At 71.4% G+C, this 114,311-nt stretch carries 99 protein-coding genes, 13 tRNA genes, 1 other RNA gene and 1 riboswitch (1 of these 114 running past the window's edge); of the genes, 59 read left to right on the top strand and 54 right to left on the bottom strand.

Annotated features, from left to right (window positions below; translation table 11 throughout):
- Positions 1-2,462 carry the 5' portion of a PAS domain-containing protein gene (locus tag ACFYW5_RS10385; protein WP_389416529.1) on the bottom strand. Its footprint begins 1,762 nt before the window's first position, so 2,462 of the gene's 4,224 nt are visible here — the first part of the coding sequence; it begins with the start codon at positions 2,460-2,462; the stop codon falls past the left edge of the window.
- Positions 2,463-2,694: 232 nt separating this feature from the next.
- Entirely contained in the window at positions 2,695-3,246 is a 552-nt protein-coding gene (locus ACFYW5_RS10380; protein ID WP_389416528.1) for an SSI family serine proteinase inhibitor, read from the bottom strand.
- A 169-nt stretch (positions 3,247-3,415) separates the two neighbouring features.
- On the opposite strand from ACFYW5_RS10380, the gene ACFYW5_RS10375 reads away from it, so the two are divergent.
- Positions 3,416-3,509 (top strand) — tRNA-Ser (locus ACFYW5_RS10375).
- Positions 3,510-3,691: 182 nt separating this feature from the next.
- Positions 3,692-3,764: transfer RNA gene (locus ACFYW5_RS10370), tRNA-Arg, on the top strand.
- Between the two features lie 52 nt (positions 3,765-3,816).
- Here ACFYW5_RS10370 and ACFYW5_RS10365 read toward each other — a convergent pair.
- Both ACFYW5_RS10365 and ACFYW5_RS10360 read right to left on the bottom strand, forming a co-directional pair.
- Positions 3,817-4,320, bottom strand: coding sequence for a hypothetical protein (locus ACFYW5_RS10365; RefSeq protein WP_389416527.1), 504 nt, complete (start codon positions 4,318-4,320; stop codon positions 3,817-3,819).
- Between the two features lie 184 nt (positions 4,321-4,504).
- The gene (locus ACFYW5_RS10360; protein ID WP_389416526.1) at positions 4,505-4,984 is read right to left on the bottom strand and encodes a MarR family winged helix-turn-helix transcriptional regulator; all 480 of its coding nucleotides are present in this window, start codon (positions 4,982-4,984) and stop codon (positions 4,505-4,507) included.
- 91 nt (positions 4,985-5,075) lie between these two features.
- On the opposite strand from ACFYW5_RS10360, the gene ACFYW5_RS10355 reads away from it, so the two are divergent.
- The 8 genes from ACFYW5_RS10355 (at position 5,076) to ACFYW5_RS10320 (ending at position 14,823) form a co-directional block, all read left to right on the top strand.
- Positions 5,076-5,456 carry an HGxxPAAW family protein gene (locus ACFYW5_RS10355; RefSeq protein WP_389416525.1) on the top strand — a complete coding sequence of 127 codons (381 nt, stop codon included), beginning with the start codon at positions 5,076-5,078 and terminating at the stop codon, positions 5,454-5,456.
- Positions 5,457-5,520: 64 nt separating this feature from the next.
- The gene (locus ACFYW5_RS10350) at positions 5,521-6,408 is read left to right on the top strand and encodes a DUF2797 domain-containing protein (protein ID WP_389416524.1); all 888 of its coding nucleotides are present in this window, start codon (positions 5,521-5,523) and stop codon (positions 6,406-6,408) included.
- Between the two features lie 185 nt (positions 6,409-6,593).
- Positions 6,594-7,334: a response regulator transcription factor gene (locus ACFYW5_RS10345; RefSeq protein ID WP_389416523.1), complete on the top strand. Its 741-nt coding sequence runs from the start codon at positions 6,594-6,596 to the stop codon at positions 7,332-7,334.
- On the top strand, positions 7,331-8,953 hold the full coding sequence (locus ACFYW5_RS10340; protein WP_389416522.1) for a sensor histidine kinase: 1,623 nt from the start codon (positions 7,331-7,333) through the stop codon (positions 8,951-8,953). Before ACFYW5_RS10345 ends, ACFYW5_RS10340 begins: the two co-directional genes overlap by 4 nt.
- 14 nt (positions 8,954-8,967) lie before the next feature.
- Positions 8,968-10,416: a glycosyltransferase gene (locus ACFYW5_RS10335; RefSeq protein WP_389416521.1), complete on the top strand. Its 1,449-nt coding sequence runs from the start codon at positions 8,968-8,970 to the stop codon at positions 10,414-10,416.
- The gene (locus tag ACFYW5_RS10330) at positions 10,413-12,491 is read left to right on the top strand and encodes an ArnT family glycosyltransferase (protein WP_389416520.1); all 2,079 of its coding nucleotides are present in this window, start codon (positions 10,413-10,415) and stop codon (positions 12,489-12,491) included. Before ACFYW5_RS10335 ends, ACFYW5_RS10330 begins: the two co-directional genes overlap by 4 nt.
- A gap of 62 nt (positions 12,492-12,553) precedes the next feature.
- Positions 12,554-14,077 carry an MFS transporter gene (locus ACFYW5_RS10325; RefSeq protein WP_389416519.1) on the top strand — a complete coding sequence of 508 codons (1,524 nt, stop codon included), beginning with the start codon at positions 12,554-12,556 and terminating at the stop codon, positions 14,075-14,077.
- Entirely contained in the window at positions 14,071-14,823 is a 753-nt protein-coding gene (locus tag ACFYW5_RS10320; RefSeq protein ID WP_389416518.1) for a TetR/AcrR family transcriptional regulator, read from the top strand. The genes ACFYW5_RS10325 and ACFYW5_RS10320 overlap by 7 nt, the downstream gene beginning before the upstream one ends.
- On the opposite strand, the gene ACFYW5_RS10315 is transcribed toward ACFYW5_RS10320, so the two are convergent.
- The 4 genes from ACFYW5_RS10315 to ACFYW5_RS10300 form a co-directional block, all read right to left on the bottom strand.
- Positions 14,820-15,290: a PPOX class F420-dependent oxidoreductase gene (locus tag ACFYW5_RS10315; protein WP_389416517.1), complete on the bottom strand. Its 471-nt coding sequence runs from the start codon at positions 15,288-15,290 to the stop codon at positions 14,820-14,822. The two genes, ACFYW5_RS10320 and ACFYW5_RS10315, sit on opposite strands and share 4 nt — an antisense overlap.
- A 9-nt stretch (positions 15,291-15,299) precedes the next feature.
- Positions 15,300-16,121 carry a YceI family protein gene (locus tag ACFYW5_RS10310; RefSeq protein WP_389416516.1) on the bottom strand — a complete coding sequence of 274 codons (822 nt, stop codon included), beginning with the start codon at positions 16,119-16,121 and terminating at the stop codon, positions 15,300-15,302.
- 74 nt (positions 16,122-16,195) lie between these two features.
- On the bottom strand, positions 16,196-18,628 hold the full coding sequence (locus ACFYW5_RS10305) for an MFS transporter (protein ID WP_389416515.1): 2,433 nt from the start codon (positions 18,626-18,628) through the stop codon (positions 16,196-16,198).
- A 13-nt stretch (positions 18,629-18,641) separates the two neighbouring features.
- Complete coding sequence (locus ACFYW5_RS10300; RefSeq protein WP_389416514.1) at positions 18,642-19,097, bottom strand: MarR family winged helix-turn-helix transcriptional regulator; 456 nt, start codon at positions 19,095-19,097, stop codon at positions 18,642-18,644.
- Positions 19,098-19,330: 233 nt separating this feature from the next.
- Between ACFYW5_RS10300 and ACFYW5_RS10295 the strand changes: the two genes are divergently transcribed.
- The gene (locus ACFYW5_RS10295) at positions 19,331-19,525 is read left to right on the top strand and encodes a hypothetical protein (RefSeq protein ID WP_389416513.1); all 195 of its coding nucleotides are present in this window, start codon (positions 19,331-19,333) and stop codon (positions 19,523-19,525) included.
- A gap of 119 nt (positions 19,526-19,644) precedes the next feature.
- On the opposite strand, the gene ACFYW5_RS10290 is transcribed toward ACFYW5_RS10295, so the two are convergent.
- The 6 genes from ACFYW5_RS10290 to ACFYW5_RS10265 form a co-directional block, all read right to left on the bottom strand.
- Complete coding sequence (locus ACFYW5_RS10290) at positions 19,645-20,529, bottom strand: RNA polymerase sigma factor SigF (protein WP_389416512.1); 885 nt, start codon at positions 20,527-20,529, stop codon at positions 19,645-19,647.
- 267 nt (positions 20,530-20,796) lie between these two features.
- Positions 20,797-21,651 carry an RNA polymerase sigma factor SigF gene (locus ACFYW5_RS10285; RefSeq protein ID WP_389416511.1) on the bottom strand — a complete coding sequence of 285 codons (855 nt, stop codon included), beginning with the start codon at positions 21,649-21,651 and terminating at the stop codon, positions 20,797-20,799.
- A gap of 148 nt (positions 21,652-21,799) precedes the next feature.
- Positions 21,800-22,093, bottom strand: a complete 294-nt coding sequence (locus ACFYW5_RS10280) for a Dabb family protein (RefSeq protein WP_389416510.1) — start codon at positions 22,091-22,093, stop codon at positions 21,800-21,802.
- Positions 22,090-22,269 (bottom strand): hypothetical protein, encoded by a 180-nt coding sequence (locus ACFYW5_RS10275; RefSeq protein WP_389416509.1) that lies wholly within the window; start codon positions 22,267-22,269, stop codon positions 22,090-22,092. The genes ACFYW5_RS10280 and ACFYW5_RS10275 overlap by 4 nt, the downstream gene beginning before the upstream one ends.
- A 324-nt stretch (positions 22,270-22,593) precedes the next feature.
- A complete protein-coding gene (locus ACFYW5_RS10270; RefSeq protein WP_389416508.1) occupies positions 22,594-23,271 on the bottom strand; it encodes an AAA family ATPase in 678 nt (225 codons plus the stop codon).
- Entirely contained in the window at positions 23,268-24,026 is a 759-nt protein-coding gene (locus ACFYW5_RS10265; RefSeq protein WP_389416507.1) for a GntR family transcriptional regulator, read from the bottom strand. The genes ACFYW5_RS10270 and ACFYW5_RS10265 overlap by 4 nt, the downstream gene beginning before the upstream one ends.
- 451 nt (positions 24,027-24,477) lie before the next feature.
- Between ACFYW5_RS10265 and ACFYW5_RS10260 the strand changes: the two genes are divergently transcribed.
- The 7 genes from ACFYW5_RS10260 to ACFYW5_RS10230 all read left to right on the top strand — a co-directional run bounded on the left by ACFYW5_RS10260 (position 24,478) and on the right by ACFYW5_RS10230 (position 29,462).
- Positions 24,478-24,744, top strand: coding sequence for a DUF6284 family protein (locus ACFYW5_RS10260; protein ID WP_389416506.1), 267 nt, complete (start codon positions 24,478-24,480; stop codon positions 24,742-24,744).
- Positions 24,741-24,929: a hypothetical protein gene (locus ACFYW5_RS10255; protein ID WP_389416505.1), complete on the top strand. Its 189-nt coding sequence runs from the start codon at positions 24,741-24,743 to the stop codon at positions 24,927-24,929. Before ACFYW5_RS10260 ends, ACFYW5_RS10255 begins: the two co-directional genes overlap by 4 nt.
- Positions 24,926-25,825, top strand: a complete 900-nt coding sequence (locus ACFYW5_RS10250; RefSeq protein WP_389416504.1) for a DUF2637 domain-containing protein — start codon at positions 24,926-24,928, stop codon at positions 25,823-25,825. The genes ACFYW5_RS10255 and ACFYW5_RS10250 overlap by 4 nt, the downstream gene beginning before the upstream one ends.
- Positions 25,825-26,211, top strand: a complete 387-nt coding sequence (locus ACFYW5_RS10245) for an RRQRL motif-containing zinc-binding protein (RefSeq protein ID WP_389416503.1) — start codon at positions 25,825-25,827, stop codon at positions 26,209-26,211. The genes ACFYW5_RS10250 and ACFYW5_RS10245 overlap by 1 nt, the downstream gene beginning before the upstream one ends.
- Positions 26,212-26,239: 28 nt before the next feature.
- On the top strand, positions 26,240-26,794 hold the full coding sequence (locus ACFYW5_RS10240; RefSeq protein ID WP_389416502.1) for a hypothetical protein: 555 nt from the start codon (positions 26,240-26,242) through the stop codon (positions 26,792-26,794).
- 16 nt (positions 26,795-26,810) lie between these two features.
- Positions 26,811-28,943 (top strand): FtsK/SpoIIIE domain-containing protein, encoded by a 2,133-nt coding sequence (locus tag ACFYW5_RS10235; protein ID WP_389416501.1) that lies wholly within the window; start codon positions 26,811-26,813, stop codon positions 28,941-28,943.
- A 204-nt stretch (positions 28,944-29,147) separates the two neighbouring features.
- The gene (locus ACFYW5_RS10230; RefSeq protein WP_389416500.1) at positions 29,148-29,462 is read left to right on the top strand and encodes a hypothetical protein; all 315 of its coding nucleotides are present in this window, start codon (positions 29,148-29,150) and stop codon (positions 29,460-29,462) included.
- Between the two features lie 78 nt (positions 29,463-29,540).
- Here ACFYW5_RS10230 and ACFYW5_RS10225 read toward each other — a convergent pair whose 3' ends face one another.
- Positions 29,541-29,792: a hypothetical protein gene (locus ACFYW5_RS10225; RefSeq protein ID WP_389416499.1), complete on the bottom strand. Its 252-nt coding sequence runs from the start codon at positions 29,790-29,792 to the stop codon at positions 29,541-29,543.
- Positions 29,793-29,906: 114 nt separating this feature from the next.
- On the opposite strand from ACFYW5_RS10225, the gene ACFYW5_RS10220 reads away from it, so the two are divergent.
- From ACFYW5_RS10220 to ACFYW5_RS10200, 5 genes are all read left to right on the top strand, one after another.
- Positions 29,907-30,644 (top strand): DNA methylase, encoded by a 738-nt coding sequence (locus ACFYW5_RS10220; RefSeq protein WP_389416498.1) that lies wholly within the window; start codon positions 29,907-29,909, stop codon positions 30,642-30,644.
- Positions 30,641-31,489, top strand: a complete 849-nt coding sequence (locus ACFYW5_RS10215; RefSeq protein ID WP_389416497.1) for a bifunctional DNA primase/polymerase — start codon at positions 30,641-30,643, stop codon at positions 31,487-31,489. Before ACFYW5_RS10220 ends, ACFYW5_RS10215 begins: the two co-directional genes overlap by 4 nt.
- 2 nt (positions 31,490-31,491) lie before the next feature.
- Positions 31,492-32,970: an ATP-binding protein gene (locus ACFYW5_RS10210; RefSeq protein ID WP_389416997.1), complete on the top strand. Its 1,479-nt coding sequence runs from the start codon at positions 31,492-31,494 to the stop codon at positions 32,968-32,970.
- 452 nt (positions 32,971-33,422) lie between these two features.
- Positions 33,423-33,656 carry an excisionase family DNA-binding protein gene (locus ACFYW5_RS10205; RefSeq protein ID WP_389416496.1) on the top strand — a complete coding sequence of 78 codons (234 nt, stop codon included), beginning with the start codon at positions 33,423-33,425 and terminating at the stop codon, positions 33,654-33,656.
- Positions 33,657-33,742: 86 nt separating this feature from the next.
- Complete coding sequence (locus tag ACFYW5_RS10200; RefSeq protein WP_389416495.1) at positions 33,743-35,020, top strand: tyrosine-type recombinase/integrase; 1,278 nt, start codon at positions 33,743-33,745, stop codon at positions 35,018-35,020.
- A 44-nt stretch (positions 35,021-35,064) separates the two neighbouring features.
- Here the strand turns inward: ACFYW5_RS10200 and ACFYW5_RS10195 are convergent, their stop codons facing one another.
- The 5 genes from ACFYW5_RS10195 to ACFYW5_RS10175 form a co-directional block, all read right to left on the bottom strand.
- Complete coding sequence (locus ACFYW5_RS10195; RefSeq protein ID WP_389416494.1) at positions 35,065-35,778, bottom strand: DUF4145 domain-containing protein; 714 nt, start codon at positions 35,776-35,778, stop codon at positions 35,065-35,067.
- Positions 35,779-35,940: 162 nt separating this feature from the next.
- Positions 35,941-36,025 (bottom strand) — tRNA-Ser (locus tag ACFYW5_RS10190).
- A gap of 55 nt (positions 36,026-36,080) precedes the next feature.
- Entirely contained in the window at positions 36,081-36,512 is a 432-nt protein-coding gene (gene tadA, locus ACFYW5_RS10185; RefSeq protein WP_389416493.1) for a tRNA adenosine(34) deaminase TadA, read from the bottom strand.
- 56 nt (positions 36,513-36,568) lie between these two features.
- The gene (locus tag ACFYW5_RS10180) at positions 36,569-37,096 is read right to left on the bottom strand and encodes a hypothetical protein (protein ID WP_389416996.1); all 528 of its coding nucleotides are present in this window, start codon (positions 37,094-37,096) and stop codon (positions 36,569-36,571) included.
- A 229-nt stretch (positions 37,097-37,325) separates the two neighbouring features.
- Positions 37,326-37,511, bottom strand: coding sequence for a hypothetical protein (locus ACFYW5_RS10175; protein WP_389416492.1), 186 nt, complete (start codon positions 37,509-37,511; stop codon positions 37,326-37,328).
- A gap of 94 nt (positions 37,512-37,605) precedes the next feature.
- Here ACFYW5_RS10175 and upp point away from each other — a divergent pair, with 94 nt between their 5' ends.
- Positions 37,606-38,241, top strand: coding sequence for a uracil phosphoribosyltransferase (gene upp, locus ACFYW5_RS10170; RefSeq protein ID WP_389416491.1), 636 nt, complete (start codon positions 37,606-37,608; stop codon positions 38,239-38,241).
- A gap of 134 nt (positions 38,242-38,375) precedes the next feature.
- On the opposite strand, the gene ACFYW5_RS10165 is transcribed toward upp, so the two are convergent.
- A complete protein-coding gene (locus ACFYW5_RS10165) occupies positions 38,376-38,984 on the bottom strand; it encodes a LytR C-terminal domain-containing protein (RefSeq protein WP_389416995.1) in 609 nt (202 codons plus the stop codon).
- A gap of 147 nt (positions 38,985-39,131) precedes the next feature.
- Positions 39,132-39,428 (bottom strand): type II toxin-antitoxin system VapB family antitoxin, encoded by a 297-nt coding sequence (locus tag ACFYW5_RS10160; RefSeq protein ID WP_003999914.1) that lies wholly within the window; start codon positions 39,426-39,428, stop codon positions 39,132-39,134.
- A 112-nt stretch (positions 39,429-39,540) separates the two neighbouring features.
- On the opposite strand from ACFYW5_RS10160, the gene ACFYW5_RS10155 reads away from it, so the two are divergent.
- The gene (locus ACFYW5_RS10155; RefSeq protein ID WP_389416490.1) at positions 39,541-41,130 is read left to right on the top strand and encodes a helicase HerA-like domain-containing protein; all 1,590 of its coding nucleotides are present in this window, start codon (positions 39,541-39,543) and stop codon (positions 41,128-41,130) included.
- 195 nt (positions 41,131-41,325) lie between these two features.
- Here ACFYW5_RS10155 and ACFYW5_RS10150 read toward each other — a convergent pair whose 3' ends face one another.
- From ACFYW5_RS10150 to ACFYW5_RS10135, 4 genes are all read right to left on the bottom strand, one after another.
- On the bottom strand, positions 41,326-41,625 hold the full coding sequence (locus ACFYW5_RS10150; RefSeq protein WP_389416489.1) for a hypothetical protein: 300 nt from the start codon (positions 41,623-41,625) through the stop codon (positions 41,326-41,328).
- A 74-nt stretch (positions 41,626-41,699) separates the two neighbouring features.
- Positions 41,700-42,365: an HdeD family acid-resistance protein gene (locus ACFYW5_RS10145; RefSeq protein ID WP_389416488.1), complete on the bottom strand. Its 666-nt coding sequence runs from the start codon at positions 42,363-42,365 to the stop codon at positions 41,700-41,702.
- 55 nt (positions 42,366-42,420) lie between these two features.
- Complete coding sequence (locus ACFYW5_RS10140; protein WP_389416487.1) at positions 42,421-43,032, bottom strand: HhH-GPD-type base excision DNA repair protein; 612 nt, start codon at positions 43,030-43,032, stop codon at positions 42,421-42,423.
- Positions 43,033-43,093: 61 nt separating this feature from the next.
- Positions 43,094-43,804, bottom strand: a complete 711-nt coding sequence (locus ACFYW5_RS10135) for a siderophore-interacting protein (RefSeq protein WP_389416486.1) — start codon at positions 43,802-43,804, stop codon at positions 43,094-43,096.
- A gap of 88 nt (positions 43,805-43,892) precedes the next feature.
- Here ACFYW5_RS10135 and ACFYW5_RS10130 point away from each other — a divergent pair, with 88 nt between their 5' ends.
- The 5 genes from ACFYW5_RS10130 (at position 43,893) to ACFYW5_RS10110 (ending at position 50,010) form a co-directional block, all read left to right on the top strand.
- Positions 43,893-45,941, top strand: a complete 2,049-nt coding sequence (locus ACFYW5_RS10130; RefSeq protein WP_389416485.1) for a penicillin acylase family protein — start codon at positions 43,893-43,895, stop codon at positions 45,939-45,941.
- Entirely contained in the window at positions 45,934-46,533 is a 600-nt protein-coding gene (locus tag ACFYW5_RS10125; RefSeq protein WP_389416484.1) for a GNAT family N-acetyltransferase, read from the top strand. The genes ACFYW5_RS10130 and ACFYW5_RS10125 overlap by 8 nt, the downstream gene beginning before the upstream one ends.
- Positions 46,530-47,009, top strand: coding sequence for a cupin domain-containing protein (locus ACFYW5_RS10120; protein WP_389416483.1), 480 nt, complete (start codon positions 46,530-46,532; stop codon positions 47,007-47,009). Before ACFYW5_RS10125 ends, ACFYW5_RS10120 begins: the two co-directional genes overlap by 4 nt.
- Positions 47,006-47,755 carry an SDR family NAD(P)-dependent oxidoreductase gene (locus tag ACFYW5_RS10115; RefSeq protein WP_389416482.1) on the top strand — a complete coding sequence of 250 codons (750 nt, stop codon included), beginning with the start codon at positions 47,006-47,008 and terminating at the stop codon, positions 47,753-47,755. Before ACFYW5_RS10120 ends, ACFYW5_RS10115 begins: the two co-directional genes overlap by 4 nt.
- A 521-nt stretch (positions 47,756-48,276) precedes the next feature.
- Positions 48,277-50,010 (top strand): copper resistance CopC/CopD family protein, encoded by a 1,734-nt coding sequence (locus ACFYW5_RS10110; RefSeq protein WP_389416994.1) that lies wholly within the window; start codon positions 48,277-48,279, stop codon positions 50,008-50,010.
- Between the two features lie 31 nt (positions 50,011-50,041).
- On the opposite strand, the gene ACFYW5_RS10105 is transcribed toward ACFYW5_RS10110, so the two are convergent.
- Positions 50,042-51,463 carry an ATP-binding protein gene (locus ACFYW5_RS10105; RefSeq protein WP_389416481.1) on the bottom strand — a complete coding sequence of 474 codons (1,422 nt, stop codon included), beginning with the start codon at positions 51,461-51,463 and terminating at the stop codon, positions 50,042-50,044.
- A 140-nt stretch (positions 51,464-51,603) separates the two neighbouring features.
- A tRNA-Ser gene (locus ACFYW5_RS10100) sits at positions 51,604-51,691 on the bottom strand.
- 72 nt (positions 51,692-51,763) lie between these two features.
- Between ACFYW5_RS10100 and ffs the strand changes: the two genes are divergently transcribed.
- The 6 genes from ffs to ACFYW5_RS10070 all read left to right on the top strand — a co-directional run bounded on the left by ffs (position 51,764) and on the right by ACFYW5_RS10070 (position 60,645).
- Positions 51,764-51,862: signal recognition particle sRNA small type (ffs, locus tag ACFYW5_RS10095), an RNA gene on the top strand.
- 43 nt (positions 51,863-51,905) lie between these two features.
- Positions 51,906-54,167, top strand: coding sequence for a DNA polymerase III subunit gamma and tau (locus tag ACFYW5_RS10090; protein ID WP_389416480.1), 2,262 nt, complete (start codon positions 51,906-51,908; stop codon positions 54,165-54,167).
- Between the two features lie 140 nt (positions 54,168-54,307).
- Positions 54,308-55,558, top strand: a complete 1,251-nt coding sequence (purD, locus tag ACFYW5_RS10085; protein WP_389416479.1) for a phosphoribosylamine--glycine ligase — start codon at positions 54,308-54,310, stop codon at positions 55,556-55,558.
- A gap of 353 nt (positions 55,559-55,911) precedes the next feature.
- On the top strand, positions 55,912-57,810 hold the full coding sequence (locus ACFYW5_RS10080) for a hypothetical protein (RefSeq protein WP_389416478.1): 1,899 nt from the start codon (positions 55,912-55,914) through the stop codon (positions 57,808-57,810).
- 241 nt (positions 57,811-58,051) lie between these two features.
- Positions 58,052-59,602 (top strand): N,N-dimethylformamidase beta subunit family domain-containing protein, encoded by a 1,551-nt coding sequence (locus ACFYW5_RS10075; RefSeq protein ID WP_389416477.1) that lies wholly within the window; start codon positions 58,052-58,054, stop codon positions 59,600-59,602.
- 143 nt (positions 59,603-59,745) lie between these two features.
- Positions 59,746-60,645 (top strand): phosphoribosylaminoimidazolesuccinocarboxamide synthase, encoded by a 900-nt coding sequence (locus tag ACFYW5_RS10070; RefSeq protein WP_389416476.1) that lies wholly within the window; start codon positions 59,746-59,748, stop codon positions 60,643-60,645.
- 53 nt (positions 60,646-60,698) lie between these two features.
- On the opposite strand, the gene ACFYW5_RS10065 is transcribed toward ACFYW5_RS10070, so the two are convergent.
- The 8 genes from ACFYW5_RS10065 to ACFYW5_RS10030 all read right to left on the bottom strand — a co-directional run bounded on the left by ACFYW5_RS10065 (position 60,699) and on the right by ACFYW5_RS10030 (position 65,165).
- Positions 60,699-60,771 (bottom strand) — tRNA-Gly (locus ACFYW5_RS10065).
- A gap of 23 nt (positions 60,772-60,794) precedes the next feature.
- Positions 60,795-61,409, bottom strand: a complete 615-nt coding sequence (locus ACFYW5_RS10060; protein ID WP_389416475.1) for a response regulator — start codon at positions 61,407-61,409, stop codon at positions 60,795-60,797.
- Positions 61,406-62,653, bottom strand: coding sequence for a sensor histidine kinase (locus tag ACFYW5_RS10055; protein ID WP_389416993.1), 1,248 nt, complete (start codon positions 62,651-62,653; stop codon positions 61,406-61,408). Before ACFYW5_RS10055 ends, ACFYW5_RS10060 begins: the two co-directional genes overlap by 4 nt.
- A complete protein-coding gene (locus ACFYW5_RS10050; RefSeq protein WP_389416474.1) occupies positions 62,635-63,417 on the bottom strand; it encodes an ABC transporter permease in 783 nt (260 codons plus the stop codon). The genes ACFYW5_RS10055 and ACFYW5_RS10050 overlap by 19 nt, the downstream gene beginning before the upstream one ends.
- Entirely contained in the window at positions 63,414-64,364 is a 951-nt protein-coding gene (locus tag ACFYW5_RS10045; protein ID WP_389416473.1) for an ABC transporter ATP-binding protein, read from the bottom strand. Before ACFYW5_RS10045 ends, ACFYW5_RS10050 begins: the two co-directional genes overlap by 4 nt.
- 125 nt (positions 64,365-64,489) lie before the next feature.
- Positions 64,490-64,562: transfer RNA gene (locus ACFYW5_RS10040), tRNA-Gly, on the bottom strand.
- A gap of 80 nt (positions 64,563-64,642) precedes the next feature.
- Positions 64,643-64,714: transfer RNA gene (locus ACFYW5_RS10035), tRNA-Gly, on the bottom strand.
- A gap of 133 nt (positions 64,715-64,847) precedes the next feature.
- A complete protein-coding gene (locus ACFYW5_RS10030) occupies positions 64,848-65,165 on the bottom strand; it encodes an Lsr2 family protein (protein WP_389416992.1) in 318 nt (105 codons plus the stop codon).
- Positions 65,166-65,443: 278 nt separating this feature from the next.
- Between ACFYW5_RS10030 and purS the strand changes: the two genes are divergently transcribed.
- The 7 genes from purS (at position 65,444) to purM (ending at position 73,186) form a co-directional block, all read left to right on the top strand.
- A complete protein-coding gene (gene purS / locus ACFYW5_RS10025) occupies positions 65,444-65,707 on the top strand; it encodes a phosphoribosylformylglycinamidine synthase subunit PurS (protein ID WP_015659417.1) in 264 nt (87 codons plus the stop codon).
- A complete protein-coding gene (gene purQ / locus ACFYW5_RS10020) occupies positions 65,704-66,384 on the top strand; it encodes a phosphoribosylformylglycinamidine synthase subunit PurQ (RefSeq protein WP_389416472.1) in 681 nt (226 codons plus the stop codon). Before purS ends, purQ begins: the two co-directional genes overlap by 4 nt.
- Entirely contained in the window at positions 66,381-68,639 is a 2,259-nt protein-coding gene (gene purL / locus ACFYW5_RS10015; protein WP_389416471.1) for a phosphoribosylformylglycinamidine synthase subunit PurL, read from the top strand. Before purQ ends, purL begins: the two co-directional genes overlap by 4 nt.
- Positions 68,640-68,721: 82 nt before the next feature.
- On the top strand, positions 68,722-69,519 hold the full coding sequence (locus tag ACFYW5_RS10010) for a sterol carrier family protein (protein ID WP_389416470.1): 798 nt from the start codon (positions 68,722-68,724) through the stop codon (positions 69,517-69,519).
- A 59-nt stretch (positions 69,520-69,578) separates the two neighbouring features.
- Entirely contained in the window at positions 69,579-70,478 is a 900-nt protein-coding gene (locus tag ACFYW5_RS10005) for an META domain-containing protein (protein ID WP_389416469.1), read from the top strand.
- 57 nt (positions 70,479-70,535) lie between these two features.
- Positions 70,536-72,062, top strand: coding sequence for an amidophosphoribosyltransferase (gene purF / locus ACFYW5_RS10000; RefSeq protein WP_389416468.1), 1,527 nt, complete (start codon positions 70,536-70,538; stop codon positions 72,060-72,062).
- Between the two features lie 32 nt (positions 72,063-72,094).
- A complete protein-coding gene (purM, locus tag ACFYW5_RS09995; protein WP_389416467.1) occupies positions 72,095-73,186 on the top strand; it encodes a phosphoribosylformylglycinamidine cyclo-ligase in 1,092 nt (363 codons plus the stop codon).
- An 83-nt stretch (positions 73,187-73,269) separates the two neighbouring features.
- Here the strand turns inward: purM and ACFYW5_RS09990 are convergent, their stop codons facing one another.
- Complete coding sequence (locus ACFYW5_RS09990) at positions 73,270-73,524, bottom strand: DUF3073 domain-containing protein (protein ID WP_186286507.1); 255 nt, start codon at positions 73,522-73,524, stop codon at positions 73,270-73,272.
- 298 nt (positions 73,525-73,822) lie between these two features.
- Positions 73,823-74,926: a Leu/Phe/Val dehydrogenase gene (locus tag ACFYW5_RS09985; RefSeq protein ID WP_389416466.1), complete on the bottom strand. Its 1,104-nt coding sequence runs from the start codon at positions 74,924-74,926 to the stop codon at positions 73,823-73,825.
- A gap of 221 nt (positions 74,927-75,147) precedes the next feature.
- On the opposite strand from ACFYW5_RS09985, the gene ACFYW5_RS09980 reads away from it, so the two are divergent.
- Together ACFYW5_RS09980 and bldC are read left to right on the top strand one after the other, a co-directional pair.
- Positions 75,148-75,990: a hypothetical protein gene (locus ACFYW5_RS09980; protein ID WP_389416465.1), complete on the top strand. Its 843-nt coding sequence runs from the start codon at positions 75,148-75,150 to the stop codon at positions 75,988-75,990.
- A gap of 531 nt (positions 75,991-76,521) precedes the next feature.
- Positions 76,522-76,728, top strand: coding sequence for a developmental transcriptional regulator BldC (gene bldC, locus ACFYW5_RS09975; RefSeq protein ID WP_003949541.1), 207 nt, complete (start codon positions 76,522-76,524; stop codon positions 76,726-76,728).
- A gap of 451 nt (positions 76,729-77,179) precedes the next feature.
- Here bldC and ACFYW5_RS09970 read toward each other — a convergent pair whose 3' ends face one another.
- From ACFYW5_RS09970 to ACFYW5_RS09940, 7 genes are all read right to left on the bottom strand, one after another.
- On the bottom strand, positions 77,180-77,371 hold the full coding sequence (locus tag ACFYW5_RS09970) for a DUF6274 family protein (protein ID WP_389416464.1): 192 nt from the start codon (positions 77,369-77,371) through the stop codon (positions 77,180-77,182).
- 164 nt (positions 77,372-77,535) lie between these two features.
- Positions 77,536-77,610: transfer RNA gene (locus ACFYW5_RS09965), tRNA-Asp, on the bottom strand.
- A gap of 95 nt (positions 77,611-77,705) precedes the next feature.
- Positions 77,706-81,650, bottom strand: coding sequence for an ATP-dependent RNA helicase HrpA (gene hrpA / locus ACFYW5_RS09960; RefSeq protein ID WP_389416463.1), 3,945 nt, complete (start codon positions 81,648-81,650; stop codon positions 77,706-77,708).
- Between the two features lie 131 nt (positions 81,651-81,781).
- Positions 81,782-81,855, bottom strand: a tRNA-Phe gene (locus ACFYW5_RS09955).
- A 24-nt stretch (positions 81,856-81,879) separates the two neighbouring features.
- Positions 81,880-81,954 (bottom strand) — tRNA-Asp (locus ACFYW5_RS09950).
- A 38-nt stretch (positions 81,955-81,992) separates the two neighbouring features.
- A tRNA-Glu gene (locus tag ACFYW5_RS09945) sits at positions 81,993-82,065 on the bottom strand.
- An 80-nt stretch (positions 82,066-82,145) separates the two neighbouring features.
- Complete coding sequence (locus ACFYW5_RS09940) at positions 82,146-83,696, bottom strand: metallophosphoesterase (protein ID WP_389416462.1); 1,551 nt, start codon at positions 83,694-83,696, stop codon at positions 82,146-82,148.
- An 84-nt stretch (positions 83,697-83,780) separates the two neighbouring features.
- Between ACFYW5_RS09940 and ACFYW5_RS09935 the strand changes: the two genes are divergently transcribed.
- The 5 genes from ACFYW5_RS09935 to ACFYW5_RS09915 all read left to right on the top strand — a co-directional run bounded on the left by ACFYW5_RS09935 (position 83,781) and on the right by ACFYW5_RS09915 (position 89,073).
- The gene (locus ACFYW5_RS09935; RefSeq protein ID WP_059249887.1) at positions 83,781-84,131 is read left to right on the top strand and encodes a metallopeptidase family protein; all 351 of its coding nucleotides are present in this window, start codon (positions 83,781-83,783) and stop codon (positions 84,129-84,131) included.
- 89 nt (positions 84,132-84,220) lie between these two features.
- The gene (locus ACFYW5_RS09930) at positions 84,221-84,766 is read left to right on the top strand and encodes a hypothetical protein (RefSeq protein WP_389416461.1); all 546 of its coding nucleotides are present in this window, start codon (positions 84,221-84,223) and stop codon (positions 84,764-84,766) included.
- 210 nt (positions 84,767-84,976) lie between these two features.
- Complete coding sequence (locus ACFYW5_RS09925; protein WP_389416460.1) at positions 84,977-87,259, top strand: DEAD/DEAH box helicase; 2,283 nt, start codon at positions 84,977-84,979, stop codon at positions 87,257-87,259.
- A gap of 102 nt (positions 87,260-87,361) precedes the next feature.
- Positions 87,362-88,912, top strand: a complete 1,551-nt coding sequence (locus ACFYW5_RS09920; RefSeq protein WP_389416459.1) for an amino acid permease — start codon at positions 87,362-87,364, stop codon at positions 88,910-88,912.
- Positions 88,913-89,000: 88 nt separating this feature from the next.
- A tRNA-Lys gene (locus ACFYW5_RS09915) sits at positions 89,001-89,073 on the top strand.
- 72 nt (positions 89,074-89,145) lie between these two features.
- On the opposite strand, the gene ACFYW5_RS09910 is transcribed toward ACFYW5_RS09915, so the two are convergent.
- Both ACFYW5_RS09910 and ACFYW5_RS09905 read right to left on the bottom strand, forming a co-directional pair.
- On the bottom strand, positions 89,146-89,529 hold the full coding sequence (locus tag ACFYW5_RS09910) for a DUF5955 family protein (RefSeq protein WP_389416458.1): 384 nt from the start codon (positions 89,527-89,529) through the stop codon (positions 89,146-89,148).
- Positions 89,530-89,539: 10 nt separating this feature from the next.
- Positions 89,540-91,786, bottom strand: a complete 2,247-nt coding sequence (locus ACFYW5_RS09905) for a hypothetical protein (protein ID WP_389416457.1) — start codon at positions 91,784-91,786, stop codon at positions 89,540-89,542.
- Between the two features lie 256 nt (positions 91,787-92,042).
- Here ACFYW5_RS09905 and ACFYW5_RS09900 point away from each other — a divergent pair, with 256 nt between their 5' ends.
- The 5 genes from ACFYW5_RS09900 (at position 92,043) to ACFYW5_RS09880 (ending at position 97,314) form a co-directional block, all read left to right on the top strand.
- A complete protein-coding gene (locus ACFYW5_RS09900) occupies positions 92,043-93,170 on the top strand; it encodes a dihydrofolate reductase family protein (protein ID WP_389416456.1) in 1,128 nt (375 codons plus the stop codon).
- Between the two features lie 149 nt (positions 93,171-93,319).
- Complete coding sequence (locus ACFYW5_RS09895; RefSeq protein ID WP_389416455.1) at positions 93,320-94,513, top strand: alginate lyase family protein; 1,194 nt, start codon at positions 93,320-93,322, stop codon at positions 94,511-94,513.
- A 51-nt stretch (positions 94,514-94,564) separates the two neighbouring features.
- Positions 94,565-94,638 (top strand) — tRNA-Met (locus ACFYW5_RS09890).
- A gap of 151 nt (positions 94,639-94,789) precedes the next feature.
- A complete protein-coding gene (locus tag ACFYW5_RS09885; RefSeq protein WP_389416454.1) occupies positions 94,790-95,887 on the top strand; it encodes a PP2C family protein-serine/threonine phosphatase in 1,098 nt (365 codons plus the stop codon).
- Positions 95,888-96,117: 230 nt separating this feature from the next.
- A riboswitch (cyclic di-AMP (ydaO/yuaA leader) is annotated at positions 96,118-96,274 on the top strand.
- A gap of 11 nt (positions 96,275-96,285) precedes the next feature.
- A complete protein-coding gene (locus tag ACFYW5_RS09880; protein WP_389416453.1) occupies positions 96,286-97,314 on the top strand; it encodes a M23 family metallopeptidase in 1,029 nt (342 codons plus the stop codon).
- 95 nt (positions 97,315-97,409) lie between these two features.
- On the opposite strand, the gene ACFYW5_RS09875 is transcribed toward ACFYW5_RS09880, so the two are convergent.
- From ACFYW5_RS09875 to ACFYW5_RS09860, 4 genes are all read right to left on the bottom strand, one after another.
- Positions 97,410-98,756 (bottom strand): PrsW family intramembrane metalloprotease, encoded by a 1,347-nt coding sequence (locus tag ACFYW5_RS09875; protein WP_389416452.1) that lies wholly within the window; start codon positions 98,754-98,756, stop codon positions 97,410-97,412.
- Positions 98,757-98,808: 52 nt separating this feature from the next.
- Positions 98,809-99,651, bottom strand: coding sequence for a tRNA (guanosine(46)-N7)-methyltransferase TrmB (trmB, locus tag ACFYW5_RS09870; RefSeq protein ID WP_389416451.1), 843 nt, complete (start codon positions 99,649-99,651; stop codon positions 98,809-98,811).
- A gap of 51 nt (positions 99,652-99,702) precedes the next feature.
- Positions 99,703-100,911, bottom strand: coding sequence for an L-2-hydroxyglutarate oxidase (gene lhgO / locus ACFYW5_RS09865; protein ID WP_389416450.1), 1,209 nt, complete (start codon positions 100,909-100,911; stop codon positions 99,703-99,705).
- A gap of 76 nt (positions 100,912-100,987) precedes the next feature.
- The gene (locus tag ACFYW5_RS09860) at positions 100,988-102,412 is read right to left on the bottom strand and encodes an MFS transporter (protein ID WP_389416449.1); all 1,425 of its coding nucleotides are present in this window, start codon (positions 102,410-102,412) and stop codon (positions 100,988-100,990) included.
- 693 nt (positions 102,413-103,105) lie between these two features.
- Here ACFYW5_RS09860 and ACFYW5_RS09855 point away from each other — a divergent pair.
- Entirely contained in the window at positions 103,106-105,205 is a 2,100-nt protein-coding gene (locus tag ACFYW5_RS09855) for an asparagine synthase-related protein (RefSeq protein WP_389416448.1), read from the top strand.
- Positions 105,206-105,218: 13 nt separating this feature from the next.
- Here ACFYW5_RS09855 and ACFYW5_RS09850 read toward each other — a convergent pair whose 3' ends face one another.
- Both ACFYW5_RS09850 and ACFYW5_RS09845 read right to left on the bottom strand, forming a co-directional pair.
- Entirely contained in the window at positions 105,219-107,171 is a 1,953-nt protein-coding gene (locus tag ACFYW5_RS09850; protein WP_389416447.1) for a sigma-70 family RNA polymerase sigma factor, read from the bottom strand.
- Between the two features lie 290 nt (positions 107,172-107,461).
- Positions 107,462-108,247, bottom strand: a complete 786-nt coding sequence (locus tag ACFYW5_RS09845; protein WP_389416446.1) for a TetR/AcrR family transcriptional regulator — start codon at positions 108,245-108,247, stop codon at positions 107,462-107,464.
- A gap of 385 nt (positions 108,248-108,632) precedes the next feature.
- Here ACFYW5_RS09845 and ACFYW5_RS09840 point away from each other — a divergent pair, with 385 nt between their 5' ends.
- Together ACFYW5_RS09840 and ACFYW5_RS09835 are read left to right on the top strand one after the other, a co-directional pair.
- The gene (locus ACFYW5_RS09840; protein WP_389416445.1) at positions 108,633-110,012 is read left to right on the top strand and encodes an NAD(P)/FAD-dependent oxidoreductase; all 1,380 of its coding nucleotides are present in this window, start codon (positions 108,633-108,635) and stop codon (positions 110,010-110,012) included.
- 214 nt (positions 110,013-110,226) lie between these two features.
- Positions 110,227-111,876, top strand: a complete 1,650-nt coding sequence (locus ACFYW5_RS09835) for a SpoIIE family protein phosphatase (protein ID WP_389416444.1) — start codon at positions 110,227-110,229, stop codon at positions 111,874-111,876.
- A gap of 1 nt (position 111,877) precedes the next feature.
- Here ACFYW5_RS09835 and ACFYW5_RS09830 read toward each other — a convergent pair whose 3' ends face one another.
- Positions 111,878-113,155 carry an MFS transporter gene (locus ACFYW5_RS09830; protein WP_389416991.1) on the bottom strand — a complete coding sequence of 426 codons (1,278 nt, stop codon included), beginning with the start codon at positions 113,153-113,155 and terminating at the stop codon, positions 111,878-111,880.
- Between the two features lie 139 nt (positions 113,156-113,294).
- Here ACFYW5_RS09830 and ACFYW5_RS09825 point away from each other — a divergent pair, with 139 nt between their 5' ends.
- Positions 113,295-113,846: a MarR family winged helix-turn-helix transcriptional regulator gene (locus ACFYW5_RS09825; protein ID WP_389416443.1), complete on the top strand. Its 552-nt coding sequence runs from the start codon at positions 113,295-113,297 to the stop codon at positions 113,844-113,846.
- Positions 113,847-114,311: the final 465 nt, after the last annotated feature.

The raw sequence follows: 114,311 nt of genomic DNA, 5'->3' as shown, positions 1-114,311 counted from the left end.
CCCTGCGCCGGGCCCTGACCCTGCGCCGGGACCGGCGCCTGCTGCTCCGCCCGGTCCGCGTCGGCCGGCGGCAGGGCGAACACCGTACGGGGGCCCGCCTCCTGCGTGGCCGCACGCTCGTTCGCGGCCGCCAGCGCCCGCCGCCGGCGCCCGGTCGGCTGCCCGTCCTCAGCTGAGCCCGAGTCCATACCCGGGCCGGAGCCAGGACCAGGGAGGGAGCTGGGGCCAGGACCGGGGAGGGAGTCGGTGCCGGTGCCGCCCTGCGCCGGGATCACCCCGGAGGACACCGCAGGCAACGCCGGAGGCAGCGCGTGCTGTTCACCCGCGTCCCGCCGGGCCTGCCGCCCGCCCGGCGCGGGCACGCCCTGCGGCGGCACCGTGCCGCCCAGACCGGTCCCCGCGGCAGCGGTGCCCGCGGCATGCTCGGCAGCCGTCATCACGGCACCCTCGGACACCCCCGCACCGGCGCCGTCCCCACCCTCGGTGACTCCCGCACCGGCGCCGTCCGCACCGGCGATCTCGGCCGGACGCCCGCGCCGTCGCCCCGTACCTCCGGACACCTCGGCCGGTGCCTGCGCCTGGGCCGGAACGGGCGCCGACTCGGCCGCCCGCCGCCTGCGCCGTCCGGTCGGCGCGGACTCGCCCTCCGCGCCGCCCGGACGCGCGGCCACCTCACTGTCCAGGAAGGCGTCCACGGAGGACCGCCGGGCCCGCCGCCGCCCGCCACCGGAGGTCTGCTCGACGGCCTCCGCCTCGGCCGGAGGGGCGACCAGGGCGACCTGGGAGCCCGGCACCGCCCCGGCGCCGCCGCCGATCGGCACCTCCAGCACGAACGCGCTGCCGCTCATCCCGGGCACCTCGACCGTCTGGAGCACTCCGCCGTGCGCGCGCACGATCCCGCGCACGATCGGCTCGTGCACCGGGTCTCCCCCGGGATACGGCCCGCGCACCTCGATCCGTACGACCTCACCGCGCTGCGCCGCCGCCACGACGACCGTGTTGTCCATGTAGCCGCCCGCCGACACGGGCGCGTTGCCGGTCGCGTCGACGCCCGCGACGTCGGCGACCAGATGCGCCAGCGCGGTCGCGAGCATCCGGGAGTCGACCTCCGCCTCGATGGGCGGCGCGTGCACGGCGAACTGCACCCGGCCGGGCCCGATGAGTTCGACGGCCCCGTCGACACCGGCGGCGACGACGGCGTCGAGCATCACCTTCGTCCGGGTGATCCCCTCGCTGCCGGTGTCGAGCCGCTGATAGCCGAGGACGTTGTCGATGAGGGTGGTGATCCGGGAGTACCCGGCCGACAGATGGTGCAGCACCTGATTGGCCTCGGGCCACAGCTGCCCCGCGTCGTCCGCGGCCAGCGCCGCCAGCTCACGGCGCAGTTCGTCCAGCGGCCCGCGCAGCGACTGGGCGAGCAGCGTCAGCAGCTGCTCGTGCCGCCCGGCGAGGGCCTCGTAACGGTCCTTCTCGCGCTCCCCCAGCGCCGCGTACCGCTCCTCGTTGGCGCCGAGTTCCTCCTCGTGCCGCTCCTGGAGCTCCTCCAGCTCGGTCACGTGCTTCTGGCGCAGTGCGGTCAGCTCGGAGGCGTGCTCCTCGGAGAGCCGCTCCAGCTCCTCTTCGTGCTGCTTCTCGGCGGCGGCCTTCTCCGCGGCGAGGGCGTCGTAGGGCCGCCGGTCGGTGAAGGTCATCACGGCGCCGACCAGCTGGTCGCCGTCGCGCACGGGAGCGGTGGTCAGGTCGACCGGCACCTCCTCGCCGCTCTTGGCGAACAGCACCTGCCCGCGCACCCGGTGCTTGCGCCCGGAGCGCAGGGTGTCGGCGAGCGGGGACTCGTCGTACGGGAACGGCGTCCCGTCGGGCCGGGAGTGCAGGACGAGGTCGTGCAGCTCGCGCCCGCCGAGGTCGCTGGCCCGGTACCCCAGTATCTGGGCGGCGGCCGGGTTGACCAGGACGATCCGTCCGTCGGTGTCGGTGCCCACGACGCCCTCGGCGGCGGCCCGCAGGATCATCTCGGTCTGCCGCTGCGAGCGGGCCAGCTCGGCCTCGGTGTCGATGGTCCCGGACAGGTCGCGGACGACGAGCATCAGCAGCTCGTCGCTGGTGTAGCCGTAACCGTCGTAGGCCTGCTGGCCGTTCTCCAGGTTCGCGGAGGTGACCTCGACGGGGAACTCGCTGCCGTCGGTGCGCCGGGCCATCATCCGGGTCGGCTTGGTCCGCCCACGCGGGTCCATGTGGTCGGGCCGGCGCATGGAGCCCGGGATCAGCTTGGAGTCGAACTGCGGCAGCAGATCGAGCAGCCCGCGCCCCACCAGCGCGGTGCCCGGGGCCTCGAAAGCCTCCAGGGCGATGGTGTTGGCGTTGACGACGGTCCCGTTGGCGTTGACCAGCACCAACGCATCGGGCAGCGCGTCGAGTATGGCTGCGAGGCGAGCAGCGCCTCGGGATGGCCTGCTGCTCACGAGACGCTTCCCTCCTGTTACCGCACCTTGCCGACCGCTCGGGCCATCTTGCCAACCTGCCCGCGACGTGTCACGCGAGGGAGTCTAAGGGCTGGGGTGGTGACGGCGGCCCCGGATGAGAGGGAGGTCGCACGACGAAGTGACCCAGAACGTATGAGCGCGTCCGCGAGCCGTCACCGCACGGCCCGCTCGCTTCGCGAGACCTTCGCGGGACTTTTACCCGGCCGCCGCCTCACACCCGGCCGGCCCGCCGCAGGTCGGGCAGCACGGGGACCATCCGGTCCCAGCGGGCGATCTCGCACCCGTCACCCCGGTCGAACCGCGCGTCCACGGGCCGCCCGCGCCAGGTCCCGGTGACATGAGCGGTGGCCGCCCCGCCGTACTGCATGGTGCACACGCTTCCGTCCGGTACGGGGGAGAAGGCGTCCTTGCCCCAGCGGGTCCCGCGGTCGAGAGCGGCGCAGGCGCCGGAGACGTCGGGATGGTCGCCGCCGCCGGGGTGGCAGTACAGCTCGTACCGCCCGTCCACCCCGTCCCCGGCGTTCCGCACGGTGACGGTGAGGTGGTCCCCGGAGCGGGCGGCGGCCGGTACGGCGGACATGAGGGGAGTGGCGACGGCGGGGACGGCGACGGCCGATCCAGTGGCCGCGACGGATCCGGTAGCCACCACCGAGCCGGTGCCGACCACCGAGCCGGTGGCGACGACCAGGAACCGGCCGAGCCGGCGGGTACGGGAGGGGCGGGGGGCGCGATGGCCGCCGGAGGGGCGGGAGACCTGCAACATGACCTGACTAACGCCCCGCGCCCCGGGACGTTGCGCCCCCGGCCGACCAGCGACAAGGGCTTTGCCCCGCAGGCCGCCTGCCTAGTACCGTGGGGGGCGATTGGTGGCACCGCGCTCGTCTGTGTCATCATCGGCACGCACCACTCGCGCTCGCGCGGGCGGCTGTGCTGGAGGCGTCGCCTAGTCCGGTCTATGGCGCCGCACTGCTAATGCGGTTTGGGCCTCAAAGCCCATCGAGGGTTCAAATCCCTCCGCCTCCGCCAGAGATCACGAAGCCCCGGTCACCCGACCGGGGCTTCGCTGTTTTCCAGTCCCTCAGGACGCCTTTTCGCAGCTCACAAGGGGTGCGGCCAATGGATTTCACATGGCGGCGGCAGTCATGTAATGTTCTTCCTGTCGCCGCGAGCGGCCCGGAAGGGCAAGGAACGGCGGGAAAACAGAACAAGCACTCGTAGCTTAACGGATAGAGCATCTGACTACGGATCAGAAGGTTGCAGGTTCGAATCCTGCCGAGTGCACACAGACAAGAAGCCCCGGAGAGATCCGGGGCTTCTTGCGTTACGGGTTGCCTTACGGGACGGCTTGGAAGCTGATCGGCGCCGGGCACGGGGCGGTGAGGGCGTCGAGGTGGACTACTCGCTCGCCGGGGCCGCACGGCAGGTCCGGCGGACGGGGCGTGGTGCTCGCGAAGACGAACAGCCGCAGGACCAGGAAGCGGCCGATCCCGGCGAGTGCGGCGGCGGTGAGGTAGACCGTCTGCTCCCACAGCAGCGTGGGAGAGGACTCCACCAGGTGCAGGACCAGGATCGCCGCGGACGTCACCGCGTACGCCACCGCCGCCGACCCCGCCGACTGCACGTGCCGGCGCAGGCCGGGCCGGCTGCCCGTGCCGAAGGTGAACAGGGCGTGCAACTCGGTGCAGAGCAGCGTGGAGGCCACGGTGATCAGCGCGTTGGCCAGCGCCCAGGGCATCGAGTGCGCCAGCAGCGGCACCGTGGCCCCGGAGACCAGGCCGACGCCGCCCCCGCACACCACGAACCGGGCGAAGGACGCGAGCGGTGACGGCGACGTCATGGAACGTCCTTCCGGGAAAGGGTCGTTGAGCCGGAGCGGCTGTCGTACGGCTGACTTGTTCTGCCGTGTCCAACGATCCCGTGATCCCGGTTCCCGGACGAGGAGGTGAGCTCCCCAGTTGGGGGTGTGGCCAGCCCTACCAAGGCAGTTGGGCCCGCTCCAGGTCCGACGTCCTGCGCGGCTTTCAGCCGTCGCCCTGCCGGAGTTCGTCGATGTACTGCTGGGCCAGTCCCGTGGTCCGGGTGAACCAGTCGGTCAGTACGGCGATCTCGTCGGGTGAGTAGTCGGCGAACAGGGCGTTGAGGCGGCCGTAGTAGGGCCCGTACAGCGACTCCACGCGCGTGACGGCGTCCGGTACCGCGGCCACCCGGACCCGGCGCCGGTCGGCCGGGTCGGGGACGCGGGTGATGTAGCCGGCGCGCTCGAGTCGGTTGAGGATGCCGGTCATGGCGCCGGTGGTGACATGGGCGTGCTCGGCGAGGTCGCCCGCGGTGAGCAGGTTCTCGCCCGCCTTCAGGACGCAGCCGAAACAGAGCAGGTCGGTGATGTTCAGGCCCAGCCGCTGGGCCATCTCCTGCTGGCCGAGCAGGTGGGCCGCGATGAGGGAGTCCATCGCCTCCAGCGCCTGGGCGGGGGTGGCGGTGGGGCGCGGCGTGGCGGACATCAGTTCCTGATTACCTTAGCTAGTGAGAGGTTTCTGCGCTAAATTGCTTACGAGGTAAGAGGTTCTGCTGGCTCGGTGGGAGGGCGGGTACGTGAGCGCACATCAGTATGACCACGGACATACGGTCGCGGGGTGGACCGGGTTCGGCACAGCCTGCGTCGGAGCGGCGGTACTGGGCGTCGGCGTCTGCACGGTGTCCGGCGCCTGGCTGGCCCTCGGCCTCGGGATGGTGACCATGGCCCTGCTGGTCACCTGGGCCCTGCATCTCGCGGGGTGGGGGAAGCCGTCGGGTCGGCGACCGCGGGAGGAGTGGCCGATGCGGGCGCGCGACTCGCAGGCGCGTCAGGGGCATGCCGGGTGCCTGGGGTGCCGACTGGCCGGGCGAGGGCGCCGGGAGGTGGTGCCCGAGGTGGTGCCCGAGGTGGTGACGGTGGCCAGGAGTGAGCCGGCGCTCTTGGCGCCCGCCGAGTGAACCGGCCTGCCCGGTACCGCCCTCCCTGGGTCGTTGTCAGTCCCCCCGCCTAGTCTCGATGGCGATGGAACAGGCGTCGTGGAGGTGCTCGGGGCTGCGTTGGTCGTCCGCGCAGGGGCCCGTGCTGGAGTGGGACGGTGGGCGGCGCAGTGCGCTGGTCCGGGGAAAGCGCGTCGCCTTCGGGGTGGCGGGGGTGGCGGAAGGGGGTGTGCGGACGTGTATCGGTGCCAGGGGGCATGCGTGTCCCCTGCGGGCCGCCGTGCCGGGGCGCAGTACCGGCGCGCGGTGCGAGGAGTGTGCCCGGCTGGACCGTGCGCACTCCGTGGCCGCGGACACGCTCGCCGACGATCCGCGGCCGTACCGGGTGTATCTGGCCTGGTTCGGGACCGGCATGGTCAAGGTCGGGATCACCGCCGAAGAGCGGGGCTCCGCGCGCCTTCTTGAGCAGGGTGCCGTCTGTTTCAGCTGGCTCGGCACCGGCCCGCTGATGGCCGCCCGGCGGACCGAGGAACTGCTGCGGGCCGCGCTGGGAGTGCCGGACCGGATTCCCTACGGCGACAAGCGGGCCGTACGCTCCGCCCTCCCCGGCACCGAGGGTGAGCGGGCCGCGGAGCTGGAGCGACTGCATGCGCAGGCCCTCGCCCTCCCCGCCTGGCCGGACTCCCTCACCCCCGCGCCCTGCCACCCCGTCGATCACGTGGACGCATTCGGCCTCACGGGCCTCCCTCCCGCCGTCGGGGAAGTCACCGAACTGGTCGCCGGCGCGGCCCTCCACGGCCGACTCCTCGCCGCGGCGGGCCCCGACCTCCACCTGGACACGCCCGCCGGAGTCGTCGTCCTCGACACCCGCCTGCTCCGAGGCTGGCCCCTGATCCCCGCGACGAACAATGCCCCACCGCTCCCACTCCGAGAAGCAAAGCCCATCAACCCGCCCCAGGAGGGCCTGTTCTGACCCGGCATCGGAAAGGGGCCGGTCTCTTCGAACCGGCCACCTCCGAAGGAGGCCTCTCGCCCGAAGGGGGCCTCTCGCCCGAAGGCGGCCTCTCACTCCCTCCCCAAGAACCCCCTGCGTATTTCTCAGGAGAATCACAGGTCGACGAAAGCCCGTTCTCAGAGGGGACCGACAGTGTGGCGAGCATGACCACGACCTCGCCCCAGGGGCGCACCGAACTGCTGAGGCCGGACGGGAGCCCCGTTCGCGTGCTGGTGGTGGACGACGAGTTGTCGATCACCGAGCTGCTGTCCATGGCGCTGCGCTACGAAGGCTGGCAGATCCGCACCGCGGGAGACGGCACCGGTGCCGTCCGGACCGCGCGCGAGTTCCGGCCCGACGCCGTCGTCCTCGACATGATGCTGCCCGACATGGACGGCCTCACGGTCCTGGGGCGCCTGCGGCGCGAGTCGCCCGACGTGCCCGTCCTCTTCCTCACCGCGAAGGATGCCGTGGAGGACCGGATCGCCGGGCTCACCGCCGGCGGCGACGACTACGTCACCAAGCCGTTCAGCCTCGAAGAGGTCGTCGCCCGGCTGCGCGGACTGATCCGCCGCTCCGGCGCCGCCGACCGCCGCTCCGAATCCGTGCTGGTCGTCGGCGACCTCACCCTCGACGAGGACAGCCACGAGGTCAGCCGGGGCGGGGACTCCATCCACCTCACCGCCACCGAGTTCGAACTGCTCCGCTTCCTGATGCGCAACCCCCGGCGCGTGCTCAGCAAGGCGCAGATACTCGACCGGGTCTGGTCCTACGACTTCGGCGGCCAGGCCAACGTCGTCGAGCTCTACATCTCCTACCTGCGACGGAAGATCGACGCGGGCCGCGAGCCGATGATCCACACCCGGCGCGGCGCCGGATACCTGATCAAGCCCGCCGCCTCATGAGCGGGCGACGACGGACGCGTCCGCAGAAGACGCGAGCGGGACAGCCGCGCACCCTGCGGACGCGGCTCGTCGTCGCCTCCGTGGTGCTGATCGCCGTGGTCTGCGCGGTGATCGGCACGGTGACCACGCTGGCGCTGCGCTCCCACCTGTACGACCAGCTCGACGGACGGCTGACCGAGGTCACCGGCCGCGTCGCCGGTTTCGGCGGACCCCACGGCGACGGAAACCCCGAGACCGGCAACGCCGGCGACAACGCGGTCGAGCCCGCACAGTCCCTCAGCCTCGACGAGATCGTCACCCACGGCCCCCAGCCCCAGGGCACGGTCGTCGCCGAAGTCACGAACGGCTCCATCACCGCCGCCAAGGTCAGCGTGAAGGACGAGAACAGCACCGACTTCAGCGGGCTGGAGTCCAAGGACCTCACCGAGAGCCAGATCCGGGCGCTCGACTCCGTGCCCCGGGACAGCCGCAAGCACACCGTGGACCTCGGCGACCTCGGTGACTACCGGGTCGAGTACGCGACCGGCGACAACGGCAGCTACTACGTCGCCGTCCCCACCGAGGAAGCCGACAACACCCTCAACACCCTGATCCTCATCGAGATCAGCGTCACCGCCGCGGGCCTGATCGCCGCCTCCCTCGCCGGAACGGTCATCGTCGGCGTCGCCACCCGCCCCCTGCGCAAGGTCGCCGCCACCGCCACCCGCGTCTCCGAACTCCCCCTGCACACCGGCGAGGTGAACCTCGAAGAACGGGTCCCGGAGTCCGAGTGCGACCCGCACACCGAGGTCGGCCGGGTCGGCGCCGCCCTGAACCGCATGCTGGACCACGTCCACCGCGCCCTGCACTCCCGCCAGCAGAGCGAGACCCGGGTACGGCAGTTCGTCGCGGACGCCAGCCATGAGCTCAGAACCCCGCTCGCCTCCATCCGCGGGTACGCCGAGCTGACCCGGCGCGGCAGAGAGGACGTCGGCCCCGACACCCGCCATGCCCTCGGCCGTATCGAGTCCGAGGCGAGCCGGATGACCTTGCTGGTGGAGGATCTGCTGCTGCTGGCCCGGCTGGACGCCGGCCGGCCGCTCCAGTTCGAGCAGACCGACCTCGTCCCCCTCGTCGTCGACACCATCAGCGACGCCCGGGCGGCCGGCCGCGACCACAACTGGCGCCTCGACCTGCCCGATGAACCCGCGCTGATCAGCGCCGACGCGGCCCGGCTGCAACAGGTCCTGGTCAACCTGCTGGCCAACGCCCGCACCCACACCCCACCCGGCACGACGGTCACCGCGCGCGTGCAGCGGCGCGGTCCCTGGATGTGCGTGGACGTCGAGGACGACGGCCAGGGCATCCCGCCCGAGCTGCTGCCGCACGTCTTCGAACGGTTCGCGCGCGGCGACACCTCGCGCTCCCGCGCCTCCGGCTCGACGGGCCTCGGCCTCGCCATCGTGCAGGCCGTCGCCACCGCGCACGGCGGTGCCGTCACCGTCGACAGCGTGCCCGGCCGGACCGTCTTCACGGTCCACCTGCCCCCGCTCACCGAGCGGCCGCCGACCCAGACGTGGGGGCAACCGCACTCACAGGCACAGCACAGCGCCACCACACGGGCGCGACAGGGCAGTTGAGAAAAGTCGGTTCCATGCGAACCGACTCTTCTCCCGGCACCCTGCCGGCGCGGGAGCACCTCCCGGCCGGAGACGCCGGTACGCCTGTCCTGGACGTAGTGATCCCCGTCTACAACGAGGAGAAGGACCTCCAGCCGTGTGTGCTGAGACTGCACGAGCACCTGCGGCGCACCTTCCCGTACGCGTTCCGCGTCACGATCGCGGACAACGCGTCGACGGACACCACCGCCCAGGTGTCCCGGCGGCTGGCGGCTCAGATCCCGGAGGTCCGGGCCGTCCGCCTGGAGCAGAAGGGCCGAGGCCGCGCCCTGCGCACCGTGTGGTCCGCCTCGGACGCCCCGGTCCTCGCCTACATGGACGTGGATCTGTCCACCGACCTCAACGCCCTGCTGCCGCTGGTGGCCCCGCTGATCTCGGGCCACTCGGACCTGGCGATCGGCTCCCGGCTGACCCGCTCCTCCCGCGTCGTGCGCGGCCCGAAGCGGGAGTTCATCAGCCGCTCGTACAACCTCATCCTGCGCGGCTCGCTCCAGGCCCGCTTCTCGGACGCGCAGTGCGGGTTCAAGGCGATCCGACGTGAGGTCGCCCAGGTGCTGCTGCCGCTGGTGGAGGACACCGGCTGGTTCTTCGACACCGAGATGCTGGTGCTCGCCGAGCGCGCGGGCCTGCGTATCCACGAGGTGCCCGTCGACTGGGTCGACGACCCGGACTCGACCGTCCACCTCGTCCGGACGGCCACCGACGACCTGAAGGGCGTGTGGCGGGTCGGTAAGGCCCTGGCCACCGGATCGCTGCCGCTGGACCGCCTCGCCCGTCCCTTCGGCGACGATCCGCGCGACCGGGAGATCCAGGACGTACCGAAGGGGCTGGCCCGCCAGCTCGTCGGATTCTGCGTGGTCGGCGCGCTGTCCACGCTGTTCTATCTGCTGCTCTACAGCGGCTTCCGCCAGTTCACCGGCGCACAGGTGGCCAACGCACTGGCACTGCTGGTCTCGGCGATCGCCAACACGGCCGCAAACCGGCGCCTCACCTTCGGGGTGCGCGGCCCCGGCGGGGCGGTGCGGCACCAGGCGCAGGGCCTGGTGGTCTTCGTCATCGGCCTCACCCTGACCAGCGGCTCGCTGGCCGCCCTGAACGCGGCGACCGGGGACCCCGCGCACTCCACCGAACTGGCGGTCCTGATCGCCGCCAACCTCGCGGCGACCGTGCTGCGGTTCCTGCTCTTCCGGGTGTGGGTCTTCCCGGACCGCCGCGAGGAGCCGCCGACCGCGCGCGAGGACGCGGAGGGCGGCCTGGTGGCCGCCCAGCACATCCCGACCTATGCCCTGCCGCAGCCGCCGCTCCCGCAGCGCCCGCTGCCTTCCGTCCGCGCCGGTGCCGCCGCGGACCCCAGCTGGAGGGACGCCACCATGCGGCTGCAGCCCGTGCGCCCCTCCGACCACGACCCGGGGGAGCCCCGATGACCAGCACTTACCGTACGGCCGTGCAGGAGGCGCCGGCTCCCGCGGCCCCCGCGCCCGAGCGGCCGTTCCTGCGCGGACTGTGGCGCGGCCGGCCCGAGGACCCGCGCTGGGCGCGCCCGGCCTTCCTCGGCCTGCTGCTCGCCACCGCGGTCCTCTACCTCTGCAACCTCAGCGCCTCCGGCTACGCCAACTCCTTCTACTCCGCGGCCGTCCAGGCCGGCAGCCAGTCCTGGAAGGCGTTCTTCTTCGGCTCGCTGGACGCGGCCAACGCGATCACCGTCGACAAGCCGCCGGCCGCGCTGTGGCCGATGGCCCTGTCGGTACGGATCTTCGGCCTGAGCTCATGGGCGATCCTCGTCCCCGAGGTGCTGATGGGCGTCGGCACGGTCGCCGTGGTGTACGCGGCCGTCCGCCGCCGGTTCCGCCCGGCCGCCGGTCTGATCGCGGGCGCGGTGCTCGCGCTCACCCCGGTCGCGGCGCTGATGTTCCGGTTCAACAACCCGGACGCGATGCTGGCCCTGTTGATGGCGCTGGCCTGCTACTTCGTCGTCCGCGGCCTGGAGGACGGCCGTACGAAGTGGCTGCTGTGGGCCGGGGCCGCGATCGGCTTCGCGTTCCTCGCCAAGACCCTCCAGGCCTTCCTGATCCTGCCCGCACTCGCCCTCGTCCACGGCGTCTGCGCCCCGGTGACGGTGAGGAAGCGGATCGGACAGCTGGCGGCGGGCCTGGCCGCGATCGTCGTCTCGGGCGGCTGGTGGGTGGCGGTCGTCGAGCTGTGGCCGGCGTCCTCCCGCCCCTACATCGGCGGCTCCCAGAACAACTCCTTCCTGGAGCTGACCTTCGGCTACAACGGTCTCGGCCGGCTGAACGGCGAGGAGACCGGCAGCGTCGGCGGCGGTGGCGGCGGGGGCGGCACCGGGCAGTGGGGCGAGACCGGCTGGGACCGGCTGTTCGGCGCCGGTATCGGCGGCCAGATCTCCTGGCTGATCCCGGCCGCGCTGATCCTGCTGATCGCGGGCCTGGTGGCCACGCGCAAGGCCGAGCGCACCTCGGTGACCCGTGGGTCGTTCCTCGTCTGGGGCGGCGCGCTGCTGATCACCATGGTGGTCTTCAGCTATATGCAGGGCATCTTCCACGAGTACTACACGGTGGCGCTCGCGCCCTACCTCGCTCCCCTGGTCGGCATGGGCTCGGCGCTGCTGTGGGAGAAGCGGGACCGGGTGTGGGCGTCGGGGACCCTGGCGGCGGCCATGGCGGCCACCGCGGCCTGGGGGTACGTCCTGCTCAACCGGTCCGCCGACTATCTGCCCTGGCTGAAGTGGCTGGTGCTGGTGGGCGGCCTGGTGGCCGCGCTCGGGCTGATCTTCCTGAGCAGGCTGGGCCGCCGGGCGGCCCTGGCGGTGGCCGGACTCGGGCTGGTGGCGGCGCTGGCCGGGCCCACGGCGTACACCCTCACCACGGTGCGCGAGGGGCACACCGGTTCGATCGTGACCGCGGGTCCGTCGGTGCAGGGAAGCCGGGGCGGCGGCCCTGGCGGCGGGGCCGGTGGCTTCCCGGGCGGCGGGGGCATGCCGGGGCAGCAGAACCAGCAGGGCGGCGGCATGGGCCAACCCCCCACCGGGGGAACCGGCGGCATGCCCGGTCAGCAGAACCAGCAGAACGGCGACGGCGGTATGCCCGGCGGCGGTGGCGGCGGCATGGGCGGTCTGCTCAATGGCGCCACGGTCGACGACGAGGCCCAGGAACTCCTGACCGAGAACGCCGGGGACTACACCTGGGCCGCCGCGGCCATCGGCGCCCAGAACGCCGCGAGCTACCAGCTCACCACCGGCGAACCCGTGATGGCGATCGGCGGCTTCAACGGCACCGACCCGTCCCCGACACTGGCCCAGTTCAAGGAGTACGTGGCGGACGGCAGGATCCACTACTTCATCTCCAGCGGCTCCGGCGGCGGCATGGGCGGCTCCGACAGCGGTACGTCCGCGCAGATCACGGAGTGGGTGGAAGCCAACTTCAAGCAGATCACGGCCGGTTCGGCCACCTTCTACGACCTGACGCGGAAGGCGAGCGGCTGAGCACCGCGGCAGCCGGAAGAACGTGCTGTACACCGTATGAGAGCTGTTCTACGGTGTACAGCATGTCCGTTCCCGCACCCGCCACCGTCTCCCAGGGCCACCCCCAGCGCTGGCTCATCCTCGGCGTCATCTGCCTGGCCCAGCTCACCGTCGTCCTCGACAACACCGTCCTGAACGTCGCCATCCCCTCGCTGACCAGCGAGCTGGGCGCGGCCACCTCGGACATCCAGTGGATGATCAACGCGTACTCGCTGGTGCAGTCCGGACTGCTGCTCACCGCGGGCAGCGCCGCCGACCGCTACGGCCGCAAGAAGATGCTGATCACCGGACTGGCCCTGTTCGGCGCGGGCTCGCTGACGGCCGGACTCGCCGACACCACCGGCCAGTTGATCGCCTCGCGGGCCGGGATGGGCGTGGGCGGGGCACTGCTGCTGACCACCACGCTCGCCGTCGTGATGCAGATCTTCGCCCCCGAGGAGCACGCGAAGGCGATCGGCATCTGGGCCGCGGTCAACGCGCTCGGCTTCGCCTGCGGCCCGCTGCTCGGCGGCTTCATGCTGGACCACTTCTGGTGGGGCGCGATCTTCCTGATCAACCTGCCGGTCGTGGTGCTGGGCCTGGTCGCGGCCGTCACCCTGGTCCCCGAGTCGAAGAACCCCCGGGGCGACCGGCCCGACCTGCTCGGCGCCCTGCTGTCGACGATCGGCATGGCCTCCCTGGTCTTCGCGATCATCTCCGGGCCCGAGCACGGCTGGACGTCGGCCCGGGTGCTGGGGTCGGCGGCCGTCGCCGTCGCCGTGCTGGCGGCCTTCGCCTACTGGGAGAGCCGGATCCCGTACCCCATGCTCGACCTGCACTTCTTCAAGAACCAGCGGTTCACCGGCGCCATCGCGGGCGCGGTGCTGATCACCTTCGGGATGGGCGGCTCGCTCTTCCTGCTCACCCAGCACATGCAGTTCGTCCTCGGCTACGGCCCGCTGGAGGCGGGGCTGCGCACGGCACCGCTCGCGCTCGTGATCGTGGCGCTGAACTTCACCGGTGTTGCGGCGAAGTGGGCGGCCCGGCTCGGCAACCCGGCCGCCATAGGGGTCGGCATGGCCCTGATGGCCTGCGGCCTGGCGTCCATCGCCCTGCTCGCCTCCAGTGGGTACGCCGGCACCCTGCTCGGCCTGCTCCTCATAGGGGCCGGTGCGGCGGTCGCCAACCCGGCGATGGCGCACGCGATCATGAGCTCGATCCCGCCGGAGAAGGCGGGCATCGGGGCGGGGATCAACGGGACCGTGGCGGAGTTCGGGCAGGGCCTGGGCGTGGCCGTGCTGGGGGCGGTGCTCACCTCCCGGTTCGCGGCACTGGTCCCGGTGGCCGCGTCCTCCTTCCCCGCGGCGATGGCGGCGGCGGACGGCGAGGCCCGCAGGGGTGAGATCAGGGACGCGTTCGCCTCCGGCCTGGAGAGCAGCCAGTTGGTGGGAGCGGTGGCCGTGCTGCTCGGCGGGTTGGTCGCGGCGGCGTTGCTGCGCAGGGCGGAGCGGGCAGACTCGGGGAACACGTCCCGCACGCAGCACGTCCAGGAAGGTGCGCCATGGTGAAGGCAGCCGAGCGGGCCAGCGTCTGGCTGGAGGGCAAGGGGCGCCGCGGCGGCCGCGGCGGGGGGCAGCCCTCCGGGCTCGACCGGGACCGGATCACCGAGGTTTCCGTGCGGCTGCTCGACGCGGAGGGGCTCACCAAGTTCTCCATGCGCCGGCTGGCCGCCGAGCTGAACGTCACGGCCATGTCCGTCTACTGGTACGTCGACACCAAGGACGACCTCCTCGAACTCGCCCTCGACACGGTCTACGGCGAACTCCGGCTCCCCGACCCGGAGGCCGACGAGGACTGGCGCGACCAACTGCGCACGCTGGCCCGCGAGTACCGGGCCCTGCTGGTACGCCACCCCTGGATCTCGCCGCTGGCCGGGACCTACCTCAACATCGGGCCGAACTCCCTGGCCTTCTCCCGGGTCGTCCAGCGCGTCATCCGCCGGACGGGGCTGCCGGCCGAGGGCGTGACGGGCGCGATCTCGGCCGTCTTCCAGTTCGTGTACGGCTACGGCACGATCGAGGGCCACTTCTTCGCCCGGGTCCAGGACGCGGGCATGACCCCCGACGCCTATTTCCAGCACGCCATGACGACGGTGAGCGAGACCCCGTCCACCGCGGAGGTCGTCGAGGAGGCCAAGGACATCATGGCGGCCCGGGGCGGCGACACGGTCGAGGAGATGCTGGAACGGGACTTCGTCTTCGCCCTTGACCTGCTGGTGGCGGGCATCGAGGCGATGGTGGCGAGAGCAGGCTAGGAATTGTCTGTGAGGCGCGCCGGAAAGCCCCCCGTCGCCACCGGCCCCCACCTCTGCGGCGTCACCCGGATGATCGACTTGCCCTGCTTCACCATCGCCGCCCGGTACTCGTCCCAGTCCGGATGCTCCCCGGCGATGTTCCGGTAGTACTCCACCAGCGGCTCGACGGAGTCGGGGCAGTCGATGACCTCCGCCGTGCCGTCGATCTGCACCCACGGCCCGTTCCAGTCGTCGCTCAGCACGATCAGGCTGACCCGCGGATCCCGCCGGGCGTTGCGGGTCTTGGCCCGCTCCGGGTAGGTGGAGACGACGATCCGCCCGGAGTCGTCCACCCCGCAGGTCAGCGGCGACCCCTGCGGGCTCCCGTCGGCCCGCCGCGTCAGCAGGATCGCGCGATGACGCGGCCGTACGAAGTCCAGCAACTCGGTCAGCGAGACAGCGGTGTTGGTCGCGATGTTCGGTGCCATGCGCCCAGCCTAGGCCTGCGGCAGCGTGTCCCCCTGGACCGCCTGCACGTCGAGTTCGACCCGCAGTGTCGTGCCGATGGCGGCGATCCCCGCCTGGACGACCTGGTTGTAGTGCATGGCGAAGTCCTCGCGCCGCAGCTCGGCGGTGGCCCGGAACGCGGCCCTGGTCCCGCCCCACGGATCCGACCCGGTCCCCAGATACGCCAGGTCCAGGTCCACCGGCCGTACGACACCGTGCAGTTCCAGCACCCCGTGGACCGTCCAGCGATCCGTACCGGCCGCGGTCAGGCCCGTCGAGCGGTAGGTGATCTCCGGGAACCGCTCCACGTCCAGGAAGTCCGGCGACCGCAGGTGCCCGTCCCGCAGGGCGTTCCCCGTGTCGATCGACGACGCCCGGATCACCGCCTCCACCCGCGACCCGGTGACGTCGCCCGGAGCGATCTCGACGGTCGCGGAGAAGTCGGTGAACCGTCCGTGCACGCTGGAGATCCCCAGGTGCTGGGCGACCGCGCCCACCGACGAGTGCGCCGGGTCCACCGTCCACACCCCCGGCGGCGGCAGTTCCGCCCCGCCCTGCCGGGCCAGCGTCACCGTGCCCACCTCGGCCCGGCCGCTCGCCGTGACGAGCGCGCTCGCCGCGGCGGGCGCGTACCCGACGGCGGTGACGATGACCGTGTACGCCCCGGGGGCCAGGGGATTCGGATCCCGTACCGCGCCCTCCGCGTCCGCCTCGGCGCGCAGCACCTGGCTGCCGTTGCCGTCCGTCACCGTGACGACCGCGTGCGACACGGCCCAACCGTCCCGGGTACGGATCCTCGCGGTCAGTCCCATCTCAACTCCTCGCATGAAACCGGCCCGTGGAACGCACCTCCGCTCAGAGCGCGCTCCACGGGCCGGGGCCTGTCCTACTCGCCGGGGTGGGCGAGTTCGATGTCGTGGTCGTCGACGCCGGGACCGTGCACGGTCAGGGCGGACGCCACCGGCGGGTATCCCGTCGCGATGACCGTGTAGTCGCCGCCGTCCAGGTCGGTGAAGGCGTACGCCCCGTCCGCCCCGGTCGTCGCCGTGCCGACGACGTTGCCCGCCGCGTCCACGAGGGTGACCCGCGCGTCGGCCAGCGGACCGTGCGGCGCCCGTACGACGCCCTGGACCTGGGCGCCGGAGTCGAGGTCGACCTCGATCCGGGTGACGCCGGTGCCGCCGATCTCGACGGGCAGGGCACGCGGCCGGAACCCGGCGGCGTTCACCGCGAGGGTCACCGTGCCCGGCACCAGCTCGCCGAGGGCGAACTCGCCCTGCTCCCCGGTGGCTGCGGTGGCCAGCAGGTCCCCGCGCACATCGGTGACGATCACCATCGCGTCCTGGACCGGCAGCGCCCCGTCGGCCGCCCGCACCACACCGCTCAGCCCACTGGTGCCGCTGAGCAGGATGTCGTACGCCAACGGCTCCTCACCGACGACGACGGTGGACGCCTGCGGCTGGTAACCGTCGGCGGAGGCGATCAGGACGTACGAGCCGGCGCCCGGCGCGTCGACACCGTAGGCACCGTCCGCCTGCGCCACCGAGCGGCTGAGCTGCCGTCCCGAGAGCGAGATCAGCGTGACCGCGGCCCGCGGCACGGGCGCGCTCTCGGCGCCGCGGACGAATCCGCGCACGGCGACGGATCCACCGGTGACCTGCACTGTCTCCTCCTGCACCGTGTCCTCCTCGACGGCAGGGGCCGCGGGAGCCGCTTCCGGCTTCGTGGTCTCCGCCGCCTGCGCCAGCGCGCCGGACGTCCGCAGCGGGACCTCCTTGATGAACAGCGTCACCAGGAAGGCGAGGAAGGCGATCGGGGCGATGTACAGGAAGATGTCGGCGATGCCGTGTCCGTAGGCGCTCTCCAGCCAGGTGCGGATGTGCGCGGGGAGGGCGTCCATGTCGGGCAGTTCGCCGGAGCCCACGGCGCCGGCCGCGGCGGACTGCTCCTGCGGGCTGAGCGAGCCGATGGTGTCGGTGGCGTAGTGGCTGATCCGGGACGACATCACCGAGCCGAGCGCCGAGACGCCCATCGCGCCGCCGAGGGACCGGAAGAAGGTGACCACCGAGCTGGCGGCGCCCAGCTCGTGCGGGGCGACCTGGTTCTGCGTGGACAGCACCAGGTTCTGCATCATCATGCCGATGCCGAGGCCCATGACCGCCATGTAGACGGCGATGTGCCAGTACGGGGTGTCGTAGCGCATGGTGCCCAGCAGCCCCAGGCCCGCCGCCAGCAGCACACCCCCGGTGACCAGCCAGGCCTTCCACTTGCCGGTCCTGGTGATGACCGCGCCGGAGACGGTGGAGGAGACGAACAGGCCGGCGATCATCGGGATGGTCATGACGCCCGACATGGTCGGGGACTTGTCCCGCGCCAGCTGGAAGTACTGGCTGAAGAAGACCGTGCCCGCGAACATCGCGACACCGACCAGCAGGGAGGCGAGCGAGGCCAGCGTGATCGTGCGGTTCCTGAACAGGTACAGCGGGATGATCGGCTCGGCGGCCTTCGTCTCCACGAACAGGAAGACCAGCGTGAGCGCGAGCGCGCCGCCGACCATCGCGTAGGTCTGCCAGGACAGCCAGGCGTACTTGTCGTCCGCGAAGGTGACCCAGACCAGCAGCAGACAGACGGCCGCGGTGATGAAGAAGGCACCGGCCCAGTCGACCTTGACCTTGCGCCGGGTCACCGGCAGGTGCAGCGTCTTCTGCAGCACGAACAGGGCGATCAGCGCGAACGGGATCCCCACGTACAGGCACCAGCGCCAGCCCAGCCAGTCGGTGTCGGTGATGACACCGCCGATCAGCGGACCGCCCACGGTCGCGACGGCGAAGGTCGCGCCGAGGTAGCCGGAGTAACGGCCGCGCTCCCGGGGGGAGATCATCGCGGCCATGATGATCTGGGCGAGCGCGGTCAGACCACCGGCGCCGAGCCCCTGGATCACCCGGGCGCCGATCAGCATCCCGGCGTTCTGGGACAGACCGGCGACGACCGATCCGATGATGTAGACGACCAGGGCTATCTGGACCAGGGCCTTCTTGCTGACCAGGTCGGCGAGCTTGCCCCACAGGGGCGTGGACGCCGTCATCGACAGCAGCGCGGCGGTCACGACCCAGGTGTACGCGCTCTGCCCGCCGCCGAGGTCCTGGATGATCTCGGGCAGCGCGTTGGAGACGATGGTGGAGGACAGGATCGCGGCGAACATGCCGAGCAGCAGCCCGGAGAGCGCCTCCATGATCTGCCGATGCGTCATGGGGGCCTCGCCGGAGCCTCCTGAGTGCTTGGCATGAGCCCGCACACCGGCTGGTGTGGTCGTTGCCATGGACTTCCTTCTCTTACGTGGTGATCGCGGGTGTACGGGGGGACTGTTCGTCGAAGCAGCGCCTCAGCCGGGCCATGAGCAGCGTGAGCTGGGAGACCTCGTCGTCGGTCCAGTCGCTCAGGCGTTCGGCGAGCAGCCGGGTGGTGCACCGGGCGAGCTCCTCGACCCGGGCCCGGCCCGCGGGCGTGAGGCGCAGGATGCGGCCGCGCTTGTCGGCCGGGTCGGGGGAGCGGTCGATCCAGCCGCGCTCGGCGACATGGGCCACGTGACGGCTGGTGACCGACATGTCCACGGCGAGCAGGTCCGCGAGCTTGCTCATGCGCATGTCGCCGTGGCGCTCCAGCAGCGTCAGCACGGCGGCGGAACCGCCCGGGCAGTCGGACGGCAGCGCCCGCCCCAGCTCCCGCTTCACGGCACCGAAGGCACTGAACTGACGGACGAGCTCCTCGTACGCCGCCTGCTCGGCCATCGCACTCCTCCCGGGAGTATTTGTTGCTTAGGGCAACCATAGAAGCTGTTGGTTGCTACAGGCAAACGAAATGACGAGGGGTGCGGCCCAAAAGTTGGCAAAGGCAAGTATTGCAATCGTAAACGCGCCGGAGGCTGCCGGTCGGCGGTCCCCGTGTCCGGCCGCCGGAACCCAGGGGCCCCTGCGGGCCCCGCACTTGGGCCGGACCCCCGTATTCGCTAGGGTTTCGGCCCATGGCTAACACCGAGGGCCCCCAGGGCAATTACGACCCCGCCGGCAGCACCCAGATGTTCCGCGCGTTCGTCGACGAGGCCCCCCAGGGGCGTCAGCCGGCGGCCGCCTCCTCCGGCCCCCGCATCGGCCTGATCGTCGGTGTCGTCGTCGCCGTCGCGGTCATCGCGGCGGTGGCCTGGCTCGCGCTGATGTAGCCCGGGCGGCTCACCTCATCCGCACTCCTGCCCCGGACGCACGACGGCCGCCGAGGCGCCGGTCAAGGCGCCTCCGCGGCCATGTGTCCATGTCGTCGCCCGACGCATCGGGCCGGGCGTCAGTCCGAGATCAGCCCGTCCCGCAGCTGTGCCAGCGTGCGGGTCAGCAGGCGGGAGACGTGCATCTGGGAGATGCCGACCTCCTCGCCGATCTGGGACTGGGTCATGTTGGCGAAGAAGCGGAGCATGATGATGCGGCGCTCCCGGGGCGGCAGCTTGGCCAGCAGCGGCTTCAGCGACTCGCGGTACTCGACGCCCTCCAGCGCGGTGTCCTCGTAGCCGAGGCGGTCCGCGAGGGAGCCCTCGCCGCCGTCGTCCTCGGGGGCCGGTGAGTCCAGCGAGGACGCCGTGTAGGCGTTGCCGACCGCCAGGCCGTCGACCACGTCCTCCTCGGACACGCCCAGCACCGCGGCGAGTTCGGTGACCGTGGGGGAGCGGTCCAGCTTCTGGGAGAGCTCGTCACTGGCCTTCGTCAGGGCCAGTCTCAGCTCCTGCAGCCGGCGCGGCACCCGGACCGACCACGAGGTGTCCCGGAAGAACCGCTTGATCTCCCCGACCACCGTCGGCATCGCGAACGTCGGGAATTCCACCCCCCGTTCGCAGTCGAACCGGTCGATCGCCTTGATCAGGCCGATGGTGCCGACCTGGACGATGTCCTCCATCGGCTCGTTGCGGGAGCGGAAGCGTGCCGCCGCGTACCGGACGAGCGGGAGGTTCAGCTCGATCAGTGTGTCGCGGACGTACGCACGCTCGGGGCTGTTCTCGTCCAGCGCGGCGAGCCGCAGGAACAGGGAGCGGGACAGGGTGCGGGTGTCGATGGCTCCCGACGTCGGGAGGGCCGGGGCCGGCGCGGCCTCGACAAGGGCCGTTACGTCGTCGAGCGCGGGCGCACCCTCGCTCTTCGTGAGCGTGAGCACCTTCGAGCTGCCCTGATCTGCGGACATGCCACCCCCTTTGGGTCGCGGGACGGTCGGGGCGGACGCTCCCACTGAGGAACGCAGCCTTCACCTGAATACCGGAGCCGAAGCCGCGGCAAACGCGCTTCCCGCAGAATGTCACATGTCGGCAACACGCTGTAGTGACATGTCGACATGTCAGACGTGAATCCGCCCTGGAAACAAGGGGTCTGACGGTCTATCGGCGCGAAACCGCCGGGAAGGGCCCTGGTGAGCGATTCGCTCGTCCCGGTGACGGTTCGCTCGCGCTTTCGGTCAGGCGTCGATCCGGTTCGCCGACCGCAGCCGCTGGAAGCTACGCGCGAGCAGCCGCGACACATGCATCTGGGAGACACCGAGTTCCGCGCTGATCTGCGACTGGGTGAGGTTGCTGTAGTAGCGCAGCAGCAGAATGCGCTGTTCCCGCTCGGGGAGCTGGACCAGCAGGTGCCGGACCAGGTCGCGGTGTTCCACGCCGTCCAGCGCGGGGTCCTCGTAGCCGAGCCGGTCCAGCAGTCCGGGCATCCCGTCGCCCTCCTGGGCGGCCTCCAGCGAGGTGGCGTGGTACGAGCGTCCCGCCTCGATGCAGGACAGCACCTCCTCCTCGCTGATGCGCAGCCGCTCGGCGATCTCGGCGGTGGTCGGGGAGCGTCCGAAGGCGGTCGTCAGGTCCTCGGTGGCGCTGTTGACCTGCACCCACAGCTCGTGCAGCCGGCGCGGAACGTGGACCGTGCGGACGTTGTCGCGGAAGTACCGCTTGATCTCGCCGACCACCGTCGGCATCGCGAAGGTCGGGAACTGCACGCCCCGGTCCGGGTCGAAGCGGTCGATGGCGTTGATCAGACCGATGGTGCCGACCTGGATCACGTCCTCCATCGGCTCGTTGCGGGAGCGGAAGCGGGCGGCGGCGTAGCGCACGAGCGGGAGGTTCGCCTCGATCAGCGCCCCGCGCACCCGGTTGTGCTCCGGCGTGCCCGGCTGGAGCTCCTTGAGCTCGGCGAAGAGCACCTGGGTGAGCGCGCGGGTGTCGGCACCGCGGCTGCGCGGGGCGGCTGCCGCCGGTTCTTCGGGGGCCGCTTCTCGGGGAGGCGCAGTACTGGCCGGCACGGTCAACTCCACCTCGTGATCCATCAACTCATCCGTCAAAAGCGGTCATAGCATCACAAGACATGTGCACTGTGTGCAAGCACCGCATAACACCGTGTTGAGGAATAAAGAGCCCATAAGACGCAGAAATGCCCCTCACCGGTACGGCGAGGGGCTGTGCGGCGCGCGGGGTCTAGTACTCGTAGTCCGCGATCACCCAGGTGGCGAACTCCTTCCAGAGGGCCACGCCCGCCTGGTGCTCGGGGTGCTCCGCGTACCGGCGCAGGGCGTCGGCGTCGTCGAAGGCGGAGTTGATCGCGAAGTCGTAGGCGATGGGGCGGTCGCTGAGGTTCCAGCCGAGCTCCCAGAAGCGGATCTCGGGGATCGTGCCCTCCAGCGACCGGAAGGCCTTCTCGCCCTCCAGGACTCGCGGGTCGTCGCGCCGGACACCCTCGTTGAGCTTGAAGAGGACCAGGTGGCGGATCATTCTTCTCCTCCGTTGGCGACCCACGTCATGAAGTCGCCGATGGCCTTGGCGGCGTCCGATATGCCCTCGAACCCTATCTGCACGTAGTCGGCGGCCTTGGCAGGGTCCGTGATGATCAGGTAGAGCACGAAGACCACGAGCACATAGACGGCGATCTTCTTCGAATTCACCGCCACTGCGGCCTCCCCTGCGCCTGTCGCCCCCGTCGGGCCCGCTGTTGCCGGCGGTGAGTGTAACCGAACAGATGAAGGGCCCCGTCTTGCGACGAGGCCCTTCCCGGAGCGGTAGCGGAGGGATTTGAACCCTCGGTGACTTGCGCCACACTCGCTTTCGAGGTCTGCTCCCATCTGCGGAAACAGTGTTCGGCGGTGTCCAACCCCGTTCATTCCAGTACTCGTGCCCGGTGCTTGAACGGCTATGAACGGCATCGGACGGGGGTGAATGAGACGGAAACTGAGACGGAGTAGAGCAGCCTGACCTGCTCGTCTGTCCCCTAAGTGTCAGGGGCGAGCGGCTTCCAGCGCTGCGATGACGGCCGCCGGGTCACCGCCGTACAACAGGTGAGGTTCATCCGTCTGCGGAGGGACGAACCGCTTGCGGTACCGCTGTAGGTCATCTTCGGAGAAGTAGATCGCGTTCGGATCGTCCGCGTGAAAGTCGTTGCGCTTGCTGATCCTGGCCCACAGCTCCTCATGGCTAGCGGCGAGGTAGACGAGCACAGGAGTCGCGCCGGCGTCAGTAGCGATAGCTCGCCATTTGGCCCTGTCCTCCGGGGTCCAGAAGCCGTGGTCAACCACGACATCCCGCCCGGCCTTGAGCTGCTCCCGAAGCTCATCCGCCACGTCTTCGAGGACGGGGCGCTCAAGGGTGGGGAAGACGCCTCGCGGAAAGTCCTTTCCGTAGACACCGTGGCGGCGAAACATCTCTTCGTCCGGGCATAGGCGTACGAACCCGCGGGCGGTGAGAGTACGAGAAAGGGTCGTCTTGCCGGAGCCAGGGAGTCCGGCCATCAGGACACAGAACGGCGGGTGTGGGGGCATCGGTCTCGTCACGGTTCGGGAGATGGCTGCCACCTCCGCTTCGGCTTCGGGCGTGATTGTGCCAGCCCTGCGGGCCGGAAGGAGCGCTTCTTGGCGGTCTTCGAGCACGCTCACGAGCGTGTCGTTCGCCACCGTCACGGCGAGACCTCCGACTCTGTACGCCATGTCCGGCCAGGGCCCCCAAGGTCCACGCCGTACTCGACGATGTTGCCTTCGCTGTCCACGAACTTGGCTGTCATCACTACTACCGGGTCAGCCGGGGGGTTTTCAGGGTCCAGTTCCAAGAGCCGCGCGTACTCCGGCGACAGCAGGCAGGCGGAAGCGGTGTCGACGCGGTGGCTGATCGGGTGGCCGGTCGCTTGGGCAATGAGCTGGAGAGACGTCCCGCCCGTCAGGCGTTCGCTTGCTGCGAGCTGAGGAATCAGTTTCCCGTACCGAGCGGGAATCCACGACGTGCTGTGAGCGACGATGCCGTGCCGGTCCCTGTACACGCGGCTGCGGCGGATCACGTCGGAGCCGGGCTGGATGTCCAGCGCTTGCGCCACTTCAGCCGGCGCGGGCACGACCGCCGCCTGGTGTGAGTCGGACCGTTCACCCGCCCCCCAGCTAGACCCCGTACGGCGCCCCCGGTCCTGCCGTTGCGCTCCGGACGACATCGGAGTCGGCTGGTCAAGTACTTCCGTGCCGATGCCGTGGATGCCGCGCACAAGCCCCTCGTTGCGCAGCTTGCGCAGGGCTTTCTCGGCTGTCGCCGTGCTCACCTTCCACTCTTCCGAGAGGTTCTTGATGCTCGGCAAGAGAGTTCCTGGCTGTAGCTGACCAGACGTAATCAGCTCCGTGTAGTGAGCGGCGATTTTTGCGTACGGGGCCCGATTGTCGGCCTGGCCTGCCATGTCGTCCGCTCCTTGTCGTCACTTCCCTTAGGTTCCCTAGCTTACCGCTTGACACCACAGGGAACCCTAGGGAACCTTAGGGATGTGCCCGCCGGTCGGTTCGACGGATCGGGGGTGCTGGACCTCAATGCGCCCTGAGTCAGGGCGCATTGAGGTCAAGGGGCCCGGGACAGAGCGGGCCGAGGGCGCACCCGACCCTGGTCATTCGGGAGGGCTTATCTCCATACGCCTACAACGGGGTCATGCCGCGCTACCTGATACGGGCGCAGCACCCCAAAGGAGACATGCACGTCGTCCCGGCATTCAGCCGTGAGGGCGCGGGATCGAATCCCGCCCGGGGCACTCCGGCCGCGCTTCCGGCGTGGCTGTTCACCCAACGGCGCGCGCCCCCGGAGTTGCAGCTCCGGGGGCGCTGTTCGGGCCGTTCCTCTCTGGAAGGAACCGCGACCCAATGAACCACATCGTCACTGTTCAGGACGCTGTTACCGCGTTCGCCGACTTCATGGAGCCGACGGATGCGGAGCTGGACGCGATCGAGCAGGAGATGCCCGTGATCCTCGCGGACGTCGACCTGTTGGACGCGCAGATCGCCACCCTCGACCGCACCCCGACCGAGCTGGACGTGCGCCGCATCCGCCGGGCCCGCCGCCGGGCGCTCGCCGCACGGGTCGCGCTGATCAACCGCACGAACGAGAGCCTGCCGGGCGGTGCCGCGTGAGCACGCAGACGCCGTCGGGTCTCGCCCTGGTTCTGATCGTCGCGGGGATCATCCTCGCGCTCACCGCATCCATCGCCGCCCTGATCAGCGGGCACCGACTCCTGATGGCCGTTGCCGCTGTCGGGTTCGCCCTCCAAATCGCCGGATGGGCGACCCACGGCCGCCGCCACGGGGGTGCGGCATGAACCTCCACCGCAAGGGACGCGCCGCCTTAGTGCTAGCGCTGGTCGTCGTGGTCGGCATGGCGTTCCGGGTGTCGTGGAACGCACTGCGGGACATCGCCGGCGCGGTCGGCGCGGACGCCACGGCCGCGATGCTGTATCCGTTCGTGGTCGACGGCCTGATGGCCCTGGCCCTGATCGCCACCCTCGTGCTCACCGACGACGCGCGGAAGTTCGCACTGCGGGTGCTGGGCACCTACACGCTCGCTTCGCTGGTCCTCAACTACGTGCACGGTCTCGTGCCGGAGCTGCACAGCGACGGCGGCGCCCGGGTCGACTGGACTCGGCTGGCCGACTGGGACCCGGCGAACTGGGCCCTGGTCCTGCTCGCCACATCACTTCCGGTCGGGTCGATCTACTTCGGGTCCGATCTGGTCGCCAAGGTGCTGCACCACCGGCCCACCCCGACCCCGGCCGCAAGCACGAACACGGAGGAATCTGTCAAGACCAGCATGAAACGGTCTACGGCTGACCTCCCCGAATCGACCCCCGCGCCGATCACGGCGACGCTCGCACGGGTGCCCGATCAGGGCCCGGTCGGGCACCTGAAGACCTCCCCGATCCTGAAGCCGATCCCGCAGGGCGACACCCTCCCGCTGGTCTCGATCGAGCGGGGCGCGGTGCCTGCCGAGTCGCCTCGATCCCGTCGTGCGACCGGTCGGCTCCCCGAGGCGGTGAAGTCGCCCCGGCCCAAGCGCACCCCGGATCAGTTGCTCACCGAAGCGCGTACGGCGACGGCCGAGTGGCCGGACGCGAAGGTGACGGCCGAGGGCATCCGCCGGGCGGTGCACACGTCGCCGGCGAACGCGCGGATGCTGCGGGACACCCTGCTCGCCGAACGCGCCGGGGCGGTTGCCTGATGTCCGGCGTCTACGGCCGCTGTTTCGACCCGACCGGCGCCCGGCACGGCATACCCACCTACCCGTGGAAGCTCGCGCCGGACGGCCTGGCCACCCGACGGCAGTTACGGGCGCAGGGTCTGCGCCCGGGGGGTCAGGCGGTACAGGCGCAGGCCATGCGCATCAACCGCCGCACCGGCACTCCGCGCGTGGCGTACCTGTACCGGATCGACCTCGCCAAGCCGGTGCGGCCGATGACCTCGCGCAAGTGGGGCGCCCTCGCGCTCGCGATGCATGCCCGCTGCACCTGCCCGGTCTGCGGCATGACCTACAGCTACTGCCTGCCGACCTCTCTTGGCATGTGCGTGCTGTGCGCCTACCCCGACACCCCTGCCACCGCCGCGTGAGCTGCGGCGATCCCACCTGGAGACCTGTGTGAAGACCATCGTTCGCACGCACAAGATCCCCGGATACGGCCCGACACTGCGCACCGCGACACGGCTGACCGAGCAGGCCGTGCCGGTCGTGAACCGGGCGGTTGCCGGCACCATGCCGGACGTCGAGGTGATCCTGACTAACGAACGCGGCATGGCCGAACTGATGGCCGCCGCCGACGTCGCCCTCGCCGGCGCCCTCGATCGGCGCACCCTCGCCACCGCCGAACGCGCCGCCCGCAAGGTGGCCCGGGATATCCAGGCCAACGCCATCCCCCGCCTGGACGGGAGCGCGCTGCTGCTGATCGACGTGGACAAGCACCCCACGCCGGCCGAGTTCGCCGTGACCCTCATTCACGAACTGGTCCACGCGATGCAGTTCAGCCGCAAGGGCGTGCTCGAACGGTGCGTCGCCAACGTCCGCGACCGGTTCCGCATCGAGCGCATGTCCCGCCGGCAGGCCCGCGAACACGACCGGCTGCTGGACCAGGAAGAGGCCGAAGCCTACGGCCACGAGTACCTCGCCAACCGCATCGTCCCCGGCGCCCACCCCTGACAGGAGACGCACCCTCATGACCGAGAACAACGTCGTTCCCCTGCACAAGACCCCCCAGGACCCGGCCGCCACGGACGCAACCGTCACCACCCTGACCGTAGTTTCGGATGCGCAGGCCGCGCCCGTGGTGCCGTTGTGGGTGCGCTCCGGGCGTGCCGTGAAGCGGCTGGTCACCGACGACCGCACCACCACCACCGCCCGCGCGGTGGCCCGCCACACGCTCTACGTCGTCGGCGGCACCCGGATCGTCAGCCGCCGCGTGTGGGACTCCCGGACCTCCGCCCGCTACGAGCGCTACATGCGCGCCGCCGAAGCCGCGGGGAACATGGAACTCGCGGCTGAGTGGGAGGAGCGCGGGCAGCGGTTCCGCGACGCCCGCCACCGGCGCCGCATGGACCTGCTCACCTCGCCCATCGACGCGGCCAAGGGCGCCGCGGCCGGCGTCGGCATCGGCGTCGGCGGACTGATCGCCCTCGGCATCGCGCTCGCCGTAGCGACCGAGGACGCCACCGACGTCGTCACCCCGCTGATGGCGGTCATCAAGCTGATCGCCCTGCTCATCACCATCGTGCAAGTCGTCTGGCCCTACGCCATCACCATCGGCCCCCTGCTCGCCCTGCTCGGGTTATGGGCGGTGGGCAGCAAGCAGCAGGCCGCACCCGCGTGGGCGATGCCCGCCACCGTCCGCAACAGCGAGGGCGAGCCGATCACCCCGTCCATCGTGGTCAAGGCCCTGCGCGACCTCGGTGTCCCGGCACTGCGCAACGCCATCAAGGAGATGGGCGATGCCGGCGCGTCCATGCTCGGCCCGATCCGGATTGCCGGATGCGGCGTCGAAGTCGATGTCACCCTCCCCTCGGGGGTGGCGACGAACGAAGTGCAGACCCGGCGCCGCAAGCTCGCGGAGAACCTCACCCGGCACGAGCACGAGGTGTTCATCAACATCCCGCAGGCCGCCCGCACGGTCCGCCTGTGGATCGCGGACTCAGGCGCGTTGGACGAGCCGATCGGCCCATCCCCGCTGGTCACCGACGACACGATCACCGCCGACTACGCCAAGGGCAAGGCCCCCTGGGGTCAGGACCTGCGCGGGGACGCGGCGGAACTGAGTGTGTATCAGCGTCACCTGCTCATCACCGGCCGCTCGAACCAGGGCAAGACCGCCGCCCTGCGCTCCCTGGCCCTGTGGCTCGCGCTGGACCGTACGGTGCAGTTCTGGATTGCCGACCTCAAGGGCGTGGGCGACTGGTCCATGTTCGACGGCATCGCCGACGTGCTGATCGAGGGCCCCTCCGACGATCACGTCATCCGGGCCACGGAGATGGTCGAAGCGGCTGTGGAGGAGATGAACCGGCGGATCGAGGCACGCCACACCGACCCGAGCGCGGTGTTCCCGCCGCTGATCGTGAACGTGGACGAGGCACAGGTCGCGTTCATGTGCCCGGTCGTCGGCGAGGACAAGCGGCCCTACGGCGGCGCCAAGGCAACCTCCCGCTACTTCATGGCCGTGCGCAAGATTCACAACCAGGGGCGCGCGGTCGACGTGCTGATGTGGCAGGGCACCCAGGACCCCACCGACCAGAACCTTCCCAAGCTGGTCCGCGAGGGAGCCCACACCCGCGCCTCCCTCGTGCTCGGGACCGAGCAACAGTCCCGGATGGCGCTCGGTGACAAGGCCGTGGACGACGGCGCCGCCCCGCACATGCTGCGCCAGGGCCTGGACAAGGGCACCCTCGTGGTCGCCTCCGACGGCATCAAGATGCCGGCGGGCCAGTCCTCCATCACCGTGCGCACCTACTTCATCGACGACGAGCCGGCCGCCGAGATCGCGGAGCGGGCCAAGCTGCTGCGCGCCGGCGTCACCACCCTGCGCGTCGTCGACCAGGCCGAGGAGCGCGATCACCTCGCCGACGTCGCGGCCGTCATCGGCGACACACCCCGCCTGCGCACAGACGAGGTCCTTAAGCGGCTGCACGCGCTGGACACGGCTGTCTACCGCGAGTGGAACAACGGACGGCTCAAGCGGCTCCTGGAGGAGCACGGCGAGGAGCCGAAGAAGTCCCACGGGGTCATGGTCGTGCGCCGCGACGACGTCGCCCGCGCCCTCGCCAACCGCGACGCCGACGGTTCCGCTTCCGCCTCGCAGTAGCGGGGAGGAACCACCGCCCGGCGCGGGGAGGCGGGGAGAACTCCCCACACCCCTCCCCGCGCCCGCCTCCCCGCGCTGATCAGCACAAACATCGTTTCAGGGAGGCGGGGAGGTGCCCAGCTCAGACCCCTGAAACACCCCTCCACAGCGCTCCCTCTAGGGGGTGTCTCCGCCTCCCCAACCGAGCACCGGAAGGGATTCCGCATGCACGCCCACCCGCCCGGCGGACCGCCGGGAATCCTCGCCCCGCACATCCCCGCCGACGCCTACCGCCGCGCCCAGGACACCGGCGCCCCGGTCGTGATCGTCGTCCACACCACCGACCCGAGCGGCATCCCGTGGCGCCGCCTGCTGATCGCGGTCGGTGTCGCCGGCGCCGCCGCCATCGGCTGCTGGGGACTGGTCGCCGCGCTGTGCGCACTGCTCGACGCCACCGCCCACGCCGCAACCGTCATCGCCACCGCCGCCGGACCCATCGGCATAGGCGGAATCACCCTCAAACGCACCCGTGCCAAGTAACCGCCCACCACCGGCAGGAGAACCGCGTTCGAGATCCGCAAAGCCGTGATCAAGCGGAGCAAGTTCTACGGCTAATCATCAGCCGTCACCACGCCCGGCTCTCCGCAGGATGACGGCGGCTATCCACTGGCCGACCACCGCGCTCACGGTCATCGTCAGCGCGAACGAGAACGAGTCCTCCCACGACTTGCCCCTCACCCAATGCCACGCCATCGCACCGAGCCCGAACACGACACCCGCGTAGGCAAGCACCCCAAGCAACCGCACGAGCCGGTGCCGGTGCCACAGAGCAACAAAAGCCTCACGACGCGCCCGCTGACGTCCCGTCATGGTTCAGCAAGTACCCGCTCACGGCTACGCCAAGGGCGGCCCCCCGATTCCGCCAAGAACACGGGGCCGCCCTTGTCCAGCCAGCACCTATCAAGGAACTGGAGACCTCCCAGCATGACGCAAACCGTTGTCATCCGGCGAGTGCCGGACACCTTCCGCCCTTTGCGGGTCCTGGACGCCTACTCGTGCATCGGCGGCGCCACCAGGGGCCTCAAGCGCGCCTTGCCCGGCTGCCACGTCACCGGCGTCGACATCCAGGCCCAACCGGACTACTGCGGTGACGTCTTCCACCAGGGCGACGCCATCGAGTTCATCCGCGCCCACGGCCACGAATTCGACTTCATTCACGCCTCGCCGCCCTGCCAGGGCGAGGGCGCCCCCACCAGGGGCACCAACGCACGCCGCAACGCCGCGATCGGCCGCACCTACCCCCGCCTCATCACCCCGACCCGGGCCGCCCTGGAAGCCACGGGGCGGCCGTACGTGATGGAGAACGTGGCCGGCTCCGAGGTACGCAAGGACATCCGGCTGTGCGGCGAGATGTTCGGCCTCGGAGTGCTCATGCACCGGTACTTCGAGCTGGGCGGCTGGACCACCCTCCAACCGGCCCACCCCGCGCATCGCGGCAGGGTCCGGGGGTGGCGGCACGGCGAGTATCACGAGGGCCCCTACGTCGCCGCCTACGGCAAGGGCGGCGGCAAAGCCACCGTGGAGGAAATCCGGCAGGCCAAGGACATCGACTGGTCCACCGACCACCTGCGCCTGCGCGAGGCCCTGCCCCCCGCCTACACCCAGTGGATCGGCCGCGCCTTCCTCGCCGCCCTCGCCCCGGCTGTAGGGGTGGCGGCATGAGCGCGCTCCCCGAGATCCTGCACATCGCCCTGGAACTCGCGGAAGCCAGCATCCCAACGCTGCCCCTGCGCCAGGGCAAGGTCCCGTTCGGCAACTGCCGCACCTGTGCGCAGAACGCGTGCGGCGGCCGGCCGAACATGAAGCACGGCGGACCGTGCTGGTGCCCTGCTCCCTGCCATGGATGGGCCGCCGCCACTACAGACCCGGAAGTCCTCACCTCGCGCCTGTGGCTGCGCGCCTGGCGCCACGCCGTGGCCGTCGCCTACCACCCCGGCGGCGCCGGTCTGACCGTGGTCGACCTCGACGACGAGGCGGCCGTGGAGTGGGCCCACCACGCCCTGCCCGCCACGCGCACCGTGACCACCACGCGCGGTCAGCACTGGATTTACCAGGGCGCCATGCGGTCCGTGAACGCGGTCCGGCCCGGCGTGGACATCAAGTCGACCATGGCGTACGTGCGGTGGCTCGGCAGGGGCACCGGCACCATCACGGCGCTGCCGGGCATCGTGCGCGAGCTGGCCGTAGAGAGGCCCTCGGTCGTCCGACCGGTGGCGCAGGTCCTCACCGCGTCCGCGCCTGCGGGTGGCGGGGAGTGCCCGCACCGCACGCCAACCTATCTGGACCGTGGCATCGCCATGGCCGAGGAGCGCATCGGCGAGGCTCGCAGCGCGGTGCACACCACCGTCTACCGGACGTTCCTCGCGGTGCTGTCCGTTCACGGCCGGTGCGGCTGCCTCACCGACGCCCACGTCAACCGGCTGTTCACCGCCGCGCAGGCCAAGGGCGAGTCCCCGCGGCACTGCGCGGACGCCTGGCACAACGCCCTGACCACGTTGGGACTGTGACCGTGTCCGACGACGAGAAGGACCCCGCCCGCAAGGTCATCACCGACTACGCCCAGTCCCACTTCCGGTACTTCCGCACCGTGGACGGGACCGTTTACGCCCAGCGCACCGGCCACCCCGTGGCCCGCCCCATCCGCTCCCAAGGAACGGCCGGCAGCCACCGCCAAGAACTCATGGTCGGTCTCTTCCGCGACGGAGTCGGAATCTTCAACGGCACCGCCCTCAAGGAGGCGTTGGACTTGATCGAGGCACTCGCCCTCACCGAGCAGGTACAGCCCACCCACATCCGCGTCGCCCCCGGATTCGACGGCGCCACCTGGCTCGACCTCGGCCGCGATGACGGACAGTCCGTCCGCATCCACCCCACCGGCTGGGACATCCGCGTCCCCGACCCCGAGGAGGTGTGCTGGCGGCGCACCCAGCTCACCGGGGAACTCCCCCTGCCCGCCAAGGACACCGACGGCAAGGGCATCGACCTGCTGATGCGGCTGTGCAACTTCGCCGACGCCAAGACCGAGGCCCTGGCCATCGCCTGGCTGATCGGCTGCCTGGAGCCGTCCGTGCCGGTCCCGGCGCCGTTCCTGACCGGCCCGCAAGGGGCGGGCAAGTCGACCGGCGGGCGGATGCTGATCCGGATCATGGAGGGGATGAGCGGTGACCTGCGGCGGGCGCCCAAGGACGAGGAGAACATGATCACGGCGGTTGCGGCCGGTTGGGTCACCGCCCTGGACAACCTCTCCCACCTGCCGCCGGATCTGTCCGACCTGATGTGCTGCATCATCACCGGGGCCGAGAGCATCAAGCGCGCGCTGTTCACCGACGGCGACGTCGTCCGCTCCCGCTACCGCCGCCCGATGCTGCTGACCGGCATCGACGTCGGCGTGATCCGCCCCGACCTTGCCGAACGGCTCCTCACCCTGCGCCTGGAACGCCCCCGGGTGCGGCGCACCGAGGCGGAGCTGTGGGCGGAGTACGCCGAGATCCTGCCCGTCGTGCTCGGCTCCCTGCTCGACCTGACCGTCAAGGTGCGCGCGGTGCAGGCCGAGACCCCGACCGACCTGCGGATGGCCGACTTCGCGCACCTGTGCGCCCAGTTCGACGCCGCCACCGGCTTCGGGACGCTGGAGGCGTACCGGGCCAGCCTGGACGACCTGAACGACGACGTCATCGAAGGTGACCTGCTGGCGCAGACGGTCCTCAAGCACGCCGCCGGCCTCGCCCCGGGCGAGGAAGAACGGATGACGTCGGCGGAGTGGCTGCACGCCCTGACCGCCCTTTACAGCGGCGAGGACTGCCGCCCCCTGCCCAAGGGCTGGCCCACCACCGGCAAGGTCCTCTCCGACCGGCTGCGACGCATCCAACCCACCCTCGCCGCGCGGGGCGTCCTCGTCGACTGGGGACGCACCAGCGCCGCCCGCTACATCGAACTCAGCATCCCCGCCCCGCCCCTGCCCCCCGAGCAGCAGCAGACCGCGTTCTAGCCGCCCCCTGACCAGACGGACAAGCAAGAGGAGCACGCATCGCCCCGGGCGGGTGCTCCTCTTGCTGGTCCGGCGGCGCAGCCGCCCTGCAAGGGACGCGCCGCGAAGCGGCCCGTTCTTCAAATCCTGAGGGGCACCTAAGAACACAGACCACCCCCCTTCTTTGTCCTAAGTAGGGAAGGTCTGCGTCACTGCGTCACCACAGGCCCGACAGACGGCCACTGACCTGCGCCTAGAGCGATGACGCAGACGGCGAATCCTGCGTCATCCCGCGTCACCTGCGTCACCCCATGACGAGAGCACGTGTCATCGGTGACGCAGGCATCATCCCGCTGCGTCACCGAAACCCGCAGCTCAGAAGCCTGATTGACGCAGGTGACGCTATGACGCAGAAATCCCAGCTTCGGACAGCACAGCCCTCGCCCGACGGACCGCCCCCGAGGAGATCGCATATGAGTATCGCCAGCGTGGACACCGTCCCACCCGTTGCGGACGACCTCCCGGCCCCCGTGCTTCTGACTGTTGAAGAGGCCGCCCGCTGCCTCCGTATCGGCCGTACCACCTGCTTCGCCCTCATTCGCAGCGGAGAGCTGGAATCCCTGCTGATCGGCGGACTCCGCCGCGTCCCCGCCGATGAACCGGCCGCCTACCTCGCCCGCCGCCGCGCCGAACAGCGCGCCGCCTGACCCATTCCTCACCACCGGAGCGCTACCCCGCCACGGGGCGGCGCTCCGGTCGTTCGTATTCGCCTCAACCCCAAGGAGTCCCGCCCGTGGCGGAACACAAGAAGCGCACCCGACAGCCCAACGGCCGAAGCTCCATCTACCAGGGCAGTGACGGCAAGTGGCACGGCCGCGTCACTGTCGGCATCCGCGACGACGGCCGTCCCGACCGACGCCACGTCGAACGCAAGACCCGGGCCGAAGTGACCGCCGCCGTGAGGGAACTGGAGAAGCAACGCGATGGTGGCACGGTCCGAAAGGCTGGCCGGGCCTGGACTGTCGAGACGTGGCTGACCCACTGGGTGGACACGATCGCACCACTCGCCGTTAACGAGAACACGATGGTTGGATACGGCGTCGCCGTGCGGAAGCACCTGATCCCTGCCCTCGGGGCGCACCGCCTGGACAAGCTCCGCCCGGAGCACATCGAGCGTTTCTACGGCGCCATGCAGGCGGACGGCCGGCGAGCGGGAACGATCCATCAGATTCACCGCACCTTCCGCACCGCCTTGAACGAAGCTGTCCGGCGTGGCCACCTGACCCGCAACCCGGTGCAGATCGCCAAGGCCCCTCGCCTCAGCGAGGAGGAGATCGAGCCGTACACCGTTGACGAGGTCAAGCGGCTGCTGCGAATCGCTGACGGCCGCCGAAACTCTGCCCGCTGGGCCGTGGCTCTTGCCCTGGGACTGCGACAGGGCGAGGCGTTGGGCCTGAAGTGGACCGATGTGGATTTGGAGCGCGGCGTGCTGATGGTTCGCCGGAGCCGTCGCCGCCCGCGCTACGCCCACGGGTGCGGGATTCCTTGTGGCCGGAAGCCTGGCTACTGTCCGCAGCGTCAGAGGACAAACCCCGAGACAGCCGACACCAAGTCCCGTGCGGGGCGGCGCGCGGTGGGCCTCCCCGCACAGCTTGTGGATCTGCTCCGGGTTCACCGGACCAAGCAGGATGCCGAACGCGCGGCGGCCGGGGATGACTGGGTCGATGAGGGATGGCTATTCGCGACGCCGACCGGCCGAGGCACGTCACCCCGTACGGACTACGACGACTGGAAGGAATTGCTCGGAGACGCGAAGGTGCGCGACGGCCGATTGCACGATGCCCGCCACACCGCCGCCACGGTCTTGCTGATCCTCGGAGTCCCCGAGCGGGCAGTCATGGGGCTCATGGGGTGGTCCACTACTGCCATGGCTGCGCGGTACCAACACATGGTGGACTCCGTCCGGAACGACGTGGCCCACCGGGTTGACGGACTTATCTGGAAGCCGGCGGGAGACCGGCCGACCGACGATGACGATGGGGCTGCCGGGGTGGTCGTACCAGTGCGGTGACGCATCCGAGGGGTAGGCTGTGGAGCCTGCCCTCTCGGGCTGAGTTACGGCGTTGGCTGCTTTGCCGCCGTGCGTCGGGCCGCCCGCTGAGCCGCCATCTTGGCTCGCTGGGCAGGTTGGACGTACAGCACGAGCACAGCCTCGTCGATGAGTTCGGCAATGTCGGCGATCTCTTCGACGGAGTAGGCCAGGGCATCGTGCGCCGAGTCATTCCCAACGAATCGGGCCTCGTGGAATGCGTCCACGATCTCCTCGGTAGCACCAAGGTTCTTCAACCCAGTGATGCGCTCGTACAGATTGTTGCCCACAGCACCTCGCTCTTTGACGATCTGTTCCACAGCCGCCCGGTATCCGATGCCGGCGAGACGGAAGGCACCTGCGGCCTCTGCTAGCGCGGCCTCTGCGAATACTTCCCGGACGGTCTCGGGCGCCTCCGGAGCCAGCTCGCGGGGCGTCCTGCCAGGCCAGACCTGATCGATGTCGATGGTGGTGTACGACTCGCGGACCTCCCCTCCTGCCTCCATCTCTGTCTTAACGTCGACAAGACGGAGGTAGGCGCTTTCCTTCGTGCACCAGTCGCAGCGTAGGGTCATCAGACACCTGACGATCTTGAGGTCCGTGCGCTCGCGGAAGCTACCGCTCAGCTTTGAGTGCGACCTGACGTCGAGTGTCGTATGACGGACGCAGTGGGGGCACTCTCCGGCGACCGTGCGGTGCAGGGGGTTGTAGCCATCTAGCTTGGCGAAGCGGTTCGTCACAGAAGGACCGTATCTAGGGGCCGACTCAAGCGTCACCTGTTTTGGCTAAGCCTCTCGTCTCGAAGGACTCCGACAAGGGTCATGACTGGCCAACTGAGACGGAAACTGAGACGGAGATGCACGAAGGGTCCGACTCGATGAGTCGGACCCTTCGTCTACCTGCGGTAGCGGAGGGATTTGAACCCTCGGTGACTTGCGCCACACTCGCTTTCGAGGCGAGCTCCTTCGGCCGCTCGGACACGCTACCGAGGGAGACCTTACAGCACGGTGGGCACTGCTCAAAAATCGATAATCGGGGCCCGTCACCGGTGCCGGAAGAAGTCCGTGAGCAGCCGGGCGCACTCCTCGGCGAGCACGCCCTCGACGACCTCGGGGCGGTGGTTGAGCCGCCGGTCGCGCACGACGTCCCACAGGGATCCCGCCGCTCCGGCCTTCTCGTCCCGGGCGCCGTAGACGACCCGGTCCACCCGTGACTGCACCAGCGCGCCGGCGCACATGGTGCACGGCTCCAGCGTGACGACGAGCGTGCAGCCGGTCAGCCGCCACTCGCCGGTCCGTGCGGCGGCCCTGCGGATCGCCAGCACCTCCGCGTGCGCGGTGGGGTCGCCGACGGCCTCGCGTTCGTTGTGCCCCGCGCCGAGCACGGTCGTGCCGTCCGCGGACAGCACGACGGCGCCGACGGGAACGTCCCCGCCCCGGACGGCCAGTTCGGCCTGGCCCAGGGCGAGTCGCATCGCACCCCGCCAGCGGTCGCGTACCGGGTCCGGGGGACCCGTGGGGAGGGTGGGGGTCAGCGGACGGTCTCCAGAACCTCCGCGGCGCCCAGAGCCTCGGCGATGGCGCTCAGCGCGTCGACGGCCAGGTTCTTCAGCTCCTTCTCGCTGACACCCAGGTCGTCGAGGATCTCGCTGTCGCCCACCGGGCTGTGCGGGACCGCGTCGGCGGAGGGGGCGGCCGGCTCGTCGTCGGAGTCGCCGTCCGGCTCCTCCGTGCCGTCGAGGTCGAGGGTGTCCAGATCGGGGTCGCCCTCGCCGGGCTCCTTTCCGAGCAGTTCGTCGGTGAGCAGGATCTCGCCGTAGCTGCTGCGGGCAGCGGCGGCGGCGTCCGAGACGTAGATACGAGGGTCGTCCTCGCCGTCGATCCGGACGACGCCGAACCAGGCGTCCTCCTGCTCGATGAGCACGAGCACCGTGTCGTCCTCCGGCGAGGATTCACGGGCCAGGTCGGCCAGGTCCGACAAGGTCTCCACATCGTCCAGCTCTGTGTCGCTCGCTTCCCACCCGTCTTCGGTGCGCGCGAGCAGTGCGGCGAAGTACACCGTGACTCTCCCACTGGTCATAGGCGTGCCGGTTGGGGGTCCCCCCGGCGGAGTCTGTGGGCGGGAGTGCGGTGCGCCGAGCCCCGCCCACTCGGAATCGTGGCAGAAACGGAGCGTTCAGGGGACGTCTTCGGCTCCCTGTGTCCGCCCGTTTTGATCGTCCACGAGCGGGATCGTACGCGGCGCCCGGCGTGGCGCACGCATCGGACGGGCCGTCAGCGGGCCGCGGTCACCAGCGGAAGGTGCGCATGCGCATGTGGTGGCGCAGCCGGGCGGCCTTGGCGCGCCGCGGCTGGACCCGGTCGCGCAGCTCGCGGGCCTCCGCCAGGTCGCGCAGGAACTGGGCCCGGCGCCGGCGGCGCTGCGCTTCGGTCTCCTGCTGGTCGCAGTCCTCCCGGGACTTCCTGTCAGACATGTGCACACCCCTCCGTACGTCCCTTCCGCGTTCCCTTCGGCGGGCGGTTTGATGCCAGCGCGAGGGGCGCGGTGGCCCGGTTACTGTTAGGGACATGCGTCTCCACGTCGTCGACCACCCCCTGGTCGCCCACAAGCTCACCACGCTGCGCGACCAGCGCACCGACTCCGCGACCTTCCGCCGCCTCGCCGACGAGCTGGTCACCCTGCTCGCCTACGAGGCCACCCGGGACGTGCGCACCGAACAGGTCGACATCCGGACGCCGGTCGAGCGGACCACGGGTGTCAAGCTGTCCCACCCCCGCCCCCTGGTGGTGCCGATCCTGCGGGCCGGCCTCGGCATGCTGGAAGGCATGGTGCGGCTGCTGCCGACCGCCGAGGTGGGCTTCATGGGCATGATCCGCGACGAGGAGACGCTCCAGGCGTCCACGTACGCCACCCGGATGCCGGAGGACCTCTCCGGGCGCCAGGTGTACGTCCTCGACCCGATGCTGGCCACCGGCGGCACCCTGGTCGCGGCGATCCAGGAGCTGATCAAGCGCGGCGCCGACGATGTGACCGCGGTGGTGCTGCTCGCCGCGCCCGAGGGCGTCGAGGTCATGGAACGCGAGCTGGCGGGGGCGCCGGTGACGGTGGTGACGGCCTCCGTCGACGAGCGGCTCAACGAGCACGGGTACATCGTGCCGGGGCTCGGCGACGCGGGTGACCGGATGTACGGCGCGGCGGAGTAGTGACGCGGGGCGCCTGCTCGCCGTAGGGGTGCGGGTCGCGGGGCGGCTGCGGCACCGTCGTGGCTCGTCGCGCAGTTCCCCGCGCCCCTGGGCGCGTTTCCCGCGCCCCAGGGAGTTGCCGCTGACCGTGCCTGTCAGCAGGACTTGTTCGCCGTGGCCGGCTTGGGGTTGGTCAGGGTGGTCAGGGCCTTGTCTGCGTCCGCCTTTGGCGTCAGCTTCTTGAAGCCCGTGCCCAGGATCAGGTCCACCGCCGTGCCCTTGCGGGCCGCGTCCGTGCGGCGCTCCGCGCCGGGGAGCTGGGTGGCGAGCACCGGCAATGACGTGTCCAGGGCGGCGGAGGGGCCGAGCAGCAGCCCGGTGCCCTTGATCTTCTTGTCGTACTCCTTCGTCGCGTTGCCCACCTCGCCGATCCGGAAGCCGCGCTTCTTCAGCTCGTCCGCGGTCTTCTTGGCGAGGCCGCTGACCGGCGTGGCGTTGAGCACGTTGACGGTGATCCGGCCCGGCTCGGGCAGGGCGGCGGCCTTCGTCGAGGAGGCCGCCCGGGTGCCGCACTCCGACCGGGTCCCGGCCGCGGAGGCTTCCTTGCCGCCGCCGGTGAAGACGTCGATGAGCTGGAACGTGCCCCAGCCGAGCACGCCGAGGGCGGTGACGGACGCGACGGCCAGGAGAACGAGCCTGCCGCGTCGCCGCGGTCGGCGCATCCGCGGGTACTTGTCCCCCGTGATCCGGTACTGGCCGCCCATGCCAGGGGGAGTCAGCATGCTCATGGGCGCAGCGTAGTGCGCCGGAGCGGTGATTCCTACTAGATGATCATTGGACGCCGGGCAGAGAACCCAAAAGGGTCAACCCTTCACCGGACCGTCACCCGATCCGGCGTCGGTCCGGCTCCGTCAGTCCAGCTCCAGCACGCGCGCGTGCAGCACCTGGCGCTGCTGCAGCGCGGCACGCACGGCCCGGTGCAGACCGTCCTCCAGGTACAGATCGCCCTGCCACTTCACCACGTGCGCGAACAGGTCGCCGTAGAAGGTGGAGTCCTCGGCGAGCAGAGTCTCCAGGTCGAGCTGGCCCTTGGTCGTCACGAGCTGATCGAGGCGGACCGGGCGCGGTGCGACGTCCGCCCACTGCCGGGTGCTCTCCCGGCCGTGGTCGGGGTACGGCCGGCCGTTTCCGATGCGCTTGAAGATCACACGGAAAGCCTACCGGTCCAGACGTTCCGGGCGCAGCCATGGCGACCGAGTGCGACGCTGGAAAAGCCGCTGTAAATCGGGGTGAACCTCAATTTTCGGATAGGTGCCTGAGATGAGTGACCGCGAAGCCACGCCGTCGGCCACCGCCCCCGAGAAGTCCGGGAGCGCCCCCGCTCTGCCGAAGGAGGCCCTGGAGATCGCCGCCGGGTACGCCTTCACCGGCCCCGCCCTCGACCTGGGCGCCCTGTTGTGGGAGGGGCGGTGCCTGGCCGACGCGCAGATCCGGATCCCGCTGCCGATGCTCAACCGGCACGGCCTGGTCGCCGGCGCGACCGGCACCGGCAAGACCAAGACGCTCCAGCTGATCGCCGAACAGCTCTCGGCGCAGGGCGTGCCGGTGTTCCTCGCCGACATCAAGGGCGACCTGTCGGGCATCTCGGCACCGGGGCGGCCCGGCGACCAGATCACCGCGCGGGCCGCGGACGTCCACCAGACGTGGACGGCGACCGGCTTCCCCGCGCAGTTCTACGCGCTCGGCGGTCTGGGCCACGGCGTCCCGGTGCGGGCCACGATCACCAGCTTCGGCCCCCTCCTGCTCTCGAAGGTCCTGCGGTTGAACCGGACCCAGGAGCAGTCCCTCGGTCTGATCTTCCACTACGCCGACACCAAGGGCCTGGAACTGGTCGACCTCAAGGACCTCAGGGCCGTCGTCGTCTTCCTGACCTCGGACGAGGGCAGGCCGGAGCTGAGGGACATCGGCGGTCTGTCCAGCGCCACGGCGGGCGTGATCCTCCGGGCGCTGACCGCCTTCGAGGCGCAGGGCATGGCCGGTTTCTTCGGGGAGCCGGAGTTCGACACGGCCGAGTTCCTGCGCACGGCCGAGGACGGGCGCGGCACGGTCTCCGTCCTCGAGCTGCCCGCCGTACAGGACAAGCCGGAGCTGTTCTCCACGTTCCTGATGTGGCTGCTCGCCGATCTCTTCCACGATCTGCCCGAGGTCGGTGACACCGACAAGCCGAAGCTGGTCTTCTTCTTCGACGAGGCGCATCTGCTCTTCGACGACGCCTCCCCGGCCTTCCTGGACTCCCTCACGCGGACCGTGCGGCTCATTCGCTCGAAAGGGGTCGGCGTCTTCTTCGTCACGCAAACCCCGAAGGACGTACCCGCGGATGTCCTCGGCCAGCTCGGCAACCGGATCCAGCACGCCCTGCGCGCCTTCACCCCGGACGACGAGAAGGCGTTGAGGGCCACGGTGAAGACCTTCCCGAACTCGGCGTACGACCTGGAGGAGCTGCTCACCGGGCTCGGTACCGGCGAGGCGGTGGTCACCGTGCTCAGCGAGAAGGGCGCCCCGACGCCGGTCGCCGCGACCCGGCTGCGGGCGCCGGAGTCCCTGATGGGGCCGGTAGAGTCCGCGGCCCTGAACGAGGCGGTGACGTCGTCGCCGCTGTACGGGCGGTACGCGCAGGCCGTCGACCGGGAGTCGGCGTACGAGCGCCTGCAGCGGCCGCCCGCGGGCAAGGGGCCGGACGAGATGCGGGCCCGTGCCCCCCAGGCCGCCCCGCGGACCGAGGCGCAGCCGTCGGTGGTCGAGCAGGTCGTCGGCAGCGGGATGTTCAAGTCGCTGGCGCGGTCCATCGGCACCCAGATCGGGCGCGAGATCACCCGTTCGGTCTTCGGTACGGCCCGGCGGAGGCGGTAGCCGCCACGGCCCCGCCTCCGCCGACTGCTCAGCGGTTCTTGTCCTTCGGGGACCGTTCGTCCCGCTTCACCTGCGGCTTCGGCGCGCTGCGCGCGGCTTCCGCCCGCAGCAGGGCGCGCATGACGGCGTACGGGTCCATGGGCATGGGGTGCTCCTTGCGTCGTACTGACGGATGAACCGGGGGCGCCGGTTCTGTCAGCAGCGCAGGACCACCGAGCGGCGGGCGGGCGGGGTGTAAGGGTGCGGCGGGGGCAGGAGGGCCGCCGGGCGGGGGTGCGGGGCCGGACGCGGGGGGAGGGCGGCGGCGCGATGCGCGCGGCGGGCGGTTCCCGGCCGGGGGGCGGGGGCCACGAGGTCGTACTCGATGATCTCGGTGGCCGCCGCGACGGGGGCCAGGGGCAGTCCGGCGGGTGCCGCGGGGACGCACAGGGCGAGCAGCAACACGAAGGTCCGCAGCCAGGTCCGGCCCGGTCGGAGGCTTCGTACGGTGCTCACGGAAGGTCATCTCCCCGGCGCGGCCGCGCCGTTCTGCGCGGCGCGCCCGAGAACCGCCCGCTCGGCGTACCCGTTCACAGCTCGTGGGGGACCTGGCGGGCGCGGTGGCGGATGCCCAGCGCCGTGACGATCTCGACGATGCCGACGACGACCAGCCAGATCCCGCCGACCACGACGAGGACGGCGACCGACTCGAAGGGCGAGACGATCAGCACGACCCCCGCGGCGAAGCTGACGACGCCGAGGAGGATCTGCCGGCCGCGAGCGGGCATACCCGGGTCGGAGACGGCGGCCACGGTCTGGGTGATGCCGCGGATCAGCCAGCCGATGCCGATCCACAGGGCAAGCAGCAGCAGTGACTGCATGGGCCCGCGGAAGCAGAACAGGCCCAGCAGGATCGACAGGGCGCCGCTGATGAAGCCCAGCACGCGCAGCGAGGTCGTCTTGTGCGTGCCGAAGGCGGCGACCAGCTGGAAGACGCCGCTGATCAGGAGGTAGAGGCCGAACAGGACGCCGGTGGCGCGCAGCGTGGAGCCCGGCCAGATCAGCACCAGCACGCCCAGGATCAGCGAGGCGACGCCGGTGAGCAGGACGACCTGCCAGGCGGCCTGGGACAGGGCGTGCAGGGGCCCTTCGAGGGGCGGCTCGGGTTCGTGCCCGCCTCTGGGGGCGCGCTGCGCGTGGACTTTGCGGTCGTCGTACTCCGGGCCCCACGCGGGGCCGGACGGTGCCTCGGTCATGGTTCAAGCTGAGAACGGCCCGGCGCGGACCGCCACCAAGGGTGAGCCGAACGGCTTACTTCTCGGCTGCCTTGGACGTCTTGTCCGCCTTCGCGGCCTTGGCCGCCGCTTTCATCTCCTGCTTGTGCGCGCGCACCTTCGCCAGTGACTCCGGCCCGGTGATGTCCGCGACGGACCGGAACGACCCGGCCTCGCCGTACGGCCCGGCCGCCTCCCGCCAGCCCTTGGGGGCCACGCCGAGCTGCTTGCCCAGCAGCGCGAGGAAGATCTGCGCCTTCTGCTTGCCGAAGCCGGGCAGTTCCTCCAGGCGCCGCAGTAGTTCCGTGCCGTCCGTGACGCCCTTCCAGACCAGCTCGGCGTTGCCGTCGTAGTGCTCGACGAGGTACTGGCACAGCTGCTGGACGCGCTTGGCCATGGACCCCGGGTAGCGGTGCACGGCCGGCTTCTCCGACAGCAGCGCCGCGAAGGACTCCGGGTCCTGCGCGGCGATGTCGTGCGCCTCCAGATCGTCCGCGCCGAGCCGGTCCGCGATCGTCCGGGGCCCCTTGAACGCCCACTCCATCGGGACCTGCTGATCGAGCAGCATCCCGACCAGCGCGGCGAGCGGACTGCGGCCGAGCAGCTCGTCGGCGTCGGGATCCTGGGCGAGGTGAAGGGTGACGTCCATGGCTCGATGATCCCGCGGCCGGGCTCAGGCCGCGCGCCGGTACCCGGGCGCCTGCCCGGGCTCAGGTCGCGCGCCAGTACCCCAGCGCGTGCATCCGGTCCTTGGCGACGCCCAGCTCCTTGCGGACGTACGCGGACAGGTTCCGGGTGGTCGCCGTGTCGCAGGCGATCCAGACGTACGGCTGGTCGGTGCCCTTCAACAGGTCGGGCAGGTCGGCCCGTACGGCGTCCACCAGCTGGTGGCGGGCGACCGTGCGCAGCTCGTGCCGGGAGGTGTCGGCCCGGCAGGGCAGTCCGGCCGGGCTGCCCTCGAACCAGATGGTGGCCGGGGCCGAACCCAGCGCGTCCAGCAGGGAGTTGAGCGCGGGCAGCGAGGCGGGGTCGGCCATCGCGAAGACGTGGGAGGGCTCGGGCCGGGGATGCTGGAAGCCCGTGCCCTGGACCGTCGCCTCGATGGTGTCCCCGGCCCGCGCCGCCCGCGCCCAGTCACTGGCCACACCCTCGTGCAGCGCGAACTCCAGGCTGAAGGTGCCGGCCTGCGGGTCGGGGTCGACCAGCGTGTACGCCCGCTGGTGCGGTTTGCCCCCGTCGGTGAACCAGAGCCGGACCCACATCGTCGGGTGGACACCGGTCGCCGCGAGCATGCCACCGTCGCTGAGGTGCAGCCGCCGGTAGTCGGGGGAGACGTCCTCGGCGCCAGTGACGGTGAACGCGAAGTCCTTGGCGCCCATCAGTTTCAGGACAGTGCCCTGCCAACCGTGCCCCTGCCCCATCGCGTCTTCACCCTTCGCGTACTATTCCGTCACGAACAACTTAGGCAAGGCTAACCTAAAGCACGCCATGAGCACAGGAGGGTGACAGGTGACCGCCGAGATCTACCGCGACGCCTGGGGCATCCCGCATCTGCGGGCCGACGGCGCGCGCGAACTCGCCCGCGCCCAGGGCCATGTCACCGCCCTCGACCGGGCCTGGCAGCTGGAGGTGGAGCGCCGGCGCGCCGACGGTACCTCCGCCGCCCTGCTCGGCCCGGACTCCCTGGCCTGGGACCGCTTCGCGCGGCGGGCCAGGCTGGACGACACCGCCCGCCGCTGCTGGGCCGCACTGGCCGACGGCGACCCGGAGACCGCCGACTGGATCCAGGCGTACGTCGACGGCGTCAACGAAGGTCTCGCCGGGGCCGCCCTGCCGGTCGGCGCCCCCGGCCGCTGGGAGCCCTGGACCCCGCTCGGCGTCTGGCTCGGCATCCACATCCTCTTCGCGGGCTTCCCCGCCAAGCTCTGGCGCGAGGAGGCCGTCCGGCACCTCGGCGAGGAGGCCGTCGGCCTGTTCGCCATCGACGGGCCCGGCACCTCCGGCAGCAACGGCTGGCTGGTCAGCGGCGAGCGCACGGTCTCCGGGCAGCCGATCATCGCGGGCGACCCGCACCGGTTCATCGAGGACGCCGGCGTCTACCAGCAGATCCACCTGTCCTGCCCCGAGTTCGACGTCGTCGGCCTCGCCGTCCCCGGCGTCCCCGGCATCGCCCACTTCGGGCACACCGGCACGGTCGCCTGGGCCATCACCAACGCCATGGCCGACTACCAGGACCTGTACCGGGAACGGCTGCGGCGGACGGGCGCGGGCATCGAGGCCCTCGGCCCGGACGGCACTTGGGCCCGCGCCGCGCGGCACACCGAGACCGTCGAGGTGGCGGGCGAGGACCCGGTCGAAATCGAGGTCATCGAGACCGACCGCGGCCCGGTCGTCATCGGCGGTCCCGAGGGCCTCGACGACGGCACCGACCGCGCCGTCAGCCTCCGCTACCCGCCCCGCGTCACCGGCGACCTCGGCTTCCGCGCCCTCCTCCCCCTGCTGCGGGCCCGCCGGGTCGCCGACGTCGACCGGGCCTTCGACCGGTGGACCGAGCCGGTCAACGTCGTCCAGGCCGCCGACACCGAGGGCGGCCTGCTCCACCGCGTCGCCGGAAAGGTCCCGCTGCGCGCCCCCGCCAACCGCACCCGGCTGGTCCCCGCCTGGGAGCCCGGCCACGCCTGGCAGGGCTGGCACGAGACGCCGTACGGCGAACTCGCCGACGGAGTCGCGGTGATGGCCAACCAGCGCGGCCCGGCCACGCCCCTCGGCGTGGAGTTCGCCCCGCCGCACCGCGCCGACCGCATCACCGCCCTGCTGAGCGAGAAGAAGCGGTGGGCGCCCGGCGACATGCCCGCCATCCACACCGACACCCATCTCGCCTCCGCCGCCGCCCTGCTGGACCGCCTGGCCACCCTCGACGGCCTCTCCCCCGAGGCGGCCCGCCTCCGCGAGACGCTCCTGACCTGGGACCGCCGGATGGACGCGGACAGCCGGCCCGCGGCCCTCTACGCGGCGCTGCGCAGCGCGGTCGTACGCCGGATCGCCGCACACCCCGCCTTCGCCGCCCTGACCACCCCGCCCGCCTACCCCGAGGTCCTGCTCCCCTGGCTCGCCCTCGTCCCGCGTATCGGCTTCGCCCTCGAACACCTGCTGCGCGCCGAGGAGTTGTACGGCATCGACCGGCCGGAAGCCGTGCGCGCGGCCGTGGAGGAGGTGGCCGCCCGGCCGCCCGAGGGAGTCTGGGGCGACACCCACCGCCTCGCCCCCTGGCGGGCGCTGCCCGCCGAGTACGACGAGCCCGCCCTCTCCGGCGACCACGACTGCGTGCTGTGCACCTCCGCCGTGCCCGGCATCACCGACCTCGCGGCCCGCGGCCCCGCCGCCCGGTACGTCTGGGACCTGGACCGCCGCGAACACAGCCTGTGGGTCGTGCCGTTCGGTGCCTCCGGGGTGCCCGGCACTCCCCACCACCGCGACCAATTGCCGCTGTGGACACGGGGAGAGCTCGTCCCCGTCGTCACGGACTTCGACCGACTGGAGAAGGAAACCGATGTCTGACACCCGCGAGACGGTGTACGAGGAGCGGGTCGACGGCTTCGGCACCGTGCACGTCCAGCGCCTCGACCCGCAGGCCGACGCCGAGGTCGTGCACTCCTGGGTGAGCGAGGAACGCGCCTCCTTCTGGGGCATGAACGGCCTCACCCGCGACCAGGTCGCCGAGGTCTACGCCCACCTGGACGCCCTCGACACCCACCACGCCTACCTCGTCCGGCGCGACGGCGTCCCGGCCGCGCTGCTGCAGACCTACGAGCCCGAGGCCGACCGGGTCAGCGAGTGCTACGACGTCGAACCCGGCGACATCGGCGTCCACCTGCTGCTCGCGCCCGCCGCGGCGGAGGGCGGCCGCCGCGGCTGGACGGCCGCGCTGCTCGGCGCCATCACCTCATACGCCCTCATCGGCCTGGACCGGCGGCGGGTGGTCGTCGACCCCGATGTGGCGAACGAGAAGGCCGTCGCCCGCTTCCTGCGGCAGGGCTTCGAGGCGGGACCGCTCGTCACCCTCCCCGAGATCGACCTCCCGGACGTGTACCTGCCGGAGAAGAAGGCCCAACTCGCCTTCCTGCGCCGGGAGGTAGCCTTCCCCGGGTGACCCCGGAAGACCTCGTCGCCCACTACGGCCTGGAGCCGATCCCCCGCGAGGGCGGACTGTTCCGCCGTACCTGGGAAGGGCCCGCGCTCCCGGACGGCAGACCCGCGGGCACCGCCATAGTCGCCCTGCTCACCGCCGAGCCGGGCGACTATTCCGCACTGCACCGGCTGACCGGCGACGAGGTCTGGCACTTCTACCTCGGCGACCCCCTGGAGATGCTGCTGCTCGACCCCGACGGCAGCTCCCGCACGGCCGTCCTGGGCCCGGACATCCTGCACGGCCAGCAACCGCAGCTGACCGTCCCCGCGGGCACCTGGATGGGCGCCCGGGTCGTGGCGGGCGGCACCTGGACCTTCTTCGGCTGCACCATGGCCCCCGGCTTCACCTACGAGGACTACGAGCACGGCGACGCGCAGCACCTCCTCGCCCGCTATCCCCACGAGGCCGCCCGGATCATGGAACTGTGCCGCCCATGAAGCTGCTCCAGGGCCAGGTCGCCCTCATCACGGGAGCCGGCGGCGGCATCGGCCGCGGCATCGCCCTGCGCTTCGCCGAGCAGGGCGCGGCGGTGGCCCTGCACTGCCGTACGGCGGTGGACGCGGCGCGCGAACTGGCCGCCGAGCTGGGGGACTCCGTCGTGCTGGGCGGGGACCTGACCGTCGAGGAGGAGTGCCACCGCGTGGTCCGCGAGGCCGCCGAGTGGGGTGGCGGCCGGCTGACGGCGCTGGTCAACAACGCGGGCGTACAGCCGGTCCGGGACCTGCCCGGGATGACCGCGGCCGAGTGGCGGGCGGTACTGGACACCAACCTGACCAGCGTCTTCGCCTGTACGCAGGCCGCCGCCGAGGTCATGCGGGGGCGGGGCGGCGGCTCGGTGACCCACATCGCCTCCGTGGAGGCCCGGATGCCGGCACAGGGGCACGCGCACTACGCGGCCGCGAAGGCGGCGGTGGTGATGCACGCCCGCTCCGCGGCGCTGGAGTACGGCCGCGACGGCATCCGCGTGAACACGGTCTCCCCGGGCCTGATCGAACGGGACGGACTGGCCCGGGCCTGGCCGGAGGGCGTACGACGCTGGAACGAGGCCACGGCCGTGGGCCGCCTCGGCCGCCCGGAGGACGTGGGCGACGCCTGCGTGTTCCTCTCCTCCCCGCTCGCCTCCTGGATCACCGGCCACGACCTCGTCGTCGACGGAGGAGCGTCGGCCCGGCCGACGTGGTGAGGCGGGGGCCGGGGGAGAGGGATGCCCACAGGAATCGGACGGGGTGAGTACGGGGGCCTGTCGTTCGTGGGGCGGGACGGGGGCGTCGGTGTGGCCGAGTGGTAGGGGTCGGTCGCGGGCGGTGCGGATGCCGCCGGCCGGACGGGGTGAGGGCGGGGGCCCGTCGTTCGTACTTGGGTCGGCCCGGCTGACGGGGAGGCTCTCTTCGCGGTGGACTTGTTCCGTCCGTCGGGGCGAGCGCGGAGCGCCTGCCGTACGTGGACGGGACGGAGGGGCGTCGGTGCGGCCGACGTGGGGGGTCGGTCGCGGGCGGTGCGGATGCCGCTGGTCCGGCGGGGTGAGCGCGGGGGCCTGCCGTTCGTGGGCCGGGACGTACGGCCAACGTGGCGCGTCTCCTCGGGCGGGCGGAGCCCGTCCGACCTGGTGAGCGCGGAGCGCCTGCGGTGCGTACTTATCCTCGTGGCGGAGACCGGGGAAGACGGAGAGACGACGTGGTCCGACGGCGCGGAGTTCAAGGGCTGGTGCTGCTGGGAGCCGTGCTGGTCCTGCTCCTCCTCGGCGGCACGGCCCCGGCCTCGGCGCACGCGGCCCTCAGCGGCACCGACCCCGAGGACGGAACCGTCCTCGCCACGGCCCCCCGTCAGCTCACCCTGACCTTCACCGAGTCCGTAGGGCTCCTCGACGACTCGGTACGCGTCCTGGGCCCGGACGGCAGGCGCCTGCGCGTGGGGGAGGCCGAGCACGCCAAGGGCGACGGCACGGCCCGCGTCACGCTGCCCCGGGGCCTGGACCAGGGCACCTATACCGTGGCCTGGCGCGTGGTGTCGGCGGACAGCCACCCCGTGTCGGGCGCGTTCACGTTCTCGGTCGGCAAGCCGTCGGCCGTGCCGGTGGCCGTGGGCACGGGCCCGACCGAGCATCCGGCCACCGCCGCCCTCCACAAGATCGCCCGGTATCTCGCCTACCTGGCGGCGGCCCTGCTCATCGGCACCGCCACCTTCGTCGCCGTATGCCGGCCGGCGGACCCCCAGGCCCTCCGCACGCCGCTCCTGCTCGGCTGGTGGACCCTGGTGGCCACGACCGTCGCCCTGCTGCTGCTCCGGGCCCCGTACGAGACCGGCGAGTCCCCGGCAGCGGCCCTGAATCCCGACGCCCTCACCGACACCCTCACCGGCCGCCCGGGCCTGACCCTGCTGACCAGGCTGGCCCTGCTCCTCCTGGCGGCGGCGTATCTCGTACGGCGGTCAAGGCGGGGCGAGCCCAGCGGTGTCCCCGGGGCCGTCCTCGCCGTAGGACTCGCCCTGACCTGGGCGGCGTCGGACCACGCCTCGGCCGGGATCCAGGTACCGGTGGCGATGACCTCCGCCGTACTGCACCTCCTGGCCACCGCGGTCTGGCTCGGCGGCCTCACGGCCCTGCTCCTCACCCTGCGCCGCGACCGCCTCACCCCCGACACGGTCACCCGCTTCTCCCGCCTCGCCCTCGCCTCGGTGACCGTCCTGGTCGTCACCGGCGTCTACCAGTCCTGGCGCGGCCTGGGCTCCTGGGACGCGCTCACCGGCACGACGTACGGCAGGCTCCTGACCCTCAAGCTCATCGCGGTCGCCCTGCTCCTCGCGGCGGCGGCCGTGTCCCGCCGATGGACGGCCCGCCTGGCGACGGCGGAGACGGAGACGGCCGTACGGGAAAGAGTCCCGGAGCCCCTAGGCGGCCCTAGCCTCCCCGACCCACCGTCCCCGCCCCCACCATCCCCGTCCCCGCCCCCGCCCTCCGACACCCGGCGCCGCGCCCTGCGCCGCTCGGTGCTGGCCGAGGCCACCGTCGGAGTGGTCGTGCTGGTGATCACGACCGTGCTCACCTCGACCCTGCCGGGCCGGGCCGTGGCCGAGGCGGCCGAGGCCGCGCCGCGCACCGGAGGCACCGTCGCCGTCACGGTCCCCTTCGACGTCGGCGTCCCGGGCGGCGCCGGCAAGGTCCAGCTCACCCTCGACCCCGGCCGGGTCGGCGACAACGCCCTCCAGGCCGTGGTGCTCGGCCCGGACGGCGGCCTGTCGGCGGTGCCCGAACTGCGGGTCTCCTTCACCCTCCCCGCCCAGGACATCGGCCCCCTCGACGCCGGCCTGACCGACCAGGGCGGCTACTGGGCCAACAGCTTCGTCAACCTGCCCCTCGCCGGGACCTGGACCATGAAGGTCACCGTGCGGGTCTCGGAGTTCGACCAGGTGAGCGTGGAGCGGCGGATCGACGTCCGCTGAGGCGGACGGCGTCAGTGGTAGAAGCCACTTCCTACGCTCTGCGCCAGGCGCTGAGCAGTCCCTCGGGGCCGTACGCCGCCTGGAGTCCTGAGCAACTGACTCCGTTGCGAGAGACCGCCACGAGCGGCACGGGCTCGTCGGTGATCGCCGCCCGGTGCTTCTGCAAGGCGGCCAGGTCGTGGCTGTCGAACGCCGAGTTCTCGAGCCACTTGACCGAGCCGAGGAAGAGCAACTGCTTGGCCACCGGCTGCCGGTCGGCACCCACCAGGTCGATTTCGACGTCGTTGCTGCGGGTCCAGTACCCGCCGATCGCCGGGGCGGCGGGCAGGAGCGCGTCCGGCAGGAGGCGGGCGAGGGATTCCCGGACGAGGGGCTCGATGGCACGCCCCCGCCAGCTCGTCCACCGCTCCTTGATCCGGCTCAGCGTGAGATCTCCCCGCATCCGCTCGATCTCCGCCATGTGCGGATCCAGGAACGCGAGCCAGAAACGCAGGTAAGGGTCGGCCACTCGGTAGCGGCGTTCCTTCGACGGCCGCAGTGAGAGTGGCAGCTCGGCGGCCACCACCCGCTTCTCCGTCAGGACATCCGTGGCACGGGTGAGGGTGGTGTGGGCGATCCCACCGGCCGCGCGCGCGATGTTGGTGAAGGTTCGCTCCCCGGATCCGATGGCCCGCAGGACCTCCCTGCTCATCGCCTGCGGGGGGAACTCCGCGGCCAGCGACCGCTCGGCGGAGACCAGAAGCGCCGAAATCGGGTTGTCCAGCGAGTCGCGGAGAAACTCCCAGAGATCCGCTCCAGGCCGCCACTCCGCACAGATCAGCGGAAGACCGCCCGTGACCAGGGCGGCGTCGAAGGCGGCTGCCGGCTCAAGCCCGAGCATCTCGCCGATGTCGGCAGGGTTCAGCGGCCCGACCACCATTTCCCGGCCCCGCTGATGGAAGGGGCGGTCGTAGCTGTTCAGCGTCTCCATCATCGACAGGTCGGATCCGACCAGCAGGAGCAGTACGGGTTTACGGCTGAGCAGGCGATCCCACGCCCGCTGGAGCATGCCCTCGAAGGCGTCGATGCGGTCCATGAGATACGGAACCTCATCCATGACGACCACAGCCGGGCTGTCGTCAGGCAGAACCTCGGCGAGCAGCCTGAACGCCGCGTTCCACTGCTCGGGGCTCTCCTCCGCGAACAGTTCGCGCTCCGGCAGAGTGGATCTGACGACGGAGTCGAGCAGTTCCGTCAGTTCGTCCTCCGCGGTGCCGCCCGCCGCGGTGAAGAAGAGGTGCGGGGCCTCGGTGCGCCGGAGGAACTCCTCGACAAGGCTGGACTTGCCGACCCGTCGCCTCCCCCGCATGAGGATGCACTGACCTGGTTTCGGCGATCCGACGGCATCTCGAACCTCCTGAAAGGCGTTCCGAAGCACGCCCAGCTCCCGGTCCCGCCCGATGAATCGACGCATGAGAATGCCCCTCAGGAGATAGTATCGATAGAGATACTATCGTCGCCGCTACCATCCTGTTTCGGGACGTGGTGGCCGGAAACGACGAAGGGCCCCACCGCGAACGGTGGGGCCCTTCGACATCGTGCCCGGTGAGGCACTGGCGGAGGATACGAGATTCGAACTCGTGAGGGGTTGCCCCCAACACGCTTTCCAAGCGTGCGCCCTAGGCCTCTAGGCGAATCCTCCGCCAGGAACATTACATGACCGAGAAGGGTGCTCGCGAACTCGATCCGAGCTGCTGACGTCGGGTACTCTGTGCGGAGCCCCTCACGCGGCGCTATCTGACTGAACTCCCCCAGGGCCGGAAGGCAGCAAGGGTAGGTTGGCTCTGGCGGGTGCGTGGGGGGCGCTTGCGTTCCCGTGGGCCGGGTTGTCAGTGGGCGCCTATAACCTCGTATGCGTGTCGTCTCTCGCGCTGTACCGCCGCTATCGCCCGGAGTCGTTCGCCGAGGTCATCGGGCAGGAGCATGTCACCGACCCGTTGCAGCAGGCGCTGCGGAACAACCGGGTCAATCACGCGTACCTGTTCAGCGGCCCGCGCGGATGCGGAAAGACGACCAGCGCCCGGATCCTCGCCCGCTGTCTGAACTGCGCGCAGGGTCCCACCCCCACCCCGTGCGGGGAGTGCCAGTCCTGCCAGGACCTGGCGAGGAACGGCCCGGGCTCCATCGACGTCATCGAGATCGACGCCGCCTCGCACGGCGGTGTGGACGACGCCCGTGAGCTGCGGGAAAAGGCCTTCTTCGGCCCCGCCTCCAGCCGGTACAAGATCTACATCATCGACGAGGCCCACATGGTCACGTCGGCCGGCTTCAACGCCCTGCTCAAGGTCGTCGAGGAGCCCCCGGAGCATCTGAAGTTCATCTTCGCCACCACCGAGCCCGAGAAGGTCATCGGGACGATCCGGTCGCGGACCCACCACTACCCCTTCCGGCTCGTGCCGCCGGGCACCCTCAGGGAGTACCTGGCCGAGGTCTGCGGGCACGAGAACATCCCCATCGAGGAGGGCGTCCTCCCGCTCGTCGTGCGCGCCGGCGGCGGATCCGTGCGTGACTCCATGTCCGTCATGGACCAGCTGCTCGCCGGGGCACGGGAGGAGGGTGTGACGTATGCCATGGCCACCTCCCTCCTCGGCTACACCGACGGCTCGCTGCTCGACTCCGTCGTCGAGGCCTTCGCCACCGGCGACGGCGCCGCCGCCTTCGAGGTCGTCGACCGCGTCATCGAGGGCGGCAACGACCCCCGGCGCTTCGTCGCCGACCTGCTGGAGCGGCTGCGGGACCTCGTGATCCTCGCCGCCGTCCCGGACGCCGTGGACAAGGGGCTCATCGACGCCCCCGCGGATGTGCTGGAGCGCATGCAGGCCCAGGCCGGCACCTTCGGCGCCGCCGAGCTCAGCCGCGCCGCCGACCTCGTCAACGACGGCCTCACCGAGATGCGGGGCGCCACCTCGCCGCGACTCCAGCTCGAACTGATCTGCGCCCGCGTGATGCTCCCCGCCGCGTACGGGGACGAGCGCTCGGTCATGGCCCGGCTGGACCGGCTCGAGCGCGGCGTGAACTTCTCCGGGAGCGCCGTCGCTCCCGCGATGGGGTACGTCCCCGGACCCGAGGCCCACGCCCAGCAGCCCCCCGCGCAGGTGCAGGCCCAGGCCCCCGCGCAGGTCCAGGGGCCCGGTCACTCGGCCGCGGTTCCGCCCGTCGGCGGCCCGGCAGCGGCCCGCGCGGCGGTACGGGGAGGGGGCGCCCCGGCCCCACAGGCTCCGTCCGCCCCGCAGACCCCGCCCGAGCCGTCCGCCGAGCCCGCTCCGGCCCACCAGCCTCCCGCGTCCACCGAGCCCACCCCCGCTGCCCCGGCACCCGCCCCCGGCGCGTGGCCCACCGCCACCACCCTCGGCAGCGGCCGCCGCCCGGGCGGCTGGCCCACCACCACGCCCACCGCGACCCCGGCCACCACGCCCGCCGCGGCCCCAAGCCCCCCTCCCGCACCCTCCGCTCCGAGCAACCCCGCACAGGCCCCTGCTCCCCAGCCCACCCCCGCCGCTCCCAGCACCGGCGGTGGCGGCGGCCTCGACCCCCGCACGCTCTGGCCGAACATCCTGGAGGCCGTCAAGAACCGCCGCCGCTTCACCTGGATCCTGCTCAGCCAGAACGCCCAGGTGACCGGCTTCGACGGCACCACCCTCCAGCTCGGTTTCGTCAACGCCGGTGCCCGCGACAACTTCACGACCAGCGGCAGCGAGGACGTCCTGCGCCAGGCGCTCGTGGAGCAGTTCGGCGTCCAGTGGAAGGTCGAGGCGATCGTCGACCCGTCCGGAGGAGGCGGCTCCGCCCCTCCGCAGGGCGGTTCCTCGGGCTACGGCGGAGGCGGCTACGGCGGCGGTGGTGCCGCGGCGACCCCCAGCCGCCCGGCACCTCCCCAGCCCACCCCCGCGCCCGCCTCCTCGGCCTCGGCACAGTCGGCCCCGTCGAGACCGACGCCCGCCGCCGCTCCCGTACCGCAGCCCTCCGCCCCGGAGCCCCCGCCCCGGCCCCCCGTGTCCATCGAGGACGACATCCCCGAGGACGACGACCCGGACCTCAACGAATCGGCCCTCTCCGGCTACGACCTGCTCGTCCGCGAGCTGGGCGCGACGGTGGTCGAGGAGTTCACGAACGAGTAGGTCGAGCACCCGCGAGCCGATCCTCTCCGTAGGACTTGGCGGGACTTGGCGGGACTTCGTAGGAACCCACAACCCCCGCTCCCGCCCTCCTTCAGCAGCCCGCACAAACCGGCCACCCCGGCTGCGGTTAGGCTGACCCCGTGAAGGTCCTCGTCATCGGCAGCGGCGCCCGCGAACACGCCCTGTGCCGCTCCCTGTCCCTCGACCCCGACGTCACCGCGCTGCACTGCGCCCCCGGCAACGCCGGCATCGCCGAGGTCGCCGAGCTGCACCAGGTCGACGCCCTGGACGGCGCCGCCGTCACGGCGCTGGCCACCCGGCTCGGTGCCGACCTGGTCGTGGTCGGCCCGGAGGCACCCCTGGTCGCCGGTGTCGCCGACGCCGTGCGCGAGGCGGGCATCCCGGTCTTCGGCCCCTCCGGGGAGGCCGCCCAGATCGAGGGTTCCAAGGCCTTCGCGAAGGACGTGATGGCGGCGGCCGGCGTCCCGACGGCCCGCTCCTACGTCTGCACGACGCCGGAGGAGGTCGACGAGGCCCTCGACGCCTTCGGCGCCCCTTATGTCGTCAAGGACGACGGTCTCGCCGCCGGCAAGGGCGTCGTCGTGACCGCCGACCTGGAGGCCGCGCGGGCGCACGCCAACTCCTGCGAGCGCGTGGTCATCGAGGAGTTCCTCGACGGCCCCGAGGTCTCCCTCTTCGCCATCACCGACGGCGAGACGGTCCTCCCGCTCCAGCCCGCCCAGGACTTCAAGCGGGCCCTCGACGGTGACGAGGGGCCGAACACCGGCGGCATGGGGGCGTACTCCCCGCTGCCGTGGGCCGACCCGAAGCTGGTCGAGGAGGTCCTGGAGAACGTTCTCCAGCCCACCGTCGACGAGATGCAGCGCCGCGGCACGCCGTTCTCCGGGCTGCTGTACGCCGGTCTCGCCATCACCTCGCGCGGAGTGCGGGTGATCGAGTTCAACGCCCGCTTCGGCGACCCGGAGACCCAGGTCGTGCTGGCGCGTCTCAAGACGCCGCTCGCCGGGGTCCTGCTGGCCGCCGCCAAGGGCGAACTCGCCGTTCTGCCGCCGCTGCGCTGGAGCGCCGATGCCGCGGTCACCGTGGTCATCGCCTCGCACAACTACCCCGGCACCCCGCGCACCGGCGACCCGATCACCGGCCTCGACGAGGTCGTGGCGCAGGACGCCCCGCACGCCTACGTCCTGCACGCCGGTACCCGTACCGACGGCGACGCCGTGGTCAGCGCGGGCGGTCGCGTCCTGTCGGTCACGGCGACCGGCGAGGACCTGGCCGCGGCCCGGGAGCGCGCGTACCGGGCGGTGGCCCGCATCGGCCTGGACGGCTCCCAGCACCGCACGGACATCGCGGCGAAGGCGGCCGCCGAGTGAGCAAGGCCGAGTGAGCAAGGTCGAGTAAGCAAAGTCGAGTGAACAAAGGGGCCCGCAGGCCCTCCCGATGAACCCCGCAGGCCCCGGATCCGTCTCAGGAACCGGGGCCTGATCCTTGCTGTCCGTCATCCAGCTTTCCCCAGAGCCATTCCATCGAGTGACCGATGCCCCATCCGGCTGACGGAGGCCGGGCCCCCAACTATGGTGCGGCGCAAGCGTTCCGGCACTTGGCCCACCGGCATTGCGATGTCAGTGACGGGTGCCACAGTGGGGGAGTGACCAAAGCCAGGACAGGTGGGACAGGCAGCGCAGCCTTGACGGCCCGCGCATGGGGGAGGGGGTGAGGTCCGGTCGTGACCGGTATGGGTGTGGAGGCAGGCGCACAGGCCGCGCGTTCCCGGGCGCTGGCCGTGCTGCGGATCCGTAGCCGGGCAGTGGCGGTCGCGCTGCTGCCCGCGGCGGCCGCCGTGGTGCTGCTGGCCGGTGGCTCCACCGGCCACCTCGTGGGCTCCGGCTGGGATACGGCCCGCTGGGCCGTGAGCTGGGTCGCCGTGCTCGTACTGCTGGCGGCGGGCGGGATCGCACTGGTCGTGGCCCGCTCCCGGCCGGCCGTCAGTCCGACGGTCGCGATCGCGGAGGAGTCGGCCCCCGATCTGTACCGGATGGTGCGCGACCTGGCCGACCGCCTGGACGTGCCCGCGCCCTCCGCGATAGCGCTGACCCCGGACTGCGACAGCTGGCTGGAGGATCGCACCCACCCGGCCCACGGCCCGCCCCCGCGCGAGCACGGGGACGAGCTCACGAGCGGCCTGCGTGGCCCGCACCGCCGAGCCTCGGCGGCCCCGGTGCTGGTCATCGGATCGCCGTTCCTGTGGTGGATGCGGGTGGGCGAGCTGCGAGCCGTCCTCGCCCCGGTGGTGGCCGGTACGGGCCCCTCGGCGCACCCCGACATAGCCGCGGCCCGCCGTTTCGTACGGGGCCTGGACGCGGCGGTGGCAGTGGCGTCGGCCTCGAACCGCGGTCCTCTCTCGCGCGCGGTGCTGGCGGGCGTCGGCAAGGTGGCCCGCCTGCTGCTGAGCAGTTGCCGGGAGCACGCGGCGGAGATGGAGCGAGGGGTGGCCGCGGCGGCGGCGGAGCGTGCACAGGCTGTGGATTACGGACTGCGCATCGTCGCCCAGGAACAGGTGGGCCTGGCCTACGCGGGCTGGGACCGACTGCTGACCCGGGTGGCCCTCCCCGCCTGGCGGATGGGCCGCTGGCCGTCCCGCCTGGACGCGGGAGTGGTGGCCGCCCTCACGGAACTCTCCCGCCGGGACCGGCTGGCCGAGGGCTTCGCCTCCCGCCTGGGCGAACGCCCAGCGTGCGACCTCCTGGAGGAACCGGGCGCGGTGGACGAGGCGGCATCCTTGCTGGCCGCGCGGCTGTTCCACGGCGGCCCGGCGGAATCGGGCCCGGACTGGTCCCCGGTCGGCTGGCAGGAGTACCCGGAGGAGGTGGTCGACCGCAAATGGCGTACGGACGCGGCCCGCCTCCACCGAGTCCTCGACGCCCTCGGCGTCCGCCGCCCCAACCCCCGGACGGACGGCCCGACGCTGTCCCGCGTACTCGACCACTTGTCGACGCCGGAGGACCCTGCTCCGGCCCCGGATGAGCGAACCGCGCCGATGAACCCTGCGGCGGCGGAGGAACGAACCGCGCCGGAAGACCCGACACCTGCGTCGGCCCCCGCGCCCGCCCCCCAGTCGCCCCCCACGCCGGAGGAACCGACCCCCGCGTCGGCCCCCCAGACGTCCCCCACACCCGAGGACGAGCCCGAGGCTGACGCGGAAAACCCCACCGACACGGAAGACCCCACCGACACCGAGCGCTCCGCCGCCCTCGCCGCAGGCCTCACCGCCGAACTCGCCCGCGAGGAATCCGCGGTCCCGCCGAGCCCCGCCGCCCCCGCCCCCGACACCGCACTCTGGGACGACGGCACCCTGCCCCTCTTCCCGCTCCAGCCTCCGCGCTCCCCGCGGGAGCTGCTCGCGGACCACGTCACCGCGATGGTCTGCTGCGCCGCCATGGACACCGCGGGCGCCACCCCCGGCCTGGACTGGCTCGACGGCCCCACCCTCCTGGTCAACGGAGAACGCGCCGCCGACCTCACCCCCCGCGTCCTCAGCCTCATCGAGGAGGGCGACCCGGCCCCCTTGAAGGAATGGCTGATCGAATCCGGCATACGCCCGGAAAAGCCGGTACGCCTCGTCTGACGGCCCCCGAGCCCGCCAGCCCCGAGCCACAGCGCGCCCCTCAAGCGGAACTCCGCATTCCACTTTCGGCCAATTCGCAACGACTAGTGACAGCATGCGTGCGCAATGTGATGTGCTGGGACCGATCGCGCCCACGGCAAGGGCTTGCGACATACGACCGTCACGAAGACGCCACAGACCACACACACAGACGCACAGACCACACACACAGACCACGGGGGCAAGAGGGAGGGGAGCGACCATGGGGTCGGAGCAGATCCGCCGCTGGGAGTCGGGAGCACTTGCGCACGCCGTCACGGACCCCTTCGGCCAGGGCCCCGTCCCCTGGCTCCGTGGCACGGAGACGTACTTCGACGACACGGGCCAGGTGGTCCCCTGGTACGTGGACACGCCCCAGGACGCACCGGCCGCACCGGCCGCTCCGGCCCCCCCGGGCGCCTCGGGCGCCCCCCGCGTCCCCGCCCCCCGCACCACCTCCGGCACCCGCTCGCCCCGCCCCACCGAGGGCCCCCGCTCGGCGGACGACGTCCACCGCCAGATCAAGGGCTTCACCTCCACCGGCGCGGTCGCCCCGGGCGAGGCCGTCGACTTCCACATCACGGTCGACCCGCCCCAGCAGTTCAGCGTCGACGTCTACCGCATCGGCCACTACGGCGGAGACGGCGCCGCCAAGATCACCACCAGCCCCCGGCTGTCCGGCATCGTCCAGCCCCCGCCGCTGGCCGCCGACCGCACGGTCTCCTGCCACCACTGGTGGCTGTCCTGGCGGCTGCAAATCCCCTCGTACTGGAGCATCGGCGCCTATGTCGCGGTGCTCACCACCGCCGACGGCTACCGCTCCCACATCCCGTTCACCATCCGGGACAACCACCCGGCCGATCTGCTCCTGCTGCTGCCCGACGTCACCTGGCAGGCGTACAACCTCTACCCGGAGGACGGCCGCACCGGCGCCAGCCTGTACCACGCCTGGGACGAGCACGGCCGGCTGCTCGGCGAGTCGGACGCCGCGACGACCGTCTCCTTCGATCGCCCCTACGCCGGCGCCGGCCTCCCCCTGCACGTGGGCCACGCCTACGACTTCATCCGCTTCGCCGAGCGCTACGGCTACGACCTCGCCTACGCCGACGCCCGCGATCTGCACGCCGGACACATCGACCCCACCCGCTACCGTGGCCTGGTCTTCCCCGGCCACGACGAGTACTGGTCGACGCCCATGCGCCGCACGGTCGAGCGGGCCCGCGACCACGGCACCTCGCTGGTGTTCCTCTCCGCCAACACCATGTACTGGCAGGTGGAGCTGGGCCCGTCCCCGTCCGGCGTCCCCGACCGCCTGCTGACCTGCCGCAAGCGCAAGGGCCCCGGCAAGCCGGTCCTGTGGCGCGAGATCGACCGCCCCGAGCAGCAGCTGATCGGCATCCAGTACGCGGGCCGGGTCCCCGAGCCCCACCCGCTGATCGTCCGGAACGCCGACCACTGGCTGTGGGACGCCACCGGCGCCCACGAGGGTGACGCGCTCGCCGGACTCGTCGCGGGCGAGGCCGACCGCTACTTCCCGCGCACCGCGCTGCCCGAGCACGAGGAGCGCATCCTGCTGGCGCACTCCCCGTACACCGACGGCGAGGGAGCCCTCCGCCACCAGGAGACGTCCCTGTACCGCGCCCCCTCCGGCGCCCTGGTGTTCGCCTCCGGCACCTTCGCCTGGTCGCCCGCCCTGGACCGCCCGGGCCATGTGGACCCCCGCGTCCAGCGCGCCACGGCCAACCTCCTGGACCGCATCTGCAAGCACGACTGACCCGGCCCGCAGGCCCCCGCCGACCCCCGGTCCAAGGTCAGACCCCTCATACGGGACAATCGAGCCCTTGGCCCGCCCGTCTCCCACCCCACCCTGTTCGAGCCCTGCGGGCATCCCTTTGTTTTCAACCACGGGGAGGAACCGTGTCCGGATTTGTAGAAAAGCCCGAACCGATCGAGGTTCCGGGTTTGGTGCATCTGCACACCGGCAAGGTGCGCGACCTGTACCGGAACGAGGCGGGCGACCTCGTGATGGTCGCCAGCGACCGCTTGTCCGCGTACGACTGGGTGCTCCCGACCGAGATCCCCGACAAGGGCCGCGTCCTCACCCAGCTCTCCCTGTGGTGGTTCGACCAGCTCGCCGACCTGGTCCCCAACCACGTGCTGAGCACCGAACTCCCGCCGGGCGCTCCCGCCGACTGGGCGGGCCGCACCCTGGTCTGCAAGTCGCTGACGATGGTCCCCGTGGAGTGCGTGGCCCGCGGCTACCTCACCGGCTCCGGCCTGGCCGAGTACAACGACACCCGCACGGTCTGCGGCCTCGCCCTCCCCGAGGGCCTGGTCGACGGCAGTGAGCTGCCCGCCCCGATCTTCACCCCGGCCACCAAGGCCGAGGTCGGCGAGCACGACGAGAACGTCTCGTACGAGGAGGTCGCCCGCCAGGTCGGCGCCGACACCGCCGCCCGGCTGCGCCAGGCGACCCTCGCCGTCTACTCCCGCGGCCGGGACATCGCCCGCGAGCGCGGCATCATCCTCGCGGACACCAAGTTCGAGTTCGGCTTCGACGGGGACACCCTGGTCATCGCCGACGAGGTCCTCACCCCGGACTCCTCCCGCTTCTGGCCGGCGGACCGGTGGGAGCCGGGCCGCGCGCAGCCGTCGTACGACAAGCAGTACGTCCGTGACTGGCTGACCTCCGCGGAGTCCGGCTGGGACCGCAGGAGCGAGCAGCCGCCGCCGGCGCTGCCGCAGCAGGTGGTGGACGCCACCCGCGCCAAGTACGTGGAGGCGTACGAGCGTCTGACCGGCACGAGCTGGGCGTAGACGAGGCAAAAGAAGAGGCCCCCCGGCGAAAACCGGGGGGCCTCTCAACAGAGAGCGGACGACGAGGCTCGAACTCGCGACCTCAACCTTGGCAAGGTTGCGCTCTACCAACTGAGCTACGTCCGCAGTGCGCCGTGGCGCGAGAGCAACTATACCCAACCCCGCTCGCGGGCGAGACGCACCGCCGTATGACGGTTCTCCGCCCCGAGCTTGGAGACGGCCGAGGAGAGATAGTTCCGCACGGTCCCCTGGGACAGCGCGGCCCGCTCCGCGATCTCCGCCACGGGCGCGCCGTCGGCGGCCAGTTCCAGCACCTCGGCCTCCCGCGCGGTCAGCGGCGAGTCCCCGGCGGAGATCGCGTCGGCGGCCAACTCGGGGTCCACATAGCGGTTTCCGGCACGGACCGTGCGGATGATCTCGGCGAGCCGCTGGGCGCTGACGGTCTTGGGGACGAACCCGCGCACACCCGCCGCAAGTGCCCGCTTGAGGTGCCCGGGGCGGCCATGGCTGGTCACGATCATGACCTGGCAGGACGGCAGTTCCGTCCGCAGGGATGTGGCGACCTTCACACCGTCGGCGCCGGGCATCTGCAGGTCGAGTACGGCCACGTCGGGCGCGTGGGCGCGGGCCATCGCGAGCGCCTCGGGACCGGACGCCGCCTCGGCGACGACCACCAGGTCGTCCTCCAGCGAGAGCAGCGCGGCCAGCGCACCCCGGATCAGATGCTCGTCGTCGGCGAGCAGCACCCGCACCTTCTCGCTCACGCCGCCACCTCCTTCAACGGCACCTCGGCCACCACCCGGAACACGCCTCCCTCGGCCCCCGCCTCCAAGGTCCCCGCCACGGCGGCGAGCCGCTCGCGCAGCCCGGCCAGCCCCGAGCCGCCACCTTGCGAGACGGGACCGGCGACCCCGTCGTTCTCCACCGTCAGCACCACACACCCCTCGCGCACCCGCACGGACACCCCGCAGCGCTCCGCGTTCCCGTGCCGCAGCACATTCGTGGTGGCCTCCCGGACCACCCACCCGAGCGCCGACTGCACCTCGGCCGGCAGCCCCGCCACCGGCCCGCTCACCTCGCATGAGATCCCGGCCGCCGTCAACACCCCATGCGCACCGGCGAGTTCGGCCCCGAGGTCGGCCTCGCGATAGCCCCGTACGACATCGCGCACCTCGCGCTGCGACTCCCGCGCGATGCGCTGCACCTCGATCATCTGGTCCACGGCCTCCGGGCGTTCGCGCCGGGCGAGCTGGACGGCCAGCTCGCTCTTGAGGGCGATGACGGCCAGATTGCGGCCCATGACGTCGTGCAGGTCACGTCCGAACCGCAGCCGTTCCTCGGCGACGGCCAGCCGGGCGCGGGTCTCGCGGGCCTCGTCGAGTTCGTAGACGGCATCCAGCAGCCAGACGGAGAAGGCGGAGGTGAAGGCGATGAACCCGCCGCCGAGCAGCACCACCAGCGCGGTGACCAGGCCCTCCGCGGTGGGCAGTCCGAGCGGCCAGGTGACGGCCCAGGCGCCCGCGGCGAAGCCGCCGACGACGGCGAGCACCCGGCGGCGCTCCCGGACGCCGAGCGCCATGGTGCCCGCCCCGAAGGCGGTGACACCGGCGAAGACGGCACCCGCCGCGGTCTCGACGTCCTTGCCCTCGGGCCCGTGCTGGACGAGCGCGAGCGCGGCCACGGCGATCACCGCGGTGGCGGCGGCGAGCGTGCACATCAGCCGCACCGGCTGGTCCCGCCGCCCGCGCGTCCAGTCCAGGGCCCGGGATGCGGTCAGCATGGTGAGCGCCGCGTGTGAGCACACCACGAGCAGCAGCCAGCCGCCGACCGCGGTACCGGCCTGGCCGAAGGCGGCGAGACCGACGGAGAAGATCTCCGCCAGCCCGAAGAAGTGGAACGACCAGCGCGTGTACGTCTCGACCTTCGCGGGCGTGCTCTTGCCCCGCCACCATCCCCCCGCCACGCGCCACTCCCCGCTCTTCCCGTACGTCAGCGCCGCGGCTCCCAGCGGAACCACCGCCCTACAGCAAACACCGCGAGAGCGGTCCAGGCCAGCGCGGTGAGCAGGGCGCCCAGCGTCTCGTACGCCGACAGGGAGCCGGTCCAGCCGCCGCGCACCAGGGTGATCACGGGGCTGAGCGGCAGCAGGGCGCACACCGAGGCCATCGAGTCGGGCAGCAGCTCCAGCGGGACGGCGATCCCGGAGGCCACCATGGAGACCATCACCAGGGGCAGCGAGGTGACCTGCGCGCTCTCCACGGTCCGGGTGAAGGCGGCCGTCAGGGCAGCCAGCGCCGCACACATCACCAGGCCGAGCAGCAAGCCGGCGACAGCGAGGTGGAGCGCCTCGGGGGCGGCCACGTCCAGCAGGGCCGTGCAGCCGGCCACCAGGACCACGGCCTGCACCAGGCCGACGGCCAGCAGCGGCAGCGCGGCCCCGGTGAGGATCTCGTGGTCGCGCAGCTCGCCGGTGCGCAGCCGCTTCAGGACGAGTTCCTCGCGCCGGCCGACGAAGACGCCGATGAGCGCCGAGTACACCGCGAACAGCAGCGAGAAGCCGATCGCCCCCGGCAGCAGCACCTTCCCCACGTCGAGCCCGTGCTCGGCGAGATCCATGTCCTCCACCGCCGCCCGCACGGTGAACGGCAGCACCAGCGGCACGAACACGGCCGCCACGATCATGCCCTTGCTGCGCCCGAACAGGGTCAGCTCCGCCCGCGCCAGTGCCGCCACCCGCCGTGCCGGGGTCGACATCACCATCGGCTCGCTCATGCCGCGTACTCCTTCGACTCGGACGCCTCCCGGGCGATGCCCAGGAACGCCTCCTCCAGTGACGCCGACCGCACATCCAGCCGCCGCAGCTCCACCCCGGCCCGGTCGGCCCAGCCCAGCAGCCCGGTGGCGGCCCGCTGCAGCTGGTGGGTGCGCAGCCGTAGGACCCGGCCGTCCACCTCGTGCCCGGTCACGCCCAGCTCGTCCAGGGGCGGGAGGTCGCCCAGGAACCAGTTGTCCGGCAGCTCGAAGGAGATCCGGGCGGGCCGGCTCGCGGTCACCTCGGCCGGGGTGCCGGCCGCCGCGATGCGCCCCTCGTGCAGGATCGCCAGCCGGTCGGCGAGGCCTTCCGCCTCCTCCAGGTAGTGCGTGGTGAGCAGCACGGTCGTGCCCCGCTCGCGCAGGGTGCGCACCAGTTCCCAGGTGTCCCGGCGGCCCTCGGCGTCGAGTCCGGTGGTCGGCTCGTCGAGGAACAGCACCTCGGGGTCCCCGATCAGCGCGAGCGCCAGGTCCAGGCGCCGCCGCTCGCCCCCGGAGAGCTGCTTGACCCGCACCCCGGCCCGCCGACCGAGCCCGACCAGCGCCAGCACCTCGCCCTCCGGCCGCGCGCCGCTGACACACCCGGCCCACATCCGGGCGGTCTCGGCGACGGTCAGCTCGGACGGAAACCCGCCCTCCTGGAGCATGACCCCGGTGCGCGGCCGGACGACGGCCCGCTCGGCGTAGGGATCGTGCCCGAGCACCCGGACGCGCCCCTCGGCGGGCTTGGCGAGCCCTTCCAGCAGTTCGACGGTGGAGGTCTTGCCCGCGCCATTGGTGCCGAGCAGCGCGAAGATCTCGCCGCGGGCCACCGAGAAGGTGATGCCGCGCACCGCCTCGAACCCGCCCCCGTACACACGCCGCAGGTCGGTGACCTCAATCACGTGTTCGCGTTCGTTCCTGTCCATGACTTCAGCGTCCCGGCGCCCGCGGCGGCCCGGCAGTGCGGGCTGTCATCACCCGGCATGACAAATGTCAGAAGCGGGGGAAACACGAAAAGACCCCGGTCCGATGGACCGGGGTCTGATTCCTGAGCGGACGACGAGGCTCGAACTCGCGACCTCAACCTTGGCAAGGTTGCGCTCTACCAACTGAGCTACGTCCGCATTGCCTCCGACCGGCTCTCACCGATCGGCGCGGGCACCAGCCTACCTGATCCCGAAGGATGCCCGGTACGGCGATGCAGAGCGGGTGACAGGAATTGCACACTGCGCCTTCCCCCTGGAAGGGGGATGTTCTACTACTGAACTACACCCGCATGTACTCCGTGAGCTGGGCTTTTCGGCCCCGCCCGGCGGCGTGCTCCAGACTCTAGCTGATCGGGAGGGGTGTCGCGCAAGTCGGTTGTCCTCAGGGCCCGCTGACGCACCCTGAGGACGGTGCCCGGGAGGTCACTGCGCGGCGGCGAACGCCTCGTAGACCTTCTTGGGGATCCGGCCGCGCGCCGGTACGTCCATCTTGTTGGCCTGCGCCCAGGCCCGGACGGCCGCCGGGTCCGGGGCGACCTCGGTCTGCCGGTAGGCCTTGCCGGAGCGCGACCGCTTGCGGCCGGCCTCCACGTACGGCTCGAGCGCCTTACGCAGTTTCTCGGCATTCGCTTCGTTCAGGTCGATCTCGTACGACTTGCCGTCGAGTCCGAAGGCGATCGTTTCCGCCGCTTCCGAGCCGTCGATGTCGTCAAAGAGGGTGACCACGACCTTCTGCGCCACGAAATTGGTCCCTTCGTACGGCACGGCTGACAATTCATTTGTACAGTGCCCGACAATGCATTGGGAAGCCCGACTAAATCCTCCCGCGTGTCCGAGCGCAATAGGTATCGGGTGACGATCTCGGATCTTTCGCTGAACTTTTCCCGGTACCGCGCTCTTCCGCCTGTTCGTGATGGCCGTCACGTAGATTCCTACAAGTCGACGCGCGTAGAAATTTTGTGCGGGTAGTCTGAAACCACTGCAGGAACCTGCTCAGCACCACACCACCGGGAGTGCACGTGGCACGCGTCGTAGTCGACGTCATGCTCAAGCCGGAGATCCTCGACCCCCAGGGCCAGGCGGTGCAGCGCGCACTGCCGCGGCTGGGATTCGAAGGCATCTCGGACGTCCGTCAGGGAAAGCGATTCGAACTCGAAGTTGACGGGCCGGTCGACGAGGCCGCGCTCGCCCGCATCCACGACCTTGCGGAATCCTTCCTCGCCAACACGGTGATCGAGGACTTCACCGTCAAGGTGGAGGAAGTCGCGGAGGCGGCGAAGTGACCGCTCGTATTGGCGTCGTCACTTTCCCGGGAAGTCTCGACGACCGGGACACCCAGCGCGCGATCCGCCTCGCGGGTGCCGAACCGGTCGCCCTGTGGCACAAGGACAAGGACCTCAAGCAGGTCGACGCCGTGGTGCTGCCCGGCGGTTTCTCCTACGGCGACTATCTGCGGGCCGGCGCCATCTCCCGCTTCTCGCCCGTGATGGAGACGGTCATCGAGCAGGCGAAGGCCGGCCTTCCGGTCCTCGGCATATGCAACGGCTTCCAGATCCTCACCGAGGCCCACCTGCTCCCCGGCGGGATGCTCGGCAACGACCACCTGCACTTCATCTGCCGCGACCAGAAGCTGCGGGTGGAGAACGCGGACACCGCCTGGACCGCCGACTACACGGCCGGCCAGGAGATCCACATCCCGCTGAAGAACATGGACGGGCGCTACGTCGCCGACGAGTACACGCTCGACAAGCTGGAGGCCGAGGGCCGGGTCGTCTTCCGCTACCTGGACGTCAATCCCAACGGCTCGCTCCGTGACATCGCCGGCATCACCAACGAGGCCGGCAACATCGTCGGCCTGATGCCGCACCCGGAGCACGCCACGGAGCCGCTCATCGGCACCGGCCGCACCGACGGCCTCCCCTTCTTCACCTCGATCCTCAAGAAGCTGGTCAACGCATGAGCCGGACGCCTCTGGACACGGTCGAGCACGCGGCCGCGACCCCCGACGTCGAGCTGCCCTGGGCCGAACTGGGCCTGAAGAAGGACGAGTACGAGCGCGTGGTCGAGATCCTCGGCCGCCGGCCCACCGGTGCCGAACTCGCCATGTACTCGGTCATGTGGTCCGAGCACTGCTCGTACAAGTCCTCCAAGGTCCATCTCCGCCAGTTCGGCGAGAAGGCCCCCGAGTCCGACGCGATGCTCGTCGGCATCGGCGAGAACGCCGGTGTCGTCGACGTCGGCCAGGGCTACGCGGTCACCTTCAAGGTCGAGTCGCACAACCACCCCTCCTACGTGGAGCCCTACCAGGGCGCGGCCACCGGCGTCGGCGGCATCGTGCGCGACATCATCGCGATGGGCGCGCGGCCGGTGGCGGTCGTGGACCCGCTGCGCTTCGGCGCGGCCGACCACCCCGACACCAAGCGCGTCCTGCCGGGCGTCGTCGCCGGCATCGGCGGCTACGGCAACTGCCTGGGCCTGCCCAACATCGGCGGCGAGGTCGTCTTCGACTCCTGCTACCAGGGCAACCCGCTGGTCAACGCCGGTGCCATCGGTGTGATGCGGCACGAGGACATCCACCTCGCGAAGGCGTCCGGCGCGGGCAACAAGGTCATCCTGTACGGCGCCCGCACCGGCGGCGACGGCATCGGCGGCGCGTCGATCCTGGCGAGCGAGACCTTCGACGACGCCAAGCCGAGCAAGCGCCCCGCGGTCCAGGTCGGCGACCCCTTCCAGGAGAAGCTCCTCATCGAGTGCACCCTGGAGGCGTTCCAGGAGAAGCTGGTCGTCGGCATCCAGGACCTCGGCGCCGCGGGCCTGTCCTGCGCCACGTCGGAGCTGGCGTCGAACGGCTCCGGCGGCATGCGCGTGACCCTGGACGACGTACCGCTGCGCGACTCCACGCTCTCGCCCGAGGAGATCCTCATGAGCGAGTCGCAGGAGCGCATGTGCGCGGTCGTGGAGCCGGAGAAGGTCGACCGGTTCCTGGAGATCTGCGACAAGTGGGACGTCATCGCCACGGTGATAGGTGAGGTCACCGACGGCGACCGGCTGGAGATCTTCTGGCACGGCGGCAAGATCGTCGACGTCGACCCGCGCACGGTCGCGCACGACGGGCCGGTCTACGAGCGTCCCTACGCCCGCCCGTCCTGGCAGGACGCGCTCCAGGCCGACGACGCCAACAAGCTGCCGCGGCCCGGGACTTCGGATGAGCTGCGGGCGCAGGTCCTGCAGCTGGTCGGCTCCCCGAACCAGGCGTCGAAGAAGTGGATCACCTCGCAGTACGACCACTTCGTGCAGGGCAACACCGTCCTCGCCCAGCCCGAGGACTCCGGCATGATCCGCATCGACGAGGAGACCGGCCTCGGCGTCGCCATCGCCACCGACGGCAACGGCCGCTACGCCAAGCTGGACCCGTACGCGGGCGCCCAGCTGGCGCTGTCGGAGGCCTACCGCAACGTGGCGACCACGGGCGCCAAGCCGCTCGCGGTGTCGGACTGCCTGAACTTCGGCTCGCCCGAGGACCCGGCGGTGATGTGGCAGTTCGCGGAGGCCATCCGAGGTCTGGCGGACGCCTGCCAGCAGCTCGGCACCCCGGTCACCGGCGGCAACGTCTCCCTCTACAACCAGACCGGCGAGGTGGCCATCCACCCCACCCCGGTCGTGGCGGTGCTCGGCGTCATCGACGACGTGGCCCGCCGTACGCCGGTCGCCTTCCAGGAGGAGGGGCAGCTGCTCTACCTCCTCGGCGACACGCGGGAGGAGTTCGGCGGCTCGGCCTGGTCCCAGGTGATCCACGACCACCTCGGCGGCCTGCCCCCGAAGGTCGACCTGGAGCGCGAGCGGCTGCTCGCCGACATCCTCATCTCCGCCTCCCGCGACGGCATGATCGACTCCGCGCACGACCTGTCCGACGGCGGTCTGATCCAGGCGGTCGTCGAGTCGGCGCTGCTCGGCGGCAAGGGCGCCCGGCTGATCGTCCCGGACGGTCTGGACGCCTTCACCTTCCTCTTCTCGGAGTCGGCGGGCCGCGCGGTCGTCGCCGTGCCCCGCTCGGAGGAGCTCCGCTTCACCGACATGTGCGGCGCCCGGGGCCTGCCGGCCACCCGGATCGGTGTCGTCGACGGCGACGCGGTCGACGTCCAGGGCGAGTTCACCCTCCCCCTGACGGAACTCCGCGAGATCCACGAGGCGACGATCCCGGCCCTGCTGGCGTAGTCGGCCGTACCACCCGAAGGTCCCGTCCGCTCGCCGGACGGGACCTTCACGGCTCACCGCGGCCCTGCCTACGCTTGATCGCATGCCCCCGGCCAAGAAGCGCGCCCGCAGTTACGACCCCGCCAAGATCCGCACCGCGGTCTTCGCCCAGCTCGCCCACGTCCAGGACGCCGTGCGCGACCTCACGCCCGAACAGCTCGCGCTGCCGACCCGGCTCGGCGCGTGGACCGTCCGGGAACTCATCGCGCACATCGGGATGGCGCTCACCGGCATCGGGCGCGCCCTCGCGCTGCCGGAGCCGCCGAAACAGGACGCCGTACTGCTGGACTGGGTGTTCGCGACCTCCGCCGGCTCCTCGGACATCGACGCCTTCACGCGGCGGCTGGTCCAGGAGCACCCGGACCTCGGCGCCTACCTCGCCGACAGCGCGCGCGCCCTCCACGAGCAGCTCGACACCCACCCCGGCACCCGGCTGCTCGACACCAACGCCGGTGCCCTCCCGCTCGCCGACTACCTCGTCACCCGCGCCGTCGAACTCGTCGTCCACACCGACGACCTGAACGCCGCGGTGCCCGGACTCGACGTGCCGTACGACCGCCAGGCGCTCGCCGCCTGCACCCGGCTGCTGGCCGACGCGCTCGCCGCCAAGGCGCCCGGCGGCTCCACGGAGGTGCGGATCCCGCCGTACGCCGTCGTGCAGTGCGTCGAGGGCCTCCGGCACACCCGGGGCACCCCGCCGAACGTCGTGGAGACCGACCCGCTGACCTGGATCCGGCTCGCGACCGGGCGGCTGCGGTGGCCGGACGCCCTGCGCGAGGCGAAGGTCAGCGCCAGTGGTGAGCGCGCCGATCTCGCCGCTCTGCTGCCCCTGATGAGCTGACGACACAACGGACCGGTAACGACAGCGAACCCAACAGGCGCCTCGTACGTCGAAGAGACATGAAGCGGACGACACGTATGAAGTACGCCGCCGCAGGCCTCGCCGGCACCGCCGTGCTGGCCGCCTGCGGCACGGAGTCCGGCTCCGGCAGCGGCGCGGTCGGAGACGGCGAGAAGACCACCACGACCGCCGACGTCCTCGCGGGCACCCGCTGGGTCCCGCGGACGGCGACCGTCGACGGCAAGGAGTACAAGCTGCCGACGGGGGAGAAGGACTTCCGGGTCGACGAGGCGCACATCCTGTTCCGGCCCGGCGCCGCCGAGCCCGACGCGGGCGGCGGAGAGTCGGGCGGCACGGTGGGCTGCAACGACTTCGGTGCCGATGTCACGGTCGACGGCGACAGCGTGCGGATCACCGACCTCGTCTCGACCGATATGGGCTGCCCCGGTCCTGTGCAGGAGTTCGAGGAGAAGTTCCAGAGCGTCTTCACCGGCACCCTGAAGGCGAAGATCGAGGATCGGGACGGGGCCAAGGTCCTCACCCTGACCCGCGCCGACGGCGACAGCCTCACCCTGCGCGAGGGAGCCGCGAAGGAGACGCCGGCGCCGCCCCTGAAGGGCACGAAGTGGACCGTCGACACCCTGGTCTCCGGCACGGGCGACGACGCCACGGCCCAGTCCCTGCCCAAGGGCACCAAGGCCCACCTCACCCTGGGCAAGGACGGCAGCGCCAGCGGCAGCCTCGGCTGCAACACCTTCCGCGGCAAGGCGACCGTCAAGGACGGCACCATCGCCTTCGGACCGCTGTCGACCACGCGCAAACTGTGTGAGGGCCCCGTGATGAAGGCGGAGCGGGAGCTGATCGACATCCTCGCCGGCAAGGTGTCCTACCAGCAGAAAGACGGAGAACTGACCCTGACGGCGAGCTCCGGGGACGGACTCGTCGCCCGTGCGAAGTAAGAAAGCCCACTCCCAGCGAATTCGGACCAGTGGTCGATCTCGCCTACACTCGGAGACGTGCCACGTGGTGACGGTCGACTCAGTCATGATCTGCTCCCCGGTGAGAAAGGCCCCCAGGACGCTTGCGGCGTCTTCGGCGTCTGGGCTCCGGGCGAAGAGGTCGCCAAGCTCACTTACTTCGGGCTCTACGCCCTCCAGCATCGAGGCCAGGAATCCGCGGGGATCGCGGTCAGCAACGGCTCGCAGATCCTCGTCTTCAAGGACATGGGCCTGGTCTCCCAGGTCTTCGACGAGACCTCCCTCGGATCGCTCCAGGGTCATATCGCGGTCGGTCACGCCCGCTACTCGACCACCGGCGCCTCCGTGTGGGAGAACGCCCAGCCGACGTTCCGCGCCACCGCGCACGGCTCCATCGCGCTCGGCCACAACGGCAACCTGGTCAACACGGCGCAGCTCGCCGAGATGGTCGCCGACCTGCCCAAGCAGGAGGGCCGCACCCCGCGGGTGGCGGCGACCAACGACACCGACCTGCTGACCGCGCTGCTCGCGGCCCAGGTGGACGAGGACGGCAAGCCGCTCACCATCGAGGCGGCCGCCCACCAGATCCTCCCGCAGGTCCAGGGCGCCTTCTCGCTGGTCTTCATGGACGAGCACACCCTCTACGCCGCCCGGGACCCGCAGGGCATCCGCCCGCTGGTCCTCGGCCGGCTGGAGCGCGGCTGGGTCGTCGCCTCCGAGTCCGCCGCCCTCGACATCTGCGGCGCCGCCTACGTCCGCGAGATCGAGCCCGGCGAGTTCGTCGCCATCGACGAGAACGGCCTGCGCACCTCGCGATTCGCGGAAGCGAAGCCCAAGGGCTGTGTCTTCGAGTACGTGTACCTGGCCCGCCCGGACACCGACATCGCCGGCCGGAACGTCTACCTCTCCCGCGTGGAGATGGGCCGCAAGCTGGCGAAGGAAGCCCCGGTCGACGCCGACCTGGTCATAGCGACGCCGGAATCCGGCACCCCGGCCGCCATCGGCTACGCGGAGGCCTCCGGCATCCCCTTCGGCGCGGGCCTGGTCAAGAACGCCTACGTCGGCCGGACCTTCATCCAGCCCTCGCAGACCATCCGCCAGCTCGGCATCCGCCTGAAGCTGAACCCGCTGAAGGAAGTCATCAAGGGCAAGCGGCTGGTCGTCGTCGACGACTCCATCGTGCGCGGCAACACCCAGCGCGCCCTGGTCCGCATGCTCCGCGAGGCCGGCGCCGCCGAGGTCCACATCCGGATCTCCTCGCCGCCCGTGAAGTGGCCCTGCTTCTTCGGCATCGACTTCGCCACCCGCGCCGAGCTCATCGCCAACGGCATGACCATCGACGAGATCGGCACCTCCCTCGGCGCCGACTCCCTGGCGTACATCTCCCTCGACGGCATGATCGAGGCGACCACCATCGCCAAGCCGAACCTGTGCCGCGCCTGCTTCGACGGCGAGTACCCGATGGATCTCCCGGACCCCGAGCTGCTCGGCAAGCAGCTGCTGGAGACCGAGCTGGCCGCAGGGCCCGCCGCCACGGCCGCCGCGGACGCGATCCGCCGCCCCTAAGTTCTGCCGTACGACACGAAAGTTCTCACCACATGTCTGCTGTGTCTCATTTGGGAACTCCGTCCCCCGGCACGGGTGCCAGTTACGCGGCCGCGGGCGTCGACATCGAAGCGGGCGACCGCGCCGTCGAGCTCATGAAGGAGTGGGTGAAGAAGACGCAGCGCCCCGAGGTCCTCGGCGGCCTCGGCGGTTTCGCCGGCCTCTTCGACGCCTCCGCCCTCAAGCGCTACGAGCGTCCCCTCCTCGCCTCCGCCACGGACGGCGTCGGCACCAAGGTCGACATCGCACGGCAGATGGGCGTCTACGACACCATCGGCCACGACCTGGTCGCCATGGTCATGGACGACATCGTGGTGTGCGGCGCCGAGCCGCTGTTCATGACCGACTACATCTGCGTCGGCAAGGTCCACCCCGAGCGGGTCGCCGCCATCGTGAAGGGCATCGCCGAGGGCTGTGTCCTCGCCGGCTGCGCCCTGGTCGGCGGCGAGACCGCCGAGCACCCCGGTCTGCTCGGCCCGGACGACTTCGACGTTGCCGGCGCCGGTACGGGCGTCGTGGAGGCCGACCGGCTGCTCGGCCCCGATCGCATCCGTAAGGGTGACGCCGTGATCGCCATGGCGGCCTCCGGTCTTCACTCCAACGGGTACTCGCTGGTCCGGCACGTCCTGCTGAACCAGGCCGGGCTCGCCCTGGACGCGCGGATCGAGGAGTTCGGCCGCACCCTCGGCGAGGAACTGCTGGAGCCCACCAAGATCTACTCGCTGGACTGTCTGGCGCTGACCCGGACCACCGATGTGCACGCCTTCTCGCACATCACCGGCGGCGGCCTCGCCGCCAACCTGGCCCGGGTGATCCCGGACGGGCTGCACGCGATCGTGGACCGCGCCACCTGGACCCCCGCCCCGGTGTTCGACCTGGTCGGCAGGACCGGCGAGGTGGAGCGTCTGGAGCTGGAGAAGACCCTGAACATGGGCGTCGGCATGATCGCGATCGTGCCGGAGGAGTCGACGGACGCCGCTCTGACGACGCTCGCCGACCGTGGGGTCGAGGCCTGGGTCGCGGGTGAGATCACCGACCGCGGCGAGCACACCACCGGCGCCGAGCTGGTGGGGGACTACGCCTGATCGGCAGCACGAAACCCGGTCCGGCGCCAAGGCCCCGGACCGGGTGAAGTGCAGCTGTGACTAAGACTGCGAAGCGTGCTGCGTCAAGCGCCGCGACGCTGGGACGTGGGACCGGACTCGCCGTCCTCGTCCTCGTCGTCGTCGTTGTAGAGATCCGCGTACTGGGCGTACGGGTCGTCTTCGTCCTCGTCGTCCTCGAACGGCTCGCCGTTCGGCGGCTGGCTCGAAGTCGAAGCGCCCAGCTCGCTGGCCAGACGCGACAGGTCAGTCCCGCCGCTGTTGTACTTCAGCTGGCGGGCGACCTTCGTCTGCTTGGCCTTGGCCCGGCCGCGCCCCATGGCTCGACCCCCTCGGTGACGGGGCTCGACGGCCCCAGAGTCTCGACACGCGTTCATGATCTGGAACGGCCTCTCCGCAGAGAGACCGGTCCGTAGGGCTTCCACGGTACCTGAGCCCGCGCCCATACGGTACGTCGCCCACAGGACGCGCGTGTGCGCAGGACCTTCGAGGAGCCCCATCCTCGCTGGTCAACCGCGATTTTAACCACTTATCGCCGGTCGACCCGCCGGTAGAAGTGAGAGTTCTCTCTAAGTGCCCACCGGCGGGTACCGGTCGAACGGGTGCGTCTCCGGCGGATCAGCGCGCCCAGCGCGCCGCGGCGGCCTCGTGCATCCGCTGCTCGGCGATCCGGTCGGCCGCCGCGGCCGGCGGGATCCCGTCCGCCTTCGCACGTGCGAATATGGCCAGCGTGGTGTCGTAGATCCCGGCCGCCTTGGCCTTGCACCGCTCGAAGTCGAAGCCGTGCAGCTCGTCGGCGACCTGGATGACGCCGCCCGCGTTCACCACGTAGTCCGGCGCGTAGAGGATCCCGCGGTCGGCGAGGTCCTTCTCCACCCCCGGGTGGGCGAGCTGGTTGTTGGCGGCACCGCAGACGACCTTGGCGGTGAGCACCGGCACGGAGTCGTCGTCGAGCGCCCCGCCGAGCGCGCAGGGCGCGTACACGTCGAGGCCCTCGACGCGGATCAGCGCCTCGGTGTCGGCCACGGCCGTCACGGTCGCGTGCCGCTCGGTGATCCGGCGCACCGCGTCCGCGCGGACGTCGGTCACGAAGATCTCGGCGCCCTCCGCGACCAGGTGCTCCACCAGGTGGTGGCCGACCTTCCCGACGCCCGCGATGCCGATCCGCCGGCCGCGCAGCGAGGGGTCGCCCCACAGATGCTGGGCCGAGGCCCGCATGCCCTGGTAGACGCCGAACGCGGTGAGCACGGAGGAGTCGCCGGCGCCGCCGTTCTCGGGTGAGCGGCCGGTGGTCCACCGGCACTCGCGGGCGACGACGTCCATGTCGGCGACGTAGGTGCCGACGTCGCAGGCGGTGACGTAACGCCCGCCGAGGGAGGCCACGAACCGGCCGTAGGCCAGCAGCAGCTCCTCGGTCTTGTCCCGGTCGGGGTCCCCGATGATCACGGCCTTGCCGCCGCCGTGGTCCAGACCGGCCATGGCGTTCTTGTACGACATCCCGCGCGCGAGGTTCAGGGCGTCGGCGACGGCCTCCGCCTCGGTCGCGTACGGGTAGAAGCGGGTACCGCCGAGGGCGGGGCCCAGCGCGGTGTTGTGGAGGGCGATCACGGCCTTCAGACCGCTGGCACGGTCCTGGCAGAGCACGACTTGCTCATGACCCCCCTGCTCCGAGTGGAACAGGGTGTGCAGTACATCAGCAGGTGCGCCGGTTACGTCGGTCACTGTGGTGACTCCTGGGTAAGTAGCGGCGGTTCGGAGCAGCTCCCGTGCGGGTGGCGGGAGCTGTGAGCACGAGATTAGAGCCTGGGGAGCCCCGCCACCTCGACGTGCTCAGGATCACCTACTCCCGGAGTACCCCCGTGCGACGATTTGCATAGTTTTCTCGCCACTTTGTGAGCGGGTTTCGCAGGTTTTCCTGGCAGACGGAAGGGGAGGGAGCAGGCGTGCCCAAGGTGTCCTCGGTGACCGTCCCGTACGCGACCTATCTGCGCGTGTACGAGCCGCTGGCCGCCTTCCCCGAACCCGAGCGCGAGCACTGGGCGCACTACGCCCGCCGCGCCGACCGTCCGTCGTACCAGGACGAACTGCGCCGCGCCCTGGCGGACTTGTTGCCTACCCCGCCGGTACCGGTGCCGGTGCACGAGAGCACGGACGCCTTCGTCCTGGAGGTGGACGGGGTGGTGTGCGTGTGTCCCTGGCGGACCCGGCTGCGCGGCTGGCAGACGCTCGGCGAGCTGGGCGAGGAACTGCCCGAGCCGGTGCTCGAGGCGGTGCTCCCGGAGGTCGTACGGCGCCAGGCGGCCCAGGACTACGAGCGCTGGCTGGCCCGCAACCCCGATGCCCGGCCGTGGATCCGCACCTCGACCTGGCAGGTGCCGTTGCACTGGTTCGTGCTGGTCTCGGACGAGGAGCGGCGCTACGACAAGGGCACCGGTGAGATCCCGCCGATGCTGCGCTACCGCACCCCGATGGTGCAGGCGCGGCGCCGGGTGGCGCGGGCCCTGCGGACGCTGAAGGACACCATCGACGAAGGGCCGCTCATGGAGGGCCTGGTGGACGTGGGGCGCTGGCTGGAGGAGTTCCATCCGCGGTCCCTGGTCGAACTCGACTACGGCGGCCTGGTGCATGTGCTGCCGGCCGGTGAGCTGGAGGACGACCACTCCGCCGCGGACGTGGCCGAGGGCATCGCGGCGCTCCGGGAGGGCGACGGGGCGGCGGCGGGGGTGGCCTACGGGCGGCTGGTGGAGCGGTGGCGGTCGGTACGGGACCGGCGGTCCGCCAACTGACGTGTGGGCCAGGTCACGAACTGGCGTTTGACCTGACGCCCGTTTTGGGGTTTCCTCCTGCCTCTGATGCGCCTGGCACTCCTGAAGTTTCGTCAACATCGGACGTAGGTCCCGATCCGGGCGTTCCCCTCAAGATGTGTCAAGCGTGATGGACCGCACTTACGCGGCCCTTGCGTCTCTTGCCCTCCCTCATGCCAAAATAGGACAAGGAGTCCGGGGAGGACTCCGCTCGCATTGCATGCTTTATGGGGGGTCTGATGACTCCTGATCGCCCTGTGACTGATCGTCACAGTGGCGTGACTGTCCGCTATGGCATGGTCCATCGGCTTCCGTCGCTGATGAACACCTGGAGGGGCAATTCCATCGGTTTGGCCGACGCGGCTGGACAGATGGTGTAGTTGTAGTGCCGAGGACAAGCCGTTCGTCCTATAACCGACTCGACTCGCGTCCGCCATTTCGGGCAACGCGGGTCAAGGTGCAGAATTTAGAGGAAAGAACCGAGAAGGTTCGGTTCTCCCGAGGAGGCCGCTCATGACCGCTCGCACCCCTGATGCCGAGCCGCTGCTGACCCCGGCTGAGGTCGCCACGATGTTCCGCGTCGACCCCAAGACGGTCACGCGGTGGGCGAAGGCCGGCAAGCTCACGTCGATCCGTACGCTCGGCGGGCACCGCCGTTACCGCGAGGCTGAGGTCCGCGCTCTGCTCGCGGGCATCCCGCAGCAGCGCAGCGAGGCCTGAACAACTTCATAACCGGACAAATCGGCAAGTCCCCCAACATGCCGAGGCGTCCGGAACCCACAGCTCCAAGCGACGCGGGTACTGCCCCAACAGCGCCCACGCCCAAGGCTTCAGGCAACTGACAGGGTGCGTCGTAGATCGCGCTGGACTCCGCCGGGTCCAGCGCGATCTTTTTTGTGCGCCGAACCGGGGGGTGCGGGTGCCCCTGTGTGTGGCCTTGTCGGAGCCTGGGGAGGGGTGTCGGATCTCCTGTGGACACACCCTCCCGGGGAGTGCAATTGCACATATTAAATTGACCAGTTGTAGGTGGGGGGTAAGTACCGCGGTTTCGGAAACCCATGCGGTGACACCCGTCACATGCCAGGGACCTTGTTGCCCCTGGCGTATGTGCGCTAGAGGAGTCAGACGCTCCAGCGCCCCACGAACGCAGGGGTGTTGAGGCCGGCGAGGGTCACTCGACGGGCTCGGGCTCGGACGCGGACTCATCGGGCGTCCGGTCGGACTCCGTCGGCGGGGAGGCCATCGCCAGCCGCAGCAGCTGATGGCAGATCGGACAGTGCCGGGTCAGATGCCGGTAGGAGGAAGCGGCCGCCAGATGCGCACGGAGCAACGCCCGCGTCTCATGCCTCGCCGAAGCCGCCATACGCCACCTCCAGGGCCGTACGGGAAGGAGCCCTGGTTTCCTGGGTACCGAGCGAATGTGACGCCGTCAAGGAGGCGTGGAGCGTCCCAGGGCCGGATGGGGCCGGATGGGTCGGCACATACAGAAGAGCCCGGGTCGTGGCGACCCGGGCTCTTCATTCAATGCGGTCCTGACGGGATTTGAACCCGCGGCCTCCACCTTGACAGGGTGGCGAGCACTCCAAACTGCTCCACAGGACCAGGTTTCGCGGCGCTTTTTCCTGCGTTGCGCTGCGAGAAGAGACTGTACAGGAGGGTGGGTGTCCTGGTCGAACTCACCCTGTGTGCGGGAGCCGTTACGGCGCCAGCGCGTCGATCGCCTTCACGATCCGCTTGTCCGACACCGGGTACGCCGTACCGAGCGCATGGGCGAAATAACTGACCCGCAGCTCCTCGATCATCCACCGGACATCGAGCACCTGCTCCGGCACCGGACGCCCCCGCGGCATCTGCTCCAGCAGCCAGGCGTACTCGTCCTGCATCTCATGGACCTTCTCCATACGGGTCGTGTCCCGCTGCGCGTTCGCCGGCATCTGCTGCAGACGCCGGTCCACCGCCACCAGATACCGCATCAGGTCCGGCAACCGCCGGATCCCCGCAGCCGTGACGAACCCCGGCTTCACCAGCCCGTCGAGCTGCTTGCGGACATCGGTGAGGTTCGCCAGCAGCGCCGGGCTCCGCACCGCCTTCAGACGCCGCTCACAGGCCTGCCAGGCCGCCAGCACCTGCTCCACCTGCCCCACCGCACGCACCGTCGTGTCCACGATCTCGGCACGGACCTTCTCGTACAGCTTCCGGTACGACTCCTCGTCCCACGCCGGCCCCCCGAAATCCCCGATCAGCTTGTCCGCCGCGGCCATCGCACAGTCGTCGAACAGAGCCTGCACCGAACCGTGCGGATTCGCCGACAACGCCAGCTTCTGCGCGTTCGACAACCGGTCGCTCGCGAACTTCGCCGCATTCACCGGGATGTTGCGCAGGATCAGCCGCCGCGTGCCCCGCCACATCGCCTGCGCCTGCTCCGCCTCCGTGTCGAAGAGACGCACGGAAACCGTGTCGCCGTCGTCCACCAGCGCCGGATACGCCTTGACCGGCTGGCCCGCGCGCCGCGTCTCGAAGACCCGGGACAGCGTGCCGATCGTCCAGTCCGTGAGGCCCGTGCGCTCCAGCGACTCGCCGCCCTCCCGGGACGCCGTCGCCGCGGCCGCCTGGGACAGCGCCTGGCGCGCCTTCGGCTTCAGCCGCAGCTTCAGCGCCTCCAGATCCTTGTCCTCCGCCACCTTGCGACGCCGCTCGTCGACGATCCGGAACGTGATGCGCAGATGGTCCGGCACCTTCGCCCAGTCGAAGTCCTCGGCCTCGAAAGGCACCCCGACCATCCGCTTCAGCTCACGGGCCATCGTGACCGTCAACGGCTCCTGCAAGGGCACCGCCGACTCCAGGAACCGCCGCGCGAAGTTCGGCGCCGGCACGTAGTTGCGGCGGATCGGCTTGGGCAGCGAGCGGATCAGCTCCGTGACGACCTCCTCCCGCAGCCCCGGGATCTGCCAGTCGAAACCCTCGTCCGTGACCTGGTTGAGCACCTGCAGCGGAATGTGGACCGTCACACCGTCCGCGTCCGCACTCGGCTCGAACTGATACGTCACCCGGAACTTCAACTGCCCCTGCCGCCAGGAGTCCGGATAGTCGGCCTTCGTGACCGCCTCCGCCGACTCCCGGATCAGCATCTCCCGCTCGAAGTCCAGGAACTCCGGCTGCTCCTGCCGCTTGCGCTTCCACCACGAGTCGAAGTGCGCCCCCGACACCACGTGTTCGGGCACCCGCTGGTCGTAGAAGTCGAAAAGCGTGTCGTCGTCGACGACGATGTCCCGCCGCCGGGCCCGGTGTTCGAGCTCCTCGACCTCGCTCAACAGCTTGCGATTGTCGGCGAAGAACTTGTGATGCGTACGCCAGTCACCCTCGACGAGCGCGTTGCGGATGAACAGCTCACGGCTCGTCTCCGGATCGATCCGGCCGTAGTTCACCTTGCGCTGAGCCACGATCGGCACGCCGTACAGCGTGACCTTCTCGTACGCCATCACCGCCGCCTGGTCCTTCTCCCAGTGCGGTTCGCTGTACGTCCGCTTCAGCAGATGCCCGGCAAGCGGCTCGACCCACTCCGGCTCGATCTTCGCGTTGACCCGGGCCCACAGCCGCGACGTCTCGACGAGCTCGGCGGACATCACGAAACGCGGCTGCTTCTTGAACAGGGCCGAACCCGGGAAGATCGCGAACTTGGCGTTGCGCGCGCCCAGGTACTCGTTCTTGTTGCCGTCCTTCACGTCCTTCATGCCGACGTGCGAGAGCAGACCGGCGAGGAGGGAGACATGCACGCTCTGGTCGGCCGCGTCCTCCTCGTTCAGATGGATCCCCATCTGCTTGGCGACCGTACGGAGCTGGCTGTAGATGTCCTGCCACTCACGGATCCGCAGGAAATTCAGGTACTCCTGCTTGCACATCCGCCGGAAGGAACTCGAACCGCGCTCCTTCTGCTGCTCACGGACATACCGCCACAGGTTCAGATACGCGAGGAAGTCACTGGTCTCGTCCTTGAAACGAGCGTGCTGCTGGTCGGCCTGGGCCTGCTTGTCCGCGGGACGCTCACGCGGGTCCTGGATGGACAGCGCGGCGGCTATCACCATGACCTCACGGACACAGCCGTTGCGGTCCGCCTCCAGCACCATCCGGGCCAGCCGGGGGTCGACCGGCAGCTGAGCCAGCTTGCGGCCCGTCTCGGTGAGCCGCTGCCGTACGTCCTTCTGCGTCGGGTCCAGCGCGCCCAGCTCCTGCAGGAGCTGGACACCGTCCCGGATGTTGCGGTGGTCCGGCGGATCGATGAACGGGAACTTCTCGATGTCACCCAGACCGGCCGCCGTCATCTGCAGGATCACGGAAGCCAAATTCGTACGGAGGATCTCGGCGTCCGTGAACTCCGGGCGGGCCTCGAAGTCCTCCTCGGCGTACAGCCGGATGCAGATGCCGTCGCTGGTCCGCCCGCAGCGGCCCTTGCGCTGATTGGCGCTGGCCTGCGAGATCGGCTCGATCGGCAGCCGCTGCACCTTGGTGCGGTGGCTGTAGCGGGAGATCCGGGCGAAACCCGGGTCGATGACGTACTTGATCCCCGGAACCGTCAGCGACGTCTCGGCGACATTGGTCGCCAGAACGATCCTGCGGCCGGTGTGCGGCTGGAAGACCCGATGCTGCTCGGCGTGCGAGAGCCGGGCATACAGCGGCAGCACCTCGGTGAACCGGTACTTCTTCTTCTCCAGCGCATCGGCGGTGTCCCGGATCTCCCGTTCACCCGAGAGAAAGACGAGGATGTCGCCCTTCCCCTCACCCATGAGCTCCTCGACGGCATCGGTGATGGCCGTGATCTGGTCCCGGTCCGCGTCGTCGGAGTCCTCCTCCAGAAGCGGCCGGTAACGCACCTCCACGGGATACGTCCGCCCGCTGACCTCGACGATCGGCGCGTCCCCGAAGTGCCGGGAGAACCGCTCGGGATCGATGGTCGCGGAGGTGATCACGACCTTGAGGTCAGGCCGCTTGGGCAGCAACTGCGCGAGATAGCCGAGCAGGAAGTCGATGTTCAGCGACCGCTCGTGCGCCTCGTCGATGATGATCGTGTCGTAGGCGCGCAGCTCACGGTCGGTCTGGATCTCGGCGAGCAGGATGCCGTCGGTCATCAGCTTGATGAAGGTGGCGTCCGGATTCACCTGGTCGGTGAACCGCACCTTCCACCCCACAGCATCGCCGAGGGGAGTCTTCATCTCCTCAGCCACACGCTCGGCGACCGTACGGGCGGCGATACGACGAGGCTGGGTGTGCCCGACCATGCCGCGGACGCCGCGCCCGAGCTCCAGACAGATCTTGGGGATCTGGGTGGTCTTCCCGGACCCGGTCTCACCGGCCACGATGACCACCTGATGATCACGGATGGCGGCCGCGATCTCGTCCTTCTTCTGGCTGACCGGCAACTGCTCGGGATACGAGACGGCCGGCACCCGGGCCCGCCGCGCACTCATCCGCTCCTCGGCCTTCCCGACCTCCGCCTCGATCTCGGCGACGACGGCGGCCCGGGCCTCCGGCTTACGGATCTTGCGCGCACCTTCGAGCCGCCGACCGATCCGGTGCGCATCACGCAGCGACAACTCGGTCAGACGGGAGGCGAGGGCGCCGAGGGCGGGAGCAGGGTGCGTAGACATAGGCGATCCAGGATCTCATCCCGGCCAATTCCCTGGCGAACGCTTTTGCCCCCGGCGGTGAGGCAGGTCATCACAGGGAGTCCAGAAAATGCCAAGGGCCCCGACCGTTTGGTCGGGGCCCTTGGGGGTTGTGGCTGGGGCCGGGGTCGAACCGGCGACCTATCGCTTTTCAGGCGATCGCTCGTACCAACTGAGCTACCCAGCCACGAGGCTTCCGGGGAAACCTCAGCGGTCCTGACGGGATTTGAACCCGCGGCCTCCACCTTGACAGGGTGGCGAGCACTCCAAACTGCTCCACAGGACCAAGCTGTTGCGTACGACAGTGTCGCACACGGTACTGCGTGCCCCCAACGGGATTCGAACCCGTGCTACCGCCTTGAAAGGGCGGCGTCCTAGGCCGCTAGACGATGAGGGCTATCGGCCCGCCTGGGCGCTTCGCAGCGCGTCGGGGACGTGAGAAGCATATGGGATGGCGGGAGGGATCGCCAAAACGGTTTACGAGGGGGGTGGGGAGGAGGGGGTGCCGCCCGGGTGGTTCTCCTCGGGGAGGTGGCGGCTGACCTCCGCCGTTGTGAGGCCCAGACCGCCCAGTTCGATCTCGTCCCACGCCTGCAGACGCTTGGTGTCGCGGTCGAAGTAGAGGATCGAGGTCTCGATCGGGTCGGGGTACTTGCCCTCGATCGCGCGCAGTCCGCTGCCGCCCGTCGAGCCCTCGATGCGCAGCCGCGTGCCCCGGTCCAGGACCTCCATCTCGTCGTGGTGGAGGTGGCCCGCCAGGACCAGCGGTACCTCGCCGTCCACCTCGCGGGCCGCCGATGGTTCATGGGCGATCGCCACGTCCACGGGGGTGCCCGCCGCTTCCTGGTCGCGCAGGGCGGAGGCGAGGCGGGCGCCGGCCAGTTCCTGGGAGGCCTCGGCGCCCGTCTTGTTCGTGCGGTCGGGCGTGAACTGGGGGTCCCCGATCCCGGCGAAGCGCAGGCCCGCGACGGTTTTGGCGCGTCCCTCGTCCAGCACGTGCGCGTTCTTCAGGTCCTGGAGGTACTGCTGGGTGAGCATCGAGTCGTGGTTGCCCCGGACCCAGACGTAGGGCGCGCCGAGGTCTTCGATGGGGTCGAGGAAGCCGTTCTCGGCCGCTGAGCCGTGGTCCATGGTGTCGCCGGAGTCGACGATCACGTTGATCTGGTACTGCTCGACGAGGGAGGCGATGATCTTCCAGCTGGCCGGGTTGAGGTGGATGTCGGAGACGTGCAGGACGCGGATGGTGGTGGGGTCGGGCTGGTAGGTGGGGAGGGTGGAGGTGGCGTCGTAGAGCTTGGTCACGTTGGTGACCAGGCGGGCCAGCTCCTGTTGGTAGATGTCGAATTCGGTGACGATGCTGCGGGCGTCGCCGACCAGGGAGGGGGCGGAGGACAGCAGTCCGGAGAATCTCGGTTCGAGGACGGAGTTGGGGTTCCAGGTGGCGGCTGCGGTGCCGCCGGAGGCGGCGAGGAGGGTGAGGGCGAGGCCGCCGGCGGCGAGGGCGCGGCGTGGGCGCCGGTAGACGGCGAGGCCGAGTGCGGTGGCGCCGGCGACTACGGCGACGCAGGAGCGTATGGCCAGGTCGCGGGTGCCGTGGGCGACGTCGCGGGCGACTTCGTCCTGGAGTCCGGAGAGCCGTTCGGGGTGGTTGACCAGGGCTTGGGCGCGTTCGGGGTCGAGTTGGTCGACGTTGACGTCGAGCCGGACGGGGGCGATGTGGCTGTCGAGCTGGAGGGCGCCGAGCGGGGAGATGTTGATTTTCGTGCCGCCGCTGACGGAGGGGCGCAGGGTCATGGTGGTGTTCATGGGGCCGACGGGGACGCGGACGTTGCCCACGATCAGCAGGCCGAGCCAGGCGCCGAGCAGGACGACGGTCACGAGGCCGAGGGCGCGGCCCCAGGGGTGTGGCTGGGGGATGAGCTGGATCGTGCTGGGTGCTTGGCGGGCGCGGTAGTGGCGGGTCAGGGCGCGCGGTGCCCTTCGTATCCGGTGGGTGGTGGTGAGGATTGCGGAGGGGACGCGAGCCATTGGTCCCGTATGCCCAAGTGCGCGGGTGGATATGCGGGGTGCGTGCGGCTCTCGTACGGGCGTCCTGTGCCCGACAATGGGGCTGTGCTGGAGATGACGCGCGAGGAGTTCGAGGAACTGGTCGCCGAGGCGTTGGACCGGATTCCGCCGGAGCTGACGCGGCTGATGGACAACGTCGCGGTGTTCGTCGAGGACGAACCGCCGGCGGACGATCCGGAGCTGCTCGGGTTGTACGAGGGGACGCCGCTGACGGACCGGGGTGAGTGGTACGCGGGGGTGTTGCCGGACCGGATCACGATCTACCGGGGGCCGACGCTGAGGATGTGTGAGACGCGGGAGGACGTGGTCGCGGAGACCGAGGTGACGGTGGTGCATGAGATCGCGCATCACTTCGGGATCGACGACGCCCGGTTGCATGCACTCGGGTACGGGTGAGCGCCCGCTGATACGGGTCGCGTGTCCTCTTGTGGGCGGGGGGAGTTGGGGAGGTTGACTCCTTCATCCTCCACCGGAGGTGGCTGCCCGTGCGCCCCTTGTACGTTCCCGTCCGTCTGGCCGCCACGGTGATGGCGGTCGCCGCTGCCGCCGGTTGTATGAGTGTGGGTGACGACGGTGCCGGTGGGGATGCGAAGCCGTCGCGGTCCGCGGGGCAGCGTGGTGGTGAGGCGCCGGACGGGGGTTCGGCGGTCTCGGGTGGCGGTGCGGGGTTCGGGGCCGCGGCGGCGGATGGCGGGCGGGGCAGGGGCAAGAAGGCGAAGAAGGGCGGCGCCGAGGAGTCGGCGTCTCCGTCGGCGTCCGCGTCGGCCGAGGCCAGCGGGAAGGCGGCGGTGCCGGGCAAGCCGGGGAAGACGGAGAAGCCGGGCGGGCCGGGGCAGCAGCCGGAGCCGACGGATGCGCCGCCGACGCCGACGCCGACGCGGCCCGCGGAGCCGACGCCGGATCCCACGCCGCCGGAGCCGACGGTCACGCCGGAGCCGACGGTCGCGGAACCGTCGTCCTCGGCGCACGGGGAGGCGGGGCCGCAGATGGTGCAGCGGGAGCCGGCGCCGGAGGCGGGGGCGCCGGTGTGACCTACGTCCCGCGGACCCGGTTTGCCTTCGGGGGGGCAGGGTGCGTATGGTGGTAGATCGTTTGATCCCATTTGCCCGGCGCCAACGCAGAGCGCGCCGTGTGGCGCGTACTCTCCCTTGCCGTGGCTGATCGCATAGAGGCGGTCGTATTGCGAAAACACGGAGTTGACGGGCGCGTGCCGACGAGACTCCGGAAGGTTTCGCATACGCATGTCCATTTCCAGTTCTGATCACATCGTCATGCCCGAGAACGACGAGAACGAGATCGTCGACAACGAGATTGTCGCGAACGAGATCGTCGAGATCGAGGCCCTCGAGAGCGAGATCGCCGAGACCGCCGAAGAGACTCCCGAGGTCACCTTCGCCACGCTCGGTCTCCCCGAGGCTGTCGTGCGCAAGCTCGCGCAGAACGGTGTGACCACCCCCTTCCCGATCCAGGCCGCGACCATCCCGGACGCCCTGGCCGGCAAGGACATCCTCGGCCGCGGCCGTACCGGCTCCGGCAAGACCCTCTCCTTCGGTCTGCCGACCCTGGCCCGCCTGTCCGGCGGCCGCACCGAGAAGCACCGCCCGCGTGCGGTGATCCTCACCCCGACCCGTGAGCTCGCGATGCAGGTCGCGGACGCGCTCCAGCCGTACGGCGACCAGCTCGGCCTGAAGATGAAGGTCGTCTGCGGCGGTACGTCGATGGGCAACCAGATCTACGCCCTGGAGCGCGGTGTCGACGTGCTGGTGGCCACCCCGGGCCGGCTGCGCGACATCATCAGCCGCGGTGCCTGCTCGCTGCAGGACGTCCAGGTCGCCGTGCTCGACGAGGCCGACCAGATGTCCGACCTGGGCTTCCTGCCCGAGGTCACCGAGCTGCTGGACCAGATTCCGGTGGGCGGTCAGCGGATGCTGTTCTCCGCCACGATGGAGAACGAGATCTCCACGCTGGTCAAGCGCTACCTGAACAACCCGGTCACGCACGAGGTCGACAGCGCCCAGGGCAACGTCACGACCATGTCGCACCACATCCTCATCGTGAAGCCCAAGGACAAGGCGCCGGTCACCGCCGCGATCGCCTCCCGCAAGGGCCGCACGATCATCTTCGTCCGCACCCAGCTGGGCGCCGACCGCATCGCCGAGCAGCTGTGCGACGCCGGGGTGAAGGCCGACGCGCTGCACGGCGGGATGACGCAGGGTGCGCGTACCCGCGTCCTGGAGGACTTCAAGAAGGGCTACGTCAACACGCTCGTCGCCACCGATGTCGCCGCCCGCGGTATCCACGTCGACGGCATCGACCTCGTCCTGAACGTCGACCCGGCCGGTGACCACAAGGACTACCTGCACCGTGCGGGCCGTACGGCGCGTGCGGGGCGGACCGGCACGGTGGTGTCGCTGTCGCTGCCGCATCAGCGTCGGCAGATCTTCCGGCTGATGGAGGACGCGGGTGTGGACGCCGGCCGCCACATCATCCAGGGCGGTGCCGCCTTCGACCCGGAGGTCGCCGAGATCACCGGTGCCCGGTCGATGACCGAGGTGCAGGCCGAGTCCGCGGGCAATGCCGCGCAGCAGGCCGAGCGCGAGGTTGCCCACCTCGCCAAGCAGCTGGAGCGTGCGCAGCGCCGTGCGACGGAGCTGCGCGAGGAGGCCGACCGGCTGGTGGCCCGGGTCGCCCGCGAGCGCGGTGAGGACCCGGAGGCCGCGGTGGCCGAGGCGCAGGCGGCGGTGGCCGCGGCGGAGATCGCCGTGCCGGAGCAGCCGGTGGCCAAGGACGTGGAGCGGGTCGAGCGTACGGAGTCCTCGTCGTCGTACGAGCGTCGTGACCGTCGGGACGACCGGGGTGGCGAGCGTTCGTTCGAGCGTCGTGACGACCGGGGTGGCGACCGTGGTGGTCGTTCGTTCGAGCGTCGGGACAACGACCGTGGTGGGTTCCGGCGTGACGAGCGTCGTGACGACCGGGGTGGCGACCGTGGTGGCCGTTCCTTCGAGCGCCGTGACGACCGTGGCGGGTTCCGCCGGGACGACCGCCGGGACAACGACCGCGGTGGCTTCCGTCGGGACGACCGGGGTGGCGAGCGTTCCTTCGAGCGTCGTGACGACCGGGGTGGCGACCGTGGTGGCCGTTCCTTCGAGCGTCGGGACAACGACCGTGGTGGGTTCCGTCGGGACGACCGGGGTGGCGAGCGTTCCTTCGAGCGTCGTGACGACCGGGGTGGCGACCGTGGTGGCCGTTCCTTCGAGCGCCGTGACGAGCGTGGCGGCGGCCGTTCCTTCGAGCGTCGTGACGACCGTGGTGGCCGACCCTTCGAGCGTCGTGACGAGCGCGGCGGTCACCGTGGCAGCGACCGTCCGTTCAACCGCGACCGCCAGGGCGACCGTCCGGGCTTCCGCGCCGGCGGTCACGACCGTCCGAGCCACGACCGCCCGTCCGGCCGTCGTGACGACCACCGCGGTGGCGGTTCCTTCCAGCGCCGCGAGGACAAGCCGCGCTGGAAGCGCAACGGCTGATCCTGAGCGCCGATAGAAGAGGCCCGTACGACTTCGGTCGTGCGGGCCTTTTTGGCCATCTGTGACGCATGTCACGCCCTCCGTGGGGGAATCGCTGGGGACATGACAGATGACGCCAAAGCGAGCGGGCCGTCGGACGGCACGCTCTCCGACGAAGAGCGGCTGGCCCAGCTCGGCTACACGCAGGTGCTCGCCCGCCGCATGTCGGCGTTCTCCAACTACGCGGTCTCCTTCACGATCATCTCGGTGCTGTCGGGCTGTCTGACGCTGTATCTGTTCGGCATGAACACCGGCGGCCCCGCCGTGATCACCTGGGGCTGGGTGGCCGTAGGTCTGATGACGCTGTTCGTCGGGCTGGCGATGGCCGAGATCTGCTCGGCGTACCCGACCTCCGCGGGCCTGTACTTCTGGGCCCATCGCCTGGCCCCGCCCCGGAACGCGGCCGCCTGGGCGTGGTTCACGGGCTGGTTCAACGTGCTGGGCCAGGTCGCGGTGACCGCCGGCATCGACTTCGGCGCCGCGTCCTTCCTCGGCGCGTACCTCAATCTCCAGTTCGACTTCGAGGTGACCCCCGGCCGCACGATCCTGCTGTTCGCCGGGATCCTGATCCTGCACGGCCTGCTGAACACCTTCGGCGTGCGGATCGTCGCCCTGCTGAACAGCGTGAGCGTGTGGTGGCACGTCATCGGCGTCGCGGTCATCGTCGGCGCCCTGACCTTCGCGCCGGACGAGCACCAGTCGGCGTCCTTCGTCTTCGGCGAGTTCGTCAACAACACGGGCTGGGGCAGCAGCTTCTACGTGGTCCTGCTGGGCCTGCTGATGGCCCAGTACACCTTCACCGGCTACGACGCCTCCGCCCATATGACCGAGGAGACCCACAACGCGTCCACGGCCGGCCCGAAGGGCATCGTGCAGTCCATCTGGACGTCGTGGATCGCGGGCTTCGTCCTCCTCCTCGGCTTCACCTTCGCGATCCAGTCCTACGAGGGGGCCCGCACGTCCCCGACCGGCGCGCCGCCCGCCCAGATCCTCCTCGACGCGGTGGGCGCGACCGCGGGCAAGCTGCTGCTCCTGGTCGTGATCGGGGCGCAGCTGTTCTGCGGGATGGCGTCGGTGACCGCCAACAGCCGCATGATCTACGCCTTTTCGCGCGACGGCGCGCTGCCCTTCTCGCACCTGTGGCACTCGGTGAACCCGCGCACCCGCACCCCGGTCGCGGCGGTGTGGCTGGCGGCGCTCGGTGCGCTGGTGCTGGGACTGCCGTACCTGATCAATGTGACGGCGTACGCGGCGGTGACGTCCATCGCCGTGATCGGCCTGTACATCGCCTACGTCATCCCGACCCTGCTGCGGCTGCGCAAGGGCGAGGCGTTCGAGCGGGGACCCTGGCACCTGGGGCGCTGGTCGCGGGCGATCGGAGTGGTGGCGGTGGGGTGGGTCGGCGTGATCACGGTGCTGTTCATGCTGCCGCAGGTCTCCCCGGTGACCGCGGAGACCTTCAACTACGCCCCGGTCGCCGTCCTGGTCGTCCTCGGCTTCGCCGCCGCCTGGTGGCTGGCCTCGGCCCGGCACTGGTTCCTCAACCCGGATCACGAGCGCACGATCGCCCGCGAGGCGGCCCGCACGGGCGCACCCGAACCGGTCGATCCGTAACCCTTCGCCCGCCGGACGCGGCCGTGTCACCGATACCCGATCGGAGACCCGGCCCCGTCCGGCTATGCTCGGGGAGGCAACATCGCCGGGGCCCTTAGCTCAATTGGCAGAGCAGTGGACTTTTAATCCATTGGTTGTGGGTTCGAGTCCCACAGGGCCTACCGACAGTGCGGCGCCCGGATCGGCTTCGGCCGGTTCGGGCGCCGTCGTGCTGTCCGGGACCGGCGGCGCGCTCAGAGGGACGGGAGTGCCTGGGCCAGGGCCGCCACCGCCGCCGCCAGGGGGGCCACCGGCTCGGCGAAGGCCGTCAGGCGGTCCAGGGCCCGGCGTACCACGCCCGGCTCGGGGGTGGGCTCGTCCAGTTCCTCGCGGAGCCTGCGCAGCTCCGCGCGGGGGGAGTCCTGGTCGGGGAGGCCGGTCCGGTGTTCGTCCAGGAGGCGTTCGATCAGTTCCAGCCGGTCGTGGATCTGGGTGCGCTGGTCGGCCGTGAGGGACTGGAAGGAGACCTGGCCGGCGACGGCCCGGGCGCCGGGGCCCACGGCCTGGTTGGCGACCTGGCTCTGGCCGCCGTACTGCTGGACGCCGAAGTTGGTGTTGTCGGCGGGCTGCTGGGGCATCTGGTTCTCCTTACTTCGGGGCCGCGGCCGGGGCGGTGGCCGTGGCCGTTCCGGCGTCGGCCCGGGCGCCCTGTCCGACGGCCTGGTTGCCCACGACGCTGACCCCGCCGGTCTGCAGGACGCCGTGGTTGAGGATCGTCTGCGTCTGGGTGCGGAAGTCGGTGGTGTCCACCCCGTGCTCGTCCAGGAAGTCCCGTACGGCGGCCAGGGCGTGCCGGTCGAGGGCAGCGAACGCCCGCTCGGCGTCGACGCGTTGGAAGTGGTCGAGGTACTCGGCGCTCATCGCGTGCTCGCGGATGCTCAGCCGGGCGCCCCGGTCGAAGGCGGGGTCGGTCTTGGCGGCCGAGCGCTCGCGGCGCTGCCGGCGGGGTGCGCCCCACTCGCGGAAGGCGTCGCCCAGCACCGCCCGGGGCGCTCCGAACAGGGCGCCGCCGCTGCGCCGCAGGGCCGACAGCAGCAGGCCCGCCCGGTGCGCGGAGGTGAGGGCGTCCGGCAGCAGGTCCACCCCGCGCAGGTCCGGCCGCAGCGGAGTCAGGACGTGGCGGTCGCAGTGCAGGTGCAGGGTCTTGCCGACCACCGCGATGTGCAGCAGCTGACTGGGCACCACCGCCCCGCCCCACAGCGGCAGATGCGCGGCCAGGCAGTGCCGCGGTCCGCCCTGCGGGTCCCGCGCGATGTCCCGTACGGCCGCCTCCGGGAGCCGGGCGGCGGGCGCCTTGATCAGGGCGGGCAGGAAGCGGGGGTCGCCGGTGATCCGGGTGCCGCTGACGAACACCCGGTCCTCCACCTCCAGCGCCGCGAGGCTCGGGCCGCCGTCGACGGGCGGGGCGGCGGTGGCGTGCCGTACGGCGGTCTCGTGCAGCCGGGCGCGCAGCCGCTCCACCACGTCCCAGGTGTCGAAGCCGGTGAGCGGGGTGCCGGGACGCTCGGGCAGCAGCGGAAGTGACAGGGACCACTGCGACTGCCGTACGCCCTGGCCGATGAAGGGGGAGAAGCCGCTGTAGACGGTGACATTGCCCGCCTGGGCCTTGGCCACCGCCCCGACCGCGGTGATCGCCCACGACTCCGTGGGCTCGGGGCCGGACCCCGCCACGAAGTTCTCGCGCCGCAGGGAGCCGCGCAGCCGCTGGTCGACGTCCAGCTCCTCCCGGGCCATCACCCAGTACGCCCACACCCCGCCCCCGATCACCGCCAGCAGCGGCGGGATGCCCCGCGCGTAGGACCCGGCCAGCCAGCTCCACGGGCCCGACAGCGGCAGCGCGGAGAGGAACCGGCCCCACAGGATCCCGGCGAGCAGCAGCCCGGCGATCGTGGAGAGGAGCCACCGCAGGGCCGCTCCCGTGTCCACCGGTTCCCGGCCGCGGACGACGCGGCGCGGCGCCCGGGAGGCCTTGGCCAGCGCCTTGAAGGCGAGGTGGCCGAAGACCAGCCAGAGCGGGCCGAAGGCGGCGATCAGCAGGTAGATCGCGGCCAGCCGCCGGTCGCGGGCCCGGTGCAGTCGGCGGGCGGCCAGGCTGTGCCGGGCGACGGGCACCAGGTCGACCCCGGGGGAGGGCGCGACCGCGCCGAGCTCGTCGCGCAGGACGTCGTCGACGACCCGGCGGGTGAACTCGGGGTCGGTGTAGGCGGCCGCACACAGGTGGCGGGTGGTGTCGCCGGGCGCGGTGGCGCCCAGGCCACCGCCGGGGACGTCGGGCGCGGAGGGCGCGGAGGGTGCCATGGTGCTGCTCCGTTCGCGGATACGGGACAGGGCTGCGCGGGCACCGGTCCCGCCGAGCACGACTGCCAGGGCCACGCCCAGCAGCACCCCGAAGACGAGGCCGTCCACCAGGAAGTGGACGATCACCGCCTCCGAGGGGCCGCCGAAGAACATCAGGGACTCCGCGCCGTCGGCCTTCACGACCGCCCAGGACGCCGCCGCCGCGGCGAGCGAGAGGAGCATGCCCGCGCCGAAGGCGGCGAGCCACCGCATCCCCGGGGAGGCGGGGCTCCGGCCCAGCAGCCGCGGTGCCAGGACGGCACCGGTGAGCAGCAGGACGAGGGCGGTGTTGCCGGCCAGGTAGAGGGGCTCGCTCGCCCCCTCCGAGCTCGGGGACAGATCCCAGGTCGGGACGTACAGCGCGCGGTGGACCACGCCGCCCAGCGGGCTCTCCGGCCGGGCATCGAGCAGCGGCTCCCGCAGCCAGGGGCTGCCCAGCAGCACAAGTCCCCCGCACAGCAGGGCGGTTCTCCGGCCCGAACGTACAGTTCGCCCCACGGCAACCCCCTGTCACACCCCCGGGCGCAGCACTGTACGTAGTCGAACGGCTGCGCACCAGCGGTCAGGGAGACATTCCGGGGGCAGGCCCGGTCCGCCGTCCGGTCGGCCAACTCCCTGCGTGTCACTGTGCGTTGGCGCTCGGCGAGGTCCGTCACCCGCGGTCGTCGCTCCGGGGACCCGCGGAGGTGGGCGAGGATGGAGCAGTACATGTGCGGCACCCCCACGAAACCGACCCGGCCCCGCTGGAGCGTCGATGCCTCTCCCTTACGTCCTGCTGTCGGCCGCGGTCTCCCTCGACGGCTACCTGGACGACACCGGCCCCGAGCGGCTGCTGCTCTCCGGCCCGGCCGACTTCGACCGGGTCGACGAGGTGCGGGCGTCGGTCGACGCGATCCTCGTCGGCGCCGGGACGATCCGCGCCGACAACCCGCGCCTGCTGGTCAACTCCCCGGCCCGGCGCGCGGCACGGGTCTCCGCGGGGCGGCCGGAGTACCCGCTGAAGGTCACCGTCAGCGGCAGCGGGGAGCTGGATCCGGGGGCGAACTTCTGGCACACCGGTGGCGAGAAGGTCGTCTATACGACGGAGAAGGGCGCTCAGCGGGCCCGCGCGGCCGGTCTGGCGGCCGACGTGGTCTCCCTGGGCGCCGGTCTGGACTGGCGGCGGCTGCTGGCGGACCTGCACGGCCGGGGGGTCGGGCGTCTGATGGTCGAGGGCGGCGGCCGGGTCCACACCCAGCTCCTCCAGGAAGGGCTGGCGGACGAGCTCCAGCTCGTGGTGGCCCCCCTCTTCGTCGGCGACCCGTCCGCGCCGCGCCTGTTCGGGCCCGGCGGGTACCAGCGGGGCCGGCTGCGGCTGGTGGAGACCCGCCGGATCGAGGACGTGGTCCTGATGCGCTACCTCCCCACGGCCCCCGGGGCGGGCCCGCTGGTCACGGCCGCCGACCGCCACTGGCTGAGGCTGGCCTGCGAACTGGCGCAGCTGTGCCCGCCGTCGCGGACGGCGTTCAGCGTCGGCGCGGTGGTCGTGGCGGCCGACGGCACGGAACTCGCCCGGGGGCACTCCCGGGAGGGCGAGGACCCCGTGGTCCACGCCGAGGAGGCGGCCCTGGCGAAGACCGACCCGAGCGACCCCCGGCTGGCCTCCGCGACGGTGTACAGCAGCCTGGAACCCTGCGCCCGCCGCGCCTCCCGCCCGTCGCCCTGCGCGCGGCTGATCCTCCGGGCGGGGGTGCGCCGGGTCGTCACGGCCTGGCGCGAGCCGGACACCTTCGTGGCGGACGCGGACGGCAGCGGGCTGCTGGCGTCGGCGGGCGCGGACGTGGTGGTGCTCCCCGAGTTCGAGGCCCGCGCGAAGGCCCCGAACACCCACCTGCTGCCGTAACCGCCCGCCTGCTGCCGTAACCGCCCGCTTGCTGCCGTGAACCCCCACCCGCTGCCGTAACCCCCCACCCGCCGCCGTATCGGCCCGCCCCGGGTCCGATCGGCCCAATCCGAACTGCGCCCCGCCCCGCACCGCGCCAGGCTGCCAGCATGAGGTCTGTCCGAAGTGCCGCCCTGCTGCTGCTCGTCGCCCTCCTCGGCACCGCCTGCGGAGCGACCGGTGCCGACTCCCGCACCATGGCGCGCGCCCTGCCGCCCGACGCCGAGTTCACCCACCCCGGCGTCCTCGTCAGCGCGTCGCAGCTGGCCGCCGTGCGCAAGAACGTCACCGCCGGGAAGCAGCCGTGGCTGAAGGCATACCTCGCGATGCGGGACAGCAGGTACGGCGCCTACAAGTACCGGGCCGAGCCGTACGCGGACGTCCACTGTCCCGCCGGGAGCAAGGCCGGGCGCGGGTGCGTGCAGGAGCGCGAGGACGCCATCGCCGCCTACACGCAGGCCCTGCTGTTCACGGTGACCGGCAAGCGGCAGCACGCCGTGAAGGCCAGGGAGATCATGGACGCCTGGTCGGCGCGGCTGAAGCGGCACAGCGGGCAGAACGCCGGGCTGCAGGCCGGCTGGTCGGGGTCCACCTGGGCGCGGGCCGCCGAGATCGTCCGGCACAGCGAGGGCGCGGGCTGGCCCGAGGACCGGGTACGCCGGTTCGAGACGATGCTCCGCACCGCGCACCTGCCGCACGTCACCCGCAAGGCCCCGGACACCAACGGCAACTGGGACCTCATCACCACCGACGCCGCCATCGGCATCGCCGTCTTCCTCGACGACCACCAAACCTTCGACCACGCCCTCGCCCGCTTCCGCGACCGCGTGCCCGCCTACTTCTACCTGGAGAAGGACGGCCCCCTCCCGCTCACCCCGGCGGGGTCGAGCATGAACACCCCGCAGCGGCTGGCGGCGTACTGGTTCCGGCAGACGGAGTACAAGGACGGCGTCACCCAGGAGAGCTGCCGCAACTTCCAGCACGTCGGCTACTCCGTCGCCGCCACCGCGCACATCGCCGAGACCGCCCGGCACCAGGGCGTCGACCTGTATGGCGAGGCCGAGGACCGGCTCACGGCCGCGCTCGAACTGCACGCCCGCCACCAGCTGGGCGAGCCCGCGCCGGCCTGGCTGTGCGGCGGCCGGGTCGAGCGGAACATGGGGCCCGACCTGGAGGTCGCGGTCAACCGCGGCCTCGGCGGCTCCGCGGCCCGCGCGCTCGCCGAGAAGACCCGTCCGGCCGGTACCGACGATCTCTTCGTGGCCTGGGAGACGCTCACCCACGCGGGCAATCCCGGGGCGTGAAGAAACGCGTGCGCAGGGGGTCCCGCGAATGGCGTACACTGGTGTCAACGACGCGGGGTGGAGCAGCTCGGTAGCTCGCTGGGCTCATAACCCAGAGGTCGCAGGTTCAAATCCTGTCCCCGCTACTGAAGACCCAGGGCCGGAACCATTGGTTCCGGCCCTGGGTGTTTTTCCACTGGTGCGTTTCCCCGCCTCATCCACTCGGCCCACACCGTTCGCCGCCCGCCGCCGCTCCGGGAAACCTGGAGGGACGGCGGACGTGGCGGGAGGCGGGCAGTGCGGGCTTCAGGCGTGGACGGGACCCGGCACCCGTCGTCCGCAGGCACCTTCGTCCGCCTGCTCCCGCTGCTGCTGATCGCGGGCGGTGTCCTCTACGACTTCGTCACCCCCCGGGGCTTCACCGCGATCCCCTTCTTCACCGCCGCCCCGCTGGTGGCCGCCCCGTTCTACGCACTCAGCGGCACAATCGCCGTCGGGGCCGTGTCCCTGATCGCCGCCTACGCCGTCCACATCCGGCTGGGCTTCGGCATGGACCCGGACACGGTCACCGAGGTGGTCACCGTGATCACCGTCGCCGTCCTGGCCGTCGTCCTCAACCGCGTCGTGCGCCGCGGCGATCTGCGGCTCGCCACCCAGCGCGAGATCGCCGTGGCCACCCAGCGCGCCGTCCTGCCCGAACCCCTGGAGCGGATCGGCGGCTACGACATCGCCGCCCGCTACGAGGCGGCGCAGGCCGACGCCTACATCGGCGGCGATCTGTACGCGGTGCAGGACAGCGCGTACGGCGTCCGGGTCGTCGTCGGCGATGTGCGCGGCAAGGGGATGGGGGCCGTCGCCGCCGTCGCCGTCGTCATCGGGGCGTTCCGGGAAGCGGCCGAGCAGGAGCCGAGCCTGGAGGCGGTCGCGCGGCGGCTGGAGCGGGCGCTGGCCCGGGAGGGCGCGCGGCGCGACGGGATCGACGCCGTCGAGGGGTTCACGACCGCCGTGCTCGCCGAACTCCCGCACGGGGAGGGGCCCGTGCGCGTCGTCAACCGCGGCCACCCGCCCCCGCTGCTGCTCCACCCCGACGGCACCGTGCGCCCGCTGCGCGCCCGTGAGCCCGCCCTCCCGCTGGGCATGAGCGACCTCGGCGACTGGCCCGACCGCGCCGACGAGGCCCCCTTCCCTCCCGGCACCACCCTGCTCCTGCACACCGACGGCCTCTCGGAGGCCCGCGACGCGCAGGGCGTCTTCTTCGACCCCGAACGTCGTTTGTCCGGGCGCGTCTTCCGCGACCCCGGTGCCCTGATCCGCGCCCTCGCCGAGGAGGTGCGCGAGCACTGCGGAGGGGGGATGGCGGACGACATGGCGCTGCTCGCGGTGCGCCGACCCTGATCGTCACGGGCGGTGATCGGATGGGAGCCCTCCGCATAACAACTGACGCACCGTCAATACGTGTGTGACGCATGAGGCTTGGTCAAGTCGCCCGTTTTGGCGCCCTAGTGACCTGAAAGTCCAGGCCGGAGTCGTTAACGATCAAGAGGAACAGCTTGGAATCCGCGGCCCGTGTCTATTAACGTTCGATAACGCAGCGCGGTCGTCCCAGCCGTCACAAGAGGCGGCTCCGTGCGCACGCGCCGAATCCCGCAAGGGAACCGGGGAACCACTCATTGGGGTGAATCGGGCGTAATCAGCCGCGCAGAAACGGCTGATATACGCGCGTAGGAGACCTTCCTGCTCCGAACCCGTCAGCTAACCCGGTAGGCGAGAAGGAAGGAAAGGAGCACGCCCACGTGGCGTCAAACCGGCCTGCCCCCGAGGCCCCGTTCGTGCCGAGCCAGCGCAGTGACGAGGCCTTCTCCTACGGCAGCCACCGCACCGACGAGGGCCCCTGGGAGGAATGGAACCCCACCGCGGAATCCATTCGCCCGGTACGCGGCCGGCACCGCGTCGCCAAGCAGCGCGGCGGCGGACTCGCCCGTAGCTCCACGGTGCTCGGCGTCGGTGTCATAGCCGCCGTCGGCGCGGGCGGCATGGCCAGCGCCCAGTCCGGCAAGCCGCCGGTCGCGATCACCATGCCCGACCTGCCGCTGATCTCCGACGACTCGGCGGAGCAGATCCCCGAGACCTCGGCCACCCCGCTCAGCACCGTCGGCATGACCACCACGGACACCGGGCAGGGTGCCGCGGACGCCGGTGAGGCGCTGCGCGCCCGGATCATGGCCCAGGCCGAGCAGCAGCAGGAGCAGGTCGACACCAAGGCCGCCGAGGCCGCCGCCGCTGCCGCCGAGAAGGCCGCCGCGGAAGCCCTGGCCGAGGCCGAGAAGGAGGCGAAGGCCAAGGCCGCCGCCGCCAAGGCCAAGGCCGAGGAGGAAGCCCGCGAGAAGGCCGAGGCCGAGCGCCTTGCCGCCCTCGCCAAGCAGTTCGCGCTGCCGACCTCCTCGTACACCATCACCTCGACCTACGGTCAGGCCGGCGCGCTGTGGTCCTCCGGCTACCACACCGGCGCCGACTTCGCCGCTCCCACGGGCACGCTGCTCAAGGCGGTGCACACCGGCACGATCACCTACGCCGGGTACGACGGCTCCTACGGCTACAAGACCGTGCTCACCCTGGAGGACGGCACCGAGATCTGGTACGCCCACCAGTCCTCGATCAGCGTCAGCGTCGGGCAGAAGGTCGCCACGGGCGACGTCATCGGCCGCGTGGGCGCGACCGGCAACGTCACCGGTGCCCACCTCCACATGGAGGTCCACCCCGAGGGCTCCTCCTCCGGCATCGACCCGCTCGCCTGGCTGCGCAGCAAGGGCCTCAACCCCTGACCCAGCCCTCGCCAGAACCCCGGCGGTCCTGACGACGTCCCCCCGACGTCAGGGCTGCCGGTTTTTGGTGTCCGCGGTACTTGCGACGGCGGCCCTCACGACCGGTACGGGTTGTACGCGGGGTACGGGCCCGCCGGGTACGCCGGAAAGGGCTGGTACGTCGGCTGCGCCGGGTAGCCGTAGACGCCGTGCATCGGCCAGGGTGCCGCCACCACCGGCACCGGCGGGGCGATGGCGCGGGCCGCGTGGTCCAGGGCCGGGCGGGCGACCTCCCGGCGGCGCCACAGCTCCCGCAGCAGCTCCTGCTCCCGTACGACGAAGTCGGCGCCCGCGCGGCCCCGGCGCCCCCGGTGGCGCAGGAACGCCAGCGAGGTCGCGTACGCCTCGTACCGCGCCACCTCCCGTGCCGCCTGCCTCCCGGCGCGGCGGCGGGCGTACTGCCGGGCCAGGCGCCGGGCCCGCATGGAGGCGAGCGCGAAGGGCTCGCCCGGGGTGAGCCAGCCGGCGACGGCGTAGGCGGGCAGTTCCTCCCGCACGGTGCGCAGCTCACGCTGCCGGGTCCAGATCACCAGCCACGTCAGCAGCCCGAACGCGGGGACCATGATCGCCCCGTACACGGCGAAGAAGCCGTACGGGCCGAAGACCGAGGAACCGTTCCACATCGCGTGCAGGCCCATCGCGAGCAGCAGCCCGGCCAGCGGCAGCAGGGCCCGCAGCCGGCGCCGGCGGTCGCCGGAGAGCGCGGCGACACCGAAGCCGATGCCGGTGAGGACCGTGAAGAGAGGGTGCGCGAAGGGCGACATGACGATGCGCACGAAGAAGGTCGCCGCCGTCACGGAGGCGATGCCGCTGCCGCCGGTGATCTGGTCGGTGCCGAAGGCGGTGCCGAGATAGAGGATGTTCTCGGTGAACGCGAAGCCGGTGGCGGTGACCCCCGCTATCACCACCCCGTCGACCAGCCCGGTGAAGTCCCGGCGCCGGAAGAGGAAGACGAGCAGGACGGCGGCCGCTTTCGCCGACTCCTCCACGACCGGCGCTATCACGGTCGCCCCGAGGGTGTCGGCGCTGGAGGGGTCCGCGGTGGCCGTCGCTATCCATCTCGTCGCGAAGCTGTTGGCGACGATGGCTATCAGCGCCGCCGCGCAGGCGCCCCAGGCGAAGGCGAACAGCAGGTTCCGCCAGGGGCCCGGCTCGACCCGGTCCAGCCACCGGAAGGCGGCTATCAGCAGCGGCACGGGCAGCACGGCCAGGCCCAGTCCGACCAGGAAGCCCTCGGTGCCGGTCTGTTCGCGGACCAGGGCGAGGATCACCAGGCCGGAGAGGGTGAGAAGGGTGATCAGCGCGCCGTAGCGCACCCCCGTCCGCTGCCACCAGTGCGCGTGCCGCAGTGTGCCGCCGGGAGGACCGGGGGGTTGCGTCGGGTACGGGGGACTGGTGGCCACGGCATTGACCCTAACGAGGGAAGGGCGCTGCCCGCACAGGAGCGCGGTGGGCTCAGGCGCCGGCGGGGGATTCGTCTCGGTGCGGTACGCGCCGGAACAGCAGGTCGTTCACCACATGACCCTTGTCCAGTCCCTGGCCCTCGAAACGGGTCAGCGGCCGGAACCCGGGACGCGGCGCAAAACCGCCGTCGGCCTGCGTGTTCTCGAAGCCCGGGTGGGCCGTCAGCACCTCGAGCATCTGTGCGGCGTACGGCTCCCAGTCGGTCGCGCAGTGCAGGACCGCACCGGGCCTGAGCCGGGTCGCGGCGAGGCTGAGGAACTCCGGCTGGATCAGCCGCCGCTTGTGGTGCCGCTTCTTCGGCCAGGGGTCCGGGAAGAAGACCCGGAGCCCGTCGAGCGAGTCCGGGGCGAGCATCTCGCGGAGCAGGATGATGGCGTCGCCGTTGCCGACCCGGATGTTGGTCAGTCCCTGGTGCTCGGCGAGGTTGAGCAGATTGCCCTGGCCCGGGGTGTGCACGTCGACGGCGAGCACATTGGTCGCCGGGTCCGCGGCGGCCATCTGGGCGGTGGCCTCGCCCATCCCGAACCCGATCTCCAGGACGACCGGGTGGTCGTTCCCGAAGAGCCGGCCGAGGTCGAGGACCTGTCGGCCGTCGATGTCCAGGCCCCACGCGGGCCACAGCCGCCGCAGCGCGTCCGCCTGTCCCGTGGTCACCCGGCTGCGCCGGGGCTGGAAACTGCGGATCCGCCGCTCGAAGTGCGACCCGGCGGGATCGGGCTGGGGCCCGTGGGGGAACCGCGGCTCCCCCTTGGCCCGCGCTTGCCGAAGGGGCGCACCGGGCTCATGACCGGGGGCGGAGTGGGGGGCTTCGGGGGTGTGGAGGGAGTCAGACACAGTGGGGTCGATTTTACGTGTTGACGGAGTGCGGGGCAGCGGCGGAGCCCGTCACACCGACCCCAGCACCGCCAACGCCCGCCGGGCCACTTCCCGCCCGATCGGCAGGGACGCCGTGGCCGCCGGGGAAGGCGCGTTCAGCACATGCACCGCCCGCGCCCCCTCCTTGATCAGGAAGTCGTCCACCAGCGTCCCGTCCCGGAGCACCGCCTGCGCCCGCACCCCCGCCGCCGCGGGCAGCAGGTCCTCCTCGGTCACCGCCGGCAGCATCCGCCGCACCGCCTGCGTGAACGCCGCCTTCGACACCGACCGCCGCAGCTCGCCCGCGCCGTACCGCCAATGCCGCCGGGCTATCGACCACGACCCCGGCCACCCCAGCGTCGAGGCGAGCTCCCGGGGCCGTACGACCCCCCAGCCGTACCCCTCCCGGGCCAGCGCCGGCACCGCGTTGGGCCCGACGTGGACCCCTCCGTCGATCCCCCGCGTCAGATGCACCCCGAGAAACGGGAACGCCGGATCCGGCACCGGATACACCAGCCCCCGCACCAGCTCGGGCCGCGCCAGCGTGTAGTACTCCCCCCGGAACGGCACGATCCGCATCCCCGGCTCGTCCCCGGTGAGCCGGGCGACCTCGTCGCAGTACAGCCCGGCACAGTTCACGAGCACCCGCCCGCGCACCACGTCCCCGTCCGCCGTGCGCACGGCGACCCCGAGCTCCGGCCGCCGGTCCACCCGGACCACCTCGGCGCCGTACCGGATCTCCGCCCCCGACGCCTCGGCCAGCCGCCGGGCGACCCCCACGAAGTCGCAGATCCCGGTGGTGGCGACCTGTATGGCCGCCAGTCCGCGCACCTCCGGCTCGTAGTCGGCGATCTGCGCGGCGCCCAGCTCCCGCACCGCAATGCCGTTCTCCCGGCCGCGCTGGACCAGCGCGTGCAGCCGGGGCAGCTCCGAGCGCTCGGTGGCGACGATCAGCTTCCCGGTGACGGCATGGGCGATGTCGTACTCGGCGCAGAACTTGACCATCTCGGCGGCACCGCGCACGGCGTACCGCGCCTTCAGCGATCCGGGCCGGTAGTAGATCCCGCTGTGGATCACCCCGCTGTTCCGTCCGGTCTGGTGCCGGGCGGGCCCGGTCTCCTTCTCCAGCACGGTGACGCGGGTACCGGGCGCGGCCCGCGTGATCGCGTACGCCGTGGACAGCCCGACGATCCCCCCGCCGACCACGAGCACATCACCGTCGTATGCGACCGACCGCACCAGCACCACCTCCCGCCTCCGATAGTGCACTGCGCCACTGACAATGCCTTCAAACCCGGGGGAGAGGCGAAGGAACCTACGCCGGAGTCATCAGCAGCGGACGGGCCCGCTCCCGCAGCTCCACCACCCGCGGCTCGTCCCCGTAGGGCTCGAGACGGTGCAGCAGATCCTTCACGTACTCGGTGGTGCGCGCCGACGAGATCCGCCCCGCGACCTCCACCGCCCGCACGCCCTGCTCGCATGCCGCGTCGAGGTTGCCGGACTCCAGTTCGGCGACCGCCGAGACGACCAGCCGCAGCCCGTGCGAGCGCACGAACTCCTCCGTCGGTTTCGACAGGGCCTGCTCCGTGAACCGGCGCACCTGACGCGGCGCCTTCAGATCGCGGTAGCACTCGGCGGCGTCCGCGCAGAAGCGGTCGTAGGAGTAGAAGCCGAGCCAGGAGGGGTCCTGGTCGCCGTCCCGGGAGCGCTCCAGCCAGCCCTCGGCCGCCTTGAGCGCGGTGCCGGCCGCCTGCGCGTCCCCCGCGCGTGCGTGCGCGCGTGCCTCGACGAGCCGGAAGAAGCTCATGGTGCGCGCGGTGGCCAGACCGCGGTTGCGCTCCAGCGCGGCCTGGGCCAGGTCGACGCCCTCGTCACCGAAGCCGCGGTACGTCGCCTGCAAGGACATGGAGGCCAGCACATACCCGCCGAGCGGCACGTCCGCCGCCGCCCGGGCCAGCCGCAGCGCCTGGATGTAGTACCGCTGCGCGGCCTCCTGCTGTCCGGTGTCGAAGGCCATCCACCCCGCGAGCCGGGTCAGTTCGGCGCTAGCCCCGAACAGTGCCCGGCCCACCTCGTCGGAGTAGGAGCCGAGCAGCAGCGGCGCCGCCTCCACCCGTAAGCACTCGGGCACCATGGACGAACGCCAGTCGCCGCCTCCGTACTTGGAGTCCCAGCGCCTGGCGTCCTCGGCGGCCTCCCGCAGTTTCTGCACATCGCTGTGGCCGACTTTCACCGGTGCGCCGGACCCCTCGGCGGGGTTCACCTCGCGCGCCACCGAACTGTCGGCCGGGGTTATCAGCCACCGCGAGGCGGGTGTCGCGTAGGCACTGACCGCGAACGAGCCGGCCAGCGACTGCCAGATGCCGCCGGAGCCGGCGCGCCGTCCGGCGAGGTCGAGACGGTAGAGCTCCGTCGCCGACCGGACCGCCTGGCCGACGTCCCGGGGGAAGGCGAGGCCCACTTCGGGGGCGGGATCCGCGTCCGCCAGGCCGATCTCGTGGAGCGGCACCGGGCGGCCGAGCTTCTGGCCGATGGCGGCGGCGATGAGGTGCGGCGCCGCACCTTGCGGCACCATTCCCTTCGACACCCAGCGCGCCACCGAGGTCTTGTCGTAGCGAAGTGTCAACCCGCGTTGTGCGCCAAGGTCGTTGACGCGGCGCGCGAGGCCGGCGTTGCTGATTCCCGCGAGGGCGAGAACGGCGCCGAGTTTTTCGTTCGGCCCGCGTTGCTCCCTGGACATGCGCCACCCCTCGACACAGACGGCTGCCGCGCTGGCATAACCATGCGGCATTCGTAAACCCAGCGTAGTTCGCCGCATCCCAAGCGTTAAGGGGCATTGTTCCGGATGGCGGGATTGTGGTCCGTACTGAAGTGCGGTTCAGGTACGGACGGTTGCGGCGTGCTCCCGCTGTGTGGCCGTGCGCCCGGGTGTGCGCTCTTCTCCGGCCATCCGGGGAGCGCTTCCATGGATCGTGCGTGGGTCGGCCCGCTGTACTGGATCCAGTGGGCTGGGGGACACCGCCGCCTTCATCCCCGCGGGCGGCGGACCGGTCCGGGGGGCGAGTCCCGCCTCCCGGGCTGCGCGCACGTCAAGTAGTGCGCAGGGCCTGTACGGAGAGTGGCCAAACCTGTTGTCGTCACGCCGATTTGGCCGAAAACCGACCCTGCCTCTTGCGGGTGATTACCGCTCCCACCATGGAAATTGAGGGCGCGAAGGGCGTTCTCGGGGAGTGAATCGGGGGCGCATTCGCGTCGCCCCGGCCGGGTGGTCTCCTTGCTCTGCGCGGGTATGGATGCCCTGTGGGGGCGCCCGCGGGGGCGCACTTCACGGATCCCAAGCGGTGTCACCGCGACTCGGGCACGCGTCCTTCATGGCAGCATGGTGAACCGGTTCGTGCGGTGCACTGGTGGTCCACAGCCTGTGGAGGCGTCGATGCGGTGGTTGGTGGGATGGAGCAGCACCGCCGCGGGAGCCGCCGTGATCGGTTCCGCGGGGGCTACCGGGCCCGACGGCGAGAGCGTGCACCCGGTCGGCTCCCAACTCCTGTGGGGCGACCCCGATCCGCTGTGGGCGGTCGGCGACTGGCGCCCCGACGAGGTGCGCGTGGTGCAGGCCGACCCCCAGAACCGGATCGCCGTCCTCGGCATCTGCGGGGCGAGCGACGAGCAGCTGCGGGTGGGCCTGTTCGCCGCGCGCGGCGGGGCACTTCGGCATCTGACGGCCTGGCCCGGCAGCTACACGGCCGTCGTCCAGGTCGGCCGCAGGGTCATGGTGTGCGGCGATCTGGCGGGCGCCCGGCCGGTGTTCTACACCCCCTGGTCCGGCGGCACCGCCTACGCGACCGCCGCGCTGCCGCTGGCCGACCTCATCGAGGCGAACCTCGACTTCGGTCACCTGGCCGCCCTGCTCGCCGCCCCGGACGTTCCCGCGGCCCTGGACGACTCGACCCCCTACGACGGCGTACGGCGCATTCCGCCGGGGCACGCGCTGATCCTGCGTGCCGGGGCCCGCGAGATCGCCGGGTACGAGCCGGTCGCCTCCCTCGCGGTGGCGGCACCCCCGGCCGACCCGGACAGCGCCGTGGACGCCGTTCGCGACGCGCTGGTGGACGCCGTACGGGCCCGGCTGTCCGCACCCCGGCACGTGCCCGGCGCCGACATCGACCCCGGCCCCGTCCCGGGCATGGGCCCCGCCGAACGCCGCGCCGCGCGCGGGATGCCCGTTCCCGGAATCGGGGCGGACCTCTCCGGCGGCCCGGCCTCCGGCACCCTCGCCCTGCTCGCCGCGGGGCTGCCCGGCATGCCGGGCACCGTGCTCGGCCACGGCACGGGCGCGGGGGAGCGGCTGCTGGCGGTCACCTTCAACGACCTCGCCGTGGGCGGCCGGGAGGCCGAGCTGGAACGGGCGGGCAGCCTCGCGGCCAACCCGCGCCTGCACCACGTGGTGGTGGCGGGCGGCGAGGAGACCCTGCCGTACGCCGATCTGGACGGGCCCCTCACCGACGAACCGGGGCCGTCCCTGGTGACGGCGGCCCGGCACCGGGCGCGGCTGGCCGCGGGCAGCGCGGACCACTTCACCGGCTACGGCGCCCGCCAGGTGCTGGACGCCCATCCGGCCCGGCTGACGGACCTGCTGATGGACCGCCGGCGCAGGCACCTGGTCCGTCCGGTCGCCGCGCTCGCGAGGGCGGACGGCTCGGTGATGGTCCCCGCGCGCGTGTACGGCGCGGCGCGCAAGCTGGCGCGCACGCCGTACCGCACGGGTCTGGAGGCGCTGGCCGAGCGGCTCCTGCACCGGCGGTTCGACGACCCCGGGGGTGCCGTGGGGGCGTCGCTCGCGGCCCTCACCTGGGCCAGACCCGGCCCGGCGGCGCGCTGGCTGACGGGCGAGGCGCTGGCTGAAGTATCGGTTCGCCTGCAAGGGGCGACGCACCGCTCCGGGGTCGGCCCGGGACAGCGCCCCGGCGACTATCGCGCGCGGGCCGCGCTCGCCCGGCACGCGGCGGACCTGCGCGTCCTGGAGCAGGCCGCCGAGATCCGCTTCCAGCGCCTGCACGCGCCGTTCCTCGACAACCAGGTCGTCCGCGCCTGCCGCGCACTCCCCGAGGCCCTGCGCGTACGGCCCGGCGCCCGTGCCGCGATCCTCCGTACGGTCCTGGAGGGCGCGGGCGTGGCCGACCTCCCGCCGGGCTGGGGCGCGACGTCCCCCACCCCGGCGGCGCTGGCGGCCCGTGCGGGTCTGAGGGTGGCGGCGAACGACCTGATGGCCCTCTTCGGCACCCCGCTGCTGGCCCAGGCCGGCCTGGTGGAGGCCCGCGTGGTCCGCAAGGCGCTGCGCTCGGCGGCCGAGGGCGAGCCCCTCCCCCTGGACGGCCTGGCCGACCTGGTCTCCCTGGAACTCTGGCTCAACCGCCTGCTGGCCCGCCGAGGCACCTGCTGGACGGGAACCCCGGCACGCGCGCGTGCGGTCCCCGCGGGAATCACGCCGCAGCGGGGGGCGCTGGGCGCGGGCGCGGGGGCGCGGCGGGCCTAGGGCCACATCCGGCCTACCGGCAGCGGAACTTCGACTCGGCCCAGTCCGCGAGGAGCACGCTGTCGAGGTGGCCGTGCGGCTCCACCACCAGCCGTACCGTCTCGCGTCCCGCGATGCCGACCGAGACGGGGACCGCCGGGTCACCGGCCCTGATCACTCCGGACCGCCACAGCCGTACCCCGTCGGCGTACACGGAGAAGGCGAACTCGCCCAGCGTCAGATTCATGTCGTCGACCCCGACCATGGCCCGGTACGTGGTGCACTCCCGGTTGAGATCGATGGTGACGGAGGACGCGCCGTGCACCGTCACCCCGTGCGTGTACCGCTTCCCGGCGATCGACACCCCGGAGCGCTGCCACACCCAGCTGCTCTCGCCGATGCGCATCTCGGGCCCGGTGCCGTCGCCGTTGACGTCGTACGACAGCTCGCTCCACTGGTACTCGGCCGGCGCGGGTGGAGGCGTCGGTGTCGGGGTGGGCGTCGGCTCGGGCGTGGGGGTCGGCGTCGGACTGGGGGTCGGCGTGGGCTTCGGCTTCGGGGTGGGGGCGGGCGTCGGGGTCGGTGTGGGGGTGGGGGTCGGCTCGGGCGTGGGGGTGGGGGCGGGCTCGGCGGCGAAGACGGGCGGAGGCGGCTGCTCGACCGGCGGCTTGGGGGGCGCGGCCTCCTCGACGACGGGCGCCGGGGAGGTGACCGGCGGCTTGGCGTCCGGCTTCGGCACCGGATCGTCGCCGGCGACCAGCGCGAGGGCCACCGCGGCGGCGGCCACGGCGACCACACCGGCGGCGATGCCGGCCTTCACCGGCGCGCCGAGCCCTTCGGAGGCCGCGGCACCGCCACCGGCGCCCGCCGCACCGGAGGAGGACCCGCCCGCCGCGGCGGCCGCGCCCGCGGCACCCGCGGCGCCCGCTCCGCTGCCGCCCGCGATGAACGCGGCGGCCTTGGCGTACCCGGCGGCGCCGAACCACCCGATGACCGCGACCGGCACGACCGCCGGGATACCCCCGGCGACCTCCTTGATCTGGCCCGCGGCCAGCCGGCACTTGGCGCACTCCTCCAGGTGCTTGCGCAGCCCGCGCTCGGCCCGGGTGCGCAGGCCCCCGCGGGCGTAGGCGCCGAGCCGGTCGGCGTAGCGGGCGCACTCCTCGTCGCCGGCGAGGCTGGCGCTGACATGGGCCTGGAGATAGGCCTGCTTCAGGCCCTCGCGGGCCCGGCTGGCGAGCACGCGCGTGCCGTTGGCGTCGAGCCCGAAGAGCGGGGCGACCTCGCTCGGCGACTCGTCCTCGACCTCGGTGTGCCACAGCACGGCCTGCCAGCGCTCCGGCAGCGACCGGAAGGCCTGCATGGCCATCGACCGCTCGGCCTCGTGCATCGCGCGCACCTCCGCGCCCAGCTCCAGGGTGTCGTCGTCGGACACCTCGGAGGAGCGCGCCGCCTGGGAGGCGAACACCGCGAAGTCGTCGACCAGTTGCTCCCGCTTCGCGGTCTTCGTCCAGGTGGCCGCGACGCGCCGGACCGAGGTCAGCAGATACGCGCGTACGGCGTGCTCGGGGCCGGTACCGCCCCGGACCGCCTGGAGCATCCGGGCGAAGACCTCGGCGGTGAGGTCGTCCGCGGTGTGGTCGTCGCGGCAGCAGGTACGGGCGTACCGGCGGACCGCGTCGGCGTGCCGGCGGTAGAGCTCCTCGTAGGCCGAGTCGTCGCCCGAGCGCATCCGCCCGATGAGATCGGCGTCCGACAGCGGCAGGTCCCTGGGCGGGGGCAGGACGCTGTCCTCGCGTCGATCCCGCTGTGCCGGGACGCTGCCCTCCACGGGCTCGCCCCCCTGGGCGGGGATCGGGGCCACCAACGGCTCGCCGCCCAGCGGCAGATCCGCCCGCCCGCCCTGACTCGGCACATGAGGCGAGGCCGGGCCGTCGTCCTCCGCGTCACCGTCACCGAGTGACCCGTCCCGCCCGTCAACGCCCATCGCGGAAAGCCCCCGCCGCAGCCCAACCAGTCCCGAACACCGGGTCAGAGTGCCATACCGGATTTTGGTCGGCGGCCGACAGCGGGGGCCATCCACTCGTCCGTGGGGACTTCACGCGAACCAGTACTAGCGGTCACCCGAACGGGGAAGGCGCAAATGACGTCCCCTGGGCGGGAGTTGGGCCGCTTCCCGGACTTCCCGACGGGCTTTTCCAGGGTGTCCGAGGCGGGAGCGCGCACGGCGTCCCCGCCTCCTCGTCACCTGTTCGGGTCACCCCGTCGGCCGCCGGGTCAGGACGGCCGCGAGCGCAGCCCCTCCAGCAGGATGTCCAGCAGCCGTGCCGAGGCCGCTGCCTGCTGCGCCGGGTCCGGCAGCGAGGGCGCCGCCGTCGCGATCACCAGCAGGACGTCCGCCACCGACACATCGGCCCGCAGCTCACCGGCCGCACGCGCCCGGTCGACGAGCTGCCCCACGACCTCCAGCAGCGCCGAAGCCCCGGCGTCGTCATCGGCCGGCCCGGCCGGACCCGGAGTCTCCCCCGGCACCAGCCGCAGCTCGCCCGCGCCCGGCTGCGTCCGCTGCTGCGGCACCCGCGCCTCGTCGTACCCCGGGTCGTCCTCCGCGACCCCGACGCGCAGCACCTGCGGCGGCAGCAGCCGCCCGGCACCGGACGCCACCGACGTCCGCAGGAAGCGCGAGAGCGCCGACCACGGCTCGTCCTCCTGCCCGAGCGCCGCCCGGGCCTGATCGGTCAGCCGGGAGGTCTCCTCCTCGGCTATCCGGCGCACCAGTACGTCCTTGCTCGGGAAGCGGCGGTACACCGTCCCGACGCCGACCCGTGCGCGCCGGGCCACGTCCTCCATGGGCGCGCCGTATCCCAGCTCGCCGAAGACCTCCCGCGCCGCGCGGAGCACGTGCTCCAGATTGCGCTGTGCGTCCACCCGCAGCGGTGCCGTCCGCGCACTCTCGCGTCCGTTCCCCGCCGCACCCATGGCTCCACCCATCGTCGCGCCGATCGCTCCGCCGCCGGAAGCGATGGCGGACGTGGACGACCAATGAGAGTCCTGAACATGCATAAGCGTTCCCCCGGTAATGACGTCTCCCCCCGGAGACACCCCCGTCATTCGACAGCCGGAGCGTTGTGGAACATGCCCGGACCCGAGCCCGCCCGTCGCGAAGCCGTTGAGCCCGACGAGCGCATCCCCCTACACCCCGTCGACACACGAACATAGTTGAGAGGGAGTCAATTCAGAAGGGGCACGTTCCGCACAGAGCGCCCCCCGATCGGCGTACGGATCACAAACGTCCCGGTTGCGCCCCCTGCGGCCCCCCGGCGCACACCGGTTGACCTGCGGATCTTCCTCGTACTCCGGTAATTCGGCCAACCCGGCCTCGCGATGGCTCGCGGTCACACAAATTGCTGAGGCTGTGGACAAACTCAAGCGCTGGGTGCGTCATGGGATGGTGAAGGAACGTGCGCGCATTCTCGTTGTCGGTGGTGGCTACGTCGGGATGTACACGGCCCTGCGACTCCAGCGAAAGTTGAAACCGGAACTCAATCGCGGAGAAGTCGAGGTCACAGTCGTCTCACCCGACCCGTACATGACCTATCAGCCCTTCCTTCCCGAGGCGGCGGCCGGTTCGATCTCCCCCCGCCATGTCGTCGTACCGCTGCGCCGCGTCCTCGGCCGGTGCCGGGTCGTCGTCGGCGAGGTCCGCTCCATCGACCACGCCGCGCGCACCGCGACCCTCACCACCCTCGCCACCGAGGAGGAGGGCGCCGGCACCGAACAGATCGCCTACGACGAACTCGTCCTCGCCCCCGGCTCGGTCTCCCGCACCCTTCCCGTCCCCGGACTCGCCGACCACGGCATCGGGTTCAAGACGGTCGAAGAGGCCATCGGACTGCGCAACCACGTCATCGAGCAGATGGACATCGCCTCCTCCACGCGCGACCCCGCGATCCGCGACGCGGCCCTCACCTTCGTCTTCGTCGGCGGCGGCTACGCGGGCGTGGAGGCGCTCGCCGAGCTGGAGAACATGGCCCGCTACGCCGCGCGGTACTACCACAACGTGCGCCCCGAGGACATGAAGTGGATCCTCGTCGAGGCCTCGGACCGCATCCTCCCCGAGGTCGGCGAGAAGATGGGCCGCTACACGGTCACCGAACTGCGCCGCCGCAACATCGACGTACGCCTGAAGACCCGGCTGGAGTCCTGCGTCGACCGGACCGCGGTGCTCAGTGACGGCGCCCGCTTCCCGACCCGTACGGTCGTGTGGACGGCCGGCGTCAAACCGCACCCCCTGGTCGCCGCCACCGGCCTCCCGCGCACCGAACGCGGACGGCTCAAGTGCACCGCCGAGCTGACGATCGAGGGCGCCCCGCACGCGTGGGCCGCGGGAGACGCCGCCGCCGTCCCCGACGTCACCGCCGAGCGGCCCGGCACGGAGACCGCCCCCAACGCCCAGCACGCGCTGCGCCAGGCCAAGGTCCTCGGCGACAACATCGCGCACGCCCTGCGCGGCGAGCCGCTGGAGACGTACTCCCACAAGTACGTCGGCTCGGTGGCCTCCCTCGGACTGCACAAAGGCGTCGCACACGTCTACGGGCGCAAGGTGAAGGGCTACCCTGCCTGGTTCATGCACCGCGTGTACCACCTGAGCAGGGTGCCCACCTTCAACCGAAAGGCCCGGGTCCTGGCCGAATGGACGCTGTCCGGGCTCTTCAAGAGGGAAATCGTCTCCCTCGGTTCACTCGAACACCCCCGAGCGGAGTTCGAACTCGCGGCCGGTGGAAAGCATTCTGTCGACACCGACAACGACCCGAAGGGGTCGTCCTGACCGGACCCAGGAACTCCACCGGCCGGGCAGGCGTCTGACGGTTGTCGGCCCGATCCGCCACACTGCCAGACTGACCCCCGACGCCGGACGGGCAGCCGCCCGCCCCCGACTCCCACGACACCGTCCCCGCAGCGCTGCATCCCCGGGGAGCCACCACCCAGACCCCCGCCCGGGTCCGGAGCTGGCCGAAGACGACGACACGAGGCAAGGATTCGTGAACTTCACGCGCTGGAGCGCCCGGCTCCCCGGAACGCAGCGCCGCGCCGCTGCGCGGACCGAACACGCGGTCCCCGCGGAGCGGCGCGGCGAGAGCGCGGGCTCCGTCCCCGCGGCCAGAGCCGAGCAGCTCACCGACGACGCCCCGCCCGTCCCCGCCCTCGACGAACTCCCGGCACGCGAAGTGCTCGACCGTGTCCCGGCCCTCGTCGCCCTGGTCCACGGCACCGACCACCGCCTGGCCTACGTCAACGGCGCCTACACCGCCGCCTTCGGCGTCCGCCCGCTCGGCGCACCGGCCCGCGAGGCCCTGCCGGAACTGGACGGACTGGGCCTGCTCCCGCTCCTGGACCAGGTCCTGCGCAGCGCCAAGCCCCGCACGGTCAAGTCCCGCAGGGCCCCCGACGGCCGCTCCTACACCTTCACCTGCACCCCGGTCGCCGAGGGCGACGGAGGAGTGCTGGTCTTCGCCACCGACGTCACCGACCACGCCGAGGCCGCCGAGCGCCTGCGCGCCAGCGAACGCCGCCAGCGCGAGACCGCGGTGACGCTCCAGCGCTCCCTGCTCCCCCAGGAACTCGAACAGCCGGACGACCTGCGCATCGCGGCGACCTACCAGCCCGGCGGCACGGAAGCCGCGGTCGGCGGCGACTGGTACGACGTCATCACCCTCGGCGGCGGCCGTACGGCGCTGGTGATCGGCGACGTCATGGGCAGAGGCGTGCGCGCGGCGGCCGTCATGGGCCAACTCCGCACGGCGGTCCGCGCCTACGCCCGCCTGGACCTGCCCCCGCACGAGGTACTGCAGCTGCTGGACGGCCTCGCCACCGAGATCGACGCCAACCAGATCGCCACCTGCGTCTACGCCATCCACGACCCGAACGAGGGCCGGCTGGTGTACGCCTCCGCCGGCCATCTGCCGATCCTGGTCCGCGACGAGAGCGGCACCGTGCTGCGCGCCGACGAGCCGACCGGCCCGCCGCTCGGCACCGGCGGCTGGATGCACGCCTCGGGCTCGATCCCGCTGAGCCCCGGCTCCACCGGGGTCCTCTACACGGACGGCCTGGTGGAGCGCCGGAACGAAGACCTGGACGAGGGCATCGCGTCCCTGGAGCGCGCCCTGGCCGGCGCCACCGGCACGCCCCAGGTCGTCTGCGACCGCCTGGTCCGCTCCGCGGGCGTCACCGCGGACCACGACGACGACGTGGCGGTCCTGGTGTTCCAGCACCCGGCCCGCACGGGCCCGGACGGCGACCTGTTCCGCAACGCCGCCCTGGAACTGCTCGGCGGCGTGGAAGCGGCCCCCCGCGCGCGTGCGTTCGCCTCCGGCGTCCTGACCAGCTGGCGGTTCCCGACGGACCTGCACGACCTGGGCGTCCTGGCGGCCAGCGAACTGGTCGCCAACAGCCTCCAGCACGGCACCCCGCCCATGCGCCTGCGGCTGCGCCGCACCGACCGCCGCCTGATCGTCGAGGTCACCGACGGAGACGACCACCTCCCGCGGCGCCGCCGCGCGGACCCGGCCGACGAGTCGGGCCGGGGCATCGCGATCGTCGCGACGATCGCCTCCGCGTGGGGATCCAGACGGACCCCCGGCGGCGGCAAGGCGGTGTGGTGCGAGTTCGCCCTGCCCAAGGGCGGCGCCTGACTCAGACGTGCGCCGGAGCCTGGCCCTCGGCCGGAGCCCCCCGCTGCGCCACCACCCGGCTCCGCGCCGACGCCGGCTGATCCTGTACGGCGGTCAGCTGCCGCCCCAGCCGCAGCGCGAGCCAGGTGATGCCGAGGGAGAACAGCAGGAACGTCACGATGTACGGCGCGTGCAGCGCGGCCCCCATCGGACCGCCCACCGCCGGACCCACCGCCAGCGCGAGCTGCTTCACCAGGGCGAACGCCGAGTTGTACTGGCCCGCCATCCCCTCCGGCGCGAGATCCGCCACCAGCGGCGCGACCGTCGGCGACAGCATCGCCTCACCCAGCCCGAACAGCGCGTACGTCGCCACGAACGCCGCCGTCGCCATCTCCTGGCTGCCGTGCCCGAGCCCGGCGTACCCCGCCGCGACCCACGCCACCGCCCAGATCAGCCCCACCGCGGCGATCACCCGGGACCGCCGCCGCCGCTCGACGAACCTCAGCACCGCGAACTGCGCCACGACGATCACCGCCGTGTTGGCGGCCAGAGCCGTCCCGAGCGCCGAGGTGGAGATCCCGGCGGCCTCCACGCCGTAGGCGCTCAGCCCCGACTCGAACTGGCCGTAGCAGGCGAAGAACAGCACGAAGCCCAGCACACACAGCTGCACCATCGCCCGGTTCCCGAGCAACTGCTTCCAGCTGCCCTTCGCCGACCGCGCCGGAGCGGCCCCGATCCGCGGCGCGCGCGGCATCCGCACGGTCGCCATCACCACGACCAGCAGCAGGAACATCGCCGCCTCGATCGCGAAGAGCAGGGTGAAGGAGGAGACCCGGGTCGTGTCCACCAGGTGACCGCCGATGAGACCACCGACACCGAGACCCAGGTTCTGCAGGAAGAACTGCGTCGCGAAGGCCCGCGACCGGGTCTCCGCCGTCGACACGTCCACGATCATCGTCGCCAGCGCCGGCTGCATCACGGCCTGACCGGCCCCCAGCGCCGCCGCCGACAGCAGTACGGCCGTGGCGTTCCCCGCCAGGCCGAGGCTGAGCGCGCCGATCGCGGCGGTGACGAGGGCGGCGAGCAACACCGGAAGCGGGCCGCGCCGCACGATCGCCCGCCCGGCGAACGGCAGCACGACCAACGCGGCCACGGCGAACACGGCGAGCACAAGACCCGCCGTGACGGCACCAAGACCCCGCACCTGCGCCACATAGACGTACAGATACGGGACCGTGAAGCCGAGCCCGAACGCGCTGAGTGCGTTGCCCACGTGGATCCGGCGCATCGCGGCGCCCATCGCCCTGGTCACGTTCACCCTCTCAAGTAGTTAGGCCTGAAGTGGTTAGACCTCAAGACTTCAAAACTAAAGTTCGAACCTAAAGAGTACACATCCAAGGACTTCAACGCCAACTAAAGGCCATGCGATACTGCGACGCATGGGCGACACCTCCGGCCTCAGCAACGAGCCGACACTCGAAGAGCAGATCGCCGCCTACCAGCGCGAGTTCCAGGACCTCGACCCACAGGTCGAGAAGATCGTCTCGGCGCTGTCCCGGCTGAACCGCCGCATGAACGTCGCCTACGGCCGCCAGACCGCCACGCTCGGCATCAGCAACACCGAGTGGGAGGTCCTCAAGGCCCTCGTCCTGTCCGGCGCTCCGTACCGCCTGGGCCCGAGCGAGCTCGCCAAGCGCCTCGGCCTCACGCCGGCCGCGATGACCCACCGGATCGACCGCATGGTCGCCGAGGGCCTGGTCACCCGGGCGCGGGACGAGTCCAACCGGGTCCGCGTCATCGTGGAGCTCACGACAGAGGGCCGGGAGAAGTGGACAGAGGCCATGCGCCTCGCCTCGGGCTTCGAGGAGGACCTGCTCCAGGACCTCTCCGCGGAGGAGCGCACGGCCCTCGGTGAGGTGCTCACCCGGCTGCTGCGCAGGGTGGAGCACGCCCAGCCGGACGCCGGCGGGCGACTGACCGACCTCGATTAAAGATCTTGACAGGGGTCGCTTGACACCCCCCTGCCCGATCCGTAGAGTTCTTCGGGTTGCCGCCGAGCTGTAACGGTTCTCCGGTAGCACCTCAGCCGCATGAGCGGCATCTCAAATCACCAGCACGAACTCTCAGCCGGGATGAATTCGGCGTGCCCGAATTCAATTCGAATGGGGCTCGGCGGTCCGATTAGGAACTGCCGGGGGAATCCGCTAAGGTTTGAGACGTCGGAACGGCCCGCAACGGCCGCGAGGACAAGCCTGGTTGACAGGGCGTCAGACACCGAGAGGGTCTGATAAAGTCGACATCGCCGGAAGGCCGAGAGGCCGGAAAGCGAATCCCGCCGACAGGGAATCGGAGCCGAAAGGGTCTGATAGAGTCGGAAACGCAAGACCGAAGGGAAGCCCGGAGGAAAGCCCGAGAGGGTGAGTACAAAGGAAGCGACCGTTCCTTGAGAACTCAAC

This window comes from Streptomyces sp. NPDC002779 (genome assembly GCF_042888685.1).
Taxonomy (GTDB): domain Bacteria; phylum Actinomycetota; class Actinomycetes; order Streptomycetales; family Streptomycetaceae; genus Streptomyces.
The sequence above is the reverse complement of the archived record's forward strand: the minus strand, read 5'-3'. Positions and strand labels throughout refer to the sequence as shown.

Excerpts from the sequence above, each read along its gene's own strand:
- ACFYW5_RS10380 (WP_389416528.1), bottom strand. The coding sequence starts at position 3,246 with ATGTTGCAGGTCTCCCGCCCCTCCGGCGGCCATCGCGCCCCCCGCCCC.
- ACFYW5_RS10365 (WP_389416527.1), bottom strand. The coding sequence starts at position 4,320 with ATGACGTCGCCGTCACCGCTCGCGTCCTTCGCCCGGTTCGTGGTGTGC.
- ACFYW5_RS10360 (WP_389416526.1), bottom strand. The coding sequence starts at position 4,984 with ATGTCCGCCACGCCGCGCCCCACCGCCACCCCCGCCCAGGCGCTGGAG.
- ACFYW5_RS10350 (WP_389416524.1), top strand. The coding sequence starts at position 5,521 with ATGGAACAGGCGTCGTGGAGGTGCTCGGGGCTGCGTTGGTCGTCCGCG.
- ACFYW5_RS10345 (WP_389416523.1), top strand. The coding sequence starts at position 6,594 with ATGACCACGACCTCGCCCCAGGGGCGCACCGAACTGCTGAGGCCGGAC.
- ACFYW5_RS10340 (WP_389416522.1), top strand. The coding sequence starts at position 7,331 with ATGAGCGGGCGACGACGGACGCGTCCGCAGAAGACGCGAGCGGGACAG.
- ACFYW5_RS10335 (WP_389416521.1), top strand. The coding sequence starts at position 8,968 with ATGCGAACCGACTCTTCTCCCGGCACCCTGCCGGCGCGGGAGCACCTC.
- ACFYW5_RS10330 (WP_389416520.1), top strand. The coding sequence starts at position 10,413 with ATGACCAGCACTTACCGTACGGCCGTGCAGGAGGCGCCGGCTCCCGCG.
- ACFYW5_RS10325 (WP_389416519.1), top strand. The coding sequence starts at position 12,554 with ATGTCCGTTCCCGCACCCGCCACCGTCTCCCAGGGCCACCCCCAGCGC.
- ACFYW5_RS10320 (WP_389416518.1), top strand. The coding sequence starts at position 14,071 with ATGGTGAAGGCAGCCGAGCGGGCCAGCGTCTGGCTGGAGGGCAAGGGG.
- ACFYW5_RS10315 (WP_389416517.1), bottom strand. The coding sequence starts at position 15,290 with ATGGCACCGAACATCGCGACCAACACCGCTGTCTCGCTGACCGAGTTG.
- ACFYW5_RS10310 (WP_389416516.1), bottom strand. The coding sequence starts at position 16,121 with ATGGGACTGACCGCGAGGATCCGTACCCGGGACGGTTGGGCCGTGTCG.
- ACFYW5_RS10305 (WP_389416515.1), bottom strand. The coding sequence starts at position 18,628 with ATGGCAACGACCACACCAGCCGGTGTGCGGGCTCATGCCAAGCACTCA.
- ACFYW5_RS10300 (WP_389416514.1), bottom strand. The coding sequence starts at position 19,097 with ATGGCCGAGCAGGCGGCGTACGAGGAGCTCGTCCGTCAGTTCAGTGCC.
- ACFYW5_RS10295 (WP_389416513.1), top strand. The coding sequence starts at position 19,331 with ATGGCTAACACCGAGGGCCCCCAGGGCAATTACGACCCCGCCGGCAGC.
- ACFYW5_RS10290 (WP_389416512.1), bottom strand. The coding sequence starts at position 20,529 with ATGTCCGCAGATCAGGGCAGCTCGAAGGTGCTCACGCTCACGAAGAGC.
- ACFYW5_RS10285 (WP_389416511.1), bottom strand. The coding sequence starts at position 21,651 with ATGGATCACGAGGTGGAGTTGACCGTGCCGGCCAGTACTGCGCCTCCC.
- ACFYW5_RS10280 (WP_389416510.1), bottom strand. The coding sequence starts at position 22,093 with ATGATCCGCCACCTGGTCCTCTTCAAGCTCAACGAGGGTGTCCGGCGC.
- ACFYW5_RS10265 (WP_389416507.1), bottom strand. The coding sequence starts at position 24,026 with ATGGCAGGCCAGGCCGACAATCGGGCCCCGTACGCAAAAATCGCCGCT.
- ACFYW5_RS10260 (WP_389416506.1), top strand. The coding sequence starts at position 24,478 with ATGAACCACATCGTCACTGTTCAGGACGCTGTTACCGCGTTCGCCGAC.
- ACFYW5_RS10250 (WP_389416504.1), top strand. The coding sequence starts at position 24,926 with ATGAACCTCCACCGCAAGGGACGCGCCGCCTTAGTGCTAGCGCTGGTC.
- ACFYW5_RS10245 (WP_389416503.1), top strand. The coding sequence starts at position 25,825 with ATGTCCGGCGTCTACGGCCGCTGTTTCGACCCGACCGGCGCCCGGCAC.
- ACFYW5_RS10235 (WP_389416501.1), top strand. The coding sequence starts at position 26,811 with ATGACCGAGAACAACGTCGTTCCCCTGCACAAGACCCCCCAGGACCCG.
- ACFYW5_RS10230 (WP_389416500.1), top strand. The coding sequence starts at position 29,148 with ATGCACGCCCACCCGCCCGGCGGACCGCCGGGAATCCTCGCCCCGCAC.
- ACFYW5_RS10225 (WP_389416499.1), bottom strand. The coding sequence starts at position 29,792 with ATGACGGGACGTCAGCGGGCGCGTCGTGAGGCTTTTGTTGCTCTGTGG.
- ACFYW5_RS10220 (WP_389416498.1), top strand. The coding sequence starts at position 29,907 with ATGACGCAAACCGTTGTCATCCGGCGAGTGCCGGACACCTTCCGCCCT.
- ACFYW5_RS10215 (WP_389416497.1), top strand. The coding sequence starts at position 30,641 with ATGAGCGCGCTCCCCGAGATCCTGCACATCGCCCTGGAACTCGCGGAA.
- ACFYW5_RS10205 (WP_389416496.1), top strand. The coding sequence starts at position 33,423 with ATGAGTATCGCCAGCGTGGACACCGTCCCACCCGTTGCGGACGACCTC.
- tadA (WP_389416493.1), bottom strand. The coding sequence starts at position 36,512 with ATGCGACTCGCCCTGGGCCAGGCCGAACTGGCCGTCCGGGGCGGGGAC.
- ACFYW5_RS10175 (WP_389416492.1), bottom strand. The coding sequence starts at position 37,511 with ATGTCTGACAGGAAGTCCCGGGAGGACTGCGACCAGCAGGAGACCGAA.
- upp (WP_389416491.1), top strand. The coding sequence starts at position 37,606 with ATGCGTCTCCACGTCGTCGACCACCCCCTGGTCGCCCACAAGCTCACC.
- ACFYW5_RS10165 (WP_389416995.1), bottom strand. The coding sequence starts at position 38,984 with ATGGGCGGCCAGTACCGGATCACGGGGGACAAGTACCCGCGGATGCGC.
- ACFYW5_RS10155 (WP_389416490.1), top strand. The coding sequence starts at position 39,541 with ATGAGTGACCGCGAAGCCACGCCGTCGGCCACCGCCCCCGAGAAGTCC.
- ACFYW5_RS10145 (WP_389416488.1), bottom strand. The coding sequence starts at position 42,365 with ATGACCGAGGCACCGTCCGGCCCCGCGTGGGGCCCGGAGTACGACGAC.
- ACFYW5_RS10140 (WP_389416487.1), bottom strand. The coding sequence starts at position 43,032 with ATGGACGTCACCCTTCACCTCGCCCAGGATCCCGACGCCGACGAGCTG.
- ACFYW5_RS10135 (WP_389416486.1), bottom strand. The coding sequence starts at position 43,804 with ATGGGGCAGGGGCACGGTTGGCAGGGCACTGTCCTGAAACTGATGGGC.
- ACFYW5_RS10125 (WP_389416484.1), top strand. The coding sequence starts at position 45,934 with ATGTCTGACACCCGCGAGACGGTGTACGAGGAGCGGGTCGACGGCTTC.
- ACFYW5_RS10115 (WP_389416482.1), top strand. The coding sequence starts at position 47,006 with ATGAAGCTGCTCCAGGGCCAGGTCGCCCTCATCACGGGAGCCGGCGGC.
- ACFYW5_RS10105 (WP_389416481.1), bottom strand. The coding sequence starts at position 51,463 with ATGCGTCGATTCATCGGGCGGGACCGGGAGCTGGGCGTGCTTCGGAAC.
- ACFYW5_RS10075 (WP_389416477.1), top strand. The coding sequence starts at position 58,052 with ATGGGGTCGGAGCAGATCCGCCGCTGGGAGTCGGGAGCACTTGCGCAC.
- ACFYW5_RS10050 (WP_389416474.1), bottom strand. The coding sequence starts at position 63,417 with ATGAGCGAGCCGATGGTGATGTCGACCCCGGCACGGCGGGTGGCGGCA.
- ACFYW5_RS10045 (WP_389416473.1), bottom strand. The coding sequence starts at position 64,364 with ATGGACAGGAACGAACGCGAACACGTGATTGAGGTCACCGACCTGCGG.
- purL (WP_389416471.1), top strand. The coding sequence starts at position 66,381 with ATGAGCCGGACGCCTCTGGACACGGTCGAGCACGCGGCCGCGACCCCC.
- ACFYW5_RS10010 (WP_389416470.1), top strand. The coding sequence starts at position 68,722 with ATGCCCCCGGCCAAGAAGCGCGCCCGCAGTTACGACCCCGCCAAGATC.
- ACFYW5_RS10005 (WP_389416469.1), top strand. The coding sequence starts at position 69,579 with ATGAAGCGGACGACACGTATGAAGTACGCCGCCGCAGGCCTCGCCGGC.
- purM (WP_389416467.1), top strand. The coding sequence starts at position 72,095 with ATGTCTGCTGTGTCTCATTTGGGAACTCCGTCCCCCGGCACGGGTGCC.
- ACFYW5_RS09990 (WP_186286507.1), bottom strand. The coding sequence starts at position 73,524 with ATGGGGCGCGGCCGGGCCAAGGCCAAGCAGACGAAGGTCGCCCGCCAG.
- bldC (WP_003949541.1), top strand. The coding sequence starts at position 76,522 with ATGACCGCTCGCACCCCTGATGCCGAGCCGCTGCTGACCCCGGCTGAG.
- ACFYW5_RS09970 (WP_389416464.1), bottom strand. The coding sequence starts at position 77,371 with ATGGCGGCTTCGGCGAGGCATGAGACGCGGGCGTTGCTCCGTGCGCAT.
- hrpA (WP_389416463.1), bottom strand. The coding sequence starts at position 81,650 with ATGTCTACGCACCCTGCTCCCGCCCTCGGCGCCCTCGCCTCCCGTCTG.
- ACFYW5_RS09940 (WP_389416462.1), bottom strand. The coding sequence starts at position 83,696 with ATGGCTCGCGTCCCCTCCGCAATCCTCACCACCACCCACCGGATACGA.
- ACFYW5_RS09925 (WP_389416460.1), top strand. The coding sequence starts at position 84,977 with ATGTCCATTTCCAGTTCTGATCACATCGTCATGCCCGAGAACGACGAG.
- ACFYW5_RS09920 (WP_389416459.1), top strand. The coding sequence starts at position 87,362 with ATGACAGATGACGCCAAAGCGAGCGGGCCGTCGGACGGCACGCTCTCC.
- ACFYW5_RS09910 (WP_389416458.1), bottom strand. The coding sequence starts at position 89,529 with ATGCCCCAGCAGCCCGCCGACAACACCAACTTCGGCGTCCAGCAGTAC.
- ACFYW5_RS09900 (WP_389416456.1), top strand. The coding sequence starts at position 92,043 with ATGCCTCTCCCTTACGTCCTGCTGTCGGCCGCGGTCTCCCTCGACGGC.
- ACFYW5_RS09895 (WP_389416455.1), top strand. The coding sequence starts at position 93,320 with ATGAGGTCTGTCCGAAGTGCCGCCCTGCTGCTGCTCGTCGCCCTCCTC.
- ACFYW5_RS09860 (WP_389416449.1), bottom strand. The coding sequence starts at position 102,412 with ATGTCCAGGGAGCAACGCGGGCCGAACGAAAAACTCGGCGCCGTTCTC.
- ACFYW5_RS09855 (WP_389416448.1), top strand. The coding sequence starts at position 103,106 with ATGCGGTGGTTGGTGGGATGGAGCAGCACCGCCGCGGGAGCCGCCGTG.
- ACFYW5_RS09850 (WP_389416447.1), bottom strand. The coding sequence starts at position 107,171 with ATGGGCGTTGACGGGCGGGACGGGTCACTCGGTGACGGTGACGCGGAG.
- ACFYW5_RS09845 (WP_389416446.1), bottom strand. The coding sequence starts at position 108,247 with ATGCATGTTCAGGACTCTCATTGGTCGTCCACGTCCGCCATCGCTTCC.
- ACFYW5_RS09840 (WP_389416445.1), top strand. The coding sequence starts at position 108,633 with ATGGTGAAGGAACGTGCGCGCATTCTCGTTGTCGGTGGTGGCTACGTC.
- ACFYW5_RS09830 (WP_389416991.1), bottom strand. The coding sequence starts at position 113,155 with ATGGGCGCCGCGATGCGCCGGATCCACGTGGGCAACGCACTCAGCGCG.
- ACFYW5_RS09825 (WP_389416443.1), top strand. The coding sequence starts at position 113,295 with ATGGGCGACACCTCCGGCCTCAGCAACGAGCCGACACTCGAAGAGCAG.